Origin of the sequence: Nocardiopsis mangrovi, from assembly GCF_042653925.1 — a bacterium.
In the GTDB taxonomy this organism is placed as follows: Bacteria; Actinomycetota; Actinomycetes; order Streptosporangiales; family Streptosporangiaceae; genus Nocardiopsis_B; species Nocardiopsis_B mangrovi.
Genome location: NZ_JBHSFQ010000022.1, coordinates 1 through 113,297, shown reverse-complemented (window position 1 = coordinate 113,297; position 113,297 = coordinate 1). Strand labels below are relative to the sequence as shown.

General features: G+C 73.6%; 99 protein-coding genes and 1 pseudogene. 53 read left to right on the top strand and 47 right to left on the bottom strand.

The window, feature by feature from the left end:
• The 6 genes from ACFO4E_RS20725 to ACFO4E_RS20700 all read right to left on the bottom strand — a co-directional run.
• Nucleotides 1-346: biotin carboxylase N-terminal domain-containing protein (locus ACFO4E_RS20725; protein WP_378577256.1), on the bottom strand; the 346-nt coding region annotated here is incomplete at its 3' end.
• A gap of 89 nt (nt 347-435) precedes the next feature.
• A complete protein-coding gene (locus ACFO4E_RS20720) occupies nt 436-1,122 on the bottom strand; it encodes an HAD family hydrolase (protein WP_378577254.1) in 687 nt (228 codons plus the stop codon).
• 104 nt (nt 1,123-1,226) lie between these two features.
• Nucleotides 1,227-2,207, bottom strand: coding sequence for an AfsA-related hotdog domain-containing protein (locus ACFO4E_RS20715; RefSeq protein ID WP_378577252.1), 981 nt, complete (start codon nt 2,205-2,207; stop codon nt 1,227-1,229).
• Between the two features lie 49 nt (nt 2,208-2,256).
• Nucleotides 2,257-3,354 (bottom strand): beta-ketoacyl synthase N-terminal-like domain-containing protein, encoded by a 1,098-nt coding sequence (locus ACFO4E_RS20710; RefSeq protein ID WP_378577250.1) that lies wholly within the window; start codon nt 3,352-3,354, stop codon nt 2,257-2,259.
• Nucleotides 3,351-4,571, bottom strand: coding sequence for a beta-ketoacyl-[acyl-carrier-protein] synthase family protein (locus tag ACFO4E_RS20705; RefSeq protein ID WP_378577248.1), 1,221 nt, complete (start codon nt 4,569-4,571; stop codon nt 3,351-3,353). Before ACFO4E_RS20705 ends, ACFO4E_RS20710 begins: the two co-directional genes overlap by 4 nt.
• A complete protein-coding gene (locus ACFO4E_RS20700; protein ID WP_378577246.1) occupies nt 4,564-4,836 on the bottom strand; it encodes an acyl carrier protein in 273 nt (90 codons plus the stop codon). Before ACFO4E_RS20700 ends, ACFO4E_RS20705 begins: the two co-directional genes overlap by 8 nt.
• Before the next feature lie 277 nt (nt 4,837-5,113).
• Between ACFO4E_RS20700 and ACFO4E_RS20695 the strand changes: the two genes are divergently transcribed.
• The gene (locus tag ACFO4E_RS20695) at nt 5,114-6,154 is read left to right on the top strand and encodes a ketoacyl-ACP synthase III family protein (protein WP_378577244.1); all 1,041 of its coding nucleotides are present in this window, start codon (nt 5,114-5,116) and stop codon (nt 6,152-6,154) included.
• A 20-nt stretch (nt 6,155-6,174) separates the two neighbouring features.
• On the top strand, nt 6,175-6,879 hold the full coding sequence (gene fabG, locus ACFO4E_RS20690; RefSeq protein WP_378577242.1) for a 3-oxoacyl-ACP reductase FabG: 705 nt from the start codon (nt 6,175-6,177) through the stop codon (nt 6,877-6,879).
• A gap of 91 nt (nt 6,880-6,970) precedes the next feature.
• Here the strand turns inward: fabG and ACFO4E_RS20685 are convergent, their stop codons facing one another.
• The 5 genes from ACFO4E_RS20685 to ACFO4E_RS20665 all read right to left on the bottom strand — a co-directional run bounded on the left by ACFO4E_RS20685 (nt 6,971) and on the right by ACFO4E_RS20665 (nt 12,467).
• Nucleotides 6,971-7,624: a response regulator gene (locus tag ACFO4E_RS20685; RefSeq protein ID WP_378577275.1), complete on the bottom strand. Its 654-nt coding sequence runs from the start codon at nt 7,622-7,624 to the stop codon at nt 6,971-6,973.
• Nucleotides 7,625-7,683: 59 nt separating this feature from the next.
• The gene (locus ACFO4E_RS20680) at nt 7,684-8,814 is read right to left on the bottom strand and encodes a sensor histidine kinase (RefSeq protein WP_378577240.1); all 1,131 of its coding nucleotides are present in this window, start codon (nt 8,812-8,814) and stop codon (nt 7,684-7,686) included.
• Nucleotides 8,815-9,122: 308 nt separating this feature from the next.
• On the bottom strand, nt 9,123-10,142 hold the full coding sequence (locus ACFO4E_RS20675; protein WP_378577238.1) for an aldo/keto reductase: 1,020 nt from the start codon (nt 10,140-10,142) through the stop codon (nt 9,123-9,125).
• Between the two features lie 23 nt (nt 10,143-10,165).
• Nucleotides 10,166-11,797 (bottom strand): FAD-dependent oxidoreductase, encoded by a 1,632-nt coding sequence (locus tag ACFO4E_RS20670; RefSeq protein ID WP_378577236.1) that lies wholly within the window; start codon nt 11,795-11,797, stop codon nt 10,166-10,168.
• Between the two features lie 217 nt (nt 11,798-12,014).
• The gene (locus ACFO4E_RS20665; RefSeq protein ID WP_378577234.1) at nt 12,015-12,467 is read right to left on the bottom strand and encodes a MarR family winged helix-turn-helix transcriptional regulator; all 453 of its coding nucleotides are present in this window, start codon (nt 12,465-12,467) and stop codon (nt 12,015-12,017) included.
• Nucleotides 12,468-12,633: 166 nt separating this feature from the next.
• On the opposite strand from ACFO4E_RS20665, the gene ACFO4E_RS20660 reads away from it, so the two are divergent.
• Complete coding sequence (locus tag ACFO4E_RS20660) at nt 12,634-14,214, top strand: MFS transporter (protein ID WP_378577232.1); 1,581 nt, start codon at nt 12,634-12,636, stop codon at nt 14,212-14,214.
• 291 nt (nt 14,215-14,505) lie between these two features.
• Complete coding sequence (locus ACFO4E_RS20655) at nt 14,506-15,324, top strand: AfsR/SARP family transcriptional regulator (RefSeq protein ID WP_378577231.1); 819 nt, start codon at nt 14,506-14,508, stop codon at nt 15,322-15,324.
• 24 nt (nt 15,325-15,348) lie between these two features.
• On the opposite strand, the gene ACFO4E_RS20650 is transcribed toward ACFO4E_RS20655, so the two are convergent.
• From ACFO4E_RS20650 to ACFO4E_RS20635, 4 genes are all read right to left on the bottom strand, one after another.
• Nucleotides 15,349-15,597 (bottom strand): acyl-CoA carboxylase epsilon subunit, encoded by a 249-nt coding sequence (locus ACFO4E_RS20650; protein ID WP_378577229.1) that lies wholly within the window; start codon nt 15,595-15,597, stop codon nt 15,349-15,351.
• A gap of 59 nt (nt 15,598-15,656) precedes the next feature.
• A complete protein-coding gene (locus tag ACFO4E_RS20645; RefSeq protein ID WP_378577227.1) occupies nt 15,657-17,270 on the bottom strand; it encodes an acyl-CoA carboxylase subunit beta in 1,614 nt (537 codons plus the stop codon).
• 280 nt (nt 17,271-17,550) lie between these two features.
• Complete coding sequence (locus tag ACFO4E_RS20640) at nt 17,551-19,410, bottom strand: helix-hairpin-helix domain-containing protein (RefSeq protein WP_378577225.1); 1,860 nt, start codon at nt 19,408-19,410, stop codon at nt 17,551-17,553.
• 133 nt (nt 19,411-19,543) lie between these two features.
• Nucleotides 19,544-20,497: an aldo/keto reductase gene (locus ACFO4E_RS20635; protein ID WP_378577223.1), complete on the bottom strand. Its 954-nt coding sequence runs from the start codon at nt 20,495-20,497 to the stop codon at nt 19,544-19,546.
• Nucleotides 20,498-20,907: 410 nt separating this feature from the next.
• Here ACFO4E_RS20635 and ACFO4E_RS20630 point away from each other — a divergent pair, with 410 nt between their 5' ends.
• Genes ACFO4E_RS20630 through ACFO4E_RS20615 form a run of 4 tightly spaced genes read left to right on the top strand, consistent with a single transcriptional unit; the run spans nt 20,908 to nt 24,185 of the window.
• Nucleotides 20,908-22,050: an undecaprenyl-diphosphate phosphatase gene (locus tag ACFO4E_RS20630; RefSeq protein WP_378577221.1), complete on the top strand. Its 1,143-nt coding sequence runs from the start codon at nt 20,908-20,910 to the stop codon at nt 22,048-22,050.
• Between the two features lie 10 nt (nt 22,051-22,060).
• Entirely contained in the window at nt 22,061-22,792 is a 732-nt protein-coding gene (locus tag ACFO4E_RS20625) for an MSMEG_4193 family putative phosphomutase (protein ID WP_378577219.1), read from the top strand.
• Between the two features lie 44 nt (nt 22,793-22,836).
• Nucleotides 22,837-23,415, top strand: coding sequence for a DUF3090 family protein (locus ACFO4E_RS20620; protein WP_378577217.1), 579 nt, complete (start codon nt 22,837-22,839; stop codon nt 23,413-23,415).
• Between the two features lie 26 nt (nt 23,416-23,441).
• Nucleotides 23,442-24,185 (top strand): SCO1664 family protein, encoded by a 744-nt coding sequence (locus tag ACFO4E_RS20615; RefSeq protein ID WP_378577216.1) that lies wholly within the window; start codon nt 23,442-23,444, stop codon nt 24,183-24,185.
• A 19-nt stretch (nt 24,186-24,204) separates the two neighbouring features.
• On the opposite strand, the gene ACFO4E_RS20610 is transcribed toward ACFO4E_RS20615, so the two are convergent.
• Nucleotides 24,205-26,664, bottom strand: coding sequence for an HAD-IC family P-type ATPase (locus ACFO4E_RS20610; RefSeq protein WP_378577273.1), 2,460 nt, complete (start codon nt 26,662-26,664; stop codon nt 24,205-24,207).
• Nucleotides 26,665-26,830: 166 nt separating this feature from the next.
• Between ACFO4E_RS20610 and ACFO4E_RS20605 the strand changes: the two genes are divergently transcribed.
• The 4 genes from ACFO4E_RS20605 (at nt 26,831) to ACFO4E_RS20590 (ending at nt 29,825) form a co-directional block, all read left to right on the top strand.
• Nucleotides 26,831-27,652 carry an NRDE family protein gene (locus tag ACFO4E_RS20605; protein WP_378577214.1) on the top strand — a complete coding sequence of 274 codons (822 nt, stop codon included), beginning with the start codon at nt 26,831-26,833 and terminating at the stop codon, nt 27,650-27,652.
• Between the two features lie 89 nt (nt 27,653-27,741).
• The gene (locus ACFO4E_RS20600; protein WP_378577212.1) at nt 27,742-27,975 is read left to right on the top strand and encodes a hypothetical protein; all 234 of its coding nucleotides are present in this window, start codon (nt 27,742-27,744) and stop codon (nt 27,973-27,975) included.
• Between the two features lie 101 nt (nt 27,976-28,076).
• Nucleotides 28,077-29,306, top strand: coding sequence for a cysteine--1-D-myo-inosityl 2-amino-2-deoxy-alpha-D-glucopyranoside ligase (gene mshC / locus ACFO4E_RS20595; protein WP_378577210.1), 1,230 nt, complete (start codon nt 28,077-28,079; stop codon nt 29,304-29,306).
• A gap of 99 nt (nt 29,307-29,405) precedes the next feature.
• Nucleotides 29,406-29,825: an ABATE domain-containing protein gene (locus ACFO4E_RS20590; RefSeq protein ID WP_378577208.1), complete on the top strand. Its 420-nt coding sequence runs from the start codon at nt 29,406-29,408 to the stop codon at nt 29,823-29,825.
• Nucleotides 29,826-29,944: 119 nt separating this feature from the next.
• On the opposite strand, the gene ACFO4E_RS20585 is transcribed toward ACFO4E_RS20590, so the two are convergent.
• Entirely contained in the window at nt 29,945-30,790 is an 846-nt protein-coding gene (locus tag ACFO4E_RS20585) for a PAC2 family protein (protein ID WP_378577206.1), read from the bottom strand.
• Between the two features lie 329 nt (nt 30,791-31,119).
• On the opposite strand from ACFO4E_RS20585, the gene metH reads away from it, so the two are divergent.
• The 9 genes from metH to ACFO4E_RS20540 all read left to right on the top strand — a co-directional run bounded on the left by metH (nt 31,120) and on the right by ACFO4E_RS20540 (nt 43,243).
• Entirely contained in the window at nt 31,120-34,590 is a 3,471-nt protein-coding gene (gene metH / locus ACFO4E_RS20580; RefSeq protein WP_378577204.1) for a methionine synthase, read from the top strand.
• A gap of 5 nt (nt 34,591-34,595) precedes the next feature.
• Nucleotides 34,596-35,285 carry an HAD family hydrolase gene (locus tag ACFO4E_RS20575; protein ID WP_378577203.1) on the top strand — a complete coding sequence of 230 codons (690 nt, stop codon included), beginning with the start codon at nt 34,596-34,598 and terminating at the stop codon, nt 35,283-35,285.
• A gap of 335 nt (nt 35,286-35,620) precedes the next feature.
• The gene (locus ACFO4E_RS20570) at nt 35,621-36,130 is read left to right on the top strand and encodes a cellulose synthase (RefSeq protein ID WP_378577201.1); all 510 of its coding nucleotides are present in this window, start codon (nt 35,621-35,623) and stop codon (nt 36,128-36,130) included.
• Nucleotides 36,131-36,681: 551 nt separating this feature from the next.
• Complete coding sequence (locus ACFO4E_RS20565) at nt 36,682-37,680, top strand: ABC transporter permease (RefSeq protein ID WP_378577199.1); 999 nt, start codon at nt 36,682-36,684, stop codon at nt 37,678-37,680.
• Nucleotides 37,681-37,749: 69 nt separating this feature from the next.
• Entirely contained in the window at nt 37,750-39,495 is a 1,746-nt protein-coding gene (locus tag ACFO4E_RS20560; RefSeq protein WP_378577197.1) for an ABC transporter substrate-binding protein, read from the top strand.
• A gap of 161 nt (nt 39,496-39,656) precedes the next feature.
• Complete coding sequence (locus ACFO4E_RS20555) at nt 39,657-40,673, top strand: ABC transporter permease (RefSeq protein ID WP_378577195.1); 1,017 nt, start codon at nt 39,657-39,659, stop codon at nt 40,671-40,673.
• Nucleotides 40,674-40,760: 87 nt separating this feature from the next.
• On the top strand, nt 40,761-42,617 hold the full coding sequence (locus ACFO4E_RS20550; protein ID WP_378577193.1) for a dipeptide ABC transporter ATP-binding protein: 1,857 nt from the start codon (nt 40,761-40,763) through the stop codon (nt 42,615-42,617).
• Nucleotides 42,618-42,701: 84 nt separating this feature from the next.
• Nucleotides 42,702-42,926 (top strand): hypothetical protein, encoded by a 225-nt coding sequence (locus ACFO4E_RS20545; RefSeq protein ID WP_378577191.1) that lies wholly within the window; start codon nt 42,702-42,704, stop codon nt 42,924-42,926.
• A 14-nt stretch (nt 42,927-42,940) separates the two neighbouring features.
• Entirely contained in the window at nt 42,941-43,243 is a 303-nt protein-coding gene (locus tag ACFO4E_RS20540; RefSeq protein WP_378577189.1) for a type II toxin-antitoxin system PemK/MazF family toxin, read from the top strand.
• Here the strand turns inward: ACFO4E_RS20540 and ACFO4E_RS20535 are convergent.
• Entirely contained in the window at nt 43,236-43,811 is a 576-nt protein-coding gene (locus tag ACFO4E_RS20535; RefSeq protein WP_378577187.1) for a hypothetical protein, read from the bottom strand. The two genes, ACFO4E_RS20540 and ACFO4E_RS20535, sit on opposite strands and share 8 nt — an antisense overlap.
• Nucleotides 43,812-43,971: 160 nt before the next feature.
• Here ACFO4E_RS20535 and ACFO4E_RS20530 point away from each other — a divergent pair, with 160 nt between their 5' ends.
• Together ACFO4E_RS20530 and ACFO4E_RS20525 are read left to right on the top strand one after the other, a co-directional pair.
• Nucleotides 43,972-45,300: a sensor histidine kinase gene (locus tag ACFO4E_RS20530; RefSeq protein WP_378577185.1), complete on the top strand. Its 1,329-nt coding sequence runs from the start codon at nt 43,972-43,974 to the stop codon at nt 45,298-45,300.
• Nucleotides 45,297-45,962, top strand: coding sequence for a response regulator (locus tag ACFO4E_RS20525; protein ID WP_378577183.1), 666 nt, complete (start codon nt 45,297-45,299; stop codon nt 45,960-45,962). Before ACFO4E_RS20530 ends, ACFO4E_RS20525 begins: the two co-directional genes overlap by 4 nt.
• Here the strand turns inward: ACFO4E_RS20525 and ACFO4E_RS20520 are convergent.
• Nucleotides 45,949-46,626, bottom strand: a complete 678-nt coding sequence (locus tag ACFO4E_RS20520) for a TetR/AcrR family transcriptional regulator (RefSeq protein ID WP_378577181.1) — start codon at nt 46,624-46,626, stop codon at nt 45,949-45,951. The genes ACFO4E_RS20525 and ACFO4E_RS20520 overlap by 14 nt on opposite strands.
• A 124-nt stretch (nt 46,627-46,750) precedes the next feature.
• Between ACFO4E_RS20520 and ACFO4E_RS20515 the strand changes: the two genes are divergently transcribed.
• Both ACFO4E_RS20515 and ACFO4E_RS20510 read left to right on the top strand, forming a co-directional pair.
• Nucleotides 46,751-47,134, top strand: coding sequence for a hypothetical protein (locus tag ACFO4E_RS20515; protein ID WP_378577179.1), 384 nt, complete (start codon nt 46,751-46,753; stop codon nt 47,132-47,134).
• A 105-nt stretch (nt 47,135-47,239) separates the two neighbouring features.
• Nucleotides 47,240-47,602 (top strand): GntR family transcriptional regulator, encoded by a 363-nt coding sequence (locus ACFO4E_RS20510; protein WP_378577177.1) that lies wholly within the window; start codon nt 47,240-47,242, stop codon nt 47,600-47,602.
• Between the two features lie 38 nt (nt 47,603-47,640).
• Here ACFO4E_RS20510 and ACFO4E_RS20505 read toward each other — a convergent pair whose 3' ends face one another.
• The 4 genes from ACFO4E_RS20505 to ACFO4E_RS20490 form a co-directional block, all read right to left on the bottom strand.
• Nucleotides 47,641-48,264 carry a TetR/AcrR family transcriptional regulator gene (locus tag ACFO4E_RS20505; RefSeq protein ID WP_378577175.1) on the bottom strand — a complete coding sequence of 208 codons (624 nt, stop codon included), beginning with the start codon at nt 48,262-48,264 and terminating at the stop codon, nt 47,641-47,643.
• A 102-nt stretch (nt 48,265-48,366) separates the two neighbouring features.
• Nucleotides 48,367-48,735, bottom strand: a complete 369-nt coding sequence (locus ACFO4E_RS20500) for a hypothetical protein (protein ID WP_378577173.1) — start codon at nt 48,733-48,735, stop codon at nt 48,367-48,369.
• A gap of 182 nt (nt 48,736-48,917) precedes the next feature.
• Nucleotides 48,918-50,234, bottom strand: coding sequence for an RNA polymerase sigma factor (locus ACFO4E_RS20495; RefSeq protein ID WP_378577171.1), 1,317 nt, complete (start codon nt 50,232-50,234; stop codon nt 48,918-48,920).
• 412 nt (nt 50,235-50,646) lie between these two features.
• Nucleotides 50,647-51,804 carry an AMP-binding protein gene (locus tag ACFO4E_RS20490; RefSeq protein WP_378577271.1) on the bottom strand — a complete coding sequence of 386 codons (1,158 nt, stop codon included), beginning with the start codon at nt 51,802-51,804 and terminating at the stop codon, nt 50,647-50,649.
• 281 nt (nt 51,805-52,085) lie between these two features.
• Here ACFO4E_RS20490 and menB point away from each other — a divergent pair, with 281 nt between their 5' ends.
• From menB to ACFO4E_RS20470, 4 genes are all read left to right on the top strand, one after another.
• Nucleotides 52,086-52,925: a 1,4-dihydroxy-2-naphthoyl-CoA synthase gene (gene menB / locus ACFO4E_RS20485; protein WP_378577269.1), complete on the top strand. Its 840-nt coding sequence runs from the start codon at nt 52,086-52,088 to the stop codon at nt 52,923-52,925.
• A 69-nt stretch (nt 52,926-52,994) separates the two neighbouring features.
• Nucleotides 52,995-54,059, top strand: coding sequence for an o-succinylbenzoate synthase (locus ACFO4E_RS20480; RefSeq protein ID WP_378577267.1), 1,065 nt, complete (start codon nt 52,995-52,997; stop codon nt 54,057-54,059).
• 263 nt (nt 54,060-54,322) lie between these two features.
• The gene (gene menD, locus ACFO4E_RS20475) at nt 54,323-56,005 is read left to right on the top strand and encodes a 2-succinyl-5-enolpyruvyl-6-hydroxy-3-cyclohexene-1-carboxylic-acid synthase (RefSeq protein WP_378577169.1); all 1,683 of its coding nucleotides are present in this window, start codon (nt 54,323-54,325) and stop codon (nt 56,003-56,005) included.
• Nucleotides 56,006-56,067: 62 nt separating this feature from the next.
• Nucleotides 56,068-56,469 carry a DUF952 domain-containing protein gene (locus tag ACFO4E_RS20470; protein ID WP_378577167.1) on the top strand — a complete coding sequence of 134 codons (402 nt, stop codon included), beginning with the start codon at nt 56,068-56,070 and terminating at the stop codon, nt 56,467-56,469.
• On the opposite strand, the gene ACFO4E_RS20465 is transcribed toward ACFO4E_RS20470, so the two are convergent.
• The 3 genes from ACFO4E_RS20465 to ACFO4E_RS20455 are packed head-to-tail and all read right to left on the bottom strand — an operon-like array spanning nt 56,456 to nt 59,261.
• Nucleotides 56,456-57,085, bottom strand: coding sequence for a LutC/YkgG family protein (locus tag ACFO4E_RS20465; protein ID WP_378577165.1), 630 nt, complete (start codon nt 57,083-57,085; stop codon nt 56,456-56,458). The two genes, ACFO4E_RS20470 and ACFO4E_RS20465, sit on opposite strands and share 14 nt — an antisense overlap.
• The gene (locus ACFO4E_RS20460) at nt 57,082-58,524 is read right to left on the bottom strand and encodes a lactate utilization protein B (protein ID WP_378577163.1); all 1,443 of its coding nucleotides are present in this window, start codon (nt 58,522-58,524) and stop codon (nt 57,082-57,084) included. The genes ACFO4E_RS20465 and ACFO4E_RS20460 overlap by 4 nt, the downstream gene beginning before the upstream one ends.
• Entirely contained in the window at nt 58,521-59,261 is a 741-nt protein-coding gene (locus ACFO4E_RS20455; RefSeq protein ID WP_378577161.1) for a (Fe-S)-binding protein, read from the bottom strand. The genes ACFO4E_RS20460 and ACFO4E_RS20455 overlap by 4 nt, the downstream gene beginning before the upstream one ends.
• A 374-nt stretch (nt 59,262-59,635) precedes the next feature.
• Between ACFO4E_RS20455 and ACFO4E_RS20450 the strand changes: the two genes are divergently transcribed.
• Nucleotides 59,636-60,409: a FadR/GntR family transcriptional regulator gene (locus ACFO4E_RS20450; protein ID WP_378577266.1), complete on the top strand. Its 774-nt coding sequence runs from the start codon at nt 59,636-59,638 to the stop codon at nt 60,407-60,409.
• 39 nt (nt 60,410-60,448) lie between these two features.
• On the top strand, nt 60,449-64,015 hold the full coding sequence (gene dnaE, locus ACFO4E_RS20445; protein ID WP_378577159.1) for a DNA polymerase III subunit alpha: 3,567 nt from the start codon (nt 60,449-60,451) through the stop codon (nt 64,013-64,015).
• A 67-nt stretch (nt 64,016-64,082) separates the two neighbouring features.
• Here the strand turns inward: dnaE and ACFO4E_RS20440 are convergent, their stop codons facing one another.
• On the bottom strand, nt 64,083-65,039 hold the full coding sequence (locus tag ACFO4E_RS20440) for an FAD binding domain-containing protein (protein ID WP_378577157.1): 957 nt from the start codon (nt 65,037-65,039) through the stop codon (nt 64,083-64,085).
• Nucleotides 65,036-67,627 (bottom strand): molybdopterin-dependent oxidoreductase, encoded by a 2,592-nt coding sequence (locus ACFO4E_RS20435; RefSeq protein WP_378577264.1) that lies wholly within the window; start codon nt 67,625-67,627, stop codon nt 65,036-65,038. Before ACFO4E_RS20435 ends, ACFO4E_RS20440 begins: the two co-directional genes overlap by 4 nt.
• An 82-nt stretch (nt 67,628-67,709) precedes the next feature.
• Between ACFO4E_RS20435 and ACFO4E_RS20430 the strand changes: the two genes are divergently transcribed.
• The 3 genes from ACFO4E_RS20430 to ACFO4E_RS20420 all read left to right on the top strand — a co-directional run bounded on the left by ACFO4E_RS20430 (nt 67,710) and on the right by ACFO4E_RS20420 (nt 69,939).
• The gene (locus tag ACFO4E_RS20430; RefSeq protein ID WP_378577155.1) at nt 67,710-68,339 is read left to right on the top strand and encodes a TetR/AcrR family transcriptional regulator; all 630 of its coding nucleotides are present in this window, start codon (nt 67,710-67,712) and stop codon (nt 68,337-68,339) included.
• A 72-nt stretch (nt 68,340-68,411) separates the two neighbouring features.
• On the top strand, nt 68,412-69,245 hold the full coding sequence (locus ACFO4E_RS20425) for a helix-turn-helix transcriptional regulator (protein ID WP_378577153.1): 834 nt from the start codon (nt 68,412-68,414) through the stop codon (nt 69,243-69,245).
• 64 nt (nt 69,246-69,309) lie between these two features.
• Nucleotides 69,310-69,939 carry a hypothetical protein gene (locus ACFO4E_RS20420; protein WP_378577151.1) on the top strand — a complete coding sequence of 210 codons (630 nt, stop codon included), beginning with the start codon at nt 69,310-69,312 and terminating at the stop codon, nt 69,937-69,939.
• Nucleotides 69,940-70,014: 75 nt separating this feature from the next.
• On the opposite strand, the gene ACFO4E_RS20415 is transcribed toward ACFO4E_RS20420, so the two are convergent.
• The 6 genes from ACFO4E_RS20415 to ACFO4E_RS20390 form a co-directional block, all read right to left on the bottom strand.
• Nucleotides 70,015-70,770 carry an SDR family NAD(P)-dependent oxidoreductase gene (locus tag ACFO4E_RS20415; protein ID WP_378577149.1) on the bottom strand — a complete coding sequence of 252 codons (756 nt, stop codon included), beginning with the start codon at nt 70,768-70,770 and terminating at the stop codon, nt 70,015-70,017.
• A gap of 225 nt (nt 70,771-70,995) precedes the next feature.
• Nucleotides 70,996-71,568: a Uma2 family endonuclease gene (locus ACFO4E_RS20410; protein WP_378577147.1), complete on the bottom strand. Its 573-nt coding sequence runs from the start codon at nt 71,566-71,568 to the stop codon at nt 70,996-70,998.
• A 150-nt stretch (nt 71,569-71,718) separates the two neighbouring features.
• Nucleotides 71,719-74,112, bottom strand: a complete 2,394-nt coding sequence (pucD, locus tag ACFO4E_RS20405; RefSeq protein WP_378577145.1) for a xanthine dehydrogenase subunit D — start codon at nt 74,110-74,112, stop codon at nt 71,719-71,721.
• The gene (locus ACFO4E_RS20400) at nt 74,112-75,464 is read right to left on the bottom strand and encodes an 8-oxoguanine deaminase (RefSeq protein WP_378577143.1); all 1,353 of its coding nucleotides are present in this window, start codon (nt 75,462-75,464) and stop codon (nt 74,112-74,114) included. The genes pucD and ACFO4E_RS20400 overlap by 1 nt, the downstream gene beginning before the upstream one ends.
• 53 nt (nt 75,465-75,517) lie before the next feature.
• Nucleotides 75,518-76,060, bottom strand: a complete 543-nt coding sequence (locus tag ACFO4E_RS20395) for a (2Fe-2S)-binding protein (protein ID WP_378577262.1) — start codon at nt 76,058-76,060, stop codon at nt 75,518-75,520.
• Complete coding sequence (locus tag ACFO4E_RS20390; protein WP_378577141.1) at nt 76,060-76,920, bottom strand: FAD binding domain-containing protein; 861 nt, start codon at nt 76,918-76,920, stop codon at nt 76,060-76,062. Before ACFO4E_RS20390 ends, ACFO4E_RS20395 begins: the two co-directional genes overlap by 1 nt.
• Nucleotides 76,921-77,168: 248 nt before the next feature.
• On the opposite strand from ACFO4E_RS20390, the gene ACFO4E_RS20385 reads away from it, so the two are divergent.
• Nucleotides 77,169-78,761, top strand: coding sequence for a PucR family transcriptional regulator (locus ACFO4E_RS20385; RefSeq protein ID WP_378577139.1), 1,593 nt, complete (start codon nt 77,169-77,171; stop codon nt 78,759-78,761).
• A gap of 59 nt (nt 78,762-78,820) precedes the next feature.
• Nucleotides 78,821-79,531 (top strand): pentapeptide repeat-containing protein, encoded by a 711-nt coding sequence (locus tag ACFO4E_RS20380; RefSeq protein WP_378577137.1) that lies wholly within the window; start codon nt 78,821-78,823, stop codon nt 79,529-79,531.
• A 46-nt stretch (nt 79,532-79,577) separates the two neighbouring features.
• On the opposite strand, the gene ACFO4E_RS20375 is transcribed toward ACFO4E_RS20380, so the two are convergent.
• Complete coding sequence (locus tag ACFO4E_RS20375; protein WP_378577260.1) at nt 79,578-80,876, bottom strand: multidrug effflux MFS transporter; 1,299 nt, start codon at nt 80,874-80,876, stop codon at nt 79,578-79,580.
• A 439-nt stretch (nt 80,877-81,315) separates the two neighbouring features.
• Nucleotides 81,316-81,966: a dienelactone hydrolase family protein gene (locus ACFO4E_RS20370; protein ID WP_378577135.1), complete on the bottom strand. Its 651-nt coding sequence runs from the start codon at nt 81,964-81,966 to the stop codon at nt 81,316-81,318.
• Nucleotides 81,967-82,201: 235 nt separating this feature from the next.
• Between ACFO4E_RS20370 and ACFO4E_RS20365 the strand changes: the two genes are divergently transcribed.
• Nucleotides 82,202-82,612: a ChaB family protein gene (locus ACFO4E_RS20365; protein WP_378577133.1), complete on the top strand. Its 411-nt coding sequence runs from the start codon at nt 82,202-82,204 to the stop codon at nt 82,610-82,612.
• A gap of 160 nt (nt 82,613-82,772) precedes the next feature.
• On the opposite strand, the gene ACFO4E_RS20360 is transcribed toward ACFO4E_RS20365, so the two are convergent.
• Both ACFO4E_RS20360 and ACFO4E_RS20355 read right to left on the bottom strand, forming a co-directional pair.
• On the bottom strand, nt 82,773-83,894 hold the full coding sequence (locus ACFO4E_RS20360) for a glycosyltransferase family 9 protein (protein ID WP_378577131.1): 1,122 nt from the start codon (nt 83,892-83,894) through the stop codon (nt 82,773-82,775).
• A gap of 103 nt (nt 83,895-83,997) precedes the next feature.
• Nucleotides 83,998-84,756 carry an alpha/beta fold hydrolase gene (locus ACFO4E_RS20355; RefSeq protein ID WP_378577129.1) on the bottom strand — a complete coding sequence of 253 codons (759 nt, stop codon included), beginning with the start codon at nt 84,754-84,756 and terminating at the stop codon, nt 83,998-84,000.
• Between the two features lie 448 nt (nt 84,757-85,204).
• Here ACFO4E_RS20355 and ACFO4E_RS20350 point away from each other — a divergent pair, with 448 nt between their 5' ends.
• Both ACFO4E_RS20350 and ACFO4E_RS20345 read left to right on the top strand, forming a co-directional pair.
• Nucleotides 85,205-85,429, top strand: a complete 225-nt coding sequence (locus ACFO4E_RS20350; RefSeq protein ID WP_378577127.1) for a hypothetical protein — start codon at nt 85,205-85,207, stop codon at nt 85,427-85,429.
• A 722-nt stretch (nt 85,430-86,151) separates the two neighbouring features.
• A complete protein-coding gene (locus ACFO4E_RS20345; RefSeq protein WP_378577125.1) occupies nt 86,152-88,365 on the top strand; it encodes a SpoIIE family protein phosphatase in 2,214 nt (737 codons plus the stop codon).
• Nucleotides 88,366-88,401: 36 nt separating this feature from the next.
• Here ACFO4E_RS20345 and ACFO4E_RS20340 read toward each other — a convergent pair whose 3' ends face one another.
• The gene (locus tag ACFO4E_RS20340; RefSeq protein ID WP_378577123.1) at nt 88,402-88,551 is read right to left on the bottom strand and encodes a hypothetical protein; all 150 of its coding nucleotides are present in this window, start codon (nt 88,549-88,551) and stop codon (nt 88,402-88,404) included.
• A 153-nt stretch (nt 88,552-88,704) separates the two neighbouring features.
• Between ACFO4E_RS20340 and ACFO4E_RS20335 the strand changes: the two genes are divergently transcribed.
• Both ACFO4E_RS20335 and ACFO4E_RS20330 read left to right on the top strand, forming a co-directional pair.
• Complete coding sequence (locus tag ACFO4E_RS20335; RefSeq protein ID WP_378577121.1) at nt 88,705-89,595, top strand: LysR family transcriptional regulator; 891 nt, start codon at nt 88,705-88,707, stop codon at nt 89,593-89,595.
• 66 nt (nt 89,596-89,661) lie between these two features.
• Nucleotides 89,662-90,723: a tartrate dehydrogenase gene (locus tag ACFO4E_RS20330; protein ID WP_378577119.1), complete on the top strand. Its 1,062-nt coding sequence runs from the start codon at nt 89,662-89,664 to the stop codon at nt 90,721-90,723.
• A 93-nt stretch (nt 90,724-90,816) separates the two neighbouring features.
• On the opposite strand, the gene ACFO4E_RS20325 is transcribed toward ACFO4E_RS20330, so the two are convergent.
• Nucleotides 90,817-91,509 carry a DUF2848 domain-containing protein gene (locus ACFO4E_RS20325; RefSeq protein ID WP_378577117.1) on the bottom strand — a complete coding sequence of 231 codons (693 nt, stop codon included), beginning with the start codon at nt 91,507-91,509 and terminating at the stop codon, nt 90,817-90,819.
• An 85-nt stretch (nt 91,510-91,594) separates the two neighbouring features.
• Here ACFO4E_RS20325 and ACFO4E_RS20320 point away from each other — a divergent pair, with 85 nt between their 5' ends.
• Nucleotides 91,595-92,947 carry an MFS transporter gene (locus ACFO4E_RS20320; protein WP_378577115.1) on the top strand — a complete coding sequence of 451 codons (1,353 nt, stop codon included), beginning with the start codon at nt 91,595-91,597 and terminating at the stop codon, nt 92,945-92,947.
• Nucleotides 92,948-92,991: 44 nt separating this feature from the next.
• Here the strand turns inward: ACFO4E_RS20320 and ACFO4E_RS20315 are convergent, their stop codons facing one another.
• Nucleotides 92,992-93,618 (bottom strand): GntR family transcriptional regulator, encoded by a 627-nt coding sequence (locus ACFO4E_RS20315; RefSeq protein ID WP_378577113.1) that lies wholly within the window; start codon nt 93,616-93,618, stop codon nt 92,992-92,994.
• A gap of 89 nt (nt 93,619-93,707) precedes the next feature.
• On the opposite strand from ACFO4E_RS20315, the gene ACFO4E_RS20310 reads away from it, so the two are divergent.
• On the top strand, nt 93,708-94,499 hold the full coding sequence (locus ACFO4E_RS20310; protein WP_378577111.1) for a carbon-nitrogen hydrolase family protein: 792 nt from the start codon (nt 93,708-93,710) through the stop codon (nt 94,497-94,499).
• A gap of 154 nt (nt 94,500-94,653) precedes the next feature.
• Here the strand turns inward: ACFO4E_RS20310 and ACFO4E_RS20305 are convergent, their stop codons facing one another.
• Complete coding sequence (locus ACFO4E_RS20305) at nt 94,654-95,814, bottom strand: MFS transporter (protein WP_378577110.1); 1,161 nt, start codon at nt 95,812-95,814, stop codon at nt 94,654-94,656.
• A 379-nt stretch (nt 95,815-96,193) separates the two neighbouring features.
• Between ACFO4E_RS20305 and ACFO4E_RS20300 the strand changes: the two genes are divergently transcribed.
• Nucleotides 96,194-97,087, top strand: a complete 894-nt coding sequence (locus ACFO4E_RS20300; RefSeq protein ID WP_378577258.1) for a TIGR02452 family protein — start codon at nt 96,194-96,196, stop codon at nt 97,085-97,087.
• Nucleotides 97,088-97,098: 11 nt separating this feature from the next.
• Here the strand turns inward: ACFO4E_RS20300 and ACFO4E_RS20295 are convergent, their stop codons facing one another.
• Together ACFO4E_RS20295 and ACFO4E_RS20290 are read right to left on the bottom strand one after the other, a co-directional pair.
• Nucleotides 97,099-98,373, bottom strand: coding sequence for a sensor histidine kinase (locus ACFO4E_RS20295; protein WP_378577108.1), 1,275 nt, complete (start codon nt 98,371-98,373; stop codon nt 97,099-97,101).
• A complete protein-coding gene (locus ACFO4E_RS20290; protein ID WP_378577107.1) occupies nt 98,370-99,035 on the bottom strand; it encodes a response regulator transcription factor in 666 nt (221 codons plus the stop codon). Before ACFO4E_RS20290 ends, ACFO4E_RS20295 begins: the two co-directional genes overlap by 4 nt.
• Before the next feature lie 231 nt (nt 99,036-99,266).
• Between ACFO4E_RS20290 and ACFO4E_RS20285 the strand changes: the two genes are divergently transcribed.
• Nucleotides 99,267-99,692, top strand: a complete 426-nt coding sequence (locus ACFO4E_RS20285) for a hypothetical protein (RefSeq protein ID WP_378577105.1) — start codon at nt 99,267-99,269, stop codon at nt 99,690-99,692.
• Nucleotides 99,693-99,857: 165 nt separating this feature from the next.
• Here ACFO4E_RS20285 and ACFO4E_RS20280 read toward each other — a convergent pair whose 3' ends face one another.
• Together ACFO4E_RS20280 and ACFO4E_RS20275 are read right to left on the bottom strand one after the other, a co-directional pair.
• Nucleotides 99,858-100,400 (bottom strand): ester cyclase, encoded by a 543-nt coding sequence (locus tag ACFO4E_RS20280; RefSeq protein ID WP_378577104.1) that lies wholly within the window; start codon nt 100,398-100,400, stop codon nt 99,858-99,860.
• Nucleotides 100,401-100,524: 124 nt separating this feature from the next.
• Nucleotides 100,525-101,850: a S8 family serine peptidase gene (locus ACFO4E_RS20275; protein ID WP_378577102.1), complete on the bottom strand. Its 1,326-nt coding sequence runs from the start codon at nt 101,848-101,850 to the stop codon at nt 100,525-100,527.
• A 197-nt stretch (nt 101,851-102,047) separates the two neighbouring features.
• On the opposite strand from ACFO4E_RS20275, the gene ACFO4E_RS20270 reads away from it, so the two are divergent.
• Nucleotides 102,048-102,425, top strand: a complete 378-nt coding sequence (locus tag ACFO4E_RS20270) for a VOC family protein (RefSeq protein ID WP_378577100.1) — start codon at nt 102,048-102,050, stop codon at nt 102,423-102,425.
• A 142-nt stretch (nt 102,426-102,567) separates the two neighbouring features.
• On the opposite strand, the gene eccCa is transcribed toward ACFO4E_RS20270, so the two are convergent.
• Nucleotides 102,568-106,554 (bottom strand): type VII secretion protein EccCa, encoded by a 3,987-nt coding sequence (gene eccCa / locus ACFO4E_RS20265; protein ID WP_378577099.1) that lies wholly within the window; start codon nt 106,552-106,554, stop codon nt 102,568-102,570.
• Between the two features lie 324 nt (nt 106,555-106,878).
• Between eccCa and eccD the strand changes: the two genes are divergently transcribed.
• From eccD to ACFO4E_RS20230, 7 genes and pseudogenes are all read left to right on the top strand, one after another.
• Entirely contained in the window at nt 106,879-108,279 is a 1,401-nt protein-coding gene (gene eccD, locus ACFO4E_RS20260) for a type VII secretion integral membrane protein EccD (protein WP_378577097.1), read from the top strand.
• A 2-nt stretch (nt 108,280-108,281) separates the two neighbouring features.
• Nucleotides 108,282-109,745, top strand: a complete 1,464-nt coding sequence (gene eccB, locus ACFO4E_RS20255) for a type VII secretion protein EccB (RefSeq protein ID WP_378577096.1) — start codon at nt 108,282-108,284, stop codon at nt 109,743-109,745.
• 58 nt (nt 109,746-109,803) lie between these two features.
• Nucleotides 109,804-110,121, top strand: coding sequence for a hypothetical protein (locus tag ACFO4E_RS20250; protein ID WP_378577094.1), 318 nt, complete (start codon nt 109,804-109,806; stop codon nt 110,119-110,121).
• Nucleotides 110,122-110,243: 122 nt separating this feature from the next.
• Nucleotides 110,244-110,606, top strand: coding sequence for a hypothetical protein (locus ACFO4E_RS20245; protein WP_378577092.1), 363 nt, complete (start codon nt 110,244-110,246; stop codon nt 110,604-110,606).
• Between the two features lie 54 nt (nt 110,607-110,660).
• A complete protein-coding gene (locus ACFO4E_RS20240) occupies nt 110,661-110,960 on the top strand; it encodes a WXG100 family type VII secretion target (RefSeq protein WP_378577091.1) in 300 nt (99 codons plus the stop codon).
• 100 nt (nt 110,961-111,060) lie between these two features.
• On the top strand, nt 111,061-111,474 hold the full coding sequence (locus ACFO4E_RS20235) for a hypothetical protein (protein WP_378577089.1): 414 nt from the start codon (nt 111,061-111,063) through the stop codon (nt 111,472-111,474).
• Between the two features lie 55 nt (nt 111,475-111,529).
• Nucleotides 111,530-113,297, top strand: a pseudogene (locus ACFO4E_RS20230) (hypothetical protein); the annotation flags it as partial.

Genomic DNA, 113,297 nt, shown 5'->3' with positions numbered 1-113,297 from the left:
CCTTGTCGCCGAGGGCGCGGATCGCGTCCGGCGGCGGGCCGATCCAGGTGAGCCCGGCGTCGATCACCGCCTGGGCGAAGTCGGCGTTCTCGGCGAGGAACCCGTACCCGGGGTGCACGGCGTCGGCCCCGGCGGCCTCGGCCGCCTTGAGGACCTTCTCCCCGTCCAGGTAGGAGTCGGCCGGTGTCCCGCCCCCCAGCGCGTGCGCCTCGGAGGCCGCGCGCACGTGCGGGGCGTCCCGGTCGGGGTCGGCGTAGACGGCGACGCTGTCGAGCCCGGCGTCCCGGCAGGCCCGGGCGATGCGGACCGCGATCTCTCCGCGGTTGGCGATGAGTACCCTGCGCATGTCGACCTGACACCCTCTCTGGAGTCTCACATGAACGACGCCGGTGGCCGCCCGCGGGAGCGGGCGGGGTCACCGGCGTTCACCGCTGCTCAGGCGGCGGGGAGCCCTTCAAGGACGGGCCAGCCGTTGGCGGCCGCCTCCGTCCGCATCTCTGCGTTGTCGCCCACGACCACCGGGTGCCCGACCAGGGTGAGCAGTTCCAGGTCGGAGGTGTGGTCGCCGTAGGCGTGGCAGTCGGCGGCCGACACCCCCAGCTCGGTGATCAGCTCCCGGGCCGACCGCGCCTTGCCGTCGCCGATCATCGAGCGCAGGACCTCGCCGGTGTAGACGCCGCCCTGCTCCTCCAGCCGGGTGCACAGCACGGCGTCGGCGCCGGCGTGCTCGGCCACCGGGTCCAGGCACGCGGTGAACGAGCCCGACACCAGCACCGTGTTGAGGCCGGCCGAACGGTGCCGCCGCAGTGCCGCCAGGACGTCGCCGTTGAAGAGTCCGCCTTCGGCCAGGCGCTTGTCGAACCACGCCTGCCCGTGCTTGGCGACCTCGGCCGTGCCGTACCCGGCGAACCGCCGGTAGAACAGCCGGTTGCCCTCCTTGCGGGGCATCCCCGGCTTCAGCAGGGAGCGGGCCTGCTCGCGCAGCCGGGCCTGCTCCTCCTCGCTGTGGCCGATGGCCGCGAGGAAGAAGTCGTAGAAGTCGAACATGCTCTTGATGGTGATGAGCGTCTCGTCGACGTCGAAGAACGCGAGGGCGCGCGGAGCCGCGGTCTCGGCCGGCATGGGGGCCTCCTGGGCGAAAAGTGGGCGATCAGGCGTGCGGGGACGGAGCGGGTAGCGGGTAGCGGGGAGGGACGGATCGGGACGGGGAGGAGCGGGGCCCCTCCCTACCCGAGGACGACGGTGATGTCGGCGACGACGTCGTCCTGCTGGACGGCCGTCAGCCGGTAGGCGCCGGCCCCCGGGGCCGGGGCGCCGGACAGCGCCACGGGGGCGTCGAGCTCGGCGAACTTGCGGAACTCCCCGTCGAGCCGGACGACCGGGCGGGGCGCCTCCCCGCCGGTGAGCAGCTGGGCGACCTGGCGGGCGGCTTCGCTGAAGACCATGGCGGGCACATGGTCGTAGGGGTGGTCGTACATGCTGCGGTTGCGGAACGAGCGGGGGCTCAGCAGCGCCTCCACCCCGTCGCCGGTGTGCACGACCCCGTCGAGCACGGAGTTCACCGGGTCGCGGCGGTGCGCCAGCGCCGGTTCCAGCGGCTCGGCCGCCGGGTCGGCGGAGAGCGCGAACGCGTTGGGCACGTCCCCGCCCCGCTGCATGGCGCGCAGCGCGTGGTACTGGTCGGTGGGCGTGCAGCTCACGTCCATCGACAGCCGGCCCAGGGGACGGCCGTCCAGGCGCAGGTCCATCGCGAACACCAGCCGCCGCAGCCGGCCGCCCCGCTTCTGCCGGGTGGTCACCTCGCCGTCCATGTAGAGGCTGCCCGGGCGCATCCCGTGGGCCATGGCGTCCTGGTCGACGATGTCGAGCGACCAGGACGTCACCATGAAGGTGGTGGAGGCCGGCAGGCCGTGGTGGGCGTGGGCGGCGTTGGTGACCGCCTGCCGGCAGCTCTCCAGCACCAGCAGGGGGTCGTGCACCCCCGGCAGGCCGGGGTGGTCGCCGAAGTAGGCGTGGGAGAGCGGGAGCTGCGCGGCGGCGGCGAACCGCGTTTCGTCCACGGGGCGCGAGTCGGTCAGGAAGACCTCGGACAGCGACCAGCGGTGCACCATGGCGCGGGAGACGGTGCGGTCGTAGTCCACGTCGAGCATCGGCGGGGGCTCGGCCGGGGACGCGCCGTCCGCCGGGGGTTGGGTGAGGATCTCCATCGTGTTCTCCAGTGCAGGGCCGGTGGGATGCGGAACGAGGGGCGGCCGGTCAGCCCCGCTGGACGACCAGGCAGCCGACCTGGCCGTCGGGGCCGAGGGCGGTGACCAGGCCGACGCGCTCGTCGGCGGCCCCCGCCTGCCAGCGGGCGAGCAGCCCGGCCAGTTGCAGGGAGGCGGCGGCGCTGTGCGTCTCGCCGACGACCGGCTGGACGCGCAGGCGCTCGGGGCCGGGGCCGTCGAACACGTCGCGCAGCGCGCGCTCCTCGACGGCCGACCAGCCGCGGCGGCCCGCGCCGCCCACGGCCACCGCGCCGACGTCCCCCGCCGCGACGTCGCTCGCCTTCAGCGCGTCGCGGACGGCATCGGACAGCCGGCGGCCGATCCCCGCCGCACCCTGCCCGGGCGCGGCGAACCGCAGCTCGCAGGCGAGCAGTCGCGCCAGCGGACGCTCCGCATCGCGCTCCAGCACGAAGACCGCGCCGCCCTCGCCCACGCCGATGCCGGGGCTGAGCCGGCCGGACCGCTCCCACGCCCAGGCGCTCTGCGCGCTCAGCTCCTCCACGCTTCCGGCCAGCAGCCGGTCGGCGTGGTCGTTGAGCAGCGTGTTGCGGGCGTAGCGCAGGGCGGAGAGCCCGGCGACCGGGCCGCCGGCCAGGGTGGCGTTGACCCCGGTGATCCCGAAGCGGATGGCGGTCTGCCCGGCCGCGGAGTTCATCAGCGTGCCCGGGAAGTGCGACGGATTGACCATGTAGGGCCGGTCCTGCACGAACGTGTCGCGGGTGAACTCGGCCAGGCGGCGGACGCTGCCGGCCCCGGAACCCAGCACGATGCCCGTGCGCGGCCGCTCCTCGTCGGCCAGCGGCCGGTCCAGCTGCTCCAGCGCCTGGCCGCAGGCGGCCATGCCGAGCTGGTCGGTACGGGTCAGCCGGCTCAGGCCCTTGGTGCCCAGCCGCTCGGCCGGGCGGAAGTCGGTGACCGCCCGCGCCCCGGCGCCGGGGAACCCCTCGCCGCCGGGGGCGTCGGGCCCCTCGGGCACGGCCGGCGGCGCGGTCGCGGGGCCCGCCAGCGCGGCGGCCAGCGGCGCGAGCCCGGATCCGGCGGGGCTGAAGACCCCGCACCCGACGATGTCGATCGCGGTGACGCTCATGACACCCTTCCGAAGACCGTGATGGCGTTGTTGCCGCCGAAGGCGAACCCGTGGTTCTGCACCACGCGCGGCGAGGCGTCGCGCCCGGTGCCGGGGACGCAGTCCACGTCGCCGAGCTTCGGGTCGACCGTGCGCACCGTCGCGCTGGGGGGCAGGAAGCCGTCCTGGAGCGCCATGCAGCAGACCAGCGCGCCGAACCCGGCGGCGGCGCCCATGGTGTGGCCCAGCATCGACTTGATGGAGCTGATCGGCGGCAGGGTGTCGCCGAAGACCTCGCGGACCGCCGCGACCTCGGTGCTGTCGTTGGCGGGGGTGCCGGTGCCGTGCGCGCAGATGTAGTCGATGTCGCCCGGCTTGACCTCGGCGTTGGCGTGGGCGCGGCGGATGCACTCGGCGATGGAGGCCGCGTTGGGGTTGGTCATGTGCTTGGCGTCGCAGGTCATCCCGTAGCCGAGCACCTCGGCGTAGACGCGCGCGCCGCGGGCCTCGGCGGACTCCAGCGACTCCAGCAGCAGGGCCACACCGCCCTCGGCGGTGACGATTCCGTCGCGCTCGGCGTCGAACGGGCGCGGGACGTCCTCGGCCAGTGCGCCCAGCCGGTGGAACCCGGCGTGGGTGGCCCGGTTGGAGGCGTCGGCCCCGCCGCACAGCATGACGTCCGCGTCACCGCCGCGGATCTGCTCGAAGCCGTACCCGATGGCGTAGTTGCTGGCGGCGCAGGCGGTGCCGAAGGTCTGCGCCTCGCCGCTGATGTCGAGCTCGGCGTTGACCGCGGCCGCGATCCGCCCGGTGTCGGCCCGGGCGACCAGCGCCGGGTCCAGGCCGGCAAGGCCGTCGCGGACCCACTGCGCGGACAGCCGCTCCATGACCGCCGATTCGCCGTTGGTGGTGCCGAAGCTGCTGCCGGCGCGCGAGCGCGACAGCTCGTCGGGGTCGAGGCCGGAGTCGGTCACGGCCTGCCGCGCCGCCGCGGCGGCGAACCGGCCGCTGTGGCCCCACTGCTCCGGGTCGATGCGCTCGAGGTGCTCCTCGGGCGCGAAGCCGCGGACCTCGCCGGCCAGGGTGTGGGTGAATCCCTCCGCGTCGAACGCCTCGATGGGACCGATGCCGCTGCGGCCCGCGCGGACCGCCGCGGTGAGCGGCCGGGCGCCGATGCCCAGGCTGCTCACCGCGCCGAGACCGGTGACCACTACGCGGCGCGCAGGCCGGTCAGACACCCGAGACCTCCTGCACGGCGTGCTTGGCGACGATGTCGTAGGCCGTGGCCAGGTCGTCCAGATCGGTCAGCTGGTCCTGCGGAACCGTGATACCGAGGTCGCGCTCGAACCGCGAGAAGATCTCGATGCTCATCAACGAATCGGCTTCAAAGTCGTCGGCGAAACTGCTCTGGTCGGTGAGCTGATCCGCATCGACCTCCAGAACGTCGGCGATGATTTCGCGGACCTTGTCCCGCAGTTCCACGGAAATGGTGATCTCGGTCATACTCGTGTCCCATCTCTGCTGATCGCCGGTTCGCAGGGCGGTTGCCGTGCGTCTCCGGGACCGATACAACCGGACCGCCCCGACCCGCACAAGGCATCCAAAGTGACATGCCCGGTGCGCCTGAAGCGGAATTACGATTTGCATCCCGCGCCCTGTGCCCGAATTCGCGCGGCCGATTTCTTCGGACTTTTATCCCCGCTTCATCGCGGCGACTCATGCTCACTTCCGGTCGGCGCGATGCGGACCGGACCGTCCCCGGTGGGGAGGAGGAGGCGCTGTGAGGTTCGAGCAACCGGCGGGAATAGCGTCCGCGGCGGTGTGGCTGCCGCGGAGGCGGTCGACCGCCTCGGATGCGGTCGCGCAGCGTGACATCCGGGAGGGCCAGGCGCGCGAGCTGGCGCACCCGGCCCTGCCCGATGCCATCGGCATCGGCGCGCCCGACATGGCGGTGCGCGCAGCCCACGCCGCGCTGCGCGCCGCCGGCGTGGAGGCCGAGGACGTGGGGTCGGTGTTCCACGCCTGGATGTACTACCAGGGCCACGACCTGTGGTCGCCCGCCCACTACATCGCCGGGCGCCTGGGCGCCTCGCACGCGCTGCCCATCGGGATTCAGCAGGTGTGCAACGGGGGCGCCACGGCGGTGGAGCTGTCGGCGGTCCGGCTGGCCGCCGCCGACGCCAAGGAATACGCCCTGGTCACCACCGCCGACCGGTTCGTGGCGCCCGGATTCAACCGGTGGACCGCCGACTACGGGGTGGCCTACGGCGACGCGGGCACCGCGATGCTGCTGCACGCGTCGCCCGACGCGGCCGACCCGCTGCTGCTGCACGCGGTCAGCACGGTGGCCGTCCCCGAGCTGGAGGAGATGCACCGCGGCGACGACCCGTTCGCCGACGCCGCCCGCACCCACCGCGGCGCCGTCGACATGCGCGCGACCAAGCGCGCCTACCTGCGCCGGCACGGCCGCGAGGGGTTCTCGGCGACCAACGAGCGCTGTGTCCGCGAGGTCGCGACCGAGGCGCTGCGCGAGGCCGGGCTGCGCCCCGGCGACGACCGCATCCGCTGCGCGGTGCTGCCCCGGTTCGGCGCCAAGACGCTCCAGGACTCCTGGATCCCCATCCTGGCCGAGGTCGTCGGCGCCGAGCTGGAGGACTGGGGCCGCGAGACCGGCCACCTGGGCGCCGGCGACGCCGTGGCCGGGGTGGCCGAGCTGTACCGGCGCCGCCACCTGGAGCCCGGCGAGTACGCCCTGGTGTTCAGCGCGGGCGCCGGGTTCACCTGGTCCTGCCTGGTGGTCCAGGCACCGAATCAGCAGTAGCACACGATGAGGAGAAGCACATGTCCCGTTCCGTGTTCGTGACCGGAGGCAACCGCGGGATCGGCCTGGCGGTCGCCGAGGCGCTGGCCGGAGACGGCGACCGCGTCGCCGTGGGCTACCGCTCGGGCGAGCCGCCCAAGGGGTTCCTGGGCGTGCAGTGCGAGGTGACCGACCCGAATTCGGTGAGCGCCGCCTTCGAGCTGGTCGCCAAGGAGCAGGGCCCGGTGGAGGTGCTGGTCGCCAACGCCGGCATCACCCGGGACACGCTGATGCTGCGGATGGACGACGCCACCTTCGACGAGGTGGTCGAGACCAACCTCAAGGGCGTCTTCCGGACGGTGCGCACCGCCGCGGGCGGCATGCTCGCGGCCCGCCGCGGGCGCATCGTGCTGCTGTCGTCGGCCCTCGGCTTCCTCGGCTCGCCGGGCCAGACGAACTACGCGGCGACCAAGACGGCGCTGCTGGGCCTGGCGCGGTCGCTGGCGTGGGAGCTGGGACCTCGGGGGGTCACGGTCAACCTGGTGGCACCGGGCATCATCGACACCGACATGACCAAGCAGCTCACCGAGCGGCGCATGGACGGGGTCATGAAGATGACCCCCCTGGGACGCCCGGGGACGCCCCAGGAGGTGGCCGCGGCGGTGCGCTTCCTGGCCAGTGAAGAGGCGAGCTACATCACGGGCGCGGTGCTGCCGGTGGGTGGGGGTATCGGGATGGGAATCTGACCGGAGAGCCGGTCGGGCGCAGGGAACGGCAGGGAACGGCGGGGTCCGGATGGGATCCGGACCCGCCGTCGGCCGGCCGACGGGGCCGGGTCTAGGTCGTGTACATCGGGTGGCGGGCCGGGGGGACGGCCACGGGTGAGGCGATGATTCCGGCCGCGATCGCGATGTTGGCGGCCTCGACGCGCGACTGGGCGGCGAGCTTGTCGAAGATGTTGCGCATGTGGCGCTTGACCGTCCCCTCGGTGATGCCGAGTCTGCGGGCGATCTGGTGGTTGCTGCGGCCGCGCGCCGCCAGTTCGAGGACCTCCATCTCGCGCGGCGACAGGGGGCTCTTCTCCTCGGGTTCGGTGAGGATGTCGGAGGACATCGACAGGGTGACCCGCCCGTTGGGCACCGCCGCCTCCCGCACCGCCGAGGTCAGTACTTGGCCGGTGACGGTCTTGTGTAAATAGCCCCGGATCCCCAGTGGCAGCAGGTCGCGGGCCAGCCGGGCGTCGTCGTACATGGTCAGGATCAGCACCTGGGTGCCCGGCGAGATCTGGCGGACCCGGCGCACCGTGGTGCGGGGCTGTTCGTTGCCGGGCATGTGGATGTCGAGCAGCGCCACATCCGGCCTGTGCTCCTCCACCCCCTTCAGGGCCTCATTGACATCGCTCGCAACACCGACGACGCGGAGATCGTCCTCCATGTGCAGAAGTTCGGTGAGAGCATTCCGAAAAAGGGTGTGGTCGTCGGCTAGCAGCATTCTGATGGTCTGCATGGTCTCCTACCGCTCCTAGGCCGCAAGGCTGTCCCTGCGGCGGGTCAATCGGCGAGTGTGGGGACTGGGGAGCCGTCCGGTTCGTCCGCGGCCGGGGCCGCGGTAAGCGGCGCCCACAGCCACATCCGGGTGCCGTCGCCGGGCGAGCTCTTGAGCCGGCAGCCGCCGCCGATCCGCTCGGCGCGTTCGCGCATGGCCCGGAGGCCGCCGGTCGCCGTCGCGGGCGAGCGCCCGTGCGCCGAGGTGTCGAACCCGTTGCCGTTGTCGGACAGCCGGGCGCTGACGCGCTTGTCGGTGATCTTGATTCGGATGGAGATGAGCGTGGGGGAGCCGTGTGCGAAAGAATTCCGCAGGAATTCGCGGATGATCAGGAATAGCTCGTCGCGGTGGCGGTCGGGGAGTCCTTCCTCCTCTCCGGAGAATTCGATCACCACGGGGATGCGGTGCGGGTTGAGGGCGTGTGCGCATTTCTGGATGGAGGCGTGCAGGCCATCGGGCATGGGGAAGGTGGAGCTGAGCCCGGAGACGAGGTGCCGGGTGAACGCGGCGGCCTCTTCGAGCGATTCCTCGATCGCCGTGACCCGGCCGCCGTCGCCGGGTGCGCTGGGGCTCTCCAGCCGGTGCATCTCCAGATGCCGGAAGGCCAGTGCGAGGCTGCCGCCGATGCGGTCGTGGATCTCCACGGCGAGCTTGCCGTACTGCTCGGCGGTGGCCTGCTCGACACGGCGCACGATGTGGATGTCGTAGGTTTCGGCGGCGGCCTGGGTGCGCCGCGCCGCGCACCGGTGGACCAGCAGTGCCGCCCGGACGAACAGCCGGTGGGCGTCGGGGGGCGGGAGATCGCCGGTGATGCGGCCCAGCGTCTCCAGGGTGATGTCCACCAGCTGCTCGGCGGCGTGCAGGGAGTCGCGCAGGCGCATCCCCGAGCGGGCGCGGCGCTCGCCGAGGTCGGCCGAGCAGGACAGGGTGGCGACGGTGTCGGCGCCGTACAGCGCCCGGCAGCAGTCCCGGAGGATGAGGTGCGCGTGGTCGCGGGTATCGGTCCACTGGGCGGGGTCGGTGCCGAGGGGGTTTCCGCTCTCGCGCAGCCGGGCCCGGTAGCGCGCCATCACATCGGGGACGGCCGCCTCCAGGCGGCGGCCGATCAGCCGCTCCAGCTCATCGAATTCCCCCATGTAGGACCTCCAATGTGTAGGACGGTGACGACCTTCAGGGAGCGGCACGCCGTTTAACGCTCTCGATATTCGTATGGTGAGACGTTCCTCCACCACGGTTGGTCGTGGTGGTTGAAGTTTTGATTAGCGCCCCGGTCGTACCCGGAGTCATAATACGCTCCGGCTGAGACACGCAGCGGGTATCCGGCGGCCGTTTCCGGTCGTGTGTCGTATGTCGCCGACCTGCCCTTCGCTCCCATTGGCTTCTGGATTGTAAAAGCCCTGGAGTTCGAAACTCCAGGGCTTTATGAGTGATTGCCGGACTACGTTTAGTAGCGGCTTCCGGCGGGTGGTGGCGCTTCGTTCAATTGAGCCAGATCGGCGTCGGTCAGGTTAATTTCCGACGCATTCACGTTCTCCTTGAGAAAACGAATACGCTTCGTGCCCGGAATCGGCAGGATATGGTCACCCTGGGCGAGCGCCCAGGCGAGTGCGATCTGCGCCACAGTGGCGCCGTGCCGTTCGGCGACGTCCTCCAGCACCGCCACGATCCGCAGATTCGCGGCGCGGTGGGCGCCCTGGAAGCGCGGGCTGACCGTTCGCATGTCGCCGGCCTCGAACGTGGTGCCGGCGGTGACCGCCCCGGTGAGGAAGCCGCGCCCCAGCGGGGCGAAGGGCACGAACGCCGCGCCGTTGCGCGCGCACCAGCCCACCACGTCGCCGGTGTCCTCGGCCCCGCCCCCGGCGAACGCGCCCGGTCCGGTGGTGCCGCCGCTCGCCGCCCCCATGGCGGTGCGGGTCCACAGCGACAGCTCCGACTGCACCGCCGCCACCGGATGCAGCGCGTGGGCGCGCTCCGCCTCGCCGACCGAGACCTCCGAGAGCCCGATGTGCCGGGCCTTGCCCTCGGCGACCAGCTCCGCCATGGCCGACCAGCTCTCCTCCAGCGGGACCGAGGGGTCCACGCGGTGCAGGTAGTACAGGTCGACGCGGTCGGTGCCGAGCCGGCGCAGGCTCGCCTCCAGCGCGCGGCGCAGGTGCGCCGGCGAACCGTCGCGGTGCATCGCCTTGGTCGCGAGGTCGTCGACGACCAGGCCGCCCTTTGTCGCGAGGAACGCCTCGTCGCGCTGCCCGGCCAGCGCCCGGCCGACCAGCTCCTCGTTGTGCCCGTCGCCGTAGACGTCGGCGGTGTCGACCAGGTTCGCGCCCAGGTCCAGCGCGACCCCGATGAGCTGCGCCGATGCCGTGTCGTCGCGTTCGGATTCGGCATAGGCCCAGCTCATGCCCATGCAACCGAGGCCGATCGCGCCGACGTCGCGCTGGGCTGCGGTGAAGGTCCGGGTGGTCATCGTCCTCCTCGTCTCGTGGGTGGCTAGTGTGCGGGCGCGGCGGTCGCGGCCGCCGCCGCGGCGACCGGGTCGGTCAGCGGGTCGGGGCGCTCGGCCAGCAGGCCGAGCACCTTGGGCAGCTCCGCCGCCTGCTCCGGAGTGAGCGTGGCCAGCAGGTGGCCGTCGGGGCGCGCCACCGCGATCGCCGGGCGCGCTCCCAAGGCCGCGGCGAGCGGGCCGCGCACACCGGCCGACACCACGGCGGCGCGTCCGCGCGCCGCCTCGGCGACGCGCCGGGTGAGCGCGGCCCACCCCGGCCGCACGGACGCGGCGGTGCCCGGGTGCAGCAGGACGGTCAGGCCCTCGGGTGCGACCCGGACCCATCCGCCTTGGGGGAGCTCGCTCGGCTCGTCGCCGGGGCCCGACAGCAGCACCGGCAGCCGCTCCCCGGGGGCGACCCCGCCCCCGCGCCGCTTGGCGCCCCCGGCCGGGGCGTCGGTCGCCGGGTAGTGCACGGTGGTCTGCGCGACGATCGGCGAGACCGCCCGCTGCACCAGGCCGGCGGCGTGGGCGCCGCGGAAGACGACGTCGCGCACCGCGATCTGCGCGGGCTTGGTGTAGAAGCCCCAGCGGCTCTGGCGGGCGGTGGACCACGCCGCCTGGCGCGCGCCCTCGCGCCGGTCGCGGTCGTAGCCGGCCACCGCGTCCTCGCTGAGGCGGCCGGTCAGGTGCCCGCCGAGCCGCCAGCCGAGGTTCCCGACGTCCTGCAGGCCGGTGTTGAGCCCCTGCGCGCCGGCCGGGCTCAGGGTGTGGGCGGCGTCGCCGATGAGCAGGCAGTGCCCGTGCTTGTAGCTGTCGGCGACGCGCGCGTGCACCTGGAAGGTGGTGCTGAAGCGCATCTCGCCGATGGTGTTGCGGCCGGGGGCGCGGGAGTCGAGCAGCCCCTGGAAGAACTCGCGGGTGGGCGGGGCGGGCGGGTCGTCGCCCTCGGGGTGGGGAACGCTGACCGCGACCCGGGAGACGTCGGGTCCCAGCGGGCCCAGCGCCAGGCTGCCCTGCGGGGTGTAGCAGTAGCTCACGACGTTCATGGGGGCGTCGCCGGCGAGCTGGGCGTCGGTGATGGAGAAGCTGACGTGGAACTGCTCGCCCTCGAAGGTGATGCCGAGCAGTTTGCGCAGGGTGCTGTGGGCGCCGTCGGCGCCGATGAGCCAGGGGGTCTCGACCTCCTGCACGCCGCCGTCGGTGCCCTCCAGCACGGCGACGGGGCGCGGCCCGGCGGACTCGCGGACCGCGGTCAGCCGGGCGCCGCGCTCGATCTTGCCGCCCAGTTCGGTCAGGCGGTCCTCGATGATGCGCTCGGTGTGGCTCTGGGCGATGCCGACGGCGAAGGGGTAGGGGGTGTCGGTCAGCCGGGTCATCCACGCGGTGCCCAGCTCGCGCCCGCTGGAGAAATAGGTGACGCCCTCGATGCGGTGGCCCTCGGTGACCATCCGCTCGGCCACGCCGGTGCGGCGCAGCACCTCCAGCACGCGCGGCCAGATCACGGCGGCGCGCGAGTGGGCGGAGTGCTCCCGGGCGGCGTCGATCACCCGCACGGGCACGCCCTGCTGGAGGAGGTCGCAGGCCAGCAGCATGCCCACGGGGCCTGCGCCGACGATGACTACCGGGTCGTCCATGACACGCACCTCTCGTCGCCCGCTCTGTGCGGCGGGCCCGAATAACCGGATGTGGACCAGATGGCGCCGTCTCTCGTTCCGGCGGCGCCGTCCAGGAAGCTAACCCGCGAGGGGTGTCCCGAGGGGGGCCGCTCCGCCGGAAGTGGGGGGCGCATACCACCAAAGCGATAGCCGCGGCGGGGACGCCGTTCGCCGGCGCCGCGGTGCGCGGGGGGCGTCACGGCTCCTCCGCGAGGGCCGCGGTGCCGCGTTGCAGGAGGTCGCGCATGAGGCGCTCCTCTTCGGCCGAGTAGGCGCCGGACAGGCGGCCCTCCACCGCCAGCGCGGCGGCGTCGGCCCGTTCCAGCAGCGTGCGGCCACCGCGGGTGAGCCGGGTGACGAGGATCTGGGCGTGCGCCGCGGAGGGCCGGCGTTCGACCAGGCCCTTGGACTCCAGGGTGGCCAGGAGCGACGCCATGCTCTGCGGGGTCACCCAGCACACGCGTGCGAGCTGCGCCCCGGAGAGCCCCGGCACCACGGAAAGGGCGTACATCGCCGCGTATTGGGGAACGGACAGGCCGAACGGACGCAGCACCCGGGCCTTCTCGGCCAGGAGCGCCTGCTCGGCGCGCTTGACGAAGGTCCCGAGGCGTTGCTCGACGGCTTCGACGATCCGTTCCTCCGCGTCCATGCCCCTCCCGTCGCCGCCCGCCCCCGACCGGTGGGTCCACGGTATCAGGGTTCGATGTGAGATCAGCTGCTGCGGGTTGACGCTGAGATCTTATACTGCTTGCATATCTCCTGGGTATCAGAGTCCTTATATTCAGAAGATGCTTGTCACTGCGAGGAGCTCGCAAATGAACGCCAACGCCACGGCGCCGCCCGAGCGCCGCACCAGGCCGGCCCTGACACTGATCGTCGTGTGCGCCGCGATCGTGCTCGTGCCGGTGACCGCGACCGGTGCCTCCGTAGCACTGCCCGACATCGGCCGCGAACTCCAGACCGGCCTGGCCGCCGCCCAGTGGGTGGTCAACGCCTTCTTCCTGACCTTCGGCTCCTTCATGGCGATCACCGGATCGCTCGCCGACCTCACCGGCCGGCGGCGCATGTTCATGATCGGCGTCGCGCTCTTCACCGCCGCCATGCTCGTGGCGTCCTTCGCCCCCAACATCGCCGTGCTCATCGGCGCCCGCGTCCTGGCCGGAATCGGCGCCGCCGCGGCGACCACGGGCGGCAGCGCCGTCCTCGCCCAGACCTTCGAGGGCCCCGCGCGCCTGCGGGCGTTCGCGTTCTTCGGCACCGCCATCGGCATGGGACTGGCCTTCGGGCCGCTCGTGGCCGGCGTGCTCGTCACCTCCCTCGGCGGCTGGCGCGGGTTCTTCCTCTTCGCCGCGGTCGTCGTGCTGCCCGCCCTGCTCGCCGCGCCGCTGCTCGCCGAGTCGCGCGACCCCAACCCCGCCGGCATCGACTGGGCCGGCGCGGTCACCTTCACCGCGGGCCTGTCGCTCTTCGTCTTCGGCCTCGTCCAGGGACCGGAACTGGGCTGGACGAGCCCGGTGGTCATCGGGTCGCTGGTCGCCTTCGCCGTGCTGATGACCCTCTTCACCGTCGTCGAGCGCCGCAAGAGCCACCCGATGTTCGACGTCTCCCTGTTCACCCAGCCGCGGTTCGTCGCCATCTGCGCGATGCCGGTGCTGCTCGCCTTCGGCTTCGTCGCGCTGCTCATCGTCCTGCCGCCCTACTTCATGGCGGTCGACGGCGTCACCGCCCAGTACGCCGGGCTGCTGCTCGTGCTGCTGACCGGCCCCACGCTGGTCGTCCCCACGCTCATCGGCGCCATCGCCGCCCGCGTCGGCCAGCGCGTCCTGCTCGTGGCGACCATGCTCCTGGTCGCCGCCGGCACCGCCTGGCTGACCGTCATCGAGCCCGGTGTGGGTATCGCCACGCTGGCCGGCCCGCTGCTGACCATCGGCATCGGCTTCGGCATCTCGCTCGCCATCCTCGACGGCGCCGCCGTGTCCTCGGTCGCGCCCTCCCGCGCCGGGATGGCGGCCGGCATCTTCAACACCATGCGCCTGGCCGGCGAGGCCATCGCCGTGGCCCTGCTCGGCTCCCTGCTCGCCGCGGTGACCCAGGCGCGGCTGGCGGAGACCGCCGGCGACGCAGCGCAGGGAGCCACCGCCCGCCTGCTCCAAGGCGACATGGACGGCGCCGTGGCCGCCGTCCCCGCCGCCCTGCGCGACGGCTTCGGCACCGTCGCCGGAGCCGCCTACACCGACGCGCTGCACGTGGGCCTGTGGGCGCTGGCCGCGCTCTCCCTCGTGGGCGCCGTCGCGGTCGGCGTGCTCATGGGCGGCGCCCCGCCCGCCGACGCCGAGGAGGCACCGGAGGAGGGCGCCGCCCCCGGCGAGCGCCCGGGCGCGCTCGTGGAGGGCTGACCCGCCCCCGACCGCACCGTCCGACACCGCCGCTCTGCCTCTTGGAGGCAGGGCGGCGCGTGTTCCTGTTCGCGGGGCGGCGGTGTCGCCGGCGGAGGCGCTGCCTCTTTGGAGGCGGAACAGCGCGTGTTCCCGTCTCCGCGGGGGCGGGGCCACCGGCGGAGGTTCTGCCTCTTTCGAGGCAGCACAGCACGTCTTTGGGAGTCTGGCGCACGCGCGGGCCGCCGGGGTGAGATGGGTACACGCGCCGGACCGCCCCGGCGGAACGGCTCAACCAGGGGAGACGCAACGATGTCGCAGACCGTCCGGTTCTCGCTGCTCGGCCCGGTGCAGGTCACCACCGCCGACGGCGCCAGCCGCCCGCTCAAGGGCCCCAAGGTCAACGCGCTGCTGTCACTGCTGCTGCTCAACCGCGGCCACGTGGTCGACGTCGAGACGCTGATCGACGAGCTGTGGGAGCGCGAACCCCCGCGCCACGCCGTCAGCACCGTGCGGACCCACGTCTACCACCTGCGCCGCTTCCTGGCCGGCCACGCGGGCGCCGGCGCCGACGAGGTACTGGCCACCCGCCCGCCCGGCTACACCGCCGCCCTCGACCCCGACCGCGTCGACACCGAGGTCTTCACCCGGCTGGTCGACAGCGGCCGGCGCCTCCTGGCCGACGGCCGCAACCGCGAGGCCGCCGACGCCGGCCTCGCCGCCCTGCGCACCTGGCAGGGCCGCCCGCTGGAGAACGTCGCGACCGGCCGGCTGCTCCGGGGCCACGTCCGGCGGCTGGAGGAGCTGCGCATCCAGGCCGTCGAGCAGCGCGTCGAAGCGCGCATGCGCCTGGGCGAGCACCGCTCCCTCGTTCCCGAGCTGCGCGACCTCGTCGCCGCCCACCCGCTCAACGAGTGGTTCCACGCGCGCCTGATCGAGGCGCTGCACCTGTCGGGGCGGCGCGCCGACGCGCTGGTGGCCTTCCTGGAGGTGCGCGCGGTCCTCGACGAGGAGCTGGGCGTCGCTCCCTCGGCGGAACTCCGCGCGCTCCAGCACCGCGTCCTCGCCGAGGACGAGCCCCGCGCGGCCGAACGGGGCGCCCGGCGCGGGGTCCTGACCGCCGCGCCCTGACGCCCCGTTCGGCCGCGCCGCGGGTCAGCCCGCCCGCGAGGAGCCGGGCACGCGCCAGGATCCCGGGGGGCGGTAGGTCGCGGACCGGGTCCACGGCGCCCGCGGCGCAGAGGGGGCGGCACCGGCGTCCGCCCCCTCGCGGGTGCGCAGCACCGACGCCAGCACCACCACGGCCGCGGCGAGCTCGGCCGCGGCGGGCGTACCGCGCCGCACCTCGAACAGGGACAGGGTCTCGGGCCCGGTGGCGGGGGCCGCGTGCGTCTGCTGGGACATGTCGATCGCGGTCCCCGCCCGCCGTACGCGGGAGGGGACCGCACCTCCTCACCTCGGTGTCACATGGGCGGGTTGCCGTGCTTGCGGTAGGGGGCCGCGGACTCCTTGCGGCGCAGCGCCGCCAGCGAACGCGCGAGCACCGACCGCGTCTCCGCGGGGTCGATGACGTCGTCCACCAGGCCGCGCTCGGCGGCGTAGAACGGGTGCATCAGCTCGTCGCGGTAGGCGTCCACCAGCTCCGCGCGGCGCGCCTCGGGGTCCTCGGCGGCGGCGATCTCCCGGCGGAACACCACGTTGGCCGCCCCTTCGGCGCCCATCACCGCGATCTCGTTGCCCGGCCAGGCCAGCGACAGGTCGGCTCCGATGGACCGGGAGTCCATCACGATGTAGGCCCCGCCGTAGGCCTTGCGCAGGATCACCTGGATGCGCGGCACCGTCGCCTGGCAGTAGGCGTAGAGCAGCTTGGCGCCGTGCCGGATGATGCCGTTGTGCTCCTGGTCGGCGCCGGGCAGGAAGCCCGGCACGTCCACCAGGGTGACCAGCGGGATGTTGAACGCGTCGCACGTGTTGACGAACCGGGCCCCCTTGTCGGAGGCGTCGATGTCGAGCACGCCGGCCAGCGACATCGGCTGGTTGGCGACGATGCCGACCACGGCGCCGTCGATCCGGGCCAGCGCGCAGATGAGGTTGGCCGCCCACGACGCCTGCACCTCCAGGAACTCGCCGTCGTCGACGATCTCCTCGATGACCGCGCGCATGTCGTAGGGGCGCCCGGGCTCGCTGGGGACCAGGTCCACCAGCCGTTCGGAGCGCCGGTCGGCCGGGTCGGCCGTGGGCACCGGAGGGGGCAGCTCCTGGTTGTTGGCGGGCAGGTAGGACAGCAGGTAGCGGACCTCGGCGAGGCAGTCCTCCTCGTTGTCGAAGTCGAACGCCGCGACGCCGCTCACGCCGGCGTGCACCCGCGCGCCGCCCAGGTCGTCGTGGGTGATCTTCTCGCCGGTGACCGCCTCGACCACATCGGGGCCGGTGATGAACATCTGCGAGGTCTTGTGCACCATGAAGACGAAGTCGGTCAGCGCGGGGGAGTAGGCGGCGCCGCCGGCGCACGGGCCCAGCATCACGCTGATCTGCGGGATCACCCCTGAGGTGCGGACATTGCGGGTGAAGATCCCGCCGTACCCCGCGAGCGCCGTGACGCCCTCCTGGATCCGCGCGCCCGCCCCGTCGTTCAGGCTGACCAGCGGCGCGCCCGCGGCGGCGGCGAGGTCCATGATCTTGTGGATCTTGGCGGCGTGCGCCTCGCCGAGGGCGCCGCCGAAGATCCGGAAGTCGTGCGCGTAGACGAAGACCGTCCGCCCGTCGACCGTGCCCCAGCCGGTCACGACGCCGTCGGTGTGGGGCCGCTTGGCCTCCAGGCCGAACCCGGTCGCGCGGTGCCGGCGCAGGCCCTCGATCTCGGTGAAGGAGCCCTTGTCCAGCAGCAGCCCGATACGCTCGTAGGCGGTCAGCTTGCCCCGCGCGTGCTGCTGCTCGGTCGCGCGCTCGCTCGGGCCGGCGGCCACCGCCGCCTTCAGGTCCCGCAGCGCCTGGGTCCGCTCCGCGAGCGTGGGAACGCGCGCGGGCGCCGTCCCCGGAGCGGACCCGGGTGCTCGTGTCTCGTCCGTCGCCGTCATGGGCCGGGCTCCTCTTCGACGTCGTTTCCCCCTGCGGGACCTGCCTCCGCCACCATGGTCGGGCCGCCCCGTGAAACGGACATCAAAGCCACCGAAAAGCTCTGACGGCCTCCGGCCGTCAGAGCACGGGGCCGGCGCCCAGGACCGGAAGGGTGACGGCCGTCAGGGTCCGCCGCGATCTCTCTCGGCGTGTTCGCTCGCGCCTCCCATGCACGCGATCCGGCACCCGGACGCCGCGGCCGTGCCTGAGTACCCGCCCCCATCCCCGGGGGCGCCGTACTCAGCTCTCGCGCAGGGCCTGGACCAGGCGGGTGCGGCGGGTGATCGCGGGGGTGTCGCGGACGGCCTGTGCCAGGGCCAGTCCCGCGGCGTGCACGATCGAGAGGTGCCGCAGCGCGGTGCCGACGGCGGTGTAGACCTGGGGCCGCGACCCGCGCGTCTCGGGCGGGAACACCGCCACCACCGCGGGCCAGCGCCCGCCGTGGGCGGCGGCGACCGTGATCGCCCACCCCGGGCGCAGCACCGCCGGGTCGGCGACGGTGGCGACGGAACCATCGGCCAGCTCCACCCGGGCGCCGTCGGCGCCCACGGCGGTCAGCCGCCCGGTGTCGCCCGCGCAGTGGCCCGGGCCGTCGGCGGCGATGAGCACCCGGTCGCCGGGGTCCAGCCCGGCCACGGCCCCCGGCCCCGGGTTGAACCGCTGCTTGCAGGCGGCGTTGAGGGCGTCGGTCCCGGCCTCGCCCCCGCGCGTCGCGGAGATGATCTGCACCTGGTCGGCGGGGATCCCGACGGCGCGCGGGATGGAATCGGTGACGAGCTGGACGGTCCGGTGCGCGGCCTCGGCCGCGGATCCCGCGGGGACCGTCACGACCTCCCTGCCGGGCGCCTCGACCGCGCCCAGCTCGCCGTCGGCGACCATGGCGGTCAGCCGCGCCAGCGGGCTGGGTCCGGGGTCGTCGGGCAGCGCGGCGACGGTGACCGTCCGCGAGGCCACGAGGTCGGCCACCACCTGTCCGGGGGCGGCAGAAGGGGCCTGCGCCGGGTCGGCCAGCAGCACCAGGTGGGTGCCGTTGGCGCAGGCGCCGGCCAGCGCCGCCGCGTGTTCGGCGTCCAGGGCCATCGCGCCGGCCACCACCACCAGCCCCGCCTCGATCGGGTTCTCGGCGGTGCGGGCGAAGTCCCCGGGCGCGCGGCACTCCAGCAGCCGGGCCAGCGGCACCGCGCGGACCCGGCCGTCCGCGCCGGTCTCATCGTCCCCGCTGCGCTCGCCGTCCCCGCCCAGCGCCGCGATCGCCTCGTTGAGAGCGGCGGCCGCCTGCGCGGTGGGCGCGGCGACGGCGATGCCGACCTCGCTGTCGGTGGCGATCGCCTCGGCGCACGCCACCACATGGGCGACGGCGGTCCGCGCGCCGCCGCCGTGCGTCAGTACGCACACCCCGCGCAGGGAGACGGCCACCAGCGCCGCCGCGGTCTCGGGCGCGACCTCGGCGCCGAGGCGCCGGGCGGCGGCCTCGACGGTCTCGGCGGCGGTGTAGGCGTCCATGATCGGCTCGCTGGCGGCGGTGAGGCGGCTGATGCCGGCGCCGAGAGCCTGCTCGGCGCGGCCCATGCGGGCCAGCGCGTAGTAGCGGTCGGGGTCGGGCATCTCCGGGGCCTCGCCGTCGTCGAACCCGAAGTCGTCGTCGGGTTCCTCGACCGCCTCGTACACCACGACGCCGCCGTCCTCCAGGGCCGCCTCCAGAGCCGGGGCGGGGGCGGACACCCGCGCGGAGCGCAGGGCCGCTGTGAGCCGGCGCTCCTCGATCGCGGTGTGGCCGTCGCGGGCCGCACGGCGCAGCAGGTGCGCCACGAGCGCCCGCCCGCGGCGCGGATCGTCGATGGAGGCGGCCTGGCCCAGCGCCGTGCGGGCGCAGTAGTCGGCCTGCTCCGGGGTGATCTGCGGCAGGGCCAGCAGGCGCCAGGGGTCGTCCGACAGCACGGTGTCCGCAGCGGGGCCGAGCGCCGCGACCAGGGGCCCGGCGAGTGCTTCGGGGGCGCCCATGGCGGCGAGGACGGCCCGCGTGCGCCCGACGGCCCCGCCGCCGGGCGCAGAGGGCGCGCCTCCGTCGGTCGCGGCCTGCGGGATCGGCGCGTCGGCCATGGCGGCTGCCCCTCCTGTGACGGTGGTCGTCGCTGCGGTCGTCGGTGACCGCCCAAGGGAGCTTAGCGACACACGCGCGGGGAAATGCGGGGGCGGCTCGAACGGGCGGGGGGAACCCGGGGGCGTGTGCCCGTCAGCGGGTGGGCGGGGTGGAGGCGTCGTTGAGCGCGTCGCGGATTTCGCGGGGGAGTTCGATCCCCTCCGTCGCGAGGACCTCCTCCAGCTGGGCGGCGGTTCGCGGACCGACGGCCGCCGCGGCGACGCCCTGGCGGTCGCGGGCCCAGCTCAGCGCGACGGCCAGCGGGGACACTCCGAGCCCTTCGGCGGCGGTGCACACCGACTCCACGATCCGCCGGCTGCGGTCGCGCAGGTAGGGCTCGACGTAGGACGCCATGTGCGGCAGCGCCGCGCGGGAATCCCCCGGGACACCGGTGCGGTACTTTGCGCTGAGTACGCCCCGGCCCAGCGGCGACCATGCGATCACGGAGGCGCCGAGGTCGGCGGCGGCGGGCAGCAGGTCGCGTTCTGCCGCGCGGTTGAGCAGCGAGTACTCCGTCCCGGCCGAGACCACCGGGGAGCGTCCCGTTGCGGCGCGCTGCCAGGTGGCGTATTTGGCGAGGTGCCAGGCCGCGACGTCGCCGACCCCCACGTAGCGCACGCGGCCCGACGCGATCGCGGTGTCGACGGCGGCGAGGGTCTCCTCGACGGGCGTGCGGGGGTCGTAGAGGTGTAACTGCCACAGGTCGACGTGGTCGCACCGCAGCCGGCGCAGGGAGGCGTCCAGCGCGCCGAGCAGGTGGCGCCGCGACAGGTCGCCGGGGCGGTAGCCCTCGGGGGTGTGCCCGGCCTTGGTGGCGATGATCACATCGTCGCGGCGGATCACCCCGTTCACCAGGCGTCCGACGATGCGCTCGCTCTGCCCGTTGCCGTAGATATCGGCCGTGTCGACGAGCGTTCCACCGGCGTCCACAAAGGCGGTGAGCTGATCGCCGGCCTCCTCTTCCGAGGTGTCCTTGCCCCAGGTCATGGTGCCCAGCGCAGTGCGCCCCACCCAGAGCCCCGACCCGCCGACCTGTCGCTGTTCCATGGCGCGGAGAGTACCGCGTAACAGTGTCGGAGTCGGTGGCACGCACCGTGGAAACCGATGAGGGAAAAAAGTCGTGAATGCCCGGGTCAGGGATGTTTCGATCTTGAATGCCCTACGGATTACGGCTTTTCGGCCACAACCCCCCGGCTACTGCGACTGCCCGGTTCACAGTAAGCTGCCGGAGTCCGCCCCCTGCACGTCGACCGGTACGCGTTCGCGTGGACCACCCGGTCCGCCGTTCGTCCGCCGGGGCCGCAGCGGCCGCCCCACTGCCGGGGCCGTGCGCCTTCCGCGCCGGGTGCGGGCGAAACGTCCCCCCAGCCGTGCCCGTCGCATCCTCGCCGCCGGACCGCGAACCCGGGCGTCGGCGCCCCGCGACAGAACCCGACCAGCCAGGAGCAACGCCCGCCGTGTCCATCCTTGAGGCCATCATCCTTGGACTGATCCAGGGGTTGACGGAATTTCTGCCGATCTCGTCCAGCGGCCACCTGCGGGTGCTCTCAGCCTTCTTCGGCTGGCCCGATCCGGGCGCGGCGTTCACCGCGGTCAGCCAGCTCGGCACCGAGCTCGCGGTGCTGATCTACTTCCGGGAGAAGGTCTGGCGGATCATCACGACCTGGTGCCGCGGCTTCGTCGACAAGGAAGCGCGCCGCAGCATCGACTCCCGCATGGGCTGGTACCTCATCATCGGCACCATCCCCATCGGCGTGATCGGGCTGCTGCTGGAGGAGCAGATCGGCTCGGTCTTCCGCGACCTCCGGCTCATCGCGCTGACCCTGATCGTCTTCGGCGTCATCCTCGGCCTGGTCGACCGCTACACGCGCAAGCACCGCGAGATCGACGACCTCACCGCCCAGCGCGGCATCATCTTCGGCTTCTTCCAGGCGCTGGCGCTGATCCCGGGCGTGTCGCGCTCCGGCGCCACCGTCACCGGCGGGATGCTCCTGGGCTTCAAGCGCAAGGACGCCGCCGAGTACGCCTTCCTGCTGGCCATGCCGGCGGTGTTCGCCTCCGGCGCCTACCAGCTCACCGACATCGGCGGCGAGGAATACGCCGGCTGGACCGCCACCATCGTCGGCACCGTCGTGGCCTTCGTGGTCGGCTACGCCGTCATCGCCTGGTTCATGCGCTTCATCCAGACCAACAGCTTCATGCCGTTCGTCTACTACCGGATCGCGCTGGGCATCCTGATCCTCACCCTGGTCAGCTTCGGCGTGCTGGACCCGCGGGGCGGCTCCGAGTCCACGACCACCGCCGACGACCCGGTCGTCACCGAGGAGGAGACCGAGCCCTCGCCGGAGCCCTCCGCCGAGCCCAGCCCGTCACCCGACCCCTCGCCGGAGCCGAGCATCGACCCCGCCACGGGGTGGCCCGTCAACCCCGACAACGGATTGCCGCGCAACCCCGACACCGGCATCCACCGCGACCCGCGGACCGGCATGGACGTCGACATCGACCCCCAGTCCGGCCTGCCGATCGACCCCCTCACCGGGCAGACCTACGACCCCCGGGACCGGGCGCAGGAGGAGCAGCCGGCGGCCGGGAACGGTTAGGGTGCCCACCATGGGCACCCCAGCGCATCAGCCGCCTCCCGAACCGGTCGCCACGCTCCTGCTCATCCGCCACGGGCTCACCGAGCTGACCGGGAGCACCCTGGCCGGCCGCCGCCCCGGTCTGCACCTCGACGACCGCGGGCGCGGCCAGGCCGATGCGCTCGCCCGGCGGCTGGCCGCCGTCCCCCTCACCGCCCTGGTCGCCAGCCCGCTGGAGCGCTGCCAGGAGACCGCGCAGGCCCTGGCCGGCGCGGCAGAGGGGCGCGAGATCACCACCGACCACCGCTTCAGCGAGTGCGACTACGGCGACTGGACCGGCCGCACCCTGGCCGACCTCGCCGCCGAACCCCTGTGGCGCGTCGTCCAGACCCACCCCAGCGCCGCCGTCTTCCCCGGCGGGGAGGGCCTCGCCGCCATGGCGCAGCGCGCCGTGGCCGCCGTCCGCGACTGGAACGACCGGCTCACCGGAGCGCACCCGGCACCCGTCTACGCCGTCGTCAGCCACGGCGATGTCATCAAGGCCGTCGTCGCCGACGCCCTCGGCCTCCACCTCGACCAGTTCCAGCGGATCCAGGCCGACCCCTGCTCGCTCACCGCCATCCGCTACACCCGCACCCGGCCCTTCGTCGTGCGCCTCAACGACACCGGGGGCGCGGTGGCCGACCTCGTGCCGTCACCCGCCGACGCGTCCGGCGACGCCGCCGTGGGCGGCGGCGCGGGCGGTGCGGCGGCGCGCCCCTGACCGGCGAATCGCGAGGGTGAGCGCGATCCTCTAGGGTTCTTCCCATGCCCGTCTTCCAATACGACCCTCCCGAGCGCTTCGTGGCCGGCACCGTCGGCCAGCCCGGCGACCGCACGTTCTTCCTCCAGGCCAGCGGCGAGGGCCGCATCACCAGCGTGGTGCTGGAGAAGGCCCAGGTGTCGGCGCTCGCCGAACGCATCGAGGAGCTGCTGGAGGAGGTGCGGCGCCGCTTCGGCGACCAGCCCGGCGACACCGCCCCGGGGTCCGAGGAGATCGACGACGGCCCGCTGCTCCAGCCCATCGAGGAGGACTTCCGCGTCGGCACCCTCGCACTGGCCTGGGACGCCGACTCCGCGCGCGTCATCATCGAGGCCCAGCAGGTCGAGGAGGCCGACGACGGCACCGCACCGGACGAGCAGGTCGAGGTCTTCGCCGAGGACGCCCCCGAGACCCGCGACGTCCTGCGCGTGCACCTCACCCCCGCCGCCGCGCGCGCCTTCGCCGGCCGCGCGATGAAGGTCGTCGCCGCCGGGCGCCCCAACTGCCCGCTGTGCGGGCAGCCGCTCGACCCGGCCGGGCACATCTGTCCCCGGCAGAACGGGTACAAGCCGGGCGGGATCTGAACCACACGGAAGGGGACCGGGACGGCATGACCGCGTCGTTCGAACGGCTGTCCTCGACGGACGCCATGGAGCTGCTGCGGACCGGCGCACTCGCGGTCGCCGGGCGGCTCGCCGACGCCTCGAACGCGACCCTGTACTGCACCGTGAGCTCCGGGGGCACCGAAGCGGCCTGCGTGTACAAGCCCGTCGCGGGGGAGCGCCCGCTATGGGACTTCCCCGACGGCACGCTCGCCGGGCGCGAGGTCGCCGCCTTCGCGGTGTCCGAGGCGCTCGGCTGGGGCGTGGTCCCGCCCACCGTCCACCGCGACGGCCCCTTCGGCGAGGGCATGGTCCAGCTGTGGATCGACGGCGACGACCGGGTGGACCTGATCGGCCTGTCCCGGGACCGCGGCCACGAGGGGCTGCGCCGCATGGCGGTGTTCGACGCCGTCATCAACAACTCCGACCGCAAGATCGGCCACCTGCTGCCCACCCCCGACGGCCACCTCTACGGGTGCGACCACGGGGTGGCCTTCGCCGAGGACTACAAGCTGCGCACCGTCCTGTGGCAGTGGCAGGGCGAGCCCCTCCAGCCCGGCGCGCTGGCCGCCCTGGACACCGTGCACGAGCGGCTCGAACGGGCCGACTCCCCGCTGTCGGCCGAGCTGCGCCGCCACCTCACCGAGCCCGAGGTCTACGCCGTGCGCCGCCGGGTGGACCTGCTGCGCGAGCACCGGGTCCACCCCTACCCCTCGCCCGACTGGCCCGCCATCCCCTGGCCGCCCGTCTGACCTCGCCGACCCCGCCGGGTCAGACGGCGGCGCCGGCGTCGCTGGGCACGGGCGGCGCGGCCTCCCGCTCGCGGAGCTCCCGCCGTTCCCGGACGCGGCGGGCGATGAGGTCGTCGCAGATCCGCACGATCGTGATGAGCGTGGCGGCCACGCCCGCGACGGCCAGGGCCGTGGTCAGCTTGGCCGGGTCGCTGATGTCGAGCGCGAAGAACGCGCGGCCCACCGGGGTCAGCATCGCGGTCAGCAGCAGCCCCACCATGGCCCCGACCATGGCCACCTTCCACCACACATAGGGCTTGGCGACCAGCAGCAGGACCCACAGCGTGGTCGCGCACAGGGTGACCACCACCGCGGTCCGGTCGGTGAGCTCCGGCGTGGTCGCCCCGTCGAGCACCAGCAGGTAGGTGGTGATCGCCGCCAGCCCGCTGATCAGCCCGGCGGGCACCGCCAGCCGCAGCGTGCGGCCCACGAACCCGGGCCGGGCGCGCTCGTTGTTGGGCGCCAGGGCGAGGAAGAACGACGGGATGCCGAACGTGACCGCGTTGATCAGCGTGGCGTGCCGGGGGAAGAACGGGTAGGCGACGGCGAGCACGCCGACGACGGTCGCCATCGTCATCGAGTAGACCGTCTTGGTCAGGAACAGGTTGGCGACGCGCTCGATGTTGCCGATCACCCGCCGCCCCTCGGCCACAACGGCCGGCAGCGAGGCGAAGCGGTCGTCCAGCAGCACGATCTGGGCCACCGACCGCGACGCGGCGCTGCCCGAGCCCATGGCCACGCCGATGTCGGACTCCTTCAGCGCCAGTACGTCGTTGACGCCGTCGCCGGTCATGGCGACGGTGTGGCCGCGCCTGCGCAGTCCGGTGACCATGTCGCGCTTGCGCTCGGGGGCGACCCGGCCGAACACGGTGGCCTTCTCGACCTCGTCGGCGAGCTCCTCGGGGGCCTCGGGCAGCGCGCGGGCGTCCGTGGGGGAGTCCGCGCCCGGCAGGCGCAGTTCGCGGCCGACCGCGCCCACGGCGGCGGCGTTGTCGCCGGACACGATCTTGACCTCGACGCCCTGGTCGGCGAAGTAGTCGAGGGTCGCCGCGGCGTCGGTGCGCACCCGCTGGTCCAGGACCACCAGCGACACGGGGGTGAGCGGACCCGGCGCACCGGGGGCGTCCACCCGGCCGGCCGCGCGGGCCAGCAGCAGCACGCGGTGCCCCTGGGCGCCGATGCGCTCGGCCTCGGCCGCCTCGGGGGTGTCGGCCGCCAGCACGTCGGCGGCCCCCAGCACCCAGTGGCGCTCCCCGGCCGGGGTCGCGAAGCTCGCCCCGCTCCACTTGCGCGCCGAGGAGAACGCGGCCACGGCCACCGGCTCCCACGCGGGGGCCGGGCCCGCCGCCTCGGCGATGGCGGCCATGCTCGCGTTGGGGCTGGTGTCGGCCGCGGCGAGGGCGGCGAGGACCGCGGCCGGGCCGTCGGCGTCCGCGGAGCCGGTGCCGCCGCCGAGGTCGCGGATCTCGGCGAGGCGCATCCCGTTCTCGGTCAGGGTCCCGGTCTTGTCGGTGCACACGATGTCCACGCGCGCCAGGCCCTCGATCGCCGGCAGCTCCTGGACCAGGCAGTCGCGCCGCCCCAGCCGGATCACGCCCACGGCGAACGCGATGCTGATCAGCAGCACCAGGCCCTCGGGCACCATCGACACCAGGGCCGCCACCATCCCGCGCAGCGCGTCGGCGAGGGGCCCTGAGACCTGGCCGCCGGCGACGGTCTCGTCGATGGTGACGTGCCCGCCCAGGACGAGCTGGCTGAAGATGAGCAGCCCGCCCACCGGGAACAGCGCCCAGGTGATGAACCGCAGGATCCGGTCGACGCCCGAACGCAGCTCGGAGTGGACCAGGGAGAAGCGGCTCGCCTCCTCGGCCAGCCGGGCCGCATACGCGTGCCGGCCGACCTTGGTGGCGCGGAAGCGCCCGCTGCCGGCCACGACGAAGCTCCCGGACATCACCCGGTCGCCGGGGAGCTTGACCACCGGGTCGGACTCGCCGGTGAGCAGCGACTCGTCGATCTCCAGCGCGGTGGCCGCCACCACGTCGCCGTCGACCACCACCTGCTCGCCCTGAGCCAGCTCGATCACGTCGTCGAGGACGATGTCCTGCGACGTGACCTCGGCCGTGGCGCCGTCGCGCAGCACCCTCGGGCGCGCGGCGTTGACGATCGCCAGCCGGTCCAGGGTGCGCTTGGCCCGCAGCTCCTGCACGATGCCGATCAGCGTGTTGAACACGATGACGAGGGCGAACAGGCCGTCCTGCACGGGGCCGATCACCGCGATGATCGCGAACAGCACGGCGATCATCGCGTTGATCCGGGTCAGCAGGTTGCCGCGGATGATCTGGCCGACGCCGCGGCTCGCCCGCACGGGCACGTCGTTGGTGCGGCCGGCCGCCACGCGCTCCGCGACCTCGGCCGCGGACAGCCCGCGGACGTCGTCCATGAGCGGCGCGGCCCGCCCGTGTCGGTCTCCGTGCGCGGTCACATCACGCTCCAGGGTTCGGGGTGGGAGGTCCGGGCGCGGGGCCCGGCAGACCTGAAGCTTAGGGGACCCGGCGGGAACCCGCGGCGGTGGACGCACGTTGTCGGCTGTATCCGAGGAGGCGCGCATGTGCACCGTGATCGTCGGCTTCGACCCCGGGGCCGATGTGCCGCTCGTGGTGGCCGCAATCCGCGACGAGCTGCTGGACCGGCCGTGGCGGTGGCCCGGGCGGCACTGGAGCGACCGCCCCGGGCTGGTCGGCGGGCTCGACGAGCGCGCGGGCGGCACCTGGCTGGCCGCGGCGCCCGCCCCCGGCAGCGGGGCGCCGCTGCCGCGCGTCGGCGCGGTCCTCAACGGCCACCCCCACGCCGGGGTGGCGCCCATGGGCACCACCGTCGATCCGGGGGAGGAGCGCATCAGCCGCGGCGGCCTGCCGCTGGGGGCGGCCGCGACCGGAGCGCTCGGCCCGGGCCCGGCGGAGCTGCGCCACTACGAGCCGTTCCACCTGCTGGCGGCCGACGCCGGCTCCGCGCGCGTCTACGGCTGGGACGGCCGCGACTTCACCGATCGCCGGCTCGCCCCCGGTGTGACCGTCATCGTCAACTCCGGGCTCGACGACGCCGACCCCCGGGTGGTCCGGCACACCCCCGTGTTCGCCCGCGAGCGCCCCGCCATCGCGCGCGCGACGCTGCGCGGCGCCACCGGCCCCGCCGAGATCTGGGGCGGCTGGCTGCGGCTGCTCGACTCCGCCGGCGCGGGCCGGCCGCGCGTCGACGGACCCCGCGCCGAATCCGGCGACCCCTCAGCGCTCATGGCCCGCGTCGACCTCGGCGGCGGGCTGCTGTGGGCGACCTCCTCCATGACCCTCATCGCCTGCGACCGCGAGGTGCTGCGCTACGCCTTCACCGCCGCCCCGGGTGTCGAGGGGGCGTGGCGCATGGTGCTGTAGGCGCTGTTTTCCTCCCGGGTAAACCGCTTGACCATGGCAGACGTCCTATTCGGCGCAGGGGACGAAGAGGGAGCGCGGACGCCATCGCCATGACCGGACCACGACGCCGCGACGCCGGCAGCGGGCTCGCCCTCCGGGCCTGGTGCCTGGATCAGGGCGCCTACTGGCTGCTCTACGTGGTGTCCGTCGCCGCGGCGGTGGTGCACTGGCGCGCCGGCAACGAGGCCCTGGCGGTGCTGTGCGCGCTCGCCGTGGTCCTCGCCGTCCGGTCCATCATGAGCGCCCACCGGAGCGGGCAGGGGCGGGCCGGACCCACCGGCTGACCTGCACGCCGGTAATTCCCGTTCGCGCCGGGAGATTCCTCTCGCGGCCGGACAGCGGGCCGGGGCTGTCCCGCCGAAAGTCCGGCCGATAGTCTCGGATCATGCGTTCATGGCCTGCGCCCGACATCGTCCGCCTGCCCGGAAACGGCGGCCCGCTCCGCGTCCACGACACCGTCACCGGCGCCCTGCGCACGACGAACCCCGGGCCGACGGCGCGGATGTACGTCTGCGGGATCACCCCCTACGATGCCGCCCACCTCGGCCACGCCTTCACCTACCTGACCTTCGACCTGGTCGGGCGCGTGTGGCGCGACGCCGGCCACGACGTCGACTACGTCCAGAACACCACCGACGTCGACGACCCCCTGCTGGAGCGCGCGCAGGCCAACGGCGAGGACTGGCGGGCGCTGGCCGAACGCGAGATCCAGGTCTTCCGCGAGGACATGGCGGCGCTGCGCATCCTGCCGCCGCGCGCCTATGTCGGGGTCGTGGAGTCCATCGACCTCATCGCCTCCTTCGTGGACCGGATCCGCCAGAGCGGCGCCGCCTACGACCTCGACGGCGACATCTACTTCGCCGCCCAGTCCGCCCCCCGCTTCGGCGAGGTCGGCGGCCTCGACCGCGACACCATGCTGGAGCTGTTCGCCGAGCGCGGCGGGGACCCCGGCCGGCCGGGCAAGAAGGACCCCCTCGACTGGCTGCTGTGGCGCGCCGAGCGCCCGGGCGAGCCCGCCTGGGACTCCCCGCTGGGCCGCGGCCGGCCGGGCTGGCACGTCGAGTGCAGCGCGATCTCGCTGAACGAGCTGGGCATGGGCTTCGACCTCAATGGGGGCGGCGACGACCTCGTCTTCCCCCACCACGAGATGGGCGCCGCCGAGGCCCGCAGTGTCGCCGGGACCGGCCCGCACGCGCAGGGCTACGTGCACGTCGCCATGGTCGGACTCGACGGCGAGAAGATGTCGAAGTCGCGCGGGAACCTGGTGTTCGTCTCCGCGCTGCGCGAGCGCGGGGTCGACCCCATGGCCATCCGCCTGGCGATGCTCACCCGCCACTACCGCACCGCCTGGGACTGGACCGACACCCTGCTCGCCGGGGCGCAGGAGCGCCTGGCGCGCTGGCGCGCCGCCGTCGCGCTGCCCGCCGGGCCCGACGCCCTGCCCGTGCTCGCGGGGGTCCGCGCCGCTCTGGCCGACGACCTCGACACCGCCGCGGCGGCGGCCGCGATCGACGACTGGGCGGTCCGGGCGCACGCGTCGGACGGCGCCGGCGACCCCGCCGCCCCCGCCCTGGTGCGCGACATCGCCGACACCCTGCTGGGCGTCGCCCTCTAGCCCCGCCTCCCGGCCCCCCGCCGCCGCCCCGAGGCCGAATGTGGTCGCGGGTGCGGCGAACGTGCGCGGCGGGTCGCGTTCCGTGGTGGGATATGCACTATGACCACCCCCATCGAACAGAGCGCCGCCGCCGCGCTGGTGCGGGCCTTCGTGGCCACCGGCGACTCCCTCGGCGACCGCGCCGACCTCGCGCGGTTCCTGCGCGAGCACCGGCTCGCGACCGACGGCGCCATCCCCATCACCCTCGCCGATTTCGACGAGGCGATCGCGCTGCGCGACGGCATGCGGGCCTTCCTGCGCCGCGCCGCCGGCCAGCCCGGCGACCCCGAGGCGCTGGCGCGCGGCCAGCGCGTCCTGGACGGCCTGCGGGTCACCGTCCGGCTGGAGCCGCCGGAGGACGCCGCGTTCTCGGTCCTGGCGCCCGCTGTGGTCGACGAAGTGCGGCGCGGGCTGGCCAGGCTCGCCGGCGCCTGGGCCACCGTGCTGGCCACCGGGGAATGGCGGCGGATCGGCCTCTAGGACCGCCCGGCGCGCACGGGCCCCGCCGCCGGAGGCCGGCAGCGGGGCCCGCCCGGAGGATTCGCCGGGGGCCGCGCGACGCCCGGGCGTGTCGCCGGTGCGCGGCCGCCCGGTGCGCCCTAGCCGCGCCTGCGGCGCTTGAGGTAGCGCTCGAACTCCCGGGCGATGGCCTCGCCGGTGGCCTCGGGCAGCTCGGCGGCGTCCTTGGCCTCCTCCAGGCTGCGGACGTAGCCGGCGATGTCGTCGTCCTCGGAGGCGAGTTCGTCGACCCCGTGCTCCCAGGCGCGGGCCTCCTCGGGCAGGTCGCCCATCGGCACCGTGAGGTCGAGGACGTCCTCGACCCTGCGCAGCAGCGCCAGGGTGGCCTTGGGGCACGGCGGCTGCGCCACATAGTGCGGGATGGCCGCCCAGAGGGACACCACCTCCAGGCCGGCCGACGAGAACACGTCGTGCACGGCCCCCACGATGCCGCTGGGGCCGTCGTAGGAGGTGGGCTCCAGGTGCAGCGCCCGCCCCAGCTCCCCGGGGCTGGTCACGCCGGTGACCGGCACCGGCCGGGTGTGCGGGGAGTCGGCCAGCAGGGCGCCCATCAGGACCACGCGGCGCACGCCCAGCTCGCGGGCGACCGCCAGGAGGTCGCCGGCGAACCCGCGCCACCGCATGTTCGGCTCGGACCCGCTGACCAGCACCACATCGGAGCGCGCGCCCGCCGGGCGGGCGATGGACACCCGGGTGCTGGGCCAGGTCACGCCCCGGTGCTCGCCGTCGACGATCGTCACGCGCGGGCGCGAGACCTGGAAGTCGTAGTAGTCGTCGGGCTCCAGAGAGAGCAGCTCGTCGGCGTCCCAGACCGAGGACAGATGCTCGACGACCGCACTCGCGGCCTCGCCGGCGTCGTTCCAGCCTTCGAACGCGGCCACCATGACGGGCTCGACGAGCTCGGGAACGCTGTCGAGCTCAGGCACCGGCCGCCTCCTCACATTCCGGGCGCCGTGGCTGCGGCGGCCCGGTCGATTGCTCGTCCACGGGCACGCGCCGCACGCGCCCGGGGCCCTCCCGCGCCGCGACGCCGCGACGGGTCACCCGCCGCGTACGGCGGCCACGCGGGCGGACCGACTCCAGCCTATGGGTTGAAGGCCCGGTGGTGTAACGGTGTGCGGTATCGTGATCGGAAGCGACCGGACATTTCGGACATCGGTGGGCGGTCGCCTGACCTGGCCGATCGCGGCGGTGCGCCTGCCCGGACCCCCCACCTCCAGCCGCGCCCGGGCCGCTCACACTAGAGTGAAGGGTTATGAGCTCTCGCCTCTCCTTCCGGGACGCCCTTGCCCAGCGTGTCATCGTCGCCGATGGAGCGATGGGCACCATGCTCCAGGCCCACGACCTCGACCTCGATGACTTCGAGGGGCTCGAAGGCTGCAACGAGATCCTCAACGTCACCCGCCCCGACGTGGTCCGCGCCACCCACGCGGCGTTCTTCGACGCCGGAGTCGACTGTGTCGAGACCAACACCTTCGGCACCAACTTCTCCGCCCTCGGCGAATACGACATCCCCGAACGCACCCACGAACTCGCCCTGGCCGGCGCCCGCCTGGCCCGCGAGACCGCCGACGAGTACTCCACCCCCGACCACCCCCGCTATGTGCTCGGATCGGTGGGGCCCGGCACCAAGCTGCCCACGCTCGGCCACGTCTCCTTCGCCGTCCTGCGCGACTACTACGAGCAGGGCCACCGCGGGCTCATCGAGGGCGGAGCCGACGCCATCCTCATCGAGACCTGCCAGGACCTCCTCCAGACCAAGGCCGCGGTGATCGCCGCCCAGCGCGCCCGCCGCGCCGCCGGCGTCGACGTCCCCATCATCGCCCAGGTCACCATCGAGACCACCGGCACCATGCTGCTCGGATCGGAGATCGGCGCGGCGCTCACCGCGCTCGAACCCCTCGGCGCCGACGTCATCGGCCTCAACTGCGCCACCGGCCCCGCCGAGATGAGCGAGCACCTGCGCCACCTGGCGCAGCACGCGCGCGTGCCCCTGTCCTGCATGCCCAACGCCGGCCTGCCCGAGCTGGGCACCGACGGCGCGGTCTACCCCCTCCAGCCCGGCGAGCTCGCCGACGCCCACGACACGTTCACCACCGAGTTCGGCCTCTCCCTGGTCGGCGGGTGCTGCGGCACCACCCCCGAGCACCTGCGCCAGGTCGTCGAGCGGGTCCAGGGCCGCGGCATCAAGAACCGCCGCCCCCACCACGTCCCCTCGTCGGCCTCGCTCTACCAGAGCGTGCCCTTCCGCCAGGACACCAGCTACCTCGCCATCGGCGAGCGCACCAACGCCAACGGGTCGAAGAAGTTCCGCGAGGCGATGATCCAGGAGCGCTACGACGACTGCGTCGAGATCGCCCGCGACCAGATCCGCGACGGCGCCCACCTGCTCGACCTGTGCATCGACTACGTCGGCCGCGACGGCGTCGCCGACATGCGCGAGCTCGCCTCCCGGCTGGCCACCGCCTCCACCCTGCCGCTCGTGCTCGACTCCACCGAGCCCGCCGTCATCGAGGCCGGCCTGGAGATGATCGGCGGCCGCGCGGTCGTCAACTCCGTCAACTACGAGGACGGCGACGGGCCCGACTCCCGCTTCCGCCGGATCATGCCGGTCGTCCGCGAGCACGGCGCAGCCGTCACCGTGATGACCATCGACGAGGACGGCCAGGCGCGCACCGCCGACTGGAAGGCCCGCGTCGCCACCCGCGCCATCGAGGAACTGACCGGGACCTGGGGCATGGAACCCGGCGACATCATCGTCGACGCGCTCACCTTCCCCATCGCCACCGGGCAGGAGGAGACCCGCCGCGACGGCATCGAGACCCTCGACGCCATCAAGGAGATCAAGCGGCGCCACCCCGGGGCGCAGACGACGCTGGGCCTGTCCAACATCTCCTTCGGGCTCAACCCCGCCGCGCGCATCGTGCTGAACTCGGTGTTCCTGCACGAGGCCGTCGAGGCCGGCCTCGACTCCGCGATCGTGCACGCCTCCAAGATCCTGCCGATGAACCGGATCCCCGACGAGCAGCGCCAGGTCGCCCTGGACATGGTCTACGACCGCCGCCGCGAGGGATACGACCCGCTCGAACGGTTCCTGGAGCTGTTCGAGGGCGTCGACGCCAAGGCGCTCAAGGCGTCGCGCGCCGAGGAGCTGGCGGCGCTGCCGCTGTGGGAGCGCCTGGAGCGGCGGATCATCGACGGCGAGCTGGTCGGCATCGAGGCCGACCTCGACGAGGCGCTGGGCCTGCGCCCGGCCCTGGAGATCGTCAACGACACCCTGCTCGCCGGCATGAAGGTCGTGGGCGAGCTGTTCGGCTCCGGCGAGATGCAGCTGCCGTTCGTGCTGAAGTCCGCCGAGGTCATGAAGTCCGCCGTCGCCTACCTCGAACCCCACATGGAGAAGAGCGACGACGACGGCAAGGGCCGCATCGTGCTGGCCACGGTCAAGGGCGACGTCCACGACATCGGCAAGAACCTGGTCGACATCATCCTGTCCAACAACGGCTACGACGTCGTCAACCTCGGCATCAAGCAGCCGGTCACCTCCATCCTGGAGGCCGCCGAGCAGCAGCGCGCCGACGTCATCGGCATGTCCGGCCTGCTGGTCAAGTCCACCGTCATCATGCGGGAGAACCTGGATGAGATGAACTCGCGCGGCATCTCGGGGCGCTACCCCGTGCTGCTGGGCGGTGCCGCGCTCACCCGCTCCTACGTCGAGCAGGACCTCGCGGAGCGGTTCGACGGCGAGGTCCGCTACGCCCGCGACGCGTTCGAGGGGCTGCGGCTGATGGACGCGTTCATGGCCGTCAAGCGCGGGGTCGAGGGCGCCGAGCTGCCCGCCCTGCGCAAGCGCCGGGTCAGCGGCGGCGCCAAGCTCAAGGTCACCGAGCCCGAGGACATGCCGGCGCGCAGCGACGTCGCGACCGACAACCCGGTGCCCGAGCCCCCGTTCTGGGGCGACCGGATCAGCAAGGGCGTGCCCCTGGCCGAGTACTCCGCCTTCCTCGACGAGCGCGCCACGTTCATGGGGCAGTGGGGGCTGAAGGGCTCCAAGCGGGGCGACGGCCCGGGCTACGAGGAGCTGGTCGAGACCGAGGGCCGTCCGCGCATGCGCATGTGGCTGGACCGGATCCAGACCGACGGCCTGCTGGAGGCGGCCGTGGTCCACGGATACTTCCCCTGCTACAGCGAGGGGGACGACCTCGTCGTGCTCGACGAGGACGGTGCCGAGCGCACCCGGTTCACCTTCCCGCGCCAGCGCCGCGACCGCCACCTGTGCCTGTCGGACTACTTCCGGCCCAAGGAGTCGGGCGAGACCGACGTCGCCGCCTTCCAGGTGGTCACGGTCGGCTCGGCGATCAGCCGGGCCACCAAGGAGCTGTTCGAGAAGAACGCCTACCGCGACTACCTGGAGCTGCACGGGCTGTCGGTGCAGCTCACCGAGGCGCTGGCGGAGTACTGGCACACCCGGATCCGCGCCGAGCTGGGCTTCGCCGGTGAGGACCCCGCCGACCTCGACGCGTTCTTCAAGCTGGGCTACCGCGGCGCCCGGTTCTCCCTGGGCTACGGCGCCTGCCCCAATCTGGAGGACCGCGCCAAGATCATGAAGCTCCTCGAGCCCGAACGCGTGGGCGTGACGCTGTCGGAGGAGTTCCAGCTGGTGCCGGAGCAGGCCACCGACGCCATCGTCATCCACCACCCTGAGGCGAAGTACTTCAACGTATGACGGATATGACGGAAACGGCCGGCGGGTACACCGCGGGCCTGCTGCAAGGCGTGCTGTTCGACATGGACGGGACCCTCATCGACAGTGAGGGGCTGTGGGGTGCGGCCGAGGCCGAGACCGTGGCGGCCCTGGGCGGGGAGTGGACCCGCGAGGACCACCGGCGCTGCATCGGCGGCGCCGCCGAGCCGGTGGCCCGCTACATCATCGAGCTGACCGGGACCCGGCTGGAGCCCGCCCAGGTCACCGCGCGGCTGCACGCGGCCTACGCCCGGCGGCTGGCGGCCGGCCCCGGGACCCGGCCCGGCGCCAAGGAGCTGGTCGCCCGGGTCGCGCGCTCGGCGGTGCCGGCCGCTCTGGTGACCTCCACCGAGCGGGCGCTGGTCGAGGCCACCATCGGCGCGATCGGGGTGGCGGAGTTCGACGCCACGGTCGCGGGCGACGAGGTGGCCCACAACAAGCCGCACCCCGAGCCCTACCTCAAGGCCGCGCGGGAGCTGGGCATCGACCCCGCGCGGTGCGTGGCCTTCGAGGACTCCGCCGTCGGCGTCGCCTCGGCGATGGCCGCCGGATGCGTGACCGTGGCGGTCCCCGGCGAGCCGCCGGTCCCCCCGGCCGAGGGCCTGACCGTCGTGGACTCCCTGGTGGGCATCGACCTCCCGTGGATGGAACGGCTGGTGGCCGCGGCCGGGGGCTGACGGCCGGGAAGGGCGCCGGGGCGGCGGCAGTGCCGCCGCCCCGGCGCCCTTCCCGTGTATCCGGGTCGCGCGGACCGATGGACGATCGCGGAATGCGCGGTGGCAATCGGGGTGAATGTGCCGATGTGTTCTCCGTGAAAGGCACTGATTATCCGATGCCAATGGAGAATGGTGGCCTAATTGCGGGGCCGCGCGCTACATTTGCGCCATGGCCGCGCTCCGGGAAACCGTCAGGCGGGCGGTACCCCGCCCGCGGGTCCGGCGGGCCGCGACACAGGCGTCCCTAGGGGACTCGCCGGATGTGCGCCGGCGGCCCGGGATGCGACACTGGGGCCATGCCGGAACAGTTGCCGATCGCAGGTCCGATGCTGGGAGCCGCCCTCACCGTCGTGGGGCTGCTGATCTCGTGGGTGGTGTGGCGCCGCAGCGGCGCCGCGTCGGGGCTGCGCGCCATTTCCTGGTCGCTACTGCCGTTGGCGGTGGGGCTCATGGGGCTGATGTCCATTCTCTGGCGGCTGGTGTTCGAGCTCTTCGGGTTCTTCGTCGGCCTGGTGTTCAACCCGATGGTGTGGGCCGGGGTCGCGGTCGCGGCGCTGGCCGCGGTGCTGTGGGTGGTCTCGGGGGTCATGCGCAACCGGGGAGTGGGGGGTGCCAAGGACCGGTCCGGTGGTTCCGGGCAGCCGAAATCCGCGGAGTCCGGCCGCGGCCCGGCGGCGGGGATCGGCGCGCCGCAGCCCGGCGCGGGCGGAGCGGCGAAGCCGGCCAAGGGGCCCGCCGCGAAGAAGGGCGCCGACGACGACCTCGGCGACATCGAGGACCTGCTGCGCAAGCACGGGATCGAATAGGCGCCGCGGGCGCCGCCGCAGGGGGCGGTCGCGCCCCCGCGCACGTGTCGAGCACACCCCGGCCGGGCCGGGGTGTGCTCGTTTTCCTTTTCGTCATCAGCGCGAAATGCGGGGACCCCGGATATCGCCGGGGCGCCGCGGACTATCGGGCGTACTCATACGGCCGGAAAAGTGGTTTTACACCGCCCGGCACGCTCGGTGGCGCGCGGCGCGCTTTGCGTCACATAACGGTATGTGTCGGGAATATGTGGCCCACGTCACGATTAGGAAACATTAGTGCCAATTGGACGATCGGGCAGTTACTCCGGCGTAGATTGTTCGCCGTGCGCCTTCGAGTGCACGACCTGTATCGGCTCTGTTCACTTTCCGGGGGTACGGCCGCCGTGCCCACCGACCGCCGGGTGTGGGGCACCACCCCACCACCGGTGACGGCGACCCGCCGGGCAGCGGCACCACCGTGCGGCCGCACCCGTCCGGCGGACGCATCCGGCCACCCGCCCGGAAACGTTGGCCGCGACAAAGAGCGGGAGTAGTGGGGGAGTAGTGGTGCAATGACCGCGCCTTTGGACGTACCCGGCTCGGCCGAACAGGCCCGGCCAGAGGCGGTCGCCGCCCTGGCGAAGAGCACCGACCGGGGCCGCTCCCTCGGCCAGATCGCCTGGACGCGGCTGCGCCAGGACAAGATCGCCATGATCGGCGCGGGCTTCGTGGTCTTCATGGCCCTCGTGGCCGTCTTCGCGCCGCTGATCGTCCGGTTCCTGGGCCACCCGCCCAACGAGTGGAACCTCGACGTCATCGACCCCATCCTGAGCACCGCCAGCGGCCCCTGGGGCGGCATGAGCGCCGACCACCTGCTCGGGGTGGAGCCGGTCACCGGCCGCGACATCTTCAGCCGCATCGTCTACGGCGCGCGCATCTCCATGCTCATCGGCTTCCTGGCCACCCTCGTCTCGGTGGCCATCGGAACGGTCATGGGCATCACCGCCGGCTACTTCGGCGGCTGGGTCGACGCGGTCATCAGCCGGCTGATGGACATCTTCCTGGCCTTCCCGCTGCTGCTGTTCGCCATGGCCCTGGTCGGGGTCATCCCCGACGCGGCGTTCGGCCTCCAGGGCAACGGCCTGCGGATCGCGATCCTGGTCTTCATCATCGGGTTCTTCAACTGGCCCTACATCGGCCGGATCATCCGCGGGCAGACGCTCAGCCTGCGCGAACGCGAGTTCGTCGAGGCATCGCGCAGCCTCGGCGCATCGAACTTCTACATCCTGCGCAAGGAACTGCTGCCCAACCTGGTCGCTCCGATCCTCGTCTACTCGACGCTGCTGATCCCGACCAACATCCTCTTCGAAGCCGCTCTGTCCTTCCTGGGGGTCGGTGTCGAGCCGCCGACGGCCACCTGGGGCGGCATGCTCTCCGAGGCCGTCGACTTCTACAACGCGGCCCCGAACTTCATGCTCGCCCCCGGACTCGCGATCTTCCTGACGGTCCTCGCGTTCAACCTGTTCGGCGACGGACTGCGGGACGCGTTGGACCCGCGCACCCAGTCCTGATCCCCCGGCCGGGTACGCACACGCGCCGTGCCCGGCGCTGTACCGATTCGCGAAGAAAGGCAGACGCACGTGACCAAGAATTGGCTGGCCCCCGCCGCCGCCGGAACCGCGGTGGTGTTAGCCCTCACCGCCTGCGGGAACGGCGGAAGCGGCAGCGGTAGCACCGAGGCCGAGTTCGACGCCGGGACCACCAGCGTCGTCAACGCCTCCGACGAGCAGGGCGGCACGCTGCGCTTCGCCCACTCCGACGAGCTGGACTCCATGGACCCGGGCAACACCTATTACGCCGCGAACTGGGACTTCACCCGCTTCTACGCGCGCGCCCTGGTGACCTACACCCAGGCGCCCGGCGAAGAGGGCCTGGAACTGGTCCCCGACCTCGCCGAGGACCTCGGAGAGGTCAGCGACGACGGCCGGACCTGGACCTACACCCTCAAGGAAGGGCTGACGTTCCAGGACGGCGAACCGATCACCTCCGAGCACATCAAGTACGCCGTCGCCCGGAGCAACTACGCGCCCGACATCATCAACAAGGGCCCGACCTACTTCAACCAGCTCCTCGACTCCGAGGACTACGAGGGCCCCTACGAGGACGAGGACCTCGACAACTTCACGGGCATCGAGACCCCCGACGACCGGACCGTGGTCTTCCGCCTGAAGGAGCCCTTCGCCGAGTTCGACTACCTCACCGCGATGTCCCAGACGGCCCCGGTCCGGGCCGACGACGACACCGGCGACCAGTACCAGACCCAGGTCGTCTCCAGCGGGCCCTACCGGTTCGAGTCGGAGTGGACCCCCGGCGAGACGCTGGTCCTGGTCCGCAACGAGGAGTACGACCCCGAGACCGACCCCATCGTCCGCAACCGCCCGGACCAGATCCAGGTCCAGTGGAAGCAGGAGGAGAACGACCGCGACAACCGGCTCCTCTCCGGTGACCTGGACGTCGACGTGGCCGGGCTCGGTGTCGAGGCCGCCGCGCGCGGCACGATCCTGCGCGACGAGAACCTGCGGGCGCAGGCCGACAACCCGCTGAGCGGCTTCAAGCTGTACTTCGCGATCAATCCCAACGTCGCCCCGTTCGACGACAAGGCGTGCCGCGAGGCGATCCTCTACGCCGCCGACAAGACCACGATGCAGGCCGCCTGGGGCGGCGAGGTGGGCGGCGAGATCGCCACCACCATGCTGCCCCCCGGTGTCCCCGGGTACGCCGACGAGGACCCCTACGCCACCCCCGACAACAAGGGCGACGCCGCCCGGGTCGAGGAGAGCCTGGAGGAGTGCGGGCAGCCCGACGGCTTCGCGACCAACATCTCCTACCGCTCCGACCGCGACAAGGAGAAGAAGGCCGCCGAGGCGCTCCAGCAGGCACTCGCGACGTACGGCATCGACACCCAGCTCAAGGGCTACGAGGCCGGGACCTACACCAGCGAGCAGGCCGGCTCCCCCTCCTTCGTCGAGCGCGAGGAGCTGGGCATCATGGCCTACGGCTGGGGTGCCGACTGGCCCTCCGGCTACGGGTTCCTCCAGCAGATCATGCACGGCGACTCCATCAAGGACGTCGGCAACAGCAACCTGTCCGAGCTGGACGACCCCGAGGTCAACGACCTGCTCGACCAGGCGGCGCAGGAGCCCGACGCCCCCGCGCGCGAGGAGCTGTACACGCAGATCGACGCCGCGGCCATGGACTCGGCGACCTTCCTGCCCTACCTCGACCAGAAGGTGCTGCTCTACCGCCCGGAGAACGTGACCAACGTCTACGTCCACCAGAACTTCAAGATGTACGACTACGCCGCGATGGGCGTCGCGCAGGACTGAGCCGGTCCGGAGGGCCCGCGCCGCGGGCCCTCCGGGAGGTTCGCGGGTGCGGGCCGCCGCCCACCGGCGGGGCCCGCACCCCACGCAAACCGCTCCGCGTCAGCGCCGAGCGCCGCAACAACCGTGCGAAGCAAGGCAGGTGAAGGCTCCGGCCACCCGCTGTGATCACATACATTCTCCGCCGCCTGTTCGCGGGCGTCCTCCTGCTGCTGGTCGTCAGCATGGTGGTCTTCGCGATCTTCTTCCTGGTCCCGCGGCTGGCGGGGACCGACGCCGACGGACTGGCCGCCCGTTACCTGGGGCGCGCCCCCACACCCGAGGCGATCGAGGCCGTCAAGGAGCGGCTCAACCTGGAAGAACCCATCACCGTCCAGTACGGGGAGTTCGTCAAGGGACTCGTGATGGGCACGGAGTACGACAGCGGGACCGACGTCATCGAGTGCTCGTTCCCCTGCTTCGGCTACTCGTTCCAGAACAGCACCGAGGTCTGGCCGCAGCTGGTCCAGCGCCTCCCGGTGACCGCTTCGCTGGCCGTGGGAGCGGCCGCCCTGTGGCTGGCGGCCGGGGTCTCCATCGGCGTGCTCTCCGCGATCAAGCGGGGATCGGTGGTGGACCGGCTGGCGATGATGACCGCGCTCGCCGGCGTCTCGCTGCCCATCTTCTTCACCGGCCTGGTGTCGCTGGCACTGTTCAGCTACTACCTCCCGATCTTCCCGCCGGGCGGCACCTACACCCCGTTCCTGGAGAATCCGCTGCAGTGGGCGCACGGGCTGGTGCTGCCCTGGGTCAGCCTCGCGTTCCTGTACGCGGCGATGTACGCGCGCCTCACCCGCGCGGGCATGCTCGACACGATGAGCGAGGACTTCATCCGCACCGCCCGCGCCAAGGGCCTGCCCGAGCGCACCGTCATCGGCAAGCACGGCCTGCGCGCGGCGGTCACCCCGATCATCACGATCTTCGGCCTGGACTTCGGGCTGATGCTCGGCGGAGCGGTGCTCACCGAGAGCACGTTCTCCCTGCCGGGCCTGGGGAAGTACGCGGTCGACGCGATCCGCGGCAACGACCTCCCGGTGGTCCTGGGGGTCACCATGTTCGCCGCCGTGTTCGTCGTGATCGCCAACCTCGTCGTCGACCTGCTGTACGCGTGGGCGGACCCGCGCGTGCGCGTCGGCGCCTGAGCGGCGGCCGCGCCGCGCGGACACTGACATGACGTTTCCACTGCACACCTGCCCGAGCGGGGCACCCGAGCCGAAGGCGAGGCGGCCATGACCGACCCGGTCGTCAAAGTGAAGGATCTGCGGATCACGTTCCCGACCCTCGAAGGCAGGATCACCGCCGTCGACGGCATCTCGTTCGAGGTGCCCGCCGGCGGCGCGCTGGGCATCGTGGGGGAGTCGGGATCCGGCAAGAGTGTCACCTCGCTGGCGCTCATGGGCCTGCACCGCGGGACCAAGGCCGACGTCTCCGGCGAGATCACGGTCACCGGCACCTCCATCGTCGGCACCGGCACCACCGAGGAGGGCGGCGCCGTCCCGCAGGCCGGCGACCGCGAGGTGCGCGCGATGCGCGGCAACGACATCGCCATGGTCTTCCAGGACCCGATGTCCTCGCTGCACCCCCAGTACACCATCGGCGACCAGCTCGTCGAAGCCTTCCGGATCCACCGCCCCGAGGCCACGGCCGCCGACGCGCGCAAGCGGGCGGTGGAGTCGCTGGACCGGGTCGGCATCCCCGAGCCGGGCCGGCGCATCAACTCCTACCCGCACGAGTTCTCCGGCGGCATGCGCCAGCGGGTGCTGATCGCCATGGGGCTGATGTGCGACCCCACCGTCCTGCTCGCCGACGAGCCGACCACGGCCCTCGACGTCACCGTGCAGGCCCAGATCCTGGACCTGCTCGACGACCTGCGCCGCGACCTCGGGATGTCGCTGATCCTGGTCAGCCACGACCTCGCGGTGGTGGCGGGGTCCGTCGACGAGGTCCTGGTCATGCAGAAGGGGCGGATCGTCGAGCGGGGCGACGTCCGCCGCGTGCTGGCCGAGCCCGAGCACCCCTACACCGCGGCGCTGCTCGCCGCGGTGCCCCGGGTCGAGGTCTCCCGCGCCCAGCGCCGCGCCGCCGTGCGCGCCGACCGCGCCGAGCGGCTCGCGGCGGCCTCGGGCGGGGTGGACACCGTGGCCGGGGCCGAGGCACCGCCGGCCGCCGACGCGCCCGCCACTGACGCGGTGCCGGCGGGCGGGGCCGGGCCCGTCGCCGCCGCAGCGGGCGGCGAACCGCTGCTGAGCGTCAAGGGCCTGCGGATGCGGTTCAAGGTCCGCGGCGGCCTGTTCGGCCGCTCCACCGACTTCTACGCCGTCGACGACGTCTCCTTCGACCTCTACAAGGGCGAGACGCTGGGGATCGTGGGCGAGTCCGGCTCCGGCAAGAGCACGCTGTCCCGGATGGTCATGCGCCTGCTGGAGCCCACAGCGGGGTCCATCACCTTCGGGGGCCGCGACATCACCCACCTGGCCGAGCACCGGCTGCGCCCGCTCCGCCGCGACATCCAGATGATCTTCCAGAACCCGTACTCGTCGCTGAACCCGCGCGTCACGATCGGCGACGCGATCGGCGCCGCCCTGCGCGTGCAGGGCGAGCGCGACACCAAGAAGATCCGGTCGCAGGTGCAGGAGCTGCTGGAGCGCGTGGGCCTGGAGAGCAGCCACTACAACCGGTTCCCGCACGCGTTCTCCGGCGGCCAGCGCCAGCGCATCGCGATCGCGCGGGCGCTGATCCTGCGCCCCAAGCTGGTGATCTGCGACGAGCCGGTCTCGGCGCTCGACGTGTCGACCCAGGACCAGGTGCTGCGCCTGCTCGACGAGCTCCAGGACGACTTCGAGCTGACCTACATCTTCGTCGCCCACGACCTCGCGGTCGTCCGCCAGGTCAGCGACCGCGTGGCGGTCATGCGCAAGGGCGAGATCGTGGAGATGGGCGACGGCGACGCCCTGTACGAGAACCCCCGGCACGCCTACACCCGCCAGCTCCTCACCGCCGCCCCCGTGCTCGACCCCGACGAGGCCCGCTCCCTGCGCGCCGAACGCGCCCGCCAGCGTGCCCAGACCGAGCCGGCGGCCCTCTGACCCCCGTCGGCCACGCCCCGGGGCGGAGCGCATGCCCGCCCCGGGTCACCTTTTGTGTAACACAAAAAGTGTTACACTCGCGGTATGGGAACACTCAACGTTCGCACCGATGAGGCCATGGAAACCGCCCTGGAAAAGCTCGCGGGGGAGCACGGGACGCGCTCCGAAGCGGTCCGCTACGCGGTGCTGCGCACGTACAAGGAAAAGCTCCTCGAACAGGCGAAGGCGGACTCCGAGCGCCTAGAGGCCGACCCGGACGACAAGGCCGAAATGCTGGCCATCCAACGGTTCATGGGGGTGGCCGAGTGATCTTCCGGGGGGCCGTGTACGAGATCAAGGCCCTCCCCGGAGCGCGGGGGAACGAGCGGCAAGGGCGCCGCTACGCCGTCGTCATCCAGTCCAACCGCTTTTCGACCAGCACCATCACGGTCGCCCTGACCTCGACGAGCGCGGGTCCGGCCATTTACCGCCCCGACATCGACCTCGATGGAACGAAAACCCGTGTCCTCACCGATCAGATCCACTCGGTCGCGTCGACGCGGCTGGGACGCTTCATGGGCGCGCTCGGAGCCGGCGAACTCGCCGAACTCGACCAGGCTCTGATGCTGCGGTTGGGGCTCATCTAGCGGGTTCGTCGGCCCCGGCCGGGTGGTCGTGCGCCGGGCGGGGGGTGCGGGCGGCGAGGATGCCCCAGACGGCGAGCACGGTGTTCCAGAACATGACGACAGCGAGCGGGGTGAAGGAGCCCCGCAGGGCCGCGGTGCGGGACGGGTCGCCGACCCAGAGCACCAGGGCGGCCAGGGCGGCGGCGCCGATCGCGCAGGCGACCGTGCAGCGCACCCAGCCGGCGGCTTCGCGGCGTACCGCGGCGGGGCCCTGCTTCGGCGGCTTGACCGGCGCCGGCCCGCCCGCGAAGCGGTGGGCGAAGCGGACATCGGCCCACCGGATCATCGGATGCCCGTAGGCGACCGTGAAGCCCAGGTACAGGGCGCCGAGGCCGTGGCTGAAGTCGGCGGTGCCGCCCGATTGCAGGTGGACGGCGATCACCGTCAGCAGCACCACGTCCAGCACCGGCACGGCGAGCAGGAGCGCGGTGCTCAGCCGCTGGGCGCGCAGCAGGTAGCGGGCCGCCAGGCCGCCCACCACGAGCACCCAGAACATGACCTCGCAGGCCAGGATCACCGCCACGACCATCGGAACCGCCCCCGTTGCCGGCATCGCTGCGCGGACCCGTGCGTCCGCGGCGCCCCCAGCATCGGGCCGGGCGGGCCCCGCCGGCATCGGCAGGGCTGAGGAGATCGCCCTACGACCTTCGAAGTACGGCCGCGCGGCGCGCACATGCTGAGATAGGGGGGTGAGCCTGTTCCTGCGGCGCTACGCCTTCCTCGACCGGAGGGTCTTCGGCGTCCTCTACCTCGGCAGCACCCTGTGGGCGGTGGGCCACTTCGCCGTGGGCCTGGCCCTGTGGTTCCTGGGCGCCTACTTCACGCGGGCGGGCGCCGGTCCGCGGTCGTCCGCGGCCACCCTGGGCGCCGGCCTCGACCCCTGGTGGTTCCTTGCCACACTGTCCGCGGTGTGCCTGGCCGTGCTGTTCCGGCGCTCGGCGCCGGGGGCGGCCCTGGCGGTGGGAACGGCGGCGGTGGCCGCCGACATGCTCGTCGGGCCCTCCACCTGGGTGCTCGTGACCTACGGCGACGTCCTCTACGCCGCGTGCGTGTGGGGCCGCCGGCGGCTCGCCTACGGCACGCTCGCCGTCCTGGCCGCCGCGAGCGCGGCGCTGGTGGGGTTCCTGCTCTACCTGCTGGCGCTGGGCGCGCTGCCCGGCGGCCTGCTGACGGTGTTCCAGGCCGCGGGGATCCTCGTCCTGCTCTTCATCGCCCCGATGATCGCCGGGCTGAGCGTCCGCGAACACCACCTGCGCGCCGAGCTGGAGCGCGAGCGCGCCCGCCAGATCGAGCGGATGGCCGAGCTCGACCGGGGCAACGCCATCGCCGAGGAACGGGGCCGCATGGCACGCGAACTGCACGACGTCATCGCCAACCACCTCAGCGCCATCGCCGTGCAGTCCACCGCGGCGCTGTCCCTGCGCGACCCCGATCCCGCCCGCATCCGCCGGATCCTCTCGGTGGTCCGCGACAACAGCGTGCAGGGGCTGGCCGAGATGCGCCAGATGATCGGCGTGCTGCGCGCCGAGGACGACCTCGACCTGGAGCGGGTGATGCCCCGGCTCAGCGAGGCCGACCGGCTCGTCACCACCGCCCGTGAGGCCGGGCTGCGCGCCGAGACGGTCGAGACCGGCACCGCCCGGCCGCTGCCCGTCGGGGTCGACGCGGCCGCCTACCGCATCCTCCAGGAGTGCCTGACCAACGCGCTGCGCTACGCGGAGCCCCGGCGGGTGGACATCACGATCGACTACGGCGCCCCCGACGCCGGGGGGCGGGCGTTGCTGGTGCTGACCGCCGAGAACCCGGTCCCGGAGGTGGCCGGGCACACCTGGCGGTCGGAGCTGGGATCGGGGGCGGGCCTGGCGGGGATGCGCGAGCGGGTGGCGCTGCTCGGCGGCGACTTCGAGGCGGGGGCGCCCGGCGGCGACCCGCGCCGGTGGCGGGTCCGCGCGGCCCTGCCCCATGACATCGCGGACGGCGCCGTCGCGCGCGGCACGGAGATGGAGCGGGACACGTGATTCGAGTGGTCGTGGCCGAGGACCAGTGGGCCGTGCGGTCGGGGCTGGTGATGATCCTGGAGTCGGCGCCCGGCATCGAGGTCGTCGCCGAGGCGGCCGACGGCGAGCAGGCCGTGGCGGCGGTGCGGCGCACCGCCCCCGACGTCGTCCTCATGGACGTGCGGATGCCGCGCAAGGACGGCATCAGCGCCACCCGCGAACTCGCCGGAACAGGCACCGACGTGCTCATCCTGACGACGTTCGACCTCGACGAGTACGTGTTCGGCGCGCTGCGGGCCGGCGCCGCCGGGTTCCTGCTCAAGAACATCGAGGCCGATGAGCTGACCGAGGCGGTGCGGGTGGTCGCCCGCGGGGAGGGGATGATCGCGCCCGCGGTGACCCGGCGGCTCATCGCCGAGTTCGCCGGGGCCGGCGCCCGCACCGGCGCGGGCGGGGGCGGGCACGGCGTCGGACCGGCCGCCGTGGCCGAGCTGACCCCGCGCGAGCGCGAGGTGCTGGCGCGGATCGGCGAGGGCCTGTCCAATCAGCAGATCGCCCGCCGCCTGGGGATCACCGAGACCACCACCAAGACCCACGTCAGCCGCATCCTGGCCAAACTCGGCCTGCGCAGCAGGGTCCAGGCCGCGATCACCGCCCAGGAACTGGGCATCACCGGCCGGTGAGCCCCGCGAGCAGCGTGTCCAGGCCCTCGCGGAACTGCCGCTCGTGGTCGGCGCCGACGTCGCGCAGCGCCGCCACGTGCGGGAAGCGGCCGTCGACGGCCGCCGGGTCGGGGCCGGGCAGGCCGGCGGCGCGGACCTCGTGGACCACGGCGCCGGTGACGTAGGCGTCCAGGGCCGCTCCCGCGCGCACCACGGCGGGCCCGTTGAGGCCCGCCTCGGTGAACGCCGCGTAGTGCAGGTCCAGGGCGCGCAGCGCCGCGACGGAGTCGGGGCGCCGGTTGATGAGCAGCGGCAGCGCGCCGGAGTGGCGCAGCAGCCGCGCCCGGTAGTCGTGGGCCCACGCGCGCAGCCGGTCGTCCCACGGCCGGTCGTCGGCGGGGTCGTCGTCCGCGTCGTCCGCGCCGGCGTCGTCCGAGGCGTCGGAAGAGGGGTCCCCGGGCGTGAGGGGGGTGTCGGCGCGCGAAACGTCGGTGATGTAGTCCACGATCCCGTCGAACAGCGCTTCCTTGCCCAGGGGGAAGTGGTGGTAGACGGCCATGGCCTCGACCTCCAGGGCGTCGCCGAGGCGCCGCATGGTCAGTCGGCGCAGCCCTTGGCCGTCGATGATGCGCAGGGCCTCGGTGATGATGCGTTCGGCGCTCAGGCCGGCGTTGTTTCGGCTCACGGGCCCGATCATAGGCTTACCCTGTAAAGCACAGGTGATCGAACACACCTCCGCTCGCGTGGGTGATCTCCGACACCTTAGAGTGGCGTGCGACAGCACACCACTGACCCGGTCGGGAGCGAGCATGGCACGGAAGGTCGACGCCGACGCGCGGCGCCGCTACAGCGAGGACCAGGAGCACGCGGAGCGGCTGCCCGGCCTCTTGGAGCGCGTCGCGGCGGCCGAGCGGGCGCTCGGCGCCGCCCACGGGGCCGGGGCCGCAACCGAGGAGCTGCACCTGCTGAGCACGGCCCTGGACGCCGCCCTGACCGACGCCATGCGCGCCGCCTACGCCCGCGAACGCGTCCTGATCGGCCCGCGCGGCACCGACCGCATCTTCCGCCGCAAGCGCAGGGCCACCCCCGGCATCCGCCGCGCCACCGAACTCGCCGAGCGCCTGCTCTCGGCCCGCGAGGAGCACCGCCTGCACGGTGTCGAGCGGGTGCCGCGCCGAGTCGCCGCGGCCTGAGCGTGCGCGCCGCGCCCCCGGGTGGCAGGATCGACCCGGGGGCACGAGCGGTGCGCCACGCCGACGGGACGCACACACGCGGGTGAGAGGGCACGGGTAACGACGATGCGGGACACCATCCGAATCGATCCGGAGTCGAAGGTGCCCCCCTACGAGCAGATCCGTGCGGCGGTCGCCAACGCCGCGGCGAAGGGCGAGGTCCCCGTCGGCTACAAGCTGCCCACGGTGCGGGCGCTGGCGGGCCAGCTGTCCGTGGCGGTCAACACCGTCGCCCGCGCCTACCGCGAGCTGGAGCAGGCCGGCGTTGTCGAGACCCGCGGCCGTTCGGGGACGTTCGTGGCGGCCGGGGGCGACGCCCAGCGCGCCGAGGCGGTCAAGGCGGCCCGGGCCTACGCCGACGCCGTATCGCGGCTGGGCATCGCCCGTGAGGAGGCCCTGGACATCGTGGCGGCGGCCCTGCTGGGCTGACGGCGGCCGGGTCCCCGTTCCCGATGCCCGCCGGGCCGTCAGTGGGCGCGGGCGGGGTCGTCCAGGAGGCGGGGCGCGATGACCGCGATGGTCTCCTCCAGTTCCGCGACGGTGCCCGATCCGTGGAGCAGCAGGACCAACTCCTGGGTCCACACCTCGTGCAGCGCCCGCGCGAGGATCCGGGCGGCCGGGGCGGGGGAGTCGGCGGCCTCGGCGCCGTAGGCGCTGTAGAGCACCACCCAGGTGAGCCGCTCCTGTACCGCGGAGCGCCAGTCGACCACCGAGGCGTCGGCGGAGTTGGCGGCCCGGAGCATGGCGTCGGCGAGGTCGGGCTCGCGCATGATCCAGCGCGCGGTGCGGCCCAGGACGGCCGCCGCCCGCTCCCCCGGGGTGGCCCCCTCGACGGGGCGGCGCACGATCGCCTCCTCCAGGGAGGCGATCTCGTCGGCGAGCACCGCCACCAGGAGGTGGGTCTTCGAGGGGTAGTAGCGGTAGAGGGTCGCCAGTGCGACGTCGGCGCGGTCGGCGACGTCGCGCATGTGGACGTGCTCCAGACCGCCTCTGGCGGCCAGGGCCGCGGCGACCTTGAGGATGCGTGCCCGGCGCGTGCGCTCGTTGCGCTGGCGTGCGGTCATGGGGCGCTCGGGCGGCTGGGCGGTCACGGTCTCCCCGGTGGGTGCTGCTGCCGGGCGGTTCCGCCCGTTGACGTGCACCTGGAACCATAGCGACCCCGGCCCGCCGCCGCACGCCGGGCGCCCGCGGGCTCAGCCGCGGTGGATGCCCGCCACGGCGATCACATAGATGATGACGACCCCGATCCAGGACATGAGGATCCCGATGGGGCCGACGATGGCCCCGGAGATCGCCGACAGCGGGATGAGCACGCCCATGGAGATCAGGCCCATGATCAGCCGGGGGCTCTTCCACGCCTCGGTGTTGCTCTTGCGCTGCGGGGCGGCGGCGGGGGCCTGCGCGGCGAGGCCGGCGAGGTGGTGGCGGACGCGCTCGTCGATGCTCTGTTCCAGGCGCTCGGCGAGGGAGGCGGCGATCGCGTCGTCGTAGTCGGGGCCGAGGTCGCGGCCCGCGCGCAGGGACGCGGCGACGTCGTCGGGGGGAATCGCAGGTGCGGACATGGCGTCATTATTCACCCGATGGGCATCCATGACACCTGCGCGGAAGGCGCGGAAGGCGAAGTCGGGGAAAGGCCAGGGGGAACCCCGAGCCGCCCGCGCCCGCGGGCGGCCCGGGACGCGGGAACACGGCGGCCCCGCACCCGCCATGGGCGGGTGCGGGGCCGGGAACGGGACGCGCCCGGTCAGCTCGCGAAGTCGAGCAGCTGCTGCGCCCGGCTGGGGTGCCGCAGCTTGGACAGCGACTGCTTCTCCAGCTGCCGGATCCGCTCGCGGGTCAGGCCCAGGTGCTTGCCGATCTCGTCGAGGGTCCGCGGCCGGCCGTCCATCAGCCCGAAGCGCAGCGACATGATGGTGGCCTCGCGGGGTTCGAGGTCCTCCAGGGCACGCCGCAGCTGGTCGGCCATGAGCTGGCGGTCGACCACCTCCGACGCCTCGGAGGCGTCGATGTCCTCGATGAGGTCGCCGATGCGGGTCTCGCCGTCCTCGCCGATGGTGGAGTCGAGGCTGATCGGCTGCCGGGTGACCCGCAGCAGCTCCTCGATCTGGGTCGGCGTCTTGTCGAGTTCGAGCGCCAGTTCCTCGGGCGTGGGCTCGCGGCCGAGGGTCTGGTGCATGTCGCGCTCAAGGCGGCTGACCTTGCTCAGGAGCTCCAGCACGTGCACCGGCAGCCGGATGGTCCGCGCGGAGTCGGCGAAACCGCGCTGGATCGCCTGGCGGATCCACCACATGGCGTAGGTGGAGAACTTGAAGCCCTTGGTGTAGTCGAACTTCTCGACCGCCCGGATGAGCCCCAGGTTGCCCTCCTGCACGACGTCGAGCAGGGACATGCCGCGGTCGCTGTACTTCTTGGCGACCGAGACCACCAGCCGCAGGTTGGCCTCCAGCATGTGCTGCTTGGCGCGGCGGCCGTCCTCGGCGATCTCGGTGAGGTCCTCGCGCTCGGCCTCGTCGAGGTCGGCGCCCGCCGCGTCCTCCAGCGTGCCGAGCCGGAACTCGGCGTACAGGCCCGCCTCGATGCGCTTGGCGAGGTCGACCTCCTCCTCGGCGGTCAGCAGCTGCCTGCGGCCGATGGCCTTGAGGTAGGTGTGGACGGAGTCGCCCATGGCTGGGGACTGGTCGTCGAGGTCGGCCTCTGCGACGTCCTGTTCCGACGGGGATTTGCCCTTCGCGGCCTTCGTGCCGGCGGGTGCCGGGGCCGTGGCGGTGTCGATGGCCTCCTCGATCGCGTCGTCCTCGGCGTCGGGGTCGACGGACTCGACTCCGGTGTCGTCGCCCCCATTGGCGAGACGCACCCCGGCATCGGTCAGTTCACGCAGGATGGAGCGGCCGTCCGCCGGGCTGATACCGGCCGCCGAGAACGCGGAGCGGAGCTCTGTAAGGGACAGGTGTCCCTGGGAGCGCCCCCGGGTGATCAGCTCGTCCAGAGCCGCGGACGCGGTGTCGCCGGCGTCGGCGGACTCGGCCACCGTGGGAGAAGTGGCTAGGGCAGTGCGCGACATGTTGGCACCTCCCTCCCTTCCAAGACGTCAGGCGCGTGGCGGGTAAGGAATCCGCCGTCTTGACGCGCCAATATGTCTAACGTGTCAGAGAGTCAAATGTTCCCGGTCTCGATTGGATATCGCCGGTCGTGGCCTAGATCACGACGGCTGAAGTGGCCGTCGGGTCGGTCGAGCGGGTATAGCGCGCCATCGGTGTGGGAGCGGTCCCGGCCGTGGTGGGCGGGCCGTCCGGGTCGTCGCGGCCGTGGTGGCGGCCCCGGCCCCGCCGCGTGGTCCGCACCGCCGGCCTCCTCCGCTGGATAGGGAATCGGACGCTCAGGTAGACGCCTGCGGCGGGGGAGAAGTTCCCTGATTCTCCCGATCGCTGCTCGCGCGTCCGGTTCCGGCCCGGGGCCGGAACCGGGGGAGCCGGTCAGGCCGGCCCGCGCAGCGCCGCGAGATCGGGCTTTCCGGAGGTCAGCAGCGGGATCCGCGCCCGGACCTCCAGTTCGTGGGGCGCGGCATAGGCCGGCAGGTCCGCGCGCACGCGGGCGCGCACCTCGGCCAGCGTGGGCGGGTGCGCGGGGTCGGCGGCGACCACCACGGCGGTCACCCGGTGGCCCCACTCGGCGTCGGGCCGGCCCACCACCACGGCCTCGGCCACCGACGGCAGGTCGCCCACCAGGGCGGCCACCTCGGAGGGGACCACTTTGTGGCCACCGGTGTTGATCAGGTCGTCGGCCCGGCCGCGCACGTGCAGCCGGCCGTCGGCGCCCAGGCGCCCCAGATCGCCGGTCCGGAACACGGGGTGGCCGGAAGCGGACGGGGACACCTGTGCGCGCGTGCGCTCCGCGTCGAGCCGGTACCCGGAGAACAGGACCGGCCCCGAGAGCAGGATGCGGCCGTCGCCGTCCACATCCGCCTCCACCCCGTTCAGCGGGACCCCGTCGTAGACGCAGCCGCCGCAGGTCTCGCTCATCCCGTAGGTGGTGACGACCCGTCCGCCGGCGGCGCGCGCGCGTGCCAGCAGCCGGGGCTCGGCGGCGGCCCCGCCGAGCACGATCACGCCGAACCGCGACAGGTCGGCGCCGGCGTCGAGCATCCGGCGCAGCTGCGTGGGGACCATCGACACGTGCGGGCGCCGCTCCTCGGCGGCGGCCATGGCGGCGGCCGGGTCGAAGTCCAGGAACAGCGGTTCGGATCCCGTGGCCAGCGCCCGGACGACCACCTGGAGCCCCGCGATGTGCGCGGTCGGCAGGACGCACAGCCACGCGTCACCGGGGCCGGCGCCCACGCGCTCCACCGAGGAGCGCGCGGAGTGCAGCAGAGCGGACGCCGACAGCTCCACCCCCTTGGGGGTCCCCGTGGAGCCCGAGGTCGCGATGGTGACGGCGGTGTCCTCCCCGGTCGCGGCGGGATCGGGCAGGGCGGCGGTGCCCTCGGGGGTGCGCAGGGCGTCCGGGCGCAGCGCGGCGAGCAGGGCGCGGACCCGGGGGGCGGGGGTTCCGGGGTCGATCGGCAGCAGGGCGGGGCCGCGGCCGTCGAGGGCCGCGGACACGAGGGCGGTGAGGTGCGCGGGCTCCAGGCCCATCACCGCGTGCAAGGGACGGTTGACCACGTCGACCAAGGTTAACGGGGTGCGGTGCGCCCCGTCCCTCCCGAGGGCCGGCTCCGCGCCGCCGGGGTCCCCGCCGCCGCCCCGGGCCGGGCCCACCCGCCGGTTCGCGGTGGTGGAGGACCCGCCGCGCCGCGCGGACGTGTGCGGACCGCTGTTCGGCCGGGGAGGGAGGGGCCACTAGAGTTGGCGACCGGACAGAGCGGGCATCCCGGCCGGTGGGCGGGGCCCGGCCGGCAGGGTGAGGAGAGAGCCGAATCGTGAGCGACGTCGAATGGCAGCGGTCGGGCGAGTACAGCGACATCATCTATGAGACCGCTGAGGGCATCGCCAAGATCACGATCAACCGCCCCGAGCGCCACAACGCCTTCCGCCCGCAGACGCTGTTCGAGCTCCAAGAGGCGTTCAACCTCGCCCGCGACGACTCCGAGGTCGGGGTCGTCATCTTCACCGGGGCCGGCGACAAGGCGTTCTGCTCGGGCGGCGACCAGAAGATCCGCGGCGACGACGGCTACATGGGCGACGACGCGGTGGCCCGCCAGGGCATCGGCCGGCTCAACGTCCTCGACCTCCAGGTGCAGATCCGCCGCCTGCCCAAGCCCGTGATCTGCATGGTCGCCGGCTGGTCCATCGGCGGCGGCAACGTGCTCCAGGTGTGCTGCGACCTCACCATCGCCGCCGACAACGCCCGGTTCGGCCAGACCGGCCCCAAGGTCGGCTCGTTCGACGGCGGCTACGGCTCCTGGCTGCTCGCGCAGACCGTCGGCCTGAAGAAGGCCCGCGAGATCTGGTACCTGTGCCGCCAGTACGACGCCCAGGAGGCGCTGGACATGGGCATGGTCAACACCGTGGTCCCGCTGGAGCGGCTGGAGGAGGAGACGGTCGCCTGGGCGCGGGAGATGCTGGAGAAGTCCCCGCTGGCGCTGCGCATGGTCAAGGGCGCCATCAACGCCGTCAGCGACGGCGCGGCGGGCATGCAGCAGTTCGCCGGCGATGCCACGATGCTCTACTACATGAGCGAGGAGGCCCAGGAGGGCCGCGACGCCTTCAAGGAGAAGCGCCGCCCCGAGTTCGACCGGTTCCCGCGGCGCCCGTAGGGGCCGTCGAGACGCCGGTGCCCCGCCGCGACGGCCGCGGCGGGGCGGGAACGGGGAAGTGGGTTGACGATGGACGAGGCCGCCGCGGGGCGCGCCTTCGCGATACCGATGCGGACGCGGTTCCGCGGTGTCACCGCGCGTGAAGGGCTGCTGGTGCGCGGCGCGGCCGGCTGGGGCGAGTTCTCGCCCTTCCCGGAGTACGGGCCGCGCGAATGCGCCCGCTGGTGGGCGGCCTGCCGCGAGGCGGCGGAGGAGGGCTGGCCGGCCCCGGTACGCGACCGCGTCCCGGTCAACGCCACCGTCCCGGCCGTCGGCCCGGAGGAGGCGGCGCGCATCGTCGCCGCGTCCGGCTGCGGCACGGCCAAGGTCAAGGTCGCCGAGGCCGGGCAGGACCCGGCCGAGGACATCGCCCGGGTCGAGGCGGTCCGCGACGCCATCGGGCAGGGCGGCAGGGTCCGCATCGACGCCAACGGCGGCTGGGACGTCGCCGCGGCGCTGCGCATGCTCCGCGAACTGCGCGGGTTCGACCTGGAATACGTCGAGCAGCCCTGCCCCACCCTGGAGGAGCTGGCCGAGGTGCGCCGCCGCGGGGGTGTCCCGGTGGCCGCCGACGAGTCCGTCCGCCGCGCCGAGGACCCGCTCAAGGTGCGGGCGGCCGGGGCGGCCGACATCGTCGTACTCAAGGTCCAGCCGCTGGGCGGGGTGCGGGCCGCACTGCGCGTGGCCGAGGCGTGCGGGCTTCCGGTCGTGGTCTCCAGCGCCGTGGAGACCTCCGTGGGGCTGGCGGCCGGGGTGGCGCTCGCCGCGGCGCTGCCGGACCTGGACCACGCCTGCGGCCTGGGCACCGCGCGGCTGCTCGCGGCCGATGTCACCGCCGACCCGCTGCTGCCGGAGGGCGGCTACCTGCCGGTGCGCCCGGTGCGGGTGGACGAGGAGCGGCTGCGCGCGGTCGAGATCGACCCGGCCACCTGGCGGGAGCGGCTGCGCCTGGCGCGCGCGGAATTCCCGGCGGGCGATTCCGCCGGGGGCGCCGGCGGCCCGACCGCACGTCAGAGCGGGCCCGATGAGGGGTCGCACATGGCGCAGAGCGGTCGAAATGACGGTTTCTCCGGAGGAGACCGCTTCCGGGCGTGATACTGGGTAGCAGTGGGACGGGCGGGGGAGCGCCCGATCCGGACGGCACCGTGGCCGGTCTCGCGGCCGGGGGAGGGACGGATACCGTTGCACCACGCGTTGCAGCGGTCGGGGCCGGGTAGGTCAGCGGACATTCGGCCCGGGGCACCACGGCGTGTCCGGGGCAGGAGCGGAGACGGCCGCCGCCGGGCCGCGGGGGCGTCGGCGGCCCTACGGCCGAACCCGCCGTATCCGCTCCACACATGACGAATTAGAGAGTATGCATGAACCCGTCTACCGCCCTGGCGCGTGTCCTCGTCGATGAACTGGCCCGGTGCGGGCTCGCCGAGGCCGTCATCGCGCCGGGGTCGCGTTCCACGCCCCTGGCGCTCGCCCTCGTCGCCCACCCCCGTATCCGTTCGCACGTGCGGATCGACGAGCGCTCCGCGTCGTTCCTGGCCCTGGGCCTGGCCCGCGCCTCGCGCCGGGCGGTCGCACTGGTGTGCACGTCGGGCACCGCCGCCGCGAACTTCCACCCGGCCGTCCTGGAGGCGGAGCAGAGCGGCGTGCCGCTGCTGGTGCTCACCGCGGACCGCCCGCCCGAACTGCGCGGGACCGGTGCCAACCAGACCGTCGACCAGATCGAGCTGTTCGGCACCGCGGTGCGGATGTTCACCGAGGTCGGCGTGGCCGATCCGGTGCCGGGCATGGTGGCCTACTGGCGGTCCCTGGCCTGTCGCGCCTGGGCGGCCACCGGCCCGCAGCGGCCGGGCCCGGTCCACCTCAACCTCGCCTTCCGCGACCCGCTCGTGCCCGACGAAGGGGCCGCGGCGGAGCGCGCCTGGCCCGAGCCGCTGGAGGGCCGTGCGGGCGGCAGACCCTGGATCGCCGTCCCGGGGCGGTGCCCCGAGCCCGAGCCGCTGTCCCTCCCGCCGGTCGAGCGCGGGGTCATCGTGTGCGGCGACGGCGACTACGACCCCGTCCCCTACCTCGCGCTGTCCCTGCGGACCGGCTGGCCGCTGCTCGCCGAGCCCACCTCCAACGCCCGCAGGGCCGACGCGATCTCGACCTACCGGCAGCTCCTGGCCGTGCCGGAGTTCGTCGACCGGCACGAACCCGACCTGGTCGTCAGCGTCGGGCGCCCGGGGCTCTCGCGGCAGATGTCGGCCTACCTGCGGCGCGCGCGCCGCCATGTCGTCGTGGCCGACCCGCTCTCCTTCGCCGATCCGGTGCGCACCGCCACCGAGGTCGTTCCCGCGGTGGCGGCCCACCCCGATGCCGTCCCGGACACCGCGTGGTCGCGCTCGTGGCAGCGGGCCGAGGCCGCGGCCCGCACGGCCGTGGACGCGCTGCTCGACGGCGAGGAGGCGCTGAGCGAGCCGCGCCTGGCCCGCGACCTCGCCGGCCACCTGGCCAACGGCTCGCTGCTGTTCGCCGGGTCGAGCATGCCCATCCGCGACCTGGACGCGGCGATGTCCGCCCGGTGCGGGGCGCGGATCATCGGCAACCGGGGGGTCAGCGGGATCGACGGCACCGTCTCCACCGCCATCGGCGCCGCCCTCGCCCACCAGAGCGACGGCGGCGGGAGCGCCTACGCCCTGATCGGCGACCTGGCGATGCTCCACGACCAGAACGGGCTGGTGATCGGCCCGGGCGAGCCGCGGCCGGACCTGGTGCTCGTGGTGGTCAACAACGACGGCGGCGGCATCTTCTCCGGCCTGGAGCAGGCGGGCCACCCCGACTTCGAACGCGTCTTCGGTACCCCGCACGGGGTGTCGATGGAGCGCGTGGCGGCCGTGGCCGACCTCCCCTACACACGCCTGGAATGGGCCACCGACCTGCCGAAGGCCGTGCTGGGCGAGGGGCTGCGCATCGTCGAGGTCTGCACCGGCCGCCCCGCCTCCGCGCAGCTGCGCCGCGCCCTCCAGGACACCGTGACCCGGGCCATCGCGGACGGGGGCGCCTGAGCCCGCGGCCCGCGGGGGACCCCGGATCCCGCGGGCGCACGCGCGCCGCGGATACTGGGGCCATGGCCGAGCTGCTGCACCTGACCGAACTGGAGCGCTGGCGCGACGGGGACGGCGACGTCACCGCCGCGTCGCTGGCCACCGAGGGCTTCGTGCACGCCTCGCCCGACGAGGCGACGCTGCTCGCCGTCGCCGGCCGCTTCTACGCCGACACGGCGGCCGACCTGGTCGTGCTCGTGATCGACGCCGACCTCCTCGGCGCCGAGGTGCGCTGGGAGGCCGCCGCCCCGTCCCCGCCGCCCGGTGTCCCCGCCGGCACGCTCTTCCCGCACATCTACGGCCCCATCCCCCGCGCCGCCGTCATCGGCACCGCCACCCTGCGCCGCGGCCCGGACGGGGTCTACACGGGGCTGGAGCCGGTGGACGGGGCCCGGCGGGACGACGGGCCGCTCAGCCGACGATGACGACCTCGAGGGTGCGGGGGCCGTGGACGCCCTCGACCCGGTCGAGTTCGATGTCGCTGGTCGCCGACGGGCCGCTGATCCAGGTGAGGGGGCGGCGGGGGTCCAGGCGCGGAAGGGCCTGGGGGACCCCTTCGACCACCTGGTCGGTGCGGACCACGCAGATGTGCAGGTCGGGGACGAGGGTCAGGGCCCGCCGGCCCTGCGCGGTCCCGGTGTCCAGGACGATGGTGCCGGTCTCCGCGATCGCGACCGCGCATCCGGTCACCACGCCGTCGACCGCGTCGAGGTCGCGGACCGCCAGCCCGTCGTCGCGGACCACGGCCGCCGCGGTGGCGGAGAACCACCCCTCGGGCGCGTCGGGGGGCGCGGCGACCCGGTGCGCCGACCGGCGCTCCAGCGCCGCCGCGATCGCCCCGGGCAGCCCGTCGGCACCGACCCGGCTGACGGTCGCCCTGTAGTCCTCCAGGCGGTCCACGAGCAGCCCGATCGGCTCGCCCTGCCCGTGGGAGGCGGCGTAGTCGCGCGGGACGGGGACGTCGTCCGGCCGCTCGTCGCGGGGGACGTCGCCCAGCGCCGAGCGCACCCGGCGCAGGACCTTGTCGCGCGATCCGCTCATCGGGGGCCCTCCTGTTCTCCCCTGCCGGTATCCCGGGAGCGCCACCAGGAGCGGAAGGACGCTTCGGGGATCTCGGGGACGTCGCGGGTGTCGGTCCAGGCCGCGCCCGGGCCGGGCAGGTGGCGGGGGACCAGGGAGCGCGCCGAGGACGCCGCGCGCTGGGCCAGGTCCAGCCGGCGCCGGTCGCCGAGCACCCACCCGGCGGCACCCATGGCCGCCTTCTCGGCGCGGTGCCCCGGGCCGCCCGCGACCTCCTCCCGCAGGTGCACCAGCACCTCGGGGATGTCGATGGCGACCGGGCACACCTCGTAGCACGCCCCGCACAGCGACGACGCGAAGGGCAGCGCCGCGTCCACCTCCGAGGCGGTGCCGCGCAGCTGCGGGGTGAGGATCGCCCCGATCGGCCCGGGGTAGACCGACCCGTAGGCGTGGCCGCCGGTGCGCTCGTAGACCGGGCAGATGTTCAGGCAGGCCGAGCAGCGGATGCAGCGCAGGGCCTGGCGGCCGACGGTGTCGGCGAGGACGTCGGTGCGCCCGTTGTCGAGCAGGACCACGTGCACGTTCTGCGGGCCGTCGCCGGGCGTCACCCCCGTCCACACCGACGTGTAGGGGTTCATCCGCTCCCCGGTGGAGGACCGCGGCAGGAGCTGGAGGAAGACCTCCAGGTCCGCCCAGGTCGGGATGGTCTTCTCGATGCCCACCACGGAGATCAGGGTCTCGGGCAGCGTCAGGCACATGCGCCCGTTGCCCTCGGACTCCAGCACCACCAAGGAGCCGGTCTCGGCCACCGCGAAGTTCGCGCCGGAGACCGCCACCTTGGTGCGCAGGAACCGCTCGCGCAGGTGCACCCGCGCGGCCTCGGCCAGGGCGCGGGGGTCGTCGCCCAGACCTTCGGGCGCGGGCACGCCCCAGTCGGCCATGCGGTCGCGGAAGATCTCCCGGATCTCCGCCCGGTTGCGGTGGATGGCCGGCACCAGGATGTGCGAGGGGAGGTCGTCGCTGAGCTGGACGATCAGCTCGGCCAGGTCGGTCTCGTAGGCGGTGATGCCCGCCTCCTCCAGCGCCTGGTTGAGCTCGATCTCCTGGGTGGCCATCGACTTGACCTTGACGACGTCGCGCTCGCCGGTCGCGCGGACCAGGTCGGTGACGATGCGGTTGGCCTCGGCGGCGTCGGCGGCCCAGTGGACGTGCCCGCCCGCCGCGGTGATCGCCTCTTCCAGCCGCTCCAGGTGGACGTCCAGGTGGCGCAGGGTCCGGTCCTTGATGGCGGCTCCCGCGGCGCGCAGCCGCGCCCAGTCGTCCAGCTCGCCCACGACCACGCCCCGCTTGTCGCGGATCGTGTGCGTGGCCTTGCGCAGGTTGTGCCGCAGCTGGGCGTCGCCGGTGGCGGCGCGGGCGGCGGCGGGGAACGCGGGCATCCCGACGAAGGTGCTGCTCATATGGCGGCGGGCTCCTGTTCGGTCGAGGCGAGGATCTCGGCGAGGTGGACCGCCTTCACGCCGGAGCGGGCGCGGTCGAGGGTCCCGCCGATGTGCATGAGGCAGGAGTTGTCGACGGCGCACAAGACCTCGGCGCCGGTCGCGGCGACGTTGCGCGCCTTGTCGGCCCCCATGGCCGCCGACACGTCGGGGTTCTTCACCGCGAAGGTGCCGCCGAACCCGCAGCACTCGCGCTCGCCGGCCAGCTCCACCAGCTCCAGGCCGCGCACGGCGCGCAGCAGCCGGTAGGGCCGGTCGCCCAGCTTGAGCAGCCGCAGCCCGTGGCAGGTGGGGTGGTAGGTGACGGTGTGCGGGAAGTAGGCGCCGACGTCGGTCACCCCCAGGACGTCCACCAGCAGCTCCGAGAGGTCGTACACGCGCGGGGCGACGCGGTCGGCGGCGCGGGCCAGGCGGCTGCCCGGCGCGCCCAGGCGCGGGTAGTTGTCGCGGACCATCGCCGCGCACGACCCCGAGGGGGCCAGGACGGCGTCGGCGTCGGCGAAGGTCTCCACGAACCCGACCGCGAGCCGCTGGGCGTCGCGCCGGTAGCCGGTGTTGTAGTGCATCTGGCCGCAGCAGGTCTGCTCCTCGGGGAACACGACCTCGTGCCCCAGCCGCTCCAGCAGCCGTACCACCGCGCGCCCGGTGCCGGGGAACAGGGTGTCGTTGACGCAGGTGATGAACAACGCGATCCGCATGCGCTCCCTCGATCCCGGCGCGGCCGGTGGCGGCCGAGCCGGACGTGTGTGCCCGGTTCCCGGGAGAGGGGCCCGCGACCGACTCTAGGGCCGGGCGCGGCGTTCCCCGGGGAGGCGGCCGGGTGTGGCGGTGCCGGGGCGGTGTCGGCCGCCGCCGGCGCGCGTGTGCGCCCGTCCGCCCTAGGGGCGGTGGTCTGATGACTCGTCGTTCGAATGCGCTTTCCCATCGGAAGGGACGGCCTGATCGGGTCAGATTACGGTAATTGGTCCGATCACTTTTACGCGGCGGGCGGGCGGGGTGTCAAGATGGTGGGCGTGGCCGGCCGTCGCCCCGGCCGCGTCCCCGAGAGCGAACGGAAGGAGCCCGCGTGACCATGCCCGACACCGCCGCTGCGGCGCCCGCGCCGGGGCGCATGCCGGTGACCCAGCGGGCGATCGAGCGGATCAAGGCCCGTATCGCCGACGGCACCCTGCGCCCCGGCGACCGACTGCCCACGGAGCGCGACCTGTCGGCCGACCTGGGCGTGTCCCGCAGCTCCATGCGCGAGGCCATCCGCGCGCTGACCACGCTCGGCGTGCTGGAGGCGCGCCACGGCGCCGGCGTCTACGTGACCGCCCTGCGCCCCGGCGACCTGCTGGAGGCCTTCTCCGTCCTGGCCGAGGTCTCCCAGGGCGAGACCCTGGTCGAGGTCCTCCAGGTGCGCCGGATGCTGGAGCCGGCCGCCACCGCCCTGGCCGCCGCCCGCGCCGACGACGACCAGCTCCGGCGCCTGGGCGCGCTGGTCGACCGCATCGGCTCCGGCGACGAGGGCGACACGGTCTCCGCCGACCTCACCTTCCACCAGGCCATCGTCGAGATCACCGGGAACGCCACCCTGGCCGCCATCAACAACGGCCTGTCCTCGCGGACCTTCAACGCCCGGGTCTGGCGCGGCCACCGCGAGGCCGGCCTGGCGGCGCGGCTGCGGGAGGACCACGCGCGGATCCACCGCGCCCTCCTGGCCCGCGACCCCGATGCCGCCCGCGCCGCCGCCACCATGCACGTCCTGGAGGTCGAGCGCTGGCTGCGCGCCGACCTGGACGCCCCGGCCGATCCCGGTTTCGCTCCCGAAGCCGCGCGGGACGGGCGGGGTGCGGGGTTAGGGTGAGGGGCATCCACCCGCTTTGCGACCCAGGAGACCCCAGCCGTGTCGGATCCTTTCGTCCACCTGCACGTCCACACCGAGTACTCGATGCTGGACGGTGCGGCCAAACTGAAGCCGCTGTTCGCCGAGGCGAAGCGGCTGGGGATGCCCGCCGTGGCGATGACCGACCACGGGAACATGTTCGGGGCCTATGAGTTCTGGCAGCAGTCCAAGGGGACCGGGGTCAAGCCGATCATCGGGATCGAGGCCTATGTCGCCCCCGGGTCGCGCTTCCACAAGAAGCGGATGAAGTGGGGCCAGGCGCGCGACGCCGACGGCGACTCCGCCGAGGGCGGCAAGGACATCTCGGGCGGCGGCCGGTACCTGCACATGACCATGTGGGCCCGCAACGCCCAGGGGCTGCGCAACCTGTTCCGCATGTCGTCCCTGGCCTCGTTCGAGGGCTACTACATGAAGCCCCGCATGGACCTGGACCTGATGGCGGAGCACTCCGACGGCGTCATCGTCTCCACCGGCTGCCCCTCCGGCGGCGTGCAGACCCGGCTGCGGCTGGGCCAGGAGCAGGAGGCCGTCGACTACGCCGGCCGCCTCGTGGACATCTTCGGCCGCGACAACGTCCTGCTGGAGCTGATGGAGCACGGGGTGCCCATCGAGCGCGAGGTCCGCGACGGCCTGCTGCGGGTGGGCAAGAAGGTGGGCCTGCGGCCCCTGGTCACCAATGACTCCCACTACGTCACCGAGGACCAGGCCGAGGCGCACGACGCGCTGCTCGCGGTCGGCGTCGGCAAGAACCTCGACGACCCCAACCGGTTCAAGTTCAACGGGTCGGGCTACTACGTCAAGACCGCCGACGAGATGCGGGCCCTGCTGTCCCTGGACGAGTGGGCCGAGGGCTGCAAGAACACCCTGTGGGTGGCCGAGCAGGTCGAAGAGGGCTGCTACGACGAGGTGTTCGCCCACCGCGAACTCATGCCCGAGTTCCCCGTCCCCGAGGGCGAGTCGCAGTCGTCGTGGCTGCGCAAGGAGGTCGTGCGCCTCACGCCCACCCGCTACCCCGACGGCGCCTCCGACGAGGTCCAGCGCCGCATCGACTACGAGCTGTCCATCATCGAGGAGATGGGCTTTCCCGCCTACTTCCTCGTGGTCTCCGACATCTGCCAGCACGCCCGCAAGAACGCGATCGCCCTGGGCCCGGGCCGCGGGTCGGCGGCCGGCTCGATGGTCGCCTACGTCCTGGGGATCACCGATCTGGACCCGGTCTACCACGGCCTGCTGTTCGAGCGGTTCCTCAACCCCGAGCGCGTCTCCATGCCCGATGTCGACCTGGACTTCGACGAGCGCAAGCGCGGTGACATGATCCGCTACGTCACCGACCTCTACGGCGACGAGCGCGTCTCCCAGATCCTCACCTTCGGCACCATCAAGGCCAAGGCCGCGGTGAAGGACTCCACCCGCATCCTCGGGCTGCCCTACGCCATCGGCGACAAGATCACCAAGGCGTTCCCGCCGGCCGCGGGCGGCAAGGAGATCCCCCTCGGCGCGATCTACGACGAGTCCCAGGAGCGCTACAGCGAGGCATCCGAGCTCCGCCAGATGCAGGAGAACGACCCCGAGACCCGCCGGGTCCTGGAGACCGCGCGCGGCATCGAGGGCCTGACCCGCGGCACCGGCGTCCACGCGGCCGGGGTGATCCTGTCCAAGGAGCCGCTGCTCGACGTCATCCCGCTGCACAAGCGCGACACCGACGGCGCCATCATCACCGGGTTCCCCTACCCTCAGTGCGAGGAGATGGGGCTGCTCAAGATGGACTTCCTGGGCCTGCGCAACCTCACGATCATCGACGACGCCATCCAGAACGTGAAGTCCAACGAGGGCGTCGACATCGACTGGTCGACCATCGGCGACGACGACAAGAAGACCTACGAGCTGCTGGCGCGCGGCGACACCCTGGGCGTGTTCCAGCTCGACGGCACGGCCATGCGCGCCCTGCTGCGGCGGATGCAGCCCACCGCGTTCTCCGACATCACCGCCGTCAACGCGCTGTACCGGCCCGGCCCGATGGCCGCCAACGCCCACAACGACTACGCCGACCGCTCCAACGGGCGCCAGGAGATCACGCCCATCCACCCCGAGCTCGGCGAGGCGCTGGACCCGATCCTCAAGGAGACCTACCACGTCCTGGTCTACCAGGAGCAGATCATGGCGATCGCCCAGCAGCTCGCCGGCTACAGCCTGGGCGGCGCCGACCTGATGCGCCGGGCCATGGGCAAGAAGAAGAAGGAGGCCCTGGAGAAGGAGTACGTGACCTTCCAGGCGGGCATGCTGGAGCGCGGGTTCTCCCAGGACGCGATCACCACGCTGTGGGAGGTCATGCTGCCCTTCTCCGGGTACGCGTTCAACAAGTCCCACGCCGCCGGCTACGCCATCCTCAGCTTCCGCACCGCCTACCTCAAGGCCAACCACCCCGCGTCCTACATGGCGGCGCTGCTCACCTCCGTGGGCGACGACAAGGACAAGATGGCGGTCTACCTCGCCGAGTGCCGCAAGATGGGCATCAAGGTGCTGCCGCCCGACGTCAACGAGTCGGGCCTGCGCTTCACAGCTGTGGGCCGCGACGTCCGCTTCGGGCTGGGGGCGGTCCGCAACGTCGGTGTCAACGTGGTCGACTCGATCGTGCGGACCCGCGCCGAGAAGGGCAAGTTCGCGAGCTTCGTGGACTTCCTCTCCAAGATCGAGCTGGCCGCCTGCAACAAGCGCGTCGTCGAGTCGCTGATCAAGGCCGGCGGGTTCGACTCGCTGGGCCAGCCCCGCATGGACCTCGTCACCCACCACGAGACCGCGGTCGACGCGATGATCGGCGCCAAGAAGCAGGAGGCCAACGGCCAGTTCGACCTGTTCGGCGGGGGCGACGAGAGCGAGGAGCCCGCGGCGCCCATCGGCCTGGACATCGCCTGGAACAACGACCGGGAGTGGGACCGCAAGACCAAGCTCGCCCTGGAGCGCGAGATGCTCGGCCTCTACGTCTCCAGCCACCCGCTGGCCGGGGCCGAGCGCATCCTGGCCCGCAACCGCGACACCTCCATCCTGGAGATCGTCAACGGCGAGCGCCGGCACATGAGCGAGGTCCGCATCGCCGGGCTCATCTCCTCGGTCGAGCGGCGCGTCAGCAAGACCGGCAACCAGTGGGCCAAGCTCGTCATCGAGGACCTCGACGGCTCGACGGAGGCGCTGTTCTTCTCCGAGTCCTACACCCTCTACTCCACGGTGTTCGCCGCCGACACCGCGGTGTCCATCAAGGGCAAGGTCAAGGAGCGCGAGGGCGAGTACTCCATCCAGGCCAACGAGATGTCCCTGCTGGACATCGCGCACGTATCGGAGGGGCCCGCGCCGGTGCTGCTGCGCGTGCAGACCCAGCGCCTCGACGCCGAGCTCGTCGACGAGCTCAAGCGCGTGCTCCAGACCCACCGCGGGGACACGCCGGTGACCCTGCGCGCCGAGCACCCGGTCCAGTCCCGGATCTACGAGCTGCCGGACTATTCGGTGGAGATGACCCCGGCGTTCTCCGGCGACGTCAAGTCGCTGCTGGGCGCCGATGCCATCACCTACTGACGGGGGGCGCGCGACGCCGCGGCGGCCGGCCCCGGGCGAAGGGCCGGCCGCCGCGGCGTCCCGCGGGTCAGGCGGCCGCGGGCCCGCCCAGCCGTTCGAGGACGTCGCGGACGGTGTCGCGCAGCAGCCCCGCCTTGTAGGCGGTCTGGCGGAGCGGGGTGCACAGGCCGGTCACGCCGTCGACGGCGCCGGCGACCGCGTGCAGGGTGAGCCGCCGGCCGGTCAGCGCCTCCTCGACCGCGGGCAGGCGCAGCGGGGTCCGTGCCACACCGCCCACCGCGACCGCGACCGCACCGGCGTGGCCGTCCTCGCCCGGAACCACCCGGGCGACGGCCTCCACGAGCGGCCATTCGCCCCGGGAGCGGGCGGTCGCCCTGCGGTAGGCGGCGCGCTCGCCGACGGCGGGCACCGGCAGGCGGACGCCGGTGAGCAGCCGCCCCTGCTCCAGGACGTGGTCGCGGGTGGGGTCGGTGCCGTCGTAGAGGTCGGCGACGGGCATCGGCGGGGCGCCCTCCACCTCCACCACGGCGTCGTAGGCCAGGAGGGCCACCGCCAGCGACGACGGGTGCGGCGCCGCGCACGGACCCTGGTCGATCACCGTGCCGTAGCGGTGGTCGCCCTCGCGGGCCGGGCAGGAGTCGCCGCCGCTCTGGAAGCAGCTGAACGCCGCGTTGCGGAAGTACCAGCACCGGTTGCGCTGGAGCAGGTTGCCGCCGATCGTCCCGGCGGCCCGGATCTGCGGGGTGGCGAGGGCGCCCGCGGTCGCGGTCAGGGCCGGATAGGCGTCGCGCAGGCGCGGGTCGGCGGCGATCGCGGCGACCGTGGTGGTGGCGCCGATCCGGGCCGACCCGTCGTCCGCCCAGTCCACCCCGCTGAGCTCCGCTACCCGGTGCAGGTCGGTGAACGGTCCGGCGGCCGTGCCGGCCGCGAGGCGGGCCATGACGTCGGTCCCGCCCGCCCGGGCCTCGGACCCGGTGTCGCGCAGGGCCGCCACCGCGGCGGGAATGTCGAGTGGAGGTGTCACGCGTTGATCCCTTCGAGGACGCGGTCGGGGCGGATGGGCAGGTGGCGGGGGCGCCACCCGGTGGCGTCGCGCACGGCGTTGCCGATCGCGGCGGCGACGCCGACCGTGGCGACCTCGCCGAGGCCCACGCCGCCGCCGGTGACGTGGTCCCACCCCTCCTGGTTGAAGTGCACCTCGATCTCGGGGGTGTCGCCGATACCGGGGATGCGGTAATCCTCCAGGTTGTCGGTGAGGACGGTGCCGGTGGCGGGGTCGGTGACCCGCTGTTCGAACAGCGCGTAGCCGACGCCCTGCACGACCGCGCCCTCGACCTGGTTGCGGGCCAGGCGGTCGGCGTAGATGCGGCCGGCCGAGACCCCCGCCCAGCAGCGGGTCGCCCGCACGGCCCCCAGGAGGGTGTCGACCTCGACCTCCATGACGTGCACCGCCCCGCTGAACCCGCGGCCGATGGCCGCCCCGTCGCCGATGGAGAACGGGGTGAGGTAGCCGCGGCGGTCGCGGCGGCGCCTCCCGGTCACGCGTACCCCCTCTGCGGCGTCGAGGACGGCGGTCGGCACCGCCCCGTTCGCGGGCGCCGACGGGGTGCGCGACCGCAGCGCCTCGCGCAGCAGCCGCGCGGCCTCGGCCGTGGCCGGAGCCACCGACGTCGTCGTGCGGCTGCCGGTCGAGCTGGGGCCGTGCACGGCGTCGCCGGACCCGGTCTCGACCCGGATCCGGTCGTGGGGGAGCCCCAGCTCGGCGCGGAGTACCTCGCCGATCACCGAGCGCACGCCGGTGCCGATGTCCTGGGTCGAGGTGCGCGCGACGACCGTGCCGTCCTCGACCGACAGTTCGACCCGGGCTCCGGGGTCGAGCAGGTAGAGCCAGTTCGAGGCGGCGACCCCCACGCCGCGGCGGTAGCGGCCGGTGCGGCCGCCGCGCGGCCGGTCGCGCCAGGCGGGCAGGGCCGCCGCCCAGTCGTAGAGGGCCCGGCGCTTGGGGTTGCCGTCCCACCGGCGGCGCAGCGCGACGGGATCCTCGTCGAGCCGGGCCGCCATGTCGTCGACCGCCTGCTCCAGCGCCCATGCCAGGGGCGGGCCGCCGGGGCCGCGGAAGGGGGTGCCCGGCGGGTGGTTGGTGACGACGTCGTAGTCGCGCATCCGCCGGGGGGCGGTGCCGTACATCAGGTTGCCGTGCAGGGCGACCGCGGAGCCGACTGAGACGCCGCCCTCGCCGTAGGCGTCGATGGTCAGGGCGGCGAGGTCGCCGTCGGCGTCGGCGAGCATGGCCAGGCGGGTGCGGGTGCCCGGGCGGTTGCCGGCGTCGGTCAGCTCCTCGGCGCGGTCGTAGACCACCCGCACCGGTGCGCCCGAGAGCCGGGCCAGCTCCACCGCCGCGACGGCCTCGGTGGACAGCAGCCCCTTCGCGCCGAACCCGCCGCCGACGTGCTCGGCGGTGACGTGTATCCGGGAGCGGTCCAGCTTCCAGCGCCGGGCGGCCTCGTCGGCCACGGCGGCCACGGCCTGTGTGGACAGGTGCAGGTGCAGGTCGCCGTCGGCGTCCCAGCGGGCGACGCAGGCGTGCGGCTCCATCGGCGTGTGCACCTGGACCGCGGTGCTGTACTCGCCGAGGACCAGGCGCGGATCCGCGCTCCCGGCCGCCGCGGCGATCCGGCGCACCGCGGTTCCCGGGCGCAGGCTGCCCCCGGCGGGCCCGCGCAGGTTGCCGTTCCAGCGCCCGGGCAGCGAGAGCCCCTCGGAGCTGGAGGGTGCCTCCTTGCGGTCGTCCGCCGTGGCGTACACGGCCGGGGCGCCGTCGGCGCGCGCGGCCTCCGCGTCGAGGACGGAGGCCAGATCGCGGTAGTCGACCGAGACCTGGCCGGCGGCGGTGCGCGCCTTCTCACGCGTAGGGGCGGCCACGGCCAGCACCGGCTGGCCGACGTAGCGGACGGTGCGGTCGGCGGGGAGCAGGTCCACGTGCGGTGCCTCGCCGGCGTCGATGGCGCCGACCACCGCGTGGGCCTTGGGGGAGCGCACCAGCACCGCTTCCCAGCACCCGTCGATCCGCACGTCGGTGGTGTAGCGGGCGCGCCCGGTGATCTTGTCCATGGCCTCGGCCCGCGGCGGGGGAGCGGTCGGCTCGGCGTCGTGCTCGCCCGCGCAGGCCGCGGCGACTGCGCTGTAGATCCCCTCGTAGGCCCCGCACCGGCACAGGTGCCCGGCCATGGCGTCGGCGATCTCGGCGCGGCCGGGCGCGGTGTCGCCGTTGGCGGAGCGCCAGGAGTCGACGAAAGCGGCGGCCTCGACCACGAATCCCGGGGTGCAGTAGCCGCACTGGAGGGCGTCGTGCGCGGCGAAGGCGCGCTGGACGGGGTGGGTGCCGCCCAGCCCTTCGACGGTCGTGACGGCCCGGCCCTCCAGAGCGGAGGAGGGCAGCAGGCAGGAAGCGGTGGGGGCGCCGTCGACGAGGACCGTGCACGCCCCGCAGACGCCCGCTCCGCAGGCGCGTTTGGCGCCGGTGAGCCCCAGTTCGTCGCGGACGAGGTCGATGGCCGGCGCGTCCGGGTCGGCGGCGACCTCGGTCGCGCCGCCGTTGACGGAGAACTCCATCGTGCTACCTCCGATGAGTGTTGACATCGTCAACCTAGCAGCTGCGTTGACGGTGTCAACGGCCCTGTCGTAGTGTCGCGGTATGCCCGCAGCTCATCCCCCTGAAATCGGGTCGCCCGGCCCGACCGCCGGCGACACCCGCGGCCGGCTCATCGCCGCCGCATCCGAGCTGCTCGGCGAAGGCGGGCCCGACGCCGTCACCCTGCGCGGCGTCGGCGACCGGGTCGGGGTGTCGCGGACGGCGCCCTACCGCCATTTCAAGGACAAGAGCGACCTGCTCACCGCCGTCGCGGTGGCCGAGGTCGGCGGGATGAGCGACGACATGGGCGCCGCGCTCGACGGCGGGACCGACGGCCCCGACACGCTGCGCCGCCTCTTCTACGCCTTCATCCGCCGCGGCATCCGGCGGCCCGAGCACTACCGGCTCATCTTCGGCGAGCGCCTCACGGAGACCGAGGACGGCGAGCTCCAGACCGCCGTCGCGGAGCTGATGCGGACGTGCGTCGCCGTGTTCGTCGACGGCCAGCGCGCCGGCTCCGTCCGCCCCGGCGACCCCCACGACCTCGCCCTGCTCACCTGGTCGGCGCTGCACGGACTGATCACCCTCGCGATCTCCGGCCACCTCGCGAAGAAGGGCTACCTCACCGATGACTCCCTCGCCCGGCTGGTCGCCGAACTGGTCGCCGGCCTCGAACCCCGGCGCGCCCCCTGAAGGGCGCCCGGCGGGGAACATGGGTCCGACAGCACCAGGCTCCCGCCGCCGCGGCGGGGCACCATAGCCACTATGGCTGAATCCGCGACGGCCCTCGGGGCCTTCCTCCGCGCCCGCCGGGGCCGTATCGGCCCCATCGAAGCGGGGCTGCACGACAGTGGGCACCGCCGCACGCCCGGCCTGCGCCGCGAGGAGGTGGCCCAGCTCGCCGGCGTGAGCGTCGGCTACTACACGCGGCTGGAACAGGGCCGCAGCAGCCGCCCTTCACCGCGCGTCGTCGCGGCGCTGGCGCGCGCGCTCATGCTCAGCACGGCCGAGCGCGTCCACCTCGCCGGGCTCGCGGGAGTGGCGGTGCCCGGCGACGCCCCCGGCACCGCCGAGGACGTGCCCCCGCTCGTCCACCGGCTCCTGGAGACCGTCCTGCCCGCGCCGGCCTACGTGATCGACACGCGCTTGGACCTCCTGGCCTGGAACCGCTCGGCCGCCGCCCTGTTCACCGACTTCGCGGAACTGCCGGCGCACCGGCGCAACGTGGTCTGGCTGATGCTGCGCGACGAGACCGTGCGCTCCCGGTTCGTCGACCCCGGCGCCTCCGCCCGGCTGATGGTGACCGCCCTGCGCCGGCTCGCGGGCGGCGACGCGGCCGACGCGCGGGCCTCGGCCCTCGTCGGCGAGCTGCGCCGCACCAGCCCCGAGTTCCGCGCCTGGTGGGGCGGGCACGACCGCGTCCGCTGCGACACCGGGTGCCTGGACCTGCGCCACCCCGGGGTCGGCCGGGTACGGCTCGACTTCCAGGCGCTGGCCCTTCCCGACGGCTCCGGCAGGCTGCTCACCGTCTTCACCGCCCGGCCCGAGAGCCCCGACCAGGCGGCGGTGGAGCTGCTGGCGTCGTTGGCGGCCGAGTGAGCCGTGGCGGCGGCGGGCCGGGGGCGGGTCGGCGCGCAGCCGCGTGGCGCCTAGACTCCACGCCATGGACAGCGAAGTGGTGGGAATCGCGGTCGTGGCCGTCGCCATCGTCGCGGGTATCGCCGGCGGCGTGCTCATCCGCGCCGGACGGCGATCGGGCGCGCCCGCGCGGCCCCGGCCGGTGACCGAGGAAACGCTGGTCCGTGCCCGGGTGCTGATCGGGCAGCGCAAGCAGATCCAGGCGATCAAGGGCATCCGTGAGGAGACCGGCATGGGGCTGAAGGAGGCCAAGGAGCTGGCCGACGCCCTCAGAGAAGGCCGCCCGCTCCCCGCGGGCGTCGCGTCGCCGACCGGTTCCGCGGGCACCGGCGGTGCCGGGCGAGGGGGAACCCTGGAGCGCGCCCGGCTGCTGATCCGGCGGGGCAAGCAGATCCAGGCGATCAAGGGCATCCGCGAGGAGACCGGCATGGGGCTGAAGGAGGCCAAGGAGCTGGCCGACGCCCTCAGGGACGGCCGCCCGCTCCCCGCCTCCGCCGGCCGGTTCGCCGCCCCCGCGCATTCCGACCTCGCCGCGCGGGTGCGCGACCTGCGCGCACAGGGCCGCGAAGACGACGCGATCCGGGTGGTCGTGACCGAGACCGGGATGAGCACGGCCGAGGCGGCCGGCTTCCTCGACTCCCTGGGAGACGGCTGACCCCCGCCTGATCGCGCCGCGGACGCCGGCCGCCGCAGGCGCCGACGCGGCGTCCCCCCGCGGGCCGCCCGGCGATCAGCCCCGGTGGACCTGCAGCGCGGCGAAGGACTGCACCACCGGCATCAGCTCGACCGTGTTCACGTTGACCCGGGCCGGCTGCCCGACCGCCCAGTGCACGGCGTCGGCGACGTCCTCCGGGCGCAGCGGGTCGGTGTCGGCGTAGACGGCGTCGGCCTTCTCCCGGTCGCCGTGGAACCGCACCGCCGAGAACTCTGTGCCCCCGGCCAGCCCCGGTTCGACGTTGGTCACGCGCACCCCGGTGCCGTGCAGGTCGGAGCGGAGGTTGAGGCTGAACTGCCGCACGAACGCCTTCGTCGCCCCGTACACGTTGCCGCCCGGGTAGGGGTAGGTGCCGGCGATCGAGCCGATGTTGACCACGTGCCCGCGACCGCGCTCCACCATCCCCGGCAGCAGCGCGCGGGTGCAGTAGACCAGCCCCGTGCAGTTGGTGTCGATCATCCGCTCCCAGTCGCCCAGGTCGGCCTCGTGCGCCGGCGCCAGGCCCGCGGCCAGGCCGGCGTTGTTGACCAGGACGTCGACCTCGGCGAAGTCGCCGGGCAGCGACGCCACCGCCTCCGCCACCGCCGCGCCGTCGCGCACGTCCAGGTGCAGCGGCAGCACATGGGGGCCCAGCTCCCCGGCGAGCGCGGCGAGGAGTTCGTCGCGGCGCCCGGCCGCCACCACGCGGTGGCCGTCCGCGGCGAAGCGCCGCGCGATGGCGGCCCCGAACCCGGTGGTGGCTCCGGTCACGAACACGGTCGTCCCTGGCATGAAGCGGCCTTCCTCGATCGATCGCGGGCCGGCGCCCGCGGCACGGCGCACGGGGGCGGCGCCGAGCGCCTCGCTACACCGGGCGGGGCGTGCCCGCAACCCCCTCAACGGCACCGACCCTACCCCCGGCCCGCCCTCTTACCACGCAGCGGGGCGCCGCCCCGGACCGGGGAGCGTCCGGGGTCCGGGGCAGCAGGGCGACGGGGCCGTCGTCCGGGTTACGGGTCACTCGCCGCCGATGCGCGCCTTCCAGGGGCCGCCCGCGATCAGCCACTGCGGCACGATCTTCACGGGGAAGGGGAAGTCGGTCTCGAAGACCTCTTCGCCGTACACCTGGGTGATCTCGCGGTACGCGCCGTTTTCAAGCCGTAGTTCGATGAGAGCGGTCTTGTCCAGAGAGGGCGTGATGATCCAGTACGACTCGACGCCGAAGTCGGCGTACTCGTGTCTCTTCGTGTGGTTGTCGCGCAAGACGCTCTCGGGCGAGACGACCTCCACCGCTAGCAACGGCGGGACGGTGATGTAGTCGCTCGGAAGTGTGTTGCGGCCCATGACCACGGCGTCGGGTCGTCGAAAGTGCGTCCTCTGTGGATCGAGCACGATCACCGGGCGCACGAGAGGCTCCTGATCGGGCGTGACGACGGTCTCCAGGTGACACGCCAGCCGGGCGACGACCTTGCTATGGGCGATGTCCGGTGTCGGGTAGATGTCGAGGCGGCCGTTGACGAGTTCGCAGTGGCACTCCATGTCCTCGACCTCATCCACGGTGAGCGGCTGCTCCCGTGTGGCCCTCGTCATGTCGGCACTCATCGACGTCCTCCTGTGTCCACGTGGTCCAGGCCAGTATCCGCACGCCCGTTCGACCAGGTGGGAGAATGAGGGAAACCCGGCGCCCGGGGGCATTGAGACGTTGAGAGAGGCGCCGGAACCACCCTTTCGGTCGCGCTTCTACCGTCCGATATCCACGATGTCCTCCGGCCGGACCGGGGCGCGGGTGAGGGCCCGGCCGGTGGCCGCGCGGACGGCCGCCACGATCGCCGGGGTCGACGACAGGGTGGGCGGCTCGCCGGCTCCGCGCAGGCCGTAGGGGGCGTTGGGATCGGGGTACTCCAGGACCTCCACCCGCATCGGCGGGGTGTCGAGGATGGTCGGGATCAGGTAGTCGGTGAAGGAGGGGTTGCGGATCACGCCGTCGGCCACCTGGATCTCCTCCATCAGCGCCAGCCCCAGCCCCTGCGCCGACCCGCCGTGGATCTGGCCGGCGAGCTGTTGGGGGTGCAGGGCCTTGCCGACGTCCTGCACGGCGTCCAGGGCGACCACCTTCACCAGGCCCAGTTCGACGTCGACGTCCACGACCGCGCGGTGCACGCACATCCCGAACTGGGCGTGCGAGGCACCCTGGCCCAGGGCGGGGTCGAGCGCCTCCGTGGGGCGGTGGCGGAACTCGCGGGTCGCCTCGATCACCGTGTCGCCCAGCAGGCCGGCCAGTGAGACCAGCACGCCGTCGCGCCGCGAGACCACCTTGCCCCCGCTCAGCGACAGGTCCGCATCGCCCAGGTCCGCGCCCGCCGCGCCGCGTTCGCGCGCCAGGGCGAAGACGCGTTCGCGCACGGCCTCGCAGGCGGCCTTCACCGCGCCGCCCGTCATGTGGGACTGGCGCGACGCCGAGGACGATCCCGCCGAGCCCACCCGGGTGTCGGACGGGTGGATCGTCACCCGCTCCACGCCCAGTTCCGTGCGGGCGATCTGGCCTTTGACGGTCACCAGCCCCTGGCCGACCTCGGCGGCGGCCGTGTGCACGAGCACCGCCGGCTCGCCGCCGATGACCTCCAGGCGCACCCGCGCCGTGGAGTAGTCGTCGAAGCCCTCGGAGAAGCACAGGTTCTTCAACCCCACCCCGTAGCCCACGCCGCGCACCACGCCCTCGCCCCGGCTGGTGCCGGCCAGCCCTCCGGGAAGGGTGCGCAGGTCCGCGGGGTCGGGCAGGTCCTCGCGGGCGGGCGGCATCGGCAGGTCGCGGGCCCGCCGCAGCATGTGGGCCATGGGCATCGGCGCGTCGATCACCTGCCCGGTGATGGTCCGCGACCCCTGCGCCACCGCGTTGCGGACCCGCAGCTCCACCGGGTGCAGCCCCAGCTCGGCGGCGAGCCGGTCCATCTGCGACTCGTAGCCGAAGCACGCCTGCACCGCCCCGAACCCGCGCATCGCCCCGCACGGCGGGTTGGTGGTGTAGACGCCGTAGGCGTCCACCGAGGCGTGCGGGATCTCATAGGGGCCCAGCCCGAGCGAGGACGCGACGCCCACCACGGCTGCGGTGGTCGAGGCGTAGGCCCCGCCGTCCAGGATGATCTCCGCGGTGGCGTAGAGCAGCGTGCCGTCCTTCATGGCGCCGTGCTCGAAGCGCATCTTCGCCGGGTGCCGGTGCACGTGGCCGAAGAACGACTCCTCGCGGTTGTACACGAACTTCACCGGCCGGCCCGTGCGCAGCGCCAGCATGCAGGCGTGGATCTGCATGGACAGGTCCTCGCGGGCGCCGAACGCGCCCCCCACGCCGGCCAGCGTCAGCCGCACCTTGTCCTGGGGCAGGCCCAGGCACGGCGCGATCTGGCCCTGGTCCACGTGCAGCCACTGCGTGGCGATGTGCAGGTCGACGCCGCCGTCCTCGGCGGGTACCGCCAGCCCCGACTCCGGGCCCAGGAAGGCCTGGTCCTGCATGCCGACCTCGTAGTCCCCGGTGACCACCGCGTCGGCCCGCGCCCGGAGATCGGCCACCGCCGCGCCCGCGGCGAAGTCCCCTGTACGGACGGGCTGGTGGCGGACGACGTTGCCGCGCGGCCCCGGCCCTTCATCCCGCGCCGGGTCGTGCACCAGGGGGCACGCCGGGTCGAGGGCGGCCCGCCGCGGGTCGGACACCGGGGCCAGCACCTCGTAGTCCACGCGGATCCGGTCCAGCGCGCGCCGCGCGGTCTCGGGGTGGTCGGCGGCCACGACCGCCACCGGCTCGCCCTTGTAGCGGACCTTGCCATAGGCCAGCACGGGCTGGTCGCGGTGCTCCAGCCCGTAGCGCTTCTCCCCGGGCACGTCCTCATGGGTGAGGACCGCGTACACGCCCGGCAGTTTCAGCGCCGCCGCGGTGTCGATGCCGCGGATGCGCGCGTGCGGGTGCGGGCTGCGCAGCGTCATCCCCCACAGCACGTCCTCCATCCACATGTCCGAGGAGTACGCGAACTCGCCGGTGACCTTGAGCGTTCCGTCGGGGCGGCGGGGGCTGGCGCCCACGCCGTCGCGGGTGGTGCTGGACAGCGCGGAGGGGGCGGTGCGGGCGGTGGTGGTACCGGGCATCAGCGGTTCGCCTCCTGGAGGAGTCGGGCGCGGGCGGCGCGGCCCGCGCGGGCCGCCTCGTCGGCGGGGACGGTGCGCAGCTCGCCGTTCTCGACGACGGGCGCGCCGCCGACGAGCAGCAGGTCCAGCGGGGGCGGGGGGCCGAAGGCGAGCGCGACCACCGGGTCGGCGATCACGTCGCGGCCGTAGCCGTCGACCCGCCAGAGGGCGATGTCGGCGAGTTTGCCGGGCTCCAGCGAGCCGATCTCGGCGGCGCGCCCCAGGCAGCCGGCGCCGCCCAGGGTGGCCATGTGCAGCGCCTGCCGGGCGCTCATGGCCTGGGGGCCCGAGCGGGCGCGCGCCATCAGCACGGCCTGGCGGATCTCCCCGGCCAGGCCGGTCAGCTCGCTGGAGGCCGGGCCGTCCACGCCCAGCCCGACGGTCGCCCCCGCCGCCAGCAGCTCGGTGGTGGGGCAGATGCCCGCGCCCAGGCGGGCGTTGGAGGAGGGGCAGTGGGCGACGCCGGTCCCGGTGGCGGCGATGCGGGCGACGGCGGCGTCCGACAGGTGCACGGCGTGCGCGAACCACACGTCGGGGCCCAGCCAGCCGAGCTCCTCGGCGTACTCCACTGGTGTGCGGCCGAATTCCGCCCGGCACCGCTCCTCCTCGTCCAGGGTCTCGGCGAGGTGGGTGTGCAGGCGCACGCCCGCGGAGCGGGCGAGCTCGGCGGCGCCGGTCATCAGCTCGCGGGTGACCGAGAACGGGGAGCAGGGGGCCACCGCGACGCGGGTCATGGACTCGGGCGCGGGGTCGTGGTGGGCGTCGATCGCCGCCTGGGTGGCGGCGAGGGCGTCCCCGGTGGCCTCCACGACGCTGTCGGGCGGCAGCCCGCCGGCGGAGCGGCCGCGGTCCATCGATCCGCGGGCCAGGTCCAGCCGGATACCGACCCGGTGGGCGGCCTCGACCTCGGCGGCGGTGATGTCGCCGCGCCCCGAGGGGAAGATGTAGTGGTGGTCGGAGGCGGTGGTACAGCCCGACAGGGCGAGCCAGCCCAGTCCCGCGAGTGCGGTGCCGGCGACGACCTCGGCGTCGAGCCGGTGCCAGATGTCGTAGGACCCCACCAGCCACTCGAACAGGGTGCCGTCGGTGAACAGCCCCTGCGTGGCCCACTGGTAGAGGTGGTTGTGGGTGTTGACCAGGCCCGGTGTCGCCAGCCGGCCGCGCCCGTCCACCCGCCGGGCGCCGGCGGTGGGCGGCGCCGCTCCCGGCCCGACGGCGGTGATGCGGCCGCCGGCGGCCACGATGTGCCCGTCCGGGTACTCCTCCCCGGCGACGGTGACGACGTGTGCTCCCTCGATGACGACGGCGTTCACCGGGCGGCTCCTCGTCCGGAGGTCCCCGGGGCCGGCCGGGGGAGGGGCGGGGGTCACGGCGCGGCCGCCGGACGGCCGGGGGGTGTGGGCGCGTCGGGAGCGGCGGTGCGGGCGGCGGCCAGGCGGACCGCGTCGATGATCTTCTCGTAGCCGGTGCAGCGGCACAGGTTCCCGGCCAGGGCCTCGCGGATCTCCGCCTCCGCGGGCACGGTCCCGCCGGCGTCGGCCGTGCGGGAGATCAGGTCGTGGGCCTGCACCAGCAGGCCGGGGGTGCAGAAGCCGCACTGCACGGCTCCGGCCTCGACGAACACCTCTTGGACCGCGCTGAGCCGCCGGTGTCCGCCGGCCCCGCCGCTGTCCGCGAGCCCTTCGACGGTGCGGACCGACCGGCCCTCGCACTGGCCGGCGGCGACCATGCACGCGCACGCGGTCACACCGTCGAGGTAGACCGTGCACGACCCGCACTCGCCCTGCTCGCAGGCGTTCTTGCTGCCGGGCAGCCCCAGCCGCTCGCGCAGCACGTACAGCAGGCTCTCTCCGGCCCACACGTCGTCGGCGGTGACCTGTTCGCCGTTGACCTCGAATGTCACGCGCATCATGTCGTCTGCTCCCGGTAGTCGGCGGCGCTCCAGGCGAGTGCGCGGCGGGCCATGACCGCCAGCGCGCGCCGGCGGTAGGCGGCGCTGCCCCGCACATCGTCGATGGGGCGGGCGGCCGATGCGACGAGTTCGCCGAACTCGCGGACGTCGTCCTCTGCGGGCGGTGCGCCGCCGTCCCAGTCGAAGCGCTCGGCCAGGAAGCGCTCCGCCTCCGGGGCCCGCAGCGGGGTCGGTCCCGCCGACCCGATCCCCGTGCCGGCCGTGCGCGCCGCGGCGTCCAGCGCCAGGGAGAAGGAGGCGACCGCGATGACCATCGCGTTGCGGGGGCCGATCTTGCTGAACTGCTGCGGGCCGGCGGGCTCCGGCAGCAGCACGGCGGCGATCAGCTCGTCGTCGCGGCGGGCCGTGCGCCGCGGGCCGAGGTAGAACTCGCGGGCCGGGACGCGCCGCACGCCGCGGACCGACGCGAGCTCGACGACGGCGCCGGTGGCCAGCAGCGGCGGGTGGGCGTCGCCGGCGGGGGAGGCCCCGCCGAGGTTGCCGCCCACCGAGCCCCGGTTGCGGATCTGCGGGGAGGCGACCGAGCGCGCCGCCCGGGCCAGGGCGGGGCAGCGTCCGCTCAGCTCGGTGACGATGGTGGTGTAGCTGACTCCCGCGCCCAGGCGCAGGAAGCCGCCGTCGGGCCCCCACTGCGCCAGTTCGGGGATGCGGGAGAGGTCGAGGAGCGCGGGCGGGCGGCGCCGGTCGAAGTTCAGCTCCACCATGACGTCCGTACCGCCCATGATCGGCACCGCGTCGGGCGCCGTACTCTTGGCGGCGAGAGCGTCGTCCCAGGTCGATGGCCTCAAGAAGTCCATGCGTCCCCTTGTTCGTCGCGGTGTCCCCGACGCGTCGACCGGGTACGGGCGGACCGGCGATCCGCCCCCACGTGCAGTAGACCACCGGGCCCGGCGCCGGGCCAGACGCCGATGGCCTGAAGCGGCCACCCCGCCGACCCGGGCTTTTCGTTCATTCCTACAAGTCGGTGGCGTGGGCTAACGTTTCCGCCACGCGGAGGGGGGCGCGCAGCCGTCGGCCGCGGACCCCGTGAAGCGAGAGGACGTCCATGCAGATCAGTGAGCTGGTCGCCATTCCGCGGCTGCGCCTGCGCCTCCTCGGCGGCACCGGTCGCGCGCATCGGACCATCCGCCGCGCCTACACCACCGACCTGCTGCGCCCCGGGCGCTATCTGAGCGGCGGCGAACTCGTCCTGACCGGAATGATGTGGCGCACGGGGCCCGAGGACTCCGAGACCTTCGTCGGCGCGCTGGCCGAAGCGGGCGCGGCCTGCCTGGCGGCCGGCGCGGCGCTGGGCGAGGTGCCCGCCGATCTCGTCGACGCGTGCGAGAGGCACGGCCTGCCGTTGCTGGAGGTCCCCGCCGAGACCTCGTTCGGCGCGGTCACCGAGGAGGTGCTGCGCCTGCTCGACCGGCGGCGGTTCGCCGCCATCGCCGAGGACCGGCACCGCCAGCGGCGGCTGATGGCCCAGATCGCCGCGGGGGCCGATTTCCCCGCGGTGTTCGCCACGGCCGCCGCGGCGGCGGGGATCCGCGCCTGCGTGCTCTCCAGCACCGGGCGGACCGTCGCCGCCGGCGGCCTCGAACCCGCGGCGGCCGACCGCGAGCTGGTCGCCTCCCATGCCCTGGCCGCCGCCCCGCTCACGCGCTGCACCGCGCAGATCGGCGTGCGCGACGCCGCGCCGCGCACGGTCACCGCCCTCCAGGTGCGCACGCGGGCCTTCCACCCCCTGGCGGGGTGGTCGCTGGTGTGCGACGGCGACCACACGGCCTGGTCGGAGGAGACCCACGAGGCGGTCGCGGAGCTGCTCTCCCTCACGGTCCTGGCGCGCAGCCGCGACGAGGAGCTGGCGTTGAGCGATGCGCGGCATACCGAAGGTCTACCGCGCCTGCTCGCCGAGCGGCGTTACGACGAGGTGATCTCCCTGTTGCGCCCCGGCGGGGCCGGCACCGCCGACGGGGGCGGCGGCCCGGACGCCTCCGGCCTGGTCGTGGTGAGCGCCGCCCTGCTGCCCCAGCCGCACCCGCCCGATCTCGCCCGGCGGGTCACCGCCGAACTGGTGGGGGCGGTGCCCGGCGCCGTGGTCACCGGCGGGGCCGCCGCCGTCGCGGTCGTGGCGGACCCCGGCGACGGTTCCCTCGAACCGGAGGGCCGGCTGCACGGCGACCTCGCCCGGGGGGCGCGGGTCCTGGGGGCCGGCCTGGGCGGCCACCGACTGGTGGTCGGCGTCAGCTCCACCGTCCGCGACGTCGCGGGCCTGCGGGGCGCGGCCGTGGAGGCCGACCACGCCCGGCGCCTCGCCGAGCTGCGCGGCGGGCGGACGGGCATCGTGACCGGCGCCGAGATCGACACCCACGACCTGCTCCTGGCCTCGGTGCCCGAGGATGTCCGCTCCGCCTACCGCGACCGGCTCCTGGGCCCGCTGCTCGACTACGACCGCGACCACCGCTCCGACCTGGTCGAGACCCTGGAGCGCTTCCTCCGGCACTCCGGGTCGTGGCAGCGCTGCGCCCAGGCCATGCACGTGCACGTCAATACCCTGCGCTACCGCATCGGGCGGGTCGAGGAGCTGACCGGCCGCGACCTCAGCCGGCTCGACCACCGGGTGGACCTCCTCCTCGCCCTCAAACTGCGCGCGTGAGGCCCCTCCCGCGGTAGGCCGCGGCGGGGCATGCCGCGGGCGGCCGCTAATCTCGCCGCATGCCATACGAGATCCCACCCGTCGGCTGCGAGGTGCGCGGTGCCGACCTGTCAGGGCGCGACCTGCGCGATGCGCTGGCCGCCCCCGCTCTTCTGCGGCCGCGGGCGTTCACCGACTGCGACTTCCACGGCGCCGACCTGCGTGGCGCCTCGCTCGCCGAGGCCGTGTTCACCGGCTGCAATCTCGACAGCGTGCGCTTCGACGGCGCCGATCTCGACGGTTCGCAGTGGGAGGGCGGGGGAGCTCCCGGCGCGTCCTTCACCGGAGCCGAGTGCTCCGACGCGTCCTTCACCCGGGTCGACCTCGCCAACACCACGTGGCACCGGACGCTGCTCACCGGGACCGCCTTCACCGGCTGCCGGATGACCGGCGCGAGCCTGTCGGGGTGCCGCGGGATCGGCTACACGCTGGCGCAGTGCAACCTCATGCTCGCCCGCCTCAAGGGCGTGCGGCTGCGCGGCCAGGAGCTGCGCGGCCTGCGGCTCGACGACGCCGACCTCTCCCGCGCCGATCTGCGCGACACCGTGTGGTCCGACAGCCGGCTGCGCGGGGCGGTCCTGCGCGGCGCCGACTTCGGCGGGGCCGATCTGCGCGGGGCCGACATCGGGACGCTGGACCTGGCCGACGCGCCGGTGCTGCGCGGCGCCAGCATCTCGCCCGACCAGGCGGGGGAGCTGCTGGCGAACCTGGGCATCTCGGTCGTCCGCTGATCCGGGGGCGGGCGTCGGGCCCGCCCGCGCCCGGACCGTTCGGGCGTCAGACGGCGGCGAGGGACCCGCGCCGCACAGCGGCCACGATGAACACCGCGGCCGCCGCCAGCGCCGTGACCACCATGACCAGGGTCATGCTGCCCAGCGTGGCGTGGTCCGTGCCGGTCAGGCCGGCGGTGGCGGCCAGCACGCCGCCGAGGGCGAACTGCAACGTGCCCAGGAGCGCCGACGCGCTGCCGGCCTCCGACGCCGGACGGCTGGTGATCGCCAGCGTCGTGGCATTGGGCGAGATCAGCCCGGTGCAGAACATCATCACGAACAGCACCGCCGTCACGGTCACGAGCGTCGCGCCGCCCGACAGGTGCAGGACCGCGAGGGCGAACACCGACACCGTGGCGCCGGCCAGCCCGGTGACGAGCCGGTGCGGCGTGTCCATCCGGCCGATCAGGGCCGCGTTGAGCTGGTTGCCCAGGATCATGCCGAGCGTGTTGACGCCGAAGACGATGCTGAACTGCTGCGCCGTCGCCCCGAGCTCCGCCTGCGAGACGAAGGAGAACGCGGAGATGTAGGTGAACGTCATCGCGAAGCTGAGCGCCATCGTCAGCGTCGGGACGATGAACCGCGGATCGCGCAGCAGGACGCCGAACAGCCGCATTGTGGCGGCCCAGTCCTGCCGGGCGCGCCGCTCAGCGGGCAGGCTCTCGGGCAGGCCGACGAACACCAGCGCCACCCCGCCGAGACCGGCCACACCGAGCAGGCCGAACAGCAGTTCCCACGGGCCGATCAGCATGAGCTGGCCGCCCAGGACCGGCCCCAGCATCGGGGCCAGCCCCACCAGCAGCGCCAGGCGCGAGTACAGGCGCACGGCGGAGTCGCCGTCGAAGGTGTCGCGCACCACGGCCCGCGAGATCACGGCGGCGGTCGCGGCGGCCAGGCCCTGGAGGAAGCGCAGGGCCGTGAACTGCTCGGCGGTGGTGACCGCCATGCACAGGAAGGACGTCGCCGCGAAGACCGCGATGCCGATGAGCAGCGGCACGCGCCGTCCCCAGCGGTCGCTGAGGGGCCCGATCACCAGCTGGCCCACAGCCAGGCCCACCATCGTGGCCGTCAGGGTGAGCTGGATCTGCGGCTCGGTCGCACCGAGGTCGGCGGCGATCTGCGGGAACGCCGGCAGATAGAGGTCGGTCGCCAGCGAGGTCGTCGCCGAGAGCATGCCGAGGACGAACACCAGAAGGGCCATCGCCGGACGCGGCCGCCGGCCCGCGGCCGGGGCCGCGGGGGCGGGCGCGGCGGCCGGAGGGCATACGCGCACAGCGGTGGGGGTCACGGGCACTCCTTGGGACATGGGGGAGCGGAACCGGGGAATCGCGTCGATCACGGGAAACCGTGAGAGCACGGACCGGCACAGCGGCCGCCGAGCGGCGGAGGCACCGGAGCGGCCCCTTGAACGGGGCACTGGGGCGACAACACGCACTCCTCGTGGCGACATCCCGATATCCCTTCTCATCCGTGGTGATGTGAACCACCGCCCGACCGCCCGACCGCAGGCCGTGCGGCGGCGCGGAGGCCGCGTGACCCCGCACACGCCGCCCCGGCGCGGCGCCATCGCCGACCGGGGCGCCCGCGTGTGCCCGCGGGCCGGTCACCTCCCCATGGCGGCCCGATGCGCGCAGGCGGTGCCTCCGCGCGGCAGGCGCGCCTCCGCTCCGGCGCGCCCGGCATGGGCGCGCCGAGGGGAGGGGCGGTGTGTCGTGGAAGGGGGGAGGAAAGCGGAGGGGCGCGGGTCAGCCGGCGGGGGGCGGCGTCGCCGCGAGGTGGTCGCGGAACCAGGTCATGGCGGCACCGGTGACCTGCTCCAAGGCGCCCGGTTCCTCGAACAGGTGGGTCGCGTCGGGTACCAGGTGCACATGCCCGGGGACGTGCAGCCGTTCGACGGCCTCGAAGCTGATCCGCACGATCGGCGGGTCGGCGCTGCCGGCGAGCATGAGGACGGGGGCGTCCACCTCCGGAAGGCGGTCGGCCGCCAGGTCGACCCGCCCGCCCCGGCAGACCACGGCGCCGACCTCGCGGGGCCGGTCGGCCGCGGTGCCGATGGCCGCGGCGGCGCCGGTGCTGGAGCCGAACAGGCCGATCGGGCTCCCGGCGGTGTCGGCGTCGCCGCCGAGCCAGTCGACGGTGGCCGTCAGCCTGCGGGTGAGCAGCGGGATGTCGAAGCGCGGCCCCGCTCCGGGCGTCAGGTCGCCGCCCTCCTCCTCGGTGAGCAGGTCGATGAGGAGGGTGCCGAAGCCCGTGGTGTTGAGCGCGTCGGCGACGGCCCTGTTGCGCGGGCTGTGCCGGGAGCTGCCGCTGCCGTGGGCGAAGAGCACGACGCCGCTCGCCTCGGGACCGATGGCGAGGTCGCCGGGCAGGGCGGCGTCGCCCGTGTCCACGGTCACGGATCGCACATCCATTGGTTCGTCCTCCTCATGTCCCGGTATCGCGCCACTACCGGTCCGCGTCGCCGCCAAACCTCCATGAAAGCCGCGTTGGTTTATTCAGGGGGTGATATCGGTAGCGGTCCGGACGGATCGCCCGATGTGGTGGGGCGTGGCGTGCCGCGCGCGACGATCGTGCGGATCATCACGTGCCGCTCCGGGCGTGTCGTGAACGCGTGACCGAAGGGGGAGGGCCATGCCGGGACGGAAGAACCTGCCGGACACGGTGCGACGCTCGTCGCGCAGGGCTCAGGACACCTGGTCCTGTGCGCACGACTCCGCCGTCGACACCTACGGCGAGGGCGAGCGCGCGGACCGGGTCGCCTACGCGGCGCTCAAGCGGACCTTCGAGGAATCGGGGGGCCGCTGGAAGGTGAAGGAGGCGCGCGGCGGCTCCGGCGCCCGCGCGGCCGGCCCGCGCGCCCCGCGCGGGAGCGGGGTCCGCGGGACCGCGGGCGGCGCGGACGCCGGCGTCGGCAAGGAGTACCTGTACGCGCGCGCCCGCGAGCTGGACGTTCCCGGGCGGTCGACGATGACGAAGGCGGAGCTGGTCGAGGCGCTGGAGAAGGCGGGCCGGCCGCGCAAGCGCCGGCCCCGCGCGTCCTGACCGGTCGGTGCGCGCATCGCAGGGGAGGGCGGCCCGTGGGACGCCCTCCCCTGGTGCGCGGTGGTCCGCCGGGCGGCCCCCTCCCGATCCCCCCGGTACAGGAGGGAGCTCGGCCCGGCTCCGAAGGTGCCCCGGAGGGCACGATGGCTCTCTGGGGGGACTACCGAATCGGCCGCCGCCGAAACGCCGCGGGGGCGGCCGGGACGGAGGCCGGGGCGGGGCGGGGGTCCGGCCGGATCCGGGTGATGGGGGCGGCGTCGCGGATCGGCAGGTCGTCGAGGGCGCCGATGACCTGCGCGGTGCTGATCCGCAGCAGGGCGGCGCCGGGCGTCCGGGCGTCGGGGTCGTCGGGGCCGCCCGACCACAGGCAGGCGTGCAGCGCGTCGTCGATGCGCGGCCCGAAACGGGCCGGCGAGACGCCGCCGAGGATCCGGACCGAGGGGGTGGAGTAGGCGGTGGCCAGGTGGGCCATTGCGGAGTCGCCGCAGACCACGATGGCGGCCCCCGCGATGAGCGCCGCGGCCTCGGGCAGCGTGGTGCGTCCGGCGAGGACGTCGGCGGGGTCGATGCCGGCGGCCCGGCCGACGCGTTCGGCCGGGCCGCGCTCCGCGGCGGACCCGGTGATGACGACGCGGTGGCCGCGTCCGGTGAGGATGCGGGCGATCTCGGCGAAGCGGCGTTCGGGCCAGCGCGGGGCGCGGGAGCCGGCGCCGGGGTGCAGGACGGCCGCTCCGGGGCGGGGCCCGCGGAACGGCGGCGGGACCATCCGCAGGTCGGTTCCCTCGGCGGGGACCCCGTAGTGGCGCAGGAGCCGGCACCAGATCTCGGTTTCGTGGATACCGGGGATGGGATGGGGGCCGGGTGAGGCGGGGGCGTCGCGGTGGGCGTAGGTCCACAGCAGGGCGGGGCGCAGGGCGCGCAGCGCGCGGATGCTCTGCGGGTCGCCGTCGTGCAGGTTGACGGCGAGGTCGGGGGGCACGCGGCGGGGCCAGGGGGGCGCCGCGAGGGCGGCCAGGGGAAGGAGCGGCCAGTCGAGTCCGGCGAGTGCGAGGAGCTCGGCGTGCCCGCGGGGCGCGGCGAGGTGGATGCGGTGGCCGGGGTGGGCGCGTTCCAGGGCCCGGAGGGCGGGGACCGCGGTGAGGAAGTCGCCGATCCCGCGGGAGCGCAGCACGAGCAGGTCCGGGCGGTCGTCGCCGGGGCGGGGTGCGCGCGGGAATCGCGGCGGGTGGCTCGGGACCTGGACGCTCGGGTACCCGGAGCGCGGCCGTGCGGGCTCTCGCATGAGCGGCCACCTACCGCACGGCGATCGGTTCAAACCGTGTCATATCGGGCATATCCGGTGGTCGTGGGGGTGGGGGCGCTTCGGCCGCCCCGAGGGGGCACGGTCAGTGGGCGCGGCGGACCGGCAGCAGGGTGGACGCGGGCTCGCCCGTGAGGAACCCGCCCACCAGGTGGTGGACGGTGCCGGGCTTCTCCAGCAGGAGCGCGTGCGAGGTGCCGGGGACCACGGCCAGCTCGGCACTGGGCAGCGCGCGGTAGAGGGCGACCGTGTGCTCCAGGGTGACCAGGTCGTCGTCGCCGCTGACGACCAGGGTGCGCGCGGTGACAGCGGACAGCTCGTGCTCGGTCAGGTCCGGCTCGGCGGCCGCGGACAGGGCGAGCTTCTCCAGGACGACCGGCAGGTGGTCGCGGCCGTCGGGCGACACTTCGGCGTAGGCGTCGGCGATCTCGGGGGTGACCCCGCCGGACACCCCCGGGCGCAGGATCATGCCCTCGTGCCGGAAGGCCGCGCTGATCAGGACGAGGCGTTCGACGAGGTCGGGGCGGCGGACGGCGGTCATCAGCGCCACCGTCGCGCCGGCGCCGTGCCCGGCCAGGGACGCGGGGCCGCCGGCCACCTGCTCCAGGAAGGCGACGGTGTCCCGGGCCATGATGTCGAGGCTGATCGGCCCCTCGGTATCGGGGGTGCGTCCGTGGCCGCGGCGATCGGGGGCGAGCAGCCGGAAGCGGTCGTCGAGGGGGGTGAGGCTGCCGTCGAACACGCGGGAATCGCTCAACGAGCCGTGCAGGAGCACCAGCGGATCGCCGTGGCCGCGGTCGTCGTACCAGGTGTGCACGCCGTCGACATCGGCATAGCGTCCCATCGCTGCGGCCCCCTCGGTCGCGCCCGTGCCGGGCCCGTGATCGTGCGGCGGACGGTGAGAGGCAGGAATCCGCCGTGAACTGCAAAGATAACCGTTTCGGCCGCTCGGCCCCCGCGGGCGCGGGCCGCGGGCGTGTCCGGTCGCGTGCGGGGGCGTGGGGGTGCGCGCCATGAGGAGGGTGTTCAGATTTCAACGACGCACTTCCGTGAAAACCCGTCCTTCGTGAACGCGGGCCGTCGGAAATTCCTCGCGATTCCCTTTGTGGCGGTGGCGATTCGCCGGAGAAAGGGGTATTCGCTCCGCTCGGTTCGTCCGCATTGACCGGATTCTCTTTTCGTGTGCGGCGGACGTCGGCGCCGAAATCATGGCGCCTTCTTGACGCGCGTAATCGGCGGATATAGTTTCCCTTTCGGTGCGGCGGATTCTGTTCGGGAAAGGTGGAATCATCATGGGGCGTGCTCTTTCTCTCGTGCTTCTCGCGGCGGTCGCCGGCGGCGTGCCGACCGCCGTGGCGGCTCCCGCGGCGGCCGTCGTGCGCTTCCAGGGGACCTATGCGACCCAGGAGGAGTGCACCAACGCCGTTGCCGAGGCGGGGCAGGCCGGCTACCCCGCGTTCTGCCAGCCGGCGAACCAGATTCCGGGATTCAACCTCTTCGTCGACGACTGGCAATGACGTTCTCCGGTGCCCGGCTCCGCCCGGCGCCCGGGATCGGCTGAGTCGCCGCGGCATCGCCAGGGGTTCGGCGGCCGGGCGGGCGGCACGGCCGCGGCCCGCGGATCCCCGCCCGCGCTATTCCGTCGGCGGCGCCGGGAGCGCTTTCCCGGCGGTATTCGATTCGGCGCTCCGCGGCGCCGCCCGGGCCGCCCTTTCCGGGTTGGCGAAGGGCGGCACTTTCCCGGTCCGTGGCGGGAGTGTCGCGGCGCCATCGCGCCCCCGCGGTTCCGCTCGGCGTGTCCCGGCCTGCCCTGGCGGGTCCCGGCGGCGCGCCTGCGGGCATCGTCGCAGGTCCCGGTGGTAGCGTGAGCGCGATCACGCGGCCCGGCCGGGGGACCGGTGCCCGATCGGCGGTGCGGGAGCCCGGCGTGCGCCGCGGATCGATGCCTTCCGTGGCGGTCCGGTGTCGCGAATGGACCCCTCCACCCGCCGAACGTCCGCTACCGTTCACAACGACGTGGTCACGCAGAATCACCGGACTTCCGGGTGTTGCGCGTATCCTCTGGTCATGGGGCCGCGTTGGTGCGCCGGTCCGGCCGGCACCGGGACACCGGGGCCGGCGGTGACCGTGTCCACGCCATGTCCGGCGATCGGCGGGTCGGGCGCCAGCGTGAAGGGCGGCGTCCTGGAGCGGGGGAGCTGTGCGGGAGCGGACGACGCCCCTTGACCAGCGTCAATGGGTGCGAAACGGGTTGGATCGCGTGGCCGAGGGCCTCGTAAGCCTGCTGGGCGAACTCGGCGCGCACGCCGGCGGTGTCTTCCTGCTGACCGGCGAGTCCACCATGGAGCTCGCGGTCCTGGCCGGGATGCCGCGCGACATCATGCGCCCCTGGGAGCGGGTGCGGCTCCCGTCGCCCATGCCCGCGGCCGAAGCCTTACAGGAGCAGGGCGTCGTCTGGGTCGGCGGGCCCGAGGAGATGGCCCGCCGCTATCCCCGCACCGCGCTCACCCTGCCCTACGACTTCGGGATGGCCGGCTCCCCGCTGCGCATCAACGCGCGCGAGTTCGGCGCGCTGTTCCTGGTCTGGCCCGCGTCGCACGGCGCCCAGCTGCGCCGCCGCGAGCGCGACCGGCTCGTCGCGGGCGCCACGCGCCTGGCCCGCGTCCTGGAGCGGGCCGAGCGCGACGGGCGGCCCATCGAGCCCGGGCCCCGCCCCTACATCCCCGCGCCCGCGCCCGCGCGCGGCGACTCCTCCGGCGACCCGATGGCCGCGCTGGTGTCGCGCATCCCCGAGGGGCTGTGCTCGATGGACGTCCAGGGCAGGCTGACCGTCGTGAGCCCGGCCGCGGCCTCGCTGCTGGGCGAGCACGTCGGGCGGCTGCTGGGGGTACAGCCCTGGACGGTGCTGCCGTGGCTGAACAACCCGATGTTCGAGGACCGCTACCGGTCGGCGGTGATGAGCCAGGAGTCCACCTCCTTCGTCGCGCTGCGCCCGCCCGACCAGTGGCTGTCATTCCACCTGTTCCCCGACCCCACGGGCATCAGCGTGCGCATCGTCCCCACCCACGCCGAGCGCCCGGCCGAGGACGTCCCCGCGCCGCCGATGGCGCCCGACCCCGAGGGCGGCCTGACCGTTCCCTCCCGGGCCGGGGCGATCTACCACATCCTGAACCTGGCCAGCGCGATGACCGAGGCGGTCGGCGAGCAGGACGTGATCGACCTCGTCGTCGACCAGGTCATGCCCGCCTTCGGCGGGCAGGCGCTCGCCCTGCTCGCCGAGCAGGGCGGCACGCTGCGGGTCATCGGGTCCAGCGGCTACGGGCCCGAGGACATCGAGCGCTTCGACCGCACCCCGGTGACCCCGCGCACGCCGGGTGCCCGCACCCTGCTGACCGGTGTCCCCGCCTTCGTTGAGTCGCGCCGCGAGCTGGAGCGCGCCTACCGGTCGCGGGCCAGCGCCCACGACGGCATGGGCGCGTGGGCGTTCCTGCCGCTGATCTCCTCGGGGCGATCGGTGGGCGCCTGCGTGCTCGCCTACTCCCAGCCGCGCCGGTTCACCGTCGAAGAGCGCTCCGTGCTCAACTCCCTGGGCGGGCTCATCGCCCAGGCGCTCGAACGAGCCCGGCTCTACGACACCAAGCAGGCCCTCGCCCACGGCCTCCAGGTCGGCCTGCTGCCGCGCGAACTGCCCAGCATCCCCGGGCTCACCGCGGCGGCCCGCTACCTGCCCGGCACCGAGGGCATGGCCATCGGCGGGGACTTCTACGACATCATCCGCATCGACGAGGACCGGGTCGCCGCCGTCATCGGCGACATCCAGGGCCACAACGTAGGCGCGGCGGCGCTGATGGGGCAGGTCCGCACCGCCGTGCGCGCCTACACCGACACCTCCCAGGGCGAACCGGGGACGGTCCTGGCGCACACCAACAGCATGCTCGTCGACCTCGATCCCGGCCTGTTCGCGAGCTGCACCTACCTGCGGCTGGACCTGAAGAAGGAGACCGTCGAGCTGGCCCGGGCCGGGCACCCGCAGCCGCTGATGCGCACGCCCGAGGGCACGACCTCGGTGCTGGACGTACCGGGCGGGGTACTGCTGGGCATCGTCCCCGATGCGCAGTACCCGCAGATCGAGCTGACGATGCCCGTCGGCTCGGTGCTGGCCCTCTACACCGACGGGCTCGTGGAGTCGCCCGGTGTGGACCTGGACGACGCGATCTCCGACCTCGCCGACCGCCTGGGCGAGGTGGGCGGCCGCTACCTCGGAGAGGCCGCCGACGTGCTCACCCGCGAGGCGCAGGAGGCGCGCCAGCGCGCCGACGACGTCGCCCTGCTCCTGCTGCGGGCCGGCGACGGCCCGCACGGAACGGTCGCGGACCCCCATGAGCACGGGCGAGAACTGCCCCGCTCCGGAGGCGGCACCCGCCACCAGAGCGGTGCAGCGGGCCACCACTGACCCCCGGTCACGCCCGCTCCCGGGCGCCGGCCCGGGTCAGGGCGGCCCGGCGTCGCCGGAGCCCGGCACCGGGTCCGCGGCCAGGAGTGGCGCGGACCGCACCGCCCGCCCCTCCGTGTCCAGGATCCAGCTCATCCGCTGGGCGGCCGTGATGATCCTTGCCGACGTCACCGCCGACACCGTCATCGGGGCGCCGCTCCTCGTGCTCCGCCCGCGGCGGGCCGGCCGACTGACGCCCGGAGCACGGCCCCGGCCCGGGGGGCGGGCGGGGCCGCGTGCGAGGCTGGGGCAGGTGATCACGAGGGGCCGGCCGGGCTCGCGCGAGACGGGGGCCCAGGGGTGGACGTGCGACAGCTGGAGTATTTCCTCGCCGTCGTCGACCACGGCGGGTTCAACCGCGCCGCCCGTGCCCTGTTCATCGCCCAGCCGTCGCTGTCGCAGTCGATCCGCACCCTGGAGAAGGACCTCGGCGGCCCGCTGTTCCACCGCATCGGGCGGCGCGCGGTGCTCACCGAGGAGGGCCACGCGCTGATCGAGCCCGCGCGCGAGGCGGTGCGCAGCCTGGACGCGGCCCGTGCCAGCGTCGAGTCCGTCCGCGGGCTGCGCACGGGCCGGGTCGCCGTCACCTCGATGCCGTCCCCCGCGGTGGAGCCGCTGAGCAGCATGGTCGAGGCGTTCGCCGCCCGCCACCCCGGGGTGGAGCTCACGGTGCGCGCGGCGGCCGTTCCCCAGGCGGTGGTCGACGCGGTGCGCACGGGGGCCTCCGAGCTGGGCCTGCTGTCGGCCCGGGAGCTGCCGGCGGCGCCCGGCGTGCGGCTGCACCCGGTCGAACGGCAGCGGTTCGTCGTCCTCGCGCCGCCCGGCGGCCCCTTCGAACCGGGGGTGCCGCTGCGGCGGGAGTGCCTGGCCGGGCAGCGGCTGATCGTGGGCGAGCCGGGAACGGGGATCCGCCGGCTGACCGAGGAGATCCGGGCCTCCGGTGTGGACCTGACCATCGCGGTGGAGTCCGGGCACCGCGAAGCGGTGCTCCCGCTCGTCCTCAAAGGGGTGGGGCTCGCCGTGGTCGCCGAGGCGTGGCGCTCCCTCGCGGCGCGGGCGGGCGCGGTGGTGCTCGACCTGGACCCGCCCGCGTTCCTGCACCTGGCGATGGTCAGCCGGGCGGGCCCGCTCACGCCCGCCGCGGCGGAGTTCCTCGCCCTCGCGCTGGCAAGGGACGCCCCCGATAGGTAGGGCCTATAAGTCGGATCGCGGTGCCGTCTTGGACGCGGCACCGGCGGTGTTGCTCTAATCGGGTCCATGACGAAGCATTCCATCGCCGTGATCCCGGGAGACGGGATCGGGCACGAGGTCACCCCCGCCGCCCTGGAGGTGCTCGATGCCGTGGGCGCGGCCCACGGCATCGAGTTCTCCCGCACGCCGCTGGACTGGTCCTGCGAGACCTACCTGCGCGAAGGCGCCATGATGCCCGACGACGGGCTGGAGCGGCTGCGCGGCCACGACGCCGTCCTGCTGGGCGCGGTCGGCTTTCCCGGCGTCGCGGACCACGTGTCGCTGTGGGGCCTGCTCATCCCCATCCGGCGGGCCTTCCGGCAGTACGTGAACCTGCGGCCGGTCCGGGTCTTCGACGGGATCGACAGCCCGCTGCGCGACGCCCGCGGCATCGACCTGGTCGTGGTCCGCGAGAACAGCGAGGGCGAGTACAGCGAGATCGGCGGCCGGATGAACCGGGGCTTCCCCGATGAGATGGCCGTGCAGCAGGCGGTGTTCACCCGCACCGGCGTGACCCGCGTCGTGGACTACGCCTTCACGCTGGCCGGGCAGCGGCGCGGGCGGGTGACGTCGGCCACCAAGTCCAACGGGATCGTGCACACGCTGCCGTTCTGGGACGAGCTGGTCGCCGAGCGCGCGGCGTCCTTCCCCGATGTCGCCTGGGAGCAGGAGCACATCGACGCGCTGGCCGCCAAGCTGGTGCTGCGGCCCGGGCACTTCGACGTCATCGTGGGGTCCAACCTGTTCGGCGACATCCTCAGCGACCTGGCGGCGGCGGTGGGCGGGAGCATCGGCATCGCCCCCTCGGCCAACCTCAACCCCGAGCGCGAGTTCCCCTCGATGTTCGAGCCGGTGCACGGGTCGGCCCCCGACATCGTCGGGCGCGGGATCGCCAACCCCATCGGGGCGATCTGGTCGGCCGCGCTGATGCTCGACCACCTGGGGCACCCCGAGGCCGGCCGGCGGGTCGTGGCCGCCATCGCCGACGTGCTCGCGAACTCCGATGTGCGCACCCCGGACCTGGGCGGCAGCGCGTCGACCCAGGAGTTCACCGAGGAGCTGATCCGCCGCCTCAAGGGCGCCGCCTGATCCCGTGAGACGCGCCTGTGCCCCGCCCCCGCTGGGGGGCGGGGCACAGGCGTTCCCGGACCCGCCGGTGCGCGGGCCGGCGGGTCCGGGGCGTCAGCCGATGGGCTCGGGCATCCGCCGCACGGAGTAGCCGACGCCGATGGTGTCGCCGGTGCGCGGGTCGCCGAGCTCGACGCGCCAGGCGCCGGCGAACTGGTCGACGCCCTCGTGCATGGGGATCGTCCCCGAGAGCAGGACCGTGCCGGGCAGCAGGAGGCCGCGCTCGCGCAGGATCTCCGCCCAGTCCTGCGGGGTCAGGAGCTCGGCCAGGGTGCCGCGCTGGATCTCGGTGCCGGCCTCGGTGTCGCCGACCCAGGCGGTGAGGGTGAGTTCGTCGACGCGGTCGGCGATGTCGGTGAGGCGCCAGGCGCGCGCGCCGAGCACGTCGGGGCTCGCGTTCTTGCTCCAGGCCACGCCGTGCACCTCGAGGGCGCGGTCGGTGTGGTCGCAGGCGACCGTGAGCAGGAGGTCCTCGGGGCGGTTTCCGGCCACGACCAGCGCCCATTCGGCCTCGCCGGAGGTGCGGCCGTGCTGGACGGCCACCTCGCCGGTCTGCTGGGCGAGATAGGGCGACACCGGGTAGAGGGCCGGGGTGACGGTGGGAGCGGGGACCCCCAGCGCGGCGAGTTCCGCCACGTGCGCGCGCACGTCCTCCTGGCTGCGCCCGGCGTAGCCGCCGTTGAGCAGGGCGGCGACCTCGACCTCGGCGGTCGTCCCATCGTTGAGTTCAAGTTTCAACAGTGTCAAATCCGCTCCCGGTACTTGCGCATACGTCTTGTATACGATCAATATACCGAGGAGGTCGCATACACGGAAGACACAGGTGACACACATGGCACACACACAGGGCCCGGCGCCGGCGCCGCCGAGGCCGGCACGGGGGGACGTGGTCCGCGCCTTCGTCGCCAGCCTCTCCGGCACCGCGCTGGAGTGGTACGACTTCGCGGTCTACTCGGCCGCATCGGCCCTGGTACTGGGGCAGCTCTTCTTCCCCAGCCACGACCCGCTGGCGGCCACGCTGCTGGCGTTCTCCACCTACGCCATCGGCTACATCGCGCGCCCGCTGGGCGGGTTCGTGTTCGGTCGGCTCGGCGACGTGATCGGCCGCAAGAAGGTGCTGATCAGCACCCTCATGATCGTCGGCGTCTCCACCTTCCTGATCGGGCTGCTGCCCACCCACGCCACCATCGGCTCGACGGCGGCCGTCCTGCTCGTGCTGCTGCGCTTCGCCCAGGGCGTGGGCGTCGGCGGCGAATGGGGCGGCGCGGTGCTGCTGTCCAGCGAGTTCGGCGACCCGCGCAAGCGCGGCTTCTTCGCCTCCGCGGCCCAGGTCGGCCCGCCCGCGGGCAACCTCATGGCCAACGGCGTCCTCGCCCTGCTCGGCCTGGTGCTGACCGAGGACCAGTTCCTCTCCTGGGGCTGGCGCGTGGCGTTCCTGCTGTCGGGCGTGCTGGTGATCTTCGGGCTGTGGATCCGCGCCAAGCTGGAGGAGACCCCGGTCTTCCAGGCCATGGAGCAGGAGGGGGAGCGCTCGGCCGCGCCGATCCGCGACGTGTTCCGCGAGCAGCCCCGCTCGCTGATCGCCGCCATCCTCAGCCGCGTCGCCCCCGACGTCGTCTACGCGCTGTTCACGGTCTTCGTGCTCACCTACGCCACCCAGGAGCTCGGGTTCGAGTCGGGGACCGCGCTGGCCGCCGTGCTCATCGGCTCCTCGGTGCAGGTGTTCGTCATCCCGCTGGCCGGGTGGCTCTCCGACATCGTCAACCGGCGGCTGCTCTACGGCGCCGCGGCGGTCGGCGCCGCGGTGTGGGCGTTCGTGTTCTTCCCGCTGATCTCGGGCGGCTCGTTCGCGGTCCTCGCGGGCGGCGTCGTGGTCGGGCTCGTCCTGCACTCGCTGATGTACGGCCCGCAGGCCGCGTTCGTCGCCGAGCAGTTCCACCCGCGGCTGCGCAGCAGCGGCAGTTCGATGGCCTACACGCTGGCCGGCGTCATCGGCGGTGCCATCGCCCCGCTGCTGTTCACCTTCCTGCTCGCCGAGTTCGGCACCTGGGTCCCCCTGTCGGTCTACATCGCCGTGACCGTCGTGGTGACCGTGATCGGCCTGCTGCTGGGCCGCAACCCGGTTCCGGAGGAGGACGACGAGGTGCTGGAGGCCGCCGCGTCGCCGGGCCCCGCAGGGGCGTGAGCGCGCCGGCGCGGCCCCGAGGGCCGCGCCGGCGGCGCGCGGGTTCAGGAGTCCAGCAGGACCCGCAGCGTGGAGTCGAGGTGGGCGGTGATCGCGCGGTGCGCGGCGTCGGCGTCGTCGTCGGCCAGCGCGCCCACGATCTCCTCGTGCTCGCGCAGGACCGCCTCGTGCCGGTCGGGGGTGGAGAACAGCGCCACGACCCCGGCCCGCACCTGGCGGGCGCGGAGCCCGCCGTAGAGCTTGGCGAGCATCTCGTTGCCGGCGGCTTCGACCAGCGCGAAGTGGAAGCGCTGGTCCCAGTCGATGAATTCGCGCCCGTGCTCGCCGGAGCGCAGCGCGTACTGTTCGGCCAAGGCCGCGCGCATGGCCTCCAGCGGGGCCGCTCCGGTGTCCAGCACCCGGCCGGCGGCGTGGCGCTCGACCATGCCGCGCAGCTCCATCAGCTCGCGGATCTCACGTCCGGTCAGGGGGGCGACATAGGCGCCGCGCTTGGGGATCAGCTGCACCAGGTCCTCGGCGGAGAGCTGGAACAGCGCTTCGCGGATGGGTGTGCGCGAGACCCCGATGCGGTCGGCGATCTCCTGCTCGTTGATGAACCGCCCCTGGCACTCCGGGTCGGCCAGGTAGGTCTCCTTGAGATACGCGTAGGCGCGGTCCCGGCCGGACTCCACCACAGGCCCTCCTCTTGTACACAATCTGTATGCAGCACTCTAGTATTCCAGCCCGGACCCCGGGACGACACGGCCGAAAGGACGCGCCCATGCGGATCGCACTGAACCAGATGTGCTCCACCGACGACCCCGCCGCCAACCTGGAGCTGATCCGCGCGGGGGTGCGGCGCTCCGCCGAGGCCGGCGCCCGCGTGGCGGTCTTCCCCGAGGCGGCGATGGTCCGCTTCGGGGTGCCGCTCGCCCCCGTGGCCGAACCGCTCGACGGCCCCTGGGCGACGGCGCTGCGGGCGATCGCCGCCGAGGCCGGCGTCGTCGTCGTGGCGGGGATGTTCTCCCCCGCCCCCGACGGCCGGGTCCGCAACGTGCTGCTCGCGACAGGCGCGGGGGTCGAGGCCGCATACCGCAAGATCCACGTCTTCGACGCCTTCGGCTTCCGCGAGTCCGACTCCGTCGAACCGGGGGAGGAGCCGGTGTCCATCGAGGTCGACGGGGTCCGCATCGGCCTGGCGACCTGCTACGACGTCCGGTTCCCGGAACTTTTCCGCCGCTTGGCGGCGGAGGGGGCGGTCGCCACCGTCGTGTGCGCGTCGTGGGGCGCGGGCGAGGGCAAGGCGGAGCAGTGGGAGCTGCTCACCCGCGCTCGCGCGCTGGACTCCACCTCGTGGATCCTGGCCTGCGGCCAGGCCGACCCCGCCGCCGTGGGCGAGGAGGTCGCCGGCCCCGCGCCGCGCGGGATCGGCCACAGCGCCGCGATCACCCCGATGGGCCGGACCGCGGAGGCCCTGGGCGCCGCGCCCGGGCTGCTGGTGGCCGACATCGACCCGGCCGCCGCCGAATCCGCGCGCGCGACGGTCCCCGTTCTGGTCAACGCCCGCCTGTGACCCGCGGTGCGCGAGGCCGCGCGTCATATGGACGGCCTCTCGCGCTTATCGGCTGTATCCGCCGGGCGATTTCGCGAATACTTCCCGTCGTGCCGTCCGGCACGGCGGCGCCGGGGCCGTCGGCGCCGTGCGGGGCGCCCCGCGCCCGCCCGGGTCAGCGCGCACGCGGCCTGGGGCGGCGCATGGCCGCCGCCGTCGCCGCGAGTCCCGCGCCGAACGTCGCGAAGATCGCGGTCACCCCGAGGCCGCCGGCCACCGCCCCGGCGGCCAGCGGCAGGATGGTCTGCCCCAGGTGGTTGCCCGACATCCGCAGCGCCATGGCGGTGCCGCGGGCCTCGGGCGCGGCGGCGTCGGCCACCCACGCCATGGTCAGGGGCTGGCCGATCCCCAGCCCCAGGCCCGCGACGGCCAGGGCGACCGCCAGCCCCCACACGGGCATCGGGATCGACAGCGAGGCGACGCACACCGCCGACAGGACCAGGCTGGCGAACAGGACCGCGTGCCGGCCGGCGCGGGCGACCGCCATGCCGAGGAACGCGCGCGACACCACCGAGGCGGCGGCGCGGACGGCCAGGAGGAGGCTGACCGTGGCGGCCGAGATGCCGCGCTCCTCGCCGAACGCGGGCAGGTAGACGATGGTGACGTCGATGGCGGCCAGCACCATGAGGCTGGCGAGGATCGCGGGGATGATGCCGGGTTCGCGCAGGACGTCCACGACGCGCTGGCGGCGGGGCGGCGTGCCGTCGGCGGAGGCGCGCTGCCGCCGTTCGGGGGCGGGCATGCCGATGAGGGCGACGAGGGAGAGCGCCGCCGCGATCGCGGTGCCGATGAAGGCGGTGGCGGTGAGCGAGGCGGGCTCGGTGGCGGCGAGCCCGGAGAGTAACAGCGGGCCGAGGAGCTGGCCCATGGACCCCGCCAGGGCGAACAGGCCGAAGCGGGAATCGAAGGTCGATCTGGGGGAGCGGTTGGCGATCATGGCCTGCGCCGCCACCATCGACAGGATCAGTCCGACGCCGGCCGCGGCGGCGCAGAGCATGATCGCCCAGGGGGTGTAGGCGAAGGTGAGGCCGACCGCCGAGGCGGTGACCAGCACGCTGCCCGTGAGGTAGGCGGGGCGTTCGTCGTGCAGGTCCACCCAGCGCCCGATCGGGATGGCGACGAACAGCGGGAGCAGCGAGAACGCGGCGCTGAAGACGCCGAGCCACACCGGTCCGAGCCCGATGTCGAGCGCCCGGTAGGAGATGACGGGACGGATGGTGGCGAGCGATCCGTGGAACAGGGTCCCGTGTATGAGGACGCGGACGAACCAATTCACCGGGTGAACCGACCTTTCAGGCATCGGATGCGGCGCGGCCGCGAGAGAGTTCGTTAGCGTAACTAAGTGAATCTGTGAACTCAGCCCTACCAATGACGGCGCGCGTTTGGCAACCCGGGCCCGTCCGTCCGCCCGGCGGCCCGCCGGCCGCCCCCCGCGGTTTCGGCTTGCGGGCGGCCCCTCCGCCGGCTCCCGCCCGCCGCGGGATGACCAAGATCACTCTCCCCGCCCGCGCGGGCGCCGCCGGACGGTCCGCACCGTGGACCGCCCCGCGCGGTCGCGGACGGGCGAAAACCCGTTGTTCCGCCGATGCGGCCGGAGGTAGCGTGCGTGTCCGCAGGAGTGTCGACGGAGCAGGGGGCCGGCGGTGTCGCGGATGATGCGCGCCAGGTGGCAGGAGACCCGTGAGGCGTTCACCCGAGGGTGGTACGCCGCCGAAGGGGTCGAGGCCGACATATCGGCCGGCGTAGCCGCGATGCGCGCGGGCACCCGCCTGTACTCCGCCGAAGACGTCCACGGTCTCCCGGCGCCGCGCGCCGCCTACACGACGCGGTTCGAGGTGACCGTCGAGAGCACCCTGGAAGCGGCCGCCCGCCTGTCCGCCTGTCCACAGGACTCCCGCGGCGTCGCGGCGCTGAACTTCGCCTCCGCGCGCAACCCCGGGGGAGGCGTGGCCAACGGTGCGCGCGCCCAGGAGGAGAGCCTGGCCCGCTCCAGCGCCCTCTACGACGCCCTGGTGCGCTGCCCGGGGTTCTACGACACGCACCGCCGGCAGCGCAACCTGCTCTACACCGACCAGGTCATCTACGCACCGAGTGTCCCGGTCTTCCGCACGGACAACGGCCGCTGGCTGGCCGACCCCTACCCGGTGGCGTTCCTGACCTCGGCCGCCCCCAACCGGCGCATGATCGAGCGCGACAGCCCCCAAGACGCGCACGCGGTCCCGGGCGCGCTGCTCTCACGCGCCGGCGGCGTCCTCGCCGTTGCCGCGTACCACGAGCGGACCCGCCTGGTCCTGGGCGCGTGGGGCTGCGGGGTCTTCGGCAACCGCCCGGCCGAGGTCGCCGACGCGTTCGCCCACCACCTCCTCGGTGCGTTCGAGGGCGTCTTCGAGCACGTGGTGTTCGCGATCCTCGACCGCGACGACGCCGTGCGCACCCCGTTCCACGCGGCCTTCGGCGTGCCGCCCGCCCCGCCCCCCGAGCCCGGCGTGTGCACGGGAGGCCCGGACCGGTGCACGCACCACCGCACGGGCACCGCCGCCAACGCGTGACCGGCGGCCGTTCAGCCCCCGCCGGCGGCGGGGGCCGGGAGCCCTGCCGCGGGCAGGACGACGGTGGTGGTGAGCCCGCCGCCGGGGTTGGGCGCGGCCGTGGCGGTGCCGTGGTGGCTGTGGGCGATGGCGCGAACGAGGGTCAGGCCGAGGCCGTGGCCCTTGGCGTGGGTACGGGCCTGCCGGCGGTGGAACGGCTCGAACAGCCGGCCGACCTCGTCGGCCGTGATGGCGTCACCGGTGTTGGTGACGGTGACGACCGCCGCACCGTCCCGGACGGTGGTGGCCAGCCGCGCCGTGCCGCCGGCGTGGTTGTGCCGGACGGCGTTGTGCAGCAGGTTGACGAGCAGATGGCGGAGCAGGTTCGCGTCGCCGTCCACGCGGACCGGATGCAGGTCACCGCGCACGCTGATCCCGCGCTCCGCCGCTTCGTCCCTCGTCTGCTCCAGCGCGTCCGCCGCGGCCGAGGCGAGGTCGACGGGCTGTGCGTCGTCGATGCCGTGGTCGGCCCGGGAAAGGGCGAGCAGAGATTCCACGGTCGCGATGCTGCGTTCGTTGGTGGCCAGCAGTTTGGGGGCCAGGACGGCGAGATCGTGGTCGCGGGGGTGGGCGATGGCGACCTGCAGCATGGTGCGGGCGGTCGCCAGCGGGGTGCGCAGCTCATGTGAGGCGTTGGCGGCGAAGCGCTGCTGGGCCTGGAAACTGCGGTCCAGCCGGTCGAGCATCGTGTCGATGGTGTCGGCGAGTTCGGTGAACTCGTCCTGCGGACCGTCGAGGCGGATGCGTTCGTGCAGGTTGTGGCCTGCGACGGCGTGCGCGGTCCGGGTGATGCGGTGGACGGGGGCGAGAATGCGGCCGGCGATGGTCCAGCCGAGCAGGAACGCGATCAGGGCCATTCCGATCAGCGCCACGCCGGACACTTGCAGCAGCACCATCAGGACATCGTCCTCGCTGCTGATGGTCACGGTATCGGCGGGGATGAGGGGGCTGATGTCCGAGCCGGGCACACTCGTGTCGCGGGCGGGGACGCTCGTGTCGCCGGCAGGGACGCCCGGGTCACCCGCCGGGATGCCCGTCTCGCCGGAGGGGACGCTCGTTCCGGTGGCGTCGTCAGCGGGGTCGGTCGGCCGCGGGGCCTCCAGGTTGTAGCGCGGGATGTACTTCATCAGGGCGTACACGGTGAGCAGCAGCACGATGCCGCAGGCCAGGACCATGCCGCCGTAGAGCAGGGTGAGCCGGATACGGACGGACAGCCGGCTCCGCCGCAGCGTGGCCGAGATGCTCATGGGGCGGTGGCGAGGTAGTAGCCGACCCCGGTGGCGGTGTGCAGGATCGGCGGGGCGCCGAGTTTGCGCCGCAGGGTGGAGACGGTGATGCGGACCGCGTTGGTGAACGGATCGGCATGGGCGTCCCACGCCTTCTCCAGCAGGTGCTCGGCGCTCAGCACGGCCCCGTCCGCGCGCAGGAGCAGTTCCAGGACGGCGAACTCCTTGCGCGTCAGGCGCAAGGGGTCGGCACCGCGGTGGGCGTCGCGGCGCGCGGGATCGAGCCGGACGTCGGCGAAGGTCAGCACCGGGGGGTGCGCAGCGGGGCCACGCCGCCGCAGGGCGAACAGCCGCGCGACGAGTTCGGGGAAGTCGAACGGTTTGACCAGGTAGTCGTCGGAGCCGAGCCGCAGCCCGTCGACCTTGTCGGACAGTCGTCCGGCCGCGGTGAGCATCAGGATCCGGCACTCCGGGCGGGTGGCCACCACATGGCGGCAGACGTCGTCTCCGTGGACGCCCGGCAGATCGCGGTCCAGCACCACAACGTCGTAGTCGTTGACCGCCACGTTCTCCAGCGCCGTCGCCCCGTCGTCGGCGATGTCGACGGCCATGCCCTCCCTGCGCAGACCGGACTGCAATGCCTCGGCGAGGAAGGCTTCGTCCTCCACGACCAGCACCCGCACGCCTCATCCTTTCGTCCTGCCCGGCTTGTGTGCCCGACCCGGTGGCACTCGCCGACGCCGGCCGCCCGGAAAGGACATGATCCCGTGCCGGGGATATGGCCGGCATATGGAAATCGCCAGACGCCGACGATAACCCCTTTCCGGCTGCATGGGTCCCGGCCGCGGCGCTCCGCTGCGGCCGCCCCGGCGGAGCATCCGCCGGGGCAGAGCCAACGATGAAGGGAACCCCCTATGTCACGGTCCCTGCGAAGGATCGCCACCGTCGCCGGCGTCGGTGCGGCCATCATGTTCGGCGCCGGCAGCGCCGCCGTGTTCGCCGACACCCCGTACGAGCCGGACTGCCCGCCCGGGATTCCCTCCGGCGTGCCCGGGGTTCCGCCGCTGCCGGGCGGCGACGACGAAGGGATCGAGCTGCCGGGCGGCGATGAAGGCGGCATCCCGGGCGGCGACGACGAGGGGATCGAGCTGCCGGGCGGCGACGAAGGCGGCATCCCGGCGGGCGACGACTGCGAGGCCCCGGCGCCGACCGAACCGGGCTCACTGGCCGTGGCGGGCACGCTGAGCGAGCCGCTCACGCCCATGCTGCCGAGCCGGCCGGGCACGCCGGTCACGCCTCAGCTGCCGACCACGCCGATGCTGCCGGGCGTCCCCGCCTAGCAGGGCCCCTGCCGCGATGGCGGCTTGAGGGGGCACCGCCCCGGTGGCTCGTGGCGCCGGAACCTCCCCGCCGGCCTGCGAGCCACCGGTCGCACGAGCTCTTCGTTCCCCTCGCCCGCGAGCCGCGCCGGCTTCGGCGCGGCTCCCGGGCGATGCCGCCGACCGTCACCGACGTCCGGCCGCCGGGGTGGTGACGAGGTCGGGGTGCGGCTCGCCCCCCGCCTCCTTCAGCAGGCCCCTGAGGCAGCGGGCGGCGAGGATCCAGTTCCTCGGGTTCTTCAGGTTGAGGCCGCCGATCAGCTGCTTGAGCATCGTCAGGCTGTCGAAGTAGACGCGCTCGCAGACCAGGTTCTCATCGGCGTCGAAGATGAAGTACGCCGTCATGCGCACGCGGAAGCGGTTGCCGGTGGGCGGGATCGCGCCGAGCGGGCCGAGATGGGTGCCCGTCAGCCAGAACTCGACGATCACGGCGTCGTCGCTGTGGCGCAGGGCGATGATCTCGTGGTCCTGGTCGGGGAAGGCGGTCCGGGTGTCGTGGTAGTAGCCGCGCACGGCCCGGTCGCCGTCGTGGACCGTCATGGTGGCGATCAGCTCGTAGCGGGGGTGCGGAAAGGTCGCCAGGACGTCGTCCCAGTCCTGGCGGACCTCGTCGTGGAAGTGGTCGAGGACCAGCTTCTGGCGGGTCGAGCGGATGTCATCCGTGGTCATCGTGTCAGCGCCTTGGGGGAGGAGGGGGGAGAGCGCGGGGGGTCCAGGGGCCGTCGGCTCGCTGGACGGGGGAGCGCGGGCCGGCCGTGGATCGCCCGGCCCGGTTCGTCTTCGGGATCCGTGCTCAGCTCTTCGACGCCATCCAGGCGGGGCGGCGGGGTTCCGGGTCCAATGCCCGGCGCTCCCCGCGGCGGGCGGCGCGCCAGGCGCGTTTGCGGCCACGGGGGATCAGCACGCCGAGCGCGACGGTGGTGAGGATGAGTGCCGCCGCGCCGCCCACCACGGCCAGCGTGCTGGGCCAGGACACCGCGCCCGGACCGGGGTCGGGCACGAAGGCGGACCCCAGCGAGGCGTCCTCGCCGGATACCGCGGGAGCCGAGGTGAGCGCGCCGACCGGGTCCACCCGGCCGCTGCCGCGCAGCGTGTCGCCGGCCCCGTTGGGCGAAGGGTAGGCGGTGGCGAGCAGCCGTTCGCGGACCTCGGGCGCCGACAGAGCGGGATCGTAGGAGCGCAGCAGGGCCGCGGTTCCCGCCACGAACCCGGCCGCGACGACGTCCCCGGAGCCCACGAAGTGGCCGTCTCCTCCGGGGCCCACGCTGACGACCAGGTCGCCGGGGGCGGTCAGGTCCACCCGCGCGGTTCCGCCGTCGGCGTCCAGAGCCGGGGACGAGGCGACGGGGGCGCCCTCCACCCCGACCGCCGCGACGCTGACCGCGGCCGGATGGCTGCCGGGCGCCGCCGGGACGGAGGTGCCGTCGATGGCGACCGTCGCGGGCGCCACGACGAGGGCGTCGGCTTCGGACGCGGCGGACACCGCCGCCTCCAGCCCGCGGCTGGATTCGGCGATCGCCGCACCGACCAGCACGACCCCGGCCCCTTCGCCGGCCGCGGTCTCGATGCCGCTGGCGATGCTGTCCGCTGTGGCGCGCCCCGCGGCGTTCATCACCGGGACATCGATCACCCGCGCGGCCGGGGCGACCCCCGTGAGCCCGCTGCCGCCTTGCGCGCGGGCGGCGACCAGCCCCGCCAGGAACGTGCCGTAGCCGCGGCAGTCCTGCCCGCCGGAGCCCGCCAGCGCCCGGCTCACGGCGGCGACGTCCGGGTCGATCCCGCTGCTGAGGATGGCGACGGTGGTTCCGGCGCCCTCCGACAGGTCCCAGGCCCGCGGGAGGTCGAGCAGCGGGGCGGTCCACGGTTCCTGTTCCACGACCGTGGACGACGCGGCCACGCACTCTCCATCGGGGGCGACCCCGATCGCGGGCAGCGCCTCGGCTCCCGCCTCGGCCTCGGCCTCCGCCTCCGTGGAGGCGCCCGGGGAGGGATCCGGTGCCGGGGAGGCCAGGGCAGGGGCGGCGGACCCGCCCGCCATGACGACGCAGGCGGTGGCGGCGACGGCGACCGGCCGGCACCGTGCGGCCAGGGCCGCCCTCGTCCACATCCGCACGGTCATCGGAGGAGCTCCTTACGCCCCGTCGGGGCTTGGTCTGAGGGGACGGAACGGGCGGGAGGGCGGAGCGCTGTTCGCGGGCCGGGCGCGTGAGTCCCCGCCTGGGGGGTAGCCGTGCCCGCGGTGCCGGCCGCGGCTCCCGGCGCCGTTCCCATCGCGGCGCGCGCCCGTGCGCGCCGCCCGGACGAGGAGGAGCGTCCATGCTCGCCAACAGCAACGCGTTCAGCGGTTTCTCGGTCGACGACATCGCCGCGGCGCGGCGGTTCTACTCCGAGACCCTGGGGCTGCGGGTGTCGAGCCCGTCTGAGGAGTACGAGTCGCTGGCGCTCCACCTGGCGGGCGGGGCGAACGTCTTCGTCTACCCCAAGGAGGACCACGTCCCGGCGACCTTCACCGTGCTGAACTTCCCGGTGCCCGACATCGACGAGGCGGTCGCCCGCCTGTCCGAGCACGGGGTGGAGTTCGAGCGCCCGGAAGGGTTCGACATCGACTCCACGGGCGTGTTCCGGGGCGGCGGCCCGCTGATCGCCTGGTTCACCGACCCCGCCGGCAACGTGCTGTCGGTGCTCCAGGAGTGAGCGCCGCCCCGGGGCGGCGGGCCGGGCGGCCCGGCCGCCGCGGCCCCGGTCGGCGGCGGCGGGGTCGCCGTCGCGCGGGCCCGGGCCCGGGGGCGCGGGCGGGCCGGAGCGGTGCGCTGCGTGGGGGGTCGGCGCCACCGGGTCAGTCCTCGTCTTCCATGCCCTCGGCGATGGCGAGCTGGACGGGGATCGGGTCGCGGCGGGAGATCCACAGGGCCCGTCCCGGGGCCATGCGCTGGGCGCGCACGTTGCCGAAGAGCACCCCTTCCGACGGCGGGCTCGACAGCATGATGCTGGGGGTGTTGGTGTCGATGAGCGCCCGGATGGCGGGATCCGCGGTGGCCCGGCCGAACCCGCCCGCCGCCCGCGCGACGATCAGGTGCATGCCGATGTCGGCGGCCTGCGGCAGCATCTCCACGATCGGGCTGAGCAGGCTCGCGCCGCTGCCGGAGACCAGGTCGTAGTCGTCGATGACGATGAACAGCTCCGGGCCGGTCCACCAGTCGCGGCGGCGCAGCCGGTCGGGCGTGATGTCGGGGCCGGGGATGCGCACCTTCATCGCGTGCGCGGCGGCGCCCATCATCTCGCGCGCACTCTCCGACGACACCGCGTACCCGAGCTGCTGCTCCTTGGGGATCGCGTCGAAGAGCTGGCGGCGCAGGTCGACCAGGACCACCCGCGCGTTGTCGGTGTCGTAGTGCTCCCTGATGGCGTTGGTGATGTGCCGCAGCAGGGTGGTCTTGCCGGTCTCGGTGTCGCCGACGACGAGCAGGTGCGGCGTCTGTGAGAAGTCGTGCCAGAACGGGCGCATGCCGCGCCCCTCCAGGCCCAGGGGCACCCGCAGGCCGCCGAACTCGGTGAGCTCGGCCGCCGGCAGTTCGGCGGCGAGGAGCCGGGGCGGGAGCGTGCGCACGGGCGGCGCCTCGGGGCCGTCCCACGCGTCGGCGGCGCGCCGGACCAGCTCGGTCACCCCGACCGACAGCGACACCGGGTCGGGCACGCCGTCGGCCCGCGGCAGGCCGGTCAGGAAGTGGTACTGGTCGTGGGTGAGGCCGCGGCCCGCGATGCGCGGCACGGTCTGGGCCTTGCGCATGTTGACGGTGGAGTCGACGGCGTCGCCCAGCCGCAGCTCGAAGCGGGTCCCCAGCAGGTCGCGCACGCCCGACTGGATGTCGGCCCACCGCGGGGAGGCGACGATGAGGTGGAGGCCGTAGCTCAGCCCGCGCTGGGCGAGCTGGGTGAGCGGGGTGACCAGGTCCATGAAGTCCTGGCGGATCGTGGACCAGCCGTCGATCACCAGGAACACGTCGCCGTAGGACTCGTCGGCGAACTCCCCGGCGCTCCGGCGCCGGCGGTAGGTGGCCATGGAGTCGATCCCGTTGGCGGCGAAGAACTGCTCGCGGTGGGTGATGATCTCCAGCATCTCCGACACGGTCCGGTTGATGCGGTCGACGTCCATCCGGCCCACCACGCTGCCCACGTGCGGCAGCCCGGTGAGCGCCTGGAGCGCGCCGCCGCCGAAGTCGAGCGCGTAGAACTGGACCTGGCTCGGGGTGTTGGTCAGCGCGAGCGCGCAGACCAGGTTGACGACCATGGTGCTCTTGCCGCTCTGCGGGCCGCCGGCGATGCCGATGTTGCCGCCCGCGCCGAGCATCTCGGCCTTGAGCGGCAGGCGCAGCTGCTCGAACGGGCGGTCGATCACGCCGAGCGGGACCTCCAGCACGGGATCGGAGGACCACCCCAGGCCCCCCGGCGGAAGGGGTCGGCCGACCATTTCGAACAGCTCGTCGAGGGTGGGCGGCACGTCCAGCGGCGGCAGCCAGACCCGCCGCGCCGGCGGGCCGGCCTCGTGCAGGCGCTCCAAGGCGACGCTGAGCAGGCTCGGGACGTCCTCGTCCGCCTCCTCCACCTCGGGGGCGACCTCAGGCTCCACCACAGGGGTGCGTCCGGCGACGTAGGCCGACAGGAAGGGGACGATCTCGGCGGCCGAGGCGGCCTGCGTCCCGGTGCGCCGGCGCACCCGGTAGGCGCCGGAGACGTAGGCGGCCTTGAACCGGGTCAGCGTGTCGGTTCCGGTCTTGAGGAACCCGTTGCCGGGGGCGGGGGGGAGCTGGTGGGCGTCGGGCACGCCCAGGACGCCGCGGCTCTCGATCGCGGAGAAGGTGCGCAGCGCGATCCGGTAGGACAGGTGGCTCTCCAGCTGGTGCATCCGGCCCTCGTCCAGGCGCTGGGAGGCCAGGAGCAGGTGCACGCCCAGGCTGCGGCCCAGGCGCCCGATCATCACGAACAGCTCCATGAAGTCGCGGTGGGCGGCCAGCAGCTCGCTGAACTCGTCGACCACGACGAACAGCGTGGGCATGGGCTCCATCGACGGGTTGGCCTGGCGGCCCTTCTCGTACTCGTGGATGGAGCTGAAGTTGCCGGCGGCGCGCAGCTGCTCCTGGCGGCGGATCAGCTCGCCGTGCAGGGCGTCCTGCATGCGCTCGACGAGGGTGACCTCGTCGGCGAGGTTGGTGATCAGCGCCGAGGTGTGGCGCAGCTTGTCCAGGCCGATGAAGGTCGCCCCGCCCTTGAAGTCGACGAGCACGAAGTTCAGGGTCTCGGGGGAGTGGGTGAGCGCCAGCGACAGCACGAGCGTGCGCAGCAGTTCGCTCTTCCCCGACCCGGTCGCCCCGATGAGCATGCCGTGCGGGCCCATCCCGCCCAGCGCGGACTCCTTGAGGTCGAGTTCGAGCGGGGCGCCGTTCTCCTCGATGCCGATGGGGACCCGAAGCCGGGATCCGGCGCGCAGCTCGTGCCACATCCGGCCGGTGTCGTGGGTGTGCAGGTTGGAGATGCCCAGCAGCGACGTCAGCTCGAAGTCGGTGACCAGCGGCTCGACCACCTCGGTGGCCAGGCTCATCCGGTAGGGGGCCAGCAGCCGGGCCAGCGCGCGGGCGCGCGACGGGCTGAGGGAGTCGGGGCGGCCGAGCGGGGTGAGGGTGCGCCGTCCGCTGTGGTCCTGGCCGACCACCTCCAGGGCGTCGGGCTCCACGCGCAGGCCCAGTGTGAACGGGGCGCCGTCCCACGGCAGCGGGTCGTCGATGTGCACCACGACGGCGTTGCGGTAGCCGCCGGAGTCGAACCGCGTGGCGGACTGCGCCTGCCCGCTGTCGACGACGATGACGGTGAAGGGCTCCTCGCGCGTGGGGGCGGCACCGGGCTCGAAGCGGGAGCGGTCGGCGAAGTCGGCGCCCATGACGCGCTCCACTTCGGCGGCGTCGCCGCCGATCAGCCGGACCGGCCCGGCGCCGTCGCGTTCGGTGGGGTGCATCGTGTGGGGCAGCCACTTGACCCAGTCCCACTCGGCGCGCCGGTCGTCGGAGACGCAGACGGCGATGCGGAGGTCGTCGTGGGCGTGGAAGACGGCGAGCTGGCCGATCATGGAGCGCACCATGGAGCGGGCGGCCTCGGCGTCGCCCTCGAGCGAGACGCGGGAGTACCCGCGCAGGTAGACGGCGACGGGCTGGTCCTCGACCGTGGCGTAGGCGCGGATGAAGCGGCGCAGCGCATGGGCGCTGAGCGGTTCGAGGTCCTCGACCGGCTTCGTGGACAGCGGGGCGATGCGCATGCGCATCGCCTGCTCGCCCACCGCCAGCCGGACCTCGGCGAAGTCGTCGTGCGTGGTGCGGCGCTCCCACAGCCGCGAGGTCCGCACCAGGGACCACAGCGCGTCGGGGGCGGGGGCGCGCCAGAGCATGGCGTCGCGCTGGGCGGTGACCACCTCGCGCGCTTTGGCCCTGCTCTGGGTGAGGTAGCGCAGGTAGTCGCGCCGGTCGCCGTTGAGCTGGCGCTTGCGCTCGCTGCGGGCGCGCCAGTACTGGCCCACCAGCATGGCGACGGCGCCGAGGAGCATCATCCCGCCGGCGACGTAGGGCATGTAGGTGTTGACGGCGCTGCCCTGGGCACCGGGCCGGATGAACAGCAGCACCATCGCCATGGAGGTCATCGCCATCGGCAGGTAGTTGAACACCGCCGACATGGTCGACTGCTCCTCGGGGAGCACGGGCGGCTCTTGGAGCTGGAGCTCTCCGTCGGGCATATCCGGCCCGGGGCGGCGGGGCGGCCGGCGGACGAGGATGGTGCTCACGGCGGCGATCGCCTCCTGGCGGTTACGTTACGGGGGGTGGGCCGGCCGTGCGGGAGGCCGGTAGGGGGCCACGCGCGGGCTCTGTTCCCGGCGGGATCCGGATTATGCCCCTGAAGCGGGCACAAAGCCAAGTGAACAAAAGTTTATTGCCACGTGATACCAATTTCGGTCCGACCAGTGTTACCGTTGCGCCGGTCGTCGAATCTTGAGGTTTCCTTCCAGTCACCGAGTGTATTGCCACTCGGATAGCCTCGCTTCCTCCCCGAGTACCAAGAGCAAGCATCATCGGGTGACTCCGCCTCCGCCCCGAGTAGTAAGAACCAGATGAGCGACTCCATTGCCCCCGACCTGTGCCGGCTCGTCATCCGTGCTCCGGACCGCACCTTCGAGATCGCGGTCCCCAGCGACGTGCCCGTGGCCGAACTACTGCCCACGATCATCCTCTACGCCGAGGGAGACAGTGGCGAAGACCTCGATGAAGGCGGACTAGAACACGACGGCTGGGTGCTCCAGCAGCTCGGCTCGCCGGCCCTCGAAGAGGACGGCACCGTGCAGACCCTGGGCCTCTTCGACGGCGAGACCCTCTACCTGCGCCCGCGCCGCGACCAGCTCCCGCCCATCCACTTCGACGACCTCATCGACGGTGTGGCCAACGGCATAGCCGAGCGCCGCGACGCCTGGCGGCCCGCTTACACCCGCCGGCTGCTGCACGGGCTGGGCCTGTTCACCCTGGCCACCGGGTTCACCATCCTGGCCATGAGCGGAATGAACGGGCTCACCGCCCTGATCGCCGCCGGCGCCGCCGTCGTCCTGCTCCTGGGGGCGGCCGCCGCCTCGCGCGCGATGGGCGACCTCACCGCCGCCACCGGCCTGGCCGCCGCCGCCGTGCTCTACATGGGCCTGGCAGGGGCGGCCATCCCCACAGGGGATCCCGGGATACCCCTCCTGGGCGCCCGCGCCCTCTCCGCCTGCATGGCGGGTGCCGGGGCCACCGTGCTGGGCCTGGCGGCCGTCGCCGGCTCCGTCCCGTTCTTCGCCGGCCTGATCGTCTTCGAGGTCTTCGGCGTGGTCTCGGCCGCGACGCTGATGCTGGCGCCCGGCCTCACCATGACCGGCATCGCCGGAGCCGCCGCCGCCCTCGCGATCCTGCTCGGCACCTTCGCCCCCGCCATCGGCTTCCGCATCTCGGGGCTGCGGCTGCCCCCGCTGCCGAACAACCCCCAGCAGCTGCAAGAGGCCATCGACCCCCACCCGGCGCGCGACGTCCTCGACCGCACCACGCTGGCCGACCAGTACCAGGGCGCCGTCCTCGCGGCCACCGGCGCGGTCCACGCGGTCGGCCTGCTCATCCTCGCCTTCGGCCCCGGCTGGCTGCCGGCCACCCTCGGCATCATGGTGGCCCTCATCCTGGTCCTCCAGAGCCGCGGCCTGGCCAGTGCCTGGCAGAAGCTCTACCTCGTCGCGCCCGCCTCCGCGGGGCTCGCCCTCATCCTCATCGCCGCCGTGGCCGACACCAGCACCCTGTGGCGGCTGCTGGCCCTGCTCGGCGTCCTCGCCGTCGCCGCGGCCCTCACGATCCTGGCCTGGACGGTCCCGGGCAAGCGCGGCCTGCCCCACTGGGGCCGCGCCGCCGAGATCATCCAGCTCCTCGCGGCCATCGCCATGGTCTGCCTGGTCCTCGGCAACCTCGGCGTGTTCGGCCTCCTCCGCGGGATCGGGGGCTGACCGTGCAGACCCGACGCGACCAGGTCGTCGCCCACTCGTTCATGGTGGGCCGCCTGGGCACCGCCATGCTCGAGGCCGACCCCGACGCCATCGACGCCCCCATGCAGCGCACCCGGCGCGGGGCCTTCATCGGACTGGCCATCGGCGCGCTGCTGTGTGTGGGGTTCCTGGTCTGGGGGCTGATCTTCCCCGGCGGCAACACCTCCTGGCGCAACGAGGGCACCCTCGTCCTGGAGAAGGAGAGCGGGGCCACCTACCTCTACTCCGGCGGCGTGCTGCGCCCCGTCGCCAACTTCGCATCGGCCCGGCTGGTCCAGGGCAGTGCCATGACGGTCAGTTCGGTGAGCGCGGAGTCGCTGGCCGGAGTGCCCAAGGGCGGCCCCGTCGGCATCCCCGGCGCGCCCGACTCCCTTCCCGACGCGGAGGCCATGGCCTCCGCCCTCTGGAGGGTGTGCGCGGTACCTTCGGCTGAGGAGGACGGCGGGCCGCGCACCGCCCTGTCCGTCGACTCCACCCCCGACACCGGCCCCCTGCCCCCCGAGGTCGCGGTGCTGGCCCAGGGCCCCGACAACGACCACTACCTGCTCTGGAACGGCGTCCGGCTGCGGTTGGACGAGGAGCACGGCGCGCTTCAGGCGCTCGGCTACGGCACCAGCCCCGCTCTGAGCGTCAGCAGGGCGTTCCTCGACACGGTCCCCTCCGGCGGCGACCTCAGCGCCCCCGAGGTCCCCGGCGGCGCCGGCGAGCAGGGCCCCGGCATCGCCGGTGAACGGCGCGCCACCGGCCAGGTGTTCGTGGTGCGCGGCGACGGCGAAGCCGACCAGTACTACCTGCTCGGCGGCGGGGGCCTGGTCCCCATCGGCGCCACCCAGGCCCGGCTGGCGCTCGCCGACACCCGCATCACCGACGCCGCCTACGGCGACGCCGCCCCCGAGCCCGTCGAGCTGAACGCCGGTGAGGTCCAGAGCAACCTGGCCGAGAACGCGGCGGCGACCGACGCGGGGCTGCCCGCAACCCCGCCCGACCTGGTCTCCACCAACGGCCAGGCGCCGTGCATGCGGGTCTCCGGCGACGGCGAGGCCCGGCTCGTCCTCCAGCCGCTGGAGGACGTGAGCGCCTGGCCCGTCCAGGACCGGCCCGACACCGCGCACGGGTGCCCCACCGCCGACCTCATCGGCATCCCCGCCGGAACCGGCGCGCTCGCCCGCGCCGAGCCCGCCGGGGGATCGGCGGCGGAGCCCACCTACTACCTGGTGACCGATACCGCCGCCAAGTACCCGCTGCCGTCCGCCGACACCGCCGGCGAACTCGGCTACACGGCAGGCTCGGCGGCCTCCGTACCCACCTCCGTGCTGCGCCTGCTGCCCACCGGGCCGCTGCTGTCGGCCGACGCCGCCGCGCAGCCGGTGCCCGCGACGGCGGCCCCGCCCGCGGCCGGCGGGTGCGGGGAGGGGGGCGGCACATGACCGCACCGCCGACGACAGGGACGCGACAGCGTCCCGCAAACCGAAAGGAGTAGCGGACATGAGTCTGACTACCAGTACCGAATATGGGATGACCACCGGCCGCACCGCTATGGAGACGGCCTATAGCGAGTGCAACGCGGTCTACACCAAGGTGGACCACCTGCGCGACGCGCTGAAGTCGAGCTGGGTCGGTGGCGCGGAGCAGGGCTATGAGACCGCGCTGGTGAAGTGGCTGGAGGAGCTGCGGCTCATCGTCAACGGCATGAACAACATGATCGGCACCTTCGGCGGTACCACGCGCGGCATGTTGAACCTGGAGGACGAGAACCTCGTGACCTCCAACGCCTGGATGAACCAGCTCAACCCCAACCAGTGACCCCTACCCCCTCCTGACCCGGTACCGTCCGGCCGTTCACGGTTCAACGGCCGGGTACCGCCACGACCGTAGGGCGAGCCGGCGGAGGAGCAGCGCCTCATCGACCGGAAGGAGTAGCGGACATGAGTCTGACTACCAGTACCGAATTCGGGATGACCACGGGCCGCACCGCTATGGAGACGGCCTATGGCGAGTGCAACGCGGTCTACACCAAGGTGGACCACCTGCGCGACGCGCTGAAGTCGAGCTGGGTCGGTGGCGCGGAGCAGGGCTATGAGACCGCGCTGGTGAAGTGGCTGGAGGAGTTGCGGCTGATCGTCAACGGGATGAACCAGATGATCGGCACCTTCGGCGGTACCACGCGCGGCATGTTGAACCTGGAGGACGACAACCTCGTCATCTCCTCTTCCTGGAACGACCAGCTCAATCCCAACCAGACCGGCTACGCCGTGCAAGGCGACCTCCTCGGCCCTGGACACTCCTGACACCATTCGGCCGTCCCCTGAGGCGGTCTCCGTCACGAAACGAGGTATCAGACGATGAGCGACTTTTCCGTCAAATACGCGGGCATGGACGACTCCGCGTTCGACCTGCGTGCGCGCACCCAGGACATCCGCAACTCCCTCGACGAGCTGGCCACGAAGATGGCCACGGTCCGCGGCGAGCTCGACGGTTCCACGGCCGAGAACTACGACAACAGCATGGCGCAGTGGCGGCTCAACGTGCAGGACATGGAGTTCCTGCTCACCCAGGCCGAGCAGGCGCTGGTCCTGATCCGCGACAACTACAAGAACACCGACAACAAGCTGTCCCTGGAATGGGTCTCGCAGAACATGTAGCCGCCGCCCGCAGCGAGCGGGTGCGCCCGGCCGGTCCGGGGGCCGACCGCCGTCGGCCCCCGGACCGGACCGGGGCGCCGGAGAGTGAGGAGAGTGAACAATGGCGGAGAGCACCGAGATCACCTTCGGCTACCTGCGCGAATTCCGGAAGACCAACGTCCTCCCGATCCTGAAGGATCTGCGGAAGCAGAAGACCGAGCTGGAGGGCTACATCGACAGCGGGGAGAGCGAGTCCGCGGCGATCTACGGCGTCCGCGCCGGAAACCCGGCCATCTTCCCGGCGGCGGGCAAGTTCGCCAAGACCGTGAACGGCTCCGTGGTGAAGATGCGCGATGAGATCAACATCCTGATCGAGGAGTTCGAGGGACTCGATACCCGGCTGGAGGAGGCGGAGATCCGGTTCACGGACGTCGAGGACGACGCGGTGCTGACCGCCTATCAGCTCGCGGTCCTCATCGATCCCGAGAACGCGGCGGGCGCCGGCGCGGGTTCCGGTTCGGGGAACGGCGAGTAGTAGCGGTCCGGGGCCCCGGCCGGGCCGGCGGAGTAGGAGTGGGTGAGGAGGCGGAATGCCCGACGGAGAAGAAGAGGACATCCCCCTTGAGCTGGATGACGGGCTGGGGGAGGAAGCGCCCGGCAACCCCGCCGTCGAATCCTCACCTGTTCCCACGGACCTGCACTACGTCATCAACACCTATGCCGACCTGGAGATGGACGATCCCTTCCCGCCGATGATGTCGGCGGAGGACGTCGAGAAGAACGACTGGTTCCTCAGCTTCAAGTCCGACCAGAAGAGCCCGGCCGGCATGACCCACTACCTGGTGTCGGGCTACTCCGAGACGGTCGACAAGGCCACCCCGCGGCAGACATCGCTCGGCGTCTCGAGGCCCGAGACCACGGATCACACCTACTACTCGGGCATCGCCTACAACGGCGAGTTCATGTTCGGCCCCAAGGGCCGGGCGTTCTTCCACCACTTGTGGCTGGCCATCAACGGGCCGTGGCTGGGCGAGAACGGCCGGACGTTCAACCCCACGACCATGGTCAACCTGGCCGGGGACCTCGACGACCTGCTGAGCATGGTCAACAGCAGGACCGACGACATCGCCTCGTGGCGCACCACCGCCAAGGACACCCTCAAGGGCGCGACCGCCGACATCTTCGTGCAGCACCTGGGCAACCTCCAGTTGCGGTTCAACGCCCTGGGCAACCAGGTCGCGGACTATCCCGAGGCGCTGCGCGACACCAGGAACGCGGCCGTCACGGGGGCGGGCGAGAAGATCCGCCGGGCCTACGACGACTGGCTGGCCACCGGCCTGTGGGACCCGATCAAGGTCATCGACAAGTGGTTCGAGGACAACAAGGACATCGCCACGCTCAGCAAGGGCGACAAGACCACCCAGATCGGGGACATCGGTCCCGCCAACGACGCCAACACCTGGAAGGAGATCCAGGAGCGGATCAAGGAGTCCTGGCGCAACGAGCTCAACACCTTCGTCACCGCGGCCTCCGATGCGATGACGACCCTCGCCACCGCCTACACCGACAACCAGGCCAAGTTCGTCGAGATCAAGCCGCCCGAGGCGCTGACGCTGGACTGGTCGGGTGTGGGCGGCGGTGGTGGGGGCGGTGGGGGCGGTGGTGGTGGCGACGGTGAGAACGGTCCCTCCGACATCGAGAACGAGTACAACGAGACGCTGGAGGAGTGGTACCGCAAGCAGATCGAGTGGCTGGAGAACAACCCGCCCGGCGGGGGCGACGGTGAGGGTGAGGGTGAGGGCGGCGGCGGTGGCTCCGATAAGGAAGAGGAGTACAACAACGCCCTCGACGAGTACTACCAGAAGCTGATCGACGAGCTGGAGAGCGGGCCTGAGGGCGGTGGCGGCGACCTCGGCGGCGAAGGCGGCGGCGATAATCCCGGCTCCGATAACGAGGAGCGGTACAACAACGCCGTCGACGAGTACTACGACAACGCCATCGACGAGCTGAACTCCGGGCCCGAGGGCAGCGGCGGCGGCCTCGGCGGCGAAGGCGGCGGCGGAGGCGATAATCCCGGCTCCGATAACGAGGAGCGGTACAACAACGCCGTCGACGAGTACTACGACAACGCGATCAACGATTTGAACTCCGGGCCCGAGGGCAGCGGCGGCGGCCTCGGCGGCGAGGGCGGCGGCGGAGGCGATAATCCCGGCTCCGGCAGCGAGGAGCGGTACAACAACGCCGTCGACGACTTCTACGACCAGCAGGCCGACAACCTGCAGTCGGAGACCGGCGGCGGGCCGGTGCCGATCGGCGGCGGGGGGCAGCTGGGCGGCGGCGGGGGCGGTAACAACGCCC

Coding starts and splice junctions, on each gene's coding strand:
- ACFO4E_RS20675 (WP_378577238.1), bottom strand. CDS start 10,142: ATGACCACCCGGACCTTCACCGCAGCCCAGCGCGACGTCGGCGCGATC.
- ACFO4E_RS20245 (WP_378577092.1), top strand. CDS start 110,244: ATGAGTCTGACTACCAGTACCGAATTCGGGATGACCACGGGCCGCACC.
- ACFO4E_RS20615 (WP_378577216.1), top strand. CDS start 23,442: ATGACCGCGTCGTTCGAACGGCTGTCCTCGACGGACGCCATGGAGCTG.
- ACFO4E_RS20535 (WP_378577187.1), bottom strand. CDS start 43,811: ATGGTCGTGGCGGTGATCCTGGCCTGCGAGGTCATGTTCTGGGTGCTC.
- ACFO4E_RS20590 (WP_378577208.1), top strand. CDS start 29,406: ATGACCACCCCCATCGAACAGAGCGCCGCCGCCGCGCTGGTGCGGGCC.
- ACFO4E_RS20680 (WP_378577240.1), bottom strand. CDS start 8,814: ATGGGGGAATTCGATGAGCTGGAGCGGCTGATCGGCCGCCGCCTGGAG.
- ACFO4E_RS20635 (WP_378577223.1), bottom strand. CDS start 20,497: ATGGAACAGCGACAGGTCGGCGGGTCGGGGCTCTGGGTGGGGCGCACT.
- ACFO4E_RS20565 (WP_378577199.1), top strand. CDS start 36,682: ATGACCGCGCCTTTGGACGTACCCGGCTCGGCCGAACAGGCCCGGCCA.
- metH (WP_378577204.1), top strand. CDS start 31,120: ATGAGCTCTCGCCTCTCCTTCCGGGACGCCCTTGCCCAGCGTGTCATC.
- ACFO4E_RS20620 (WP_378577217.1), top strand. CDS start 22,837: ATGCCCGTCTTCCAATACGACCCTCCCGAGCGCTTCGTGGCCGGCACC.
- ACFO4E_RS20355 (WP_378577129.1), bottom strand. CDS start 84,756: ATGGGACGCTATGCCGATGTCGACGGCGTGCACACCTGGTACGACGAC.
- ACFO4E_RS20275 (WP_378577102.1), bottom strand. CDS start 101,850: ATGACCGTGCGGATGTGGACGAGGGCGGCCCTGGCCGCACGGTGCCGG.
- fabG (WP_378577242.1), top strand. CDS start 6,175: ATGTCCCGTTCCGTGTTCGTGACCGGAGGCAACCGCGGGATCGGCCTG.
- ACFO4E_RS20605 (WP_378577214.1), top strand. CDS start 26,831: ATGTGCACCGTGATCGTCGGCTTCGACCCCGGGGCCGATGTGCCGCTC.
- ACFO4E_RS20455 (WP_378577161.1), bottom strand. CDS start 59,261: ATGCGGATCGCGTTGTTCATCACCTGCGTCAACGACACCCTGTTCCCC.
- ACFO4E_RS20710 (WP_378577250.1), bottom strand. CDS start 3,354: ATGAGCGTCACCGCGATCGACATCGTCGGGTGCGGGGTCTTCAGCCCC.
- ACFO4E_RS20385 (WP_378577139.1), top strand. CDS start 77,169: ATGCAGATCAGTGAGCTGGTCGCCATTCCGCGGCTGCGCCTGCGCCTC.
- ACFO4E_RS20490 (WP_378577271.1), bottom strand. CDS start 51,804: ATGGGCCTGGAGCCCGCGCACCTCACCGCCCTCGTGTCCGCGGCCCTC.
- ACFO4E_RS20280 (WP_378577104.1), bottom strand. CDS start 100,400: ATGACCACGGATGACATCCGCTCGACCCGCCAGAAGCTGGTCCTCGAC.
- ACFO4E_RS20720 (WP_378577254.1), bottom strand. CDS start 1,122: ATGCCGGCCGAGACCGCGGCTCCGCGCGCCCTCGCGTTCTTCGACGTC.
- ACFO4E_RS20360 (WP_378577131.1), bottom strand. CDS start 83,894: ATGCGAGAGCCCGCACGGCCGCGCTCCGGGTACCCGAGCGTCCAGGTC.
- ACFO4E_RS20395 (WP_378577262.1), bottom strand. CDS start 76,060: ATGCGCGTGACATTCGAGGTCAACGGCGAACAGGTCACCGCCGACGAC.
- ACFO4E_RS20450 (WP_378577266.1), top strand. CDS start 59,636: ATGCCCGACACCGCCGCTGCGGCGCCCGCGCCGGGGCGCATGCCGGTG.
- ACFO4E_RS20570 (WP_378577201.1), top strand. CDS start 35,621: ATGCCGGAACAGTTGCCGATCGCAGGTCCGATGCTGGGAGCCGCCCTC.
- ACFO4E_RS20285 (WP_378577105.1), top strand. CDS start 99,267: ATGTCACGGTCCCTGCGAAGGATCGCCACCGTCGCCGGCGTCGGTGCG.
- ACFO4E_RS20240 (WP_378577091.1), top strand. CDS start 110,661: ATGAGCGACTTTTCCGTCAAATACGCGGGCATGGACGACTCCGCGTTC.
- ACFO4E_RS20495 (WP_378577171.1), bottom strand. CDS start 50,234: ATGTCGCGCACTGCCCTAGCCACTTCTCCCACGGTGGCCGAGTCCGCC.
- ACFO4E_RS20310 (WP_378577111.1), top strand. CDS start 93,708: ATGCGGATCGCACTGAACCAGATGTGCTCCACCGACGACCCCGCCGCC.
- ACFO4E_RS20415 (WP_378577149.1), bottom strand. CDS start 70,770: ATGCCAGGGACGACCGTGTTCGTGACCGGAGCCACCACCGGGTTCGGG.
- pucD (WP_378577145.1), bottom strand. CDS start 74,112: ATGCCCGGTACCACCACCGCCCGCACCGCCCCCTCCGCGCTGTCCAGC.
- ACFO4E_RS20510 (WP_378577177.1), top strand. CDS start 47,240: ATGCGGGACACCATCCGAATCGATCCGGAGTCGAAGGTGCCCCCCTAC.
- ACFO4E_RS20350 (WP_378577127.1), top strand. CDS start 85,205: ATGGGGCGTGCTCTTTCTCTCGTGCTTCTCGCGGCGGTCGCCGGCGGC.
- ACFO4E_RS20390 (WP_378577141.1), bottom strand. CDS start 76,920: ATGGACTTCTTGAGGCCATCGACCTGGGACGACGCTCTCGCCGCCAAG.
- ACFO4E_RS20340 (WP_378577123.1), bottom strand. CDS start 88,551: ATGACGGTGTCGGCGGTGACGTCGGCAAGGATCATCACGGCCGCCCAG.
- ACFO4E_RS20380 (WP_378577137.1), top strand. CDS start 78,821: ATGCCATACGAGATCCCACCCGTCGGCTGCGAGGTGCGCGGTGCCGAC.
- eccD (WP_378577097.1), top strand. CDS start 106,879: ATGAGCGACTCCATTGCCCCCGACCTGTGCCGGCTCGTCATCCGTGCT.
- ACFO4E_RS20500 (WP_378577173.1), bottom strand. CDS start 48,735: ATGTCCGCACCTGCGATTCCCCCCGACGACGTCGCCGCGTCCCTGCGC.
- ACFO4E_RS20420 (WP_378577151.1), top strand. CDS start 69,310: ATGGACAGCGAAGTGGTGGGAATCGCGGTCGTGGCCGTCGCCATCGTC.
- ACFO4E_RS20320 (WP_378577115.1), top strand. CDS start 91,595: ATGGCACACACACAGGGCCCGGCGCCGGCGCCGCCGAGGCCGGCACGG.
- ACFO4E_RS20575 (WP_378577203.1), top strand. CDS start 34,596: ATGACGGAAACGGCCGGCGGGTACACCGCGGGCCTGCTGCAAGGCGTG.
- ACFO4E_RS20470 (WP_378577167.1), top strand. CDS start 56,068: ATGGCCGAGCTGCTGCACCTGACCGAACTGGAGCGCTGGCGCGACGGG.
- ACFO4E_RS20515 (WP_378577179.1), top strand. CDS start 46,751: ATGGCACGGAAGGTCGACGCCGACGCGCGGCGCCGCTACAGCGAGGAC.
- ACFO4E_RS20270 (WP_378577100.1), top strand. CDS start 102,048: ATGCTCGCCAACAGCAACGCGTTCAGCGGTTTCTCGGTCGACGACATC.
- ACFO4E_RS20550 (WP_378577193.1), top strand. CDS start 40,761: ATGACCGACCCGGTCGTCAAAGTGAAGGATCTGCGGATCACGTTCCCG.
- ACFO4E_RS20665 (WP_378577234.1), bottom strand. CDS start 12,467: ATGGACGCGGAGGAACGGATCGTCGAAGCCGTCGAGCAACGCCTCGGG.
- ACFO4E_RS20375 (WP_378577260.1), bottom strand. CDS start 80,876: ATGTCCCAAGGAGTGCCCGTGACCCCCACCGCTGTGCGCGTATGCCCT.
- mshC (WP_378577210.1), top strand. CDS start 28,077: ATGCGTTCATGGCCTGCGCCCGACATCGTCCGCCTGCCCGGAAACGGC.
- ACFO4E_RS20655 (WP_378577231.1), top strand. CDS start 14,506: ATGTCGCAGACCGTCCGGTTCTCGCTGCTCGGCCCGGTGCAGGTCACC.
- ACFO4E_RS20425 (WP_378577153.1), top strand. CDS start 68,412: ATGGCTGAATCCGCGACGGCCCTCGGGGCCTTCCTCCGCGCCCGCCGG.
- ACFO4E_RS20300 (WP_378577258.1), top strand. CDS start 96,194: ATGCGCGCCAGGTGGCAGGAGACCCGTGAGGCGTTCACCCGAGGGTGG.
- ACFO4E_RS20645 (WP_378577227.1), bottom strand. CDS start 17,270: ATGACGGCGACGGACGAGACACGAGCACCCGGGTCCGCTCCGGGGACG.
- ACFO4E_RS20715 (WP_378577252.1), bottom strand. CDS start 2,207: ATGGAGATCCTCACCCAACCCCCGGCGGACGGCGCGTCCCCGGCCGAG.
- ACFO4E_RS20610 (WP_378577273.1), bottom strand. CDS start 26,664: ATGGACGACGTCCGCGGGCTGTCCGCGGCCGAGGTCGCGGAGCGCGTG.
- ACFO4E_RS20460 (WP_378577163.1), bottom strand. CDS start 58,524: ATGAGCAGCACCTTCGTCGGGATGCCCGCGTTCCCCGCCGCCGCCCGC.
- ACFO4E_RS20410 (WP_378577147.1), bottom strand. CDS start 71,568: ATGACGAGGGCCACACGGGAGCAGCCGCTCACCGTGGATGAGGTCGAG.
- ACFO4E_RS20640 (WP_378577225.1), bottom strand. CDS start 19,410: ATGGCCGACGCGCCGATCCCGCAGGCCGCGACCGACGGAGGCGCGCCC.
- ACFO4E_RS20660 (WP_378577232.1), top strand. CDS start 12,634: ATGAACGCCAACGCCACGGCGCCGCCCGAGCGCCGCACCAGGCCGGCC.
- ACFO4E_RS20430 (WP_378577155.1), top strand. CDS start 67,710: ATGCCCGCAGCTCATCCCCCTGAAATCGGGTCGCCCGGCCCGACCGCC.
- ACFO4E_RS20295 (WP_378577108.1), bottom strand. CDS start 98,373: ATGAGCATCTCGGCCACGCTGCGGCGGAGCCGGCTGTCCGTCCGTATC.
- ACFO4E_RS20250 (WP_378577094.1), top strand. CDS start 109,804: ATGAGTCTGACTACCAGTACCGAATATGGGATGACCACCGGCCGCACC.
- ACFO4E_RS20435 (WP_378577264.1), bottom strand. CDS start 67,627: ATGGAGTTCTCCGTCAACGGCGGCGCGACCGAGGTCGCCGCCGACCCG.
- ACFO4E_RS20685 (WP_378577275.1), bottom strand. CDS start 7,624: ATGCTGCTAGCCGACGACCACACCCTTTTTCGGAATGCTCTCACCGAA.
- menD (WP_378577169.1), top strand. CDS start 54,323: ATGAACCCGTCTACCGCCCTGGCGCGTGTCCTCGTCGATGAACTGGCC.
- ACFO4E_RS20330 (WP_378577119.1), top strand. CDS start 89,662: ATGACGAAGCATTCCATCGCCGTGATCCCGGGAGACGGGATCGGGCAC.
- ACFO4E_RS20545 (WP_378577191.1), top strand. CDS start 42,702: ATGGGAACACTCAACGTTCGCACCGATGAGGCCATGGAAACCGCCCTG.
- ACFO4E_RS20365 (WP_378577133.1), top strand. CDS start 82,202: ATGCCGGGACGGAAGAACCTGCCGGACACGGTGCGACGCTCGTCGCGC.
- ACFO4E_RS20235 (WP_378577089.1), top strand. CDS start 111,061: ATGGCGGAGAGCACCGAGATCACCTTCGGCTACCTGCGCGAATTCCGG.
- ACFO4E_RS20600 (WP_378577212.1), top strand. CDS start 27,742: ATGACCGGACCACGACGCCGCGACGCCGGCAGCGGGCTCGCCCTCCGG.
- ACFO4E_RS20650 (WP_378577229.1), bottom strand. CDS start 15,597: ATGTCCCAGCAGACGCACGCGGCCCCCGCCACCGGGCCCGAGACCCTG.
- ACFO4E_RS20480 (WP_378577267.1), top strand. CDS start 52,995: ATGGACGAGGCCGCCGCGGGGCGCGCCTTCGCGATACCGATGCGGACG.
- ACFO4E_RS20625 (WP_378577219.1), top strand. CDS start 22,061: ATGGGCACCCCAGCGCATCAGCCGCCTCCCGAACCGGTCGCCACGCTC.
- ACFO4E_RS20700 (WP_378577246.1), bottom strand. CDS start 4,836: ATGACCGAGATCACCATTTCCGTGGAACTGCGGGACAAGGTCCGCGAA.
- ACFO4E_RS20465 (WP_378577165.1), bottom strand. CDS start 57,085: ATGAGCGGATCGCGCGACAAGGTCCTGCGCCGGGTGCGCTCGGCGCTG.
- ACFO4E_RS20670 (WP_378577236.1), bottom strand. CDS start 11,797: ATGGACGACCCGGTAGTCATCGTCGGCGCAGGCCCCGTGGGCATGCTG.